The sequence below is a fragment of the Halovenus aranensis genome (genome assembly GCF_900100385.1).
Lineage (GTDB): Archaea > Halobacteriota > Halobacteria > Halobacteriales > Haloarculaceae > Halovenus > Halovenus aranensis.
The window spans coordinates 110727-209679 of the sequence record NZ_FNFC01000005.1; the positions used below are offsets into that span (position 1 = coordinate 110727).

96 protein-coding genes and 3 tRNA genes (1 of these 99 running past the window's edge) are annotated in these 98953 nt (G+C 61.0%); 53 read left to right on the plus strand and 46 right to left on the minus strand.

From position 1 onward, the window contains the following. The 4 genes from BLR34_RS06630 to BLR34_RS06645 all read right to left on the minus strand — a co-directional run. Positions 1 to 889, minus strand: the beginning of a protein-coding gene (locus BLR34_RS06630) for a methyl-accepting chemotaxis protein (protein ID WP_092700969.1). 1508 nt of this gene lie to the left of the window's left edge; 889 of the gene's 2397 nt are visible here — the first part of the coding sequence; the start codon lies at positions 887 to 889; its stop codon lies beyond the left edge, outside the window. Positions 890 to 1192: 303 nt separating this feature from the next. Further along, positions 1193 to 1867 (minus strand): 3,4-dihydroxy-2-butanone-4-phosphate synthase, encoded by a 675-nt coding sequence (gene ribB, locus BLR34_RS06635; RefSeq protein WP_092700972.1) that lies wholly within the window; start codon positions 1865 to 1867, stop codon positions 1193 to 1195. After that, entirely contained in the window at positions 1851 to 2549 is a 699-nt protein-coding gene (locus tag BLR34_RS06640; protein ID WP_092700975.1) for a DUF120 domain-containing protein, read from the minus strand. The genes ribB and BLR34_RS06640 overlap by 17 nt, the downstream gene beginning before the upstream one ends. 129 nt (positions 2550 to 2678) lie before the next feature. Next, positions 2679 to 3401, minus strand: a complete 723-nt coding sequence (locus tag BLR34_RS06645) for a DUF502 domain-containing protein (protein WP_092700978.1) — start codon at positions 3399 to 3401, stop codon at positions 2679 to 2681. Positions 3402 to 3549: 148 nt separating this feature from the next. Between BLR34_RS06645 and BLR34_RS06650 the strand changes: the two genes are divergently transcribed. Then, positions 3550 to 3924 (plus strand): hypothetical protein, encoded by a 375-nt coding sequence (locus BLR34_RS06650; protein WP_092700981.1) that lies wholly within the window; start codon positions 3550 to 3552, stop codon positions 3922 to 3924. A 5-nt stretch (positions 3925 to 3929) separates the two neighbouring features. Here BLR34_RS06650 and BLR34_RS06655 read toward each other — a convergent pair whose 3' ends face one another. Continuing rightward, positions 3930 to 5186 carry an MFS transporter gene (locus BLR34_RS06655; protein WP_092700984.1) on the minus strand — a complete coding sequence of 419 codons (1257 nt, stop codon included), beginning with the start codon at positions 5184 to 5186 and terminating at the stop codon, positions 3930 to 3932. A 125-nt stretch (positions 5187 to 5311) separates the two neighbouring features. Between BLR34_RS06655 and BLR34_RS06660 the strand changes: the two genes are divergently transcribed. From BLR34_RS06660 to BLR34_RS06680, 5 genes are all read left to right on the plus strand, one after another. Next, positions 5312 to 6172: a winged helix-turn-helix domain-containing protein gene (locus BLR34_RS06660; RefSeq protein WP_092700987.1), complete on the plus strand. Its 861-nt coding sequence runs from the start codon at positions 5312 to 5314 to the stop codon at positions 6170 to 6172. Between the two features lie 43 nt (positions 6173 to 6215). Beyond that, a complete protein-coding gene (locus BLR34_RS06665) occupies positions 6216 to 6752 on the plus strand; it encodes a cob(I)yrinic acid a,c-diamide adenosyltransferase (RefSeq protein ID WP_092700990.1) in 537 nt (178 codons plus the stop codon). A gap of 53 nt (positions 6753 to 6805) precedes the next feature. Then, positions 6806 to 6880, plus strand: a tRNA-Val gene (locus tag BLR34_RS06670). Between the two features lie 369 nt (positions 6881 to 7249). Next, positions 7250 to 11086, plus strand: coding sequence for a PAS domain S-box protein (locus BLR34_RS06675; RefSeq protein ID WP_092700994.1), 3837 nt, complete (start codon positions 7250 to 7252; stop codon positions 11084 to 11086). 70 nt (positions 11087 to 11156) lie between these two features. After that, a complete protein-coding gene (locus BLR34_RS06680) occupies positions 11157 to 13520 on the plus strand; it encodes a methyl-accepting chemotaxis protein (protein WP_092700997.1) in 2364 nt (787 codons plus the stop codon). A 594-nt stretch (positions 13521 to 14114) separates the two neighbouring features. On the opposite strand, the gene BLR34_RS06685 is transcribed toward BLR34_RS06680, so the two are convergent. Continuing rightward, positions 14115 to 14378 carry a hypothetical protein gene (locus tag BLR34_RS06685; protein ID WP_143414135.1) on the minus strand — a complete coding sequence of 88 codons (264 nt, stop codon included), beginning with the start codon at positions 14376 to 14378 and terminating at the stop codon, positions 14115 to 14117. Between the two features lie 242 nt (positions 14379 to 14620). Then, positions 14621 to 15448: a bacteriorhodopsin gene (locus BLR34_RS06690; protein WP_394327684.1), complete on the minus strand. Its 828-nt coding sequence runs from the start codon at positions 15446 to 15448 to the stop codon at positions 14621 to 14623. A 349-nt stretch (positions 15449 to 15797) separates the two neighbouring features. On the opposite strand from BLR34_RS06690, the gene BLR34_RS06695 reads away from it, so the two are divergent. Further along, positions 15798 to 16991 carry a CBS domain-containing protein gene (locus BLR34_RS06695; protein ID WP_092701006.1) on the plus strand — a complete coding sequence of 398 codons (1194 nt, stop codon included), beginning with the start codon at positions 15798 to 15800 and terminating at the stop codon, positions 16989 to 16991. A 461-nt stretch (positions 16992 to 17452) separates the two neighbouring features. After that, positions 17453 to 18283, plus strand: coding sequence for a TrmB family transcriptional regulator (locus BLR34_RS06700; protein WP_176765260.1), 831 nt, complete (start codon positions 17453 to 17455; stop codon positions 18281 to 18283). Between the two features lie 114 nt (positions 18284 to 18397). Here BLR34_RS06700 and BLR34_RS06705 read toward each other — a convergent pair whose 3' ends face one another. Next, on the minus strand, positions 18398 to 19795 hold the full coding sequence (locus tag BLR34_RS06705; RefSeq protein ID WP_092701009.1) for a carotenoid oxygenase family protein: 1398 nt from the start codon (positions 19793 to 19795) through the stop codon (positions 18398 to 18400). 422 nt (positions 19796 to 20217) lie between these two features. Between BLR34_RS06705 and BLR34_RS06710 the strand changes: the two genes are divergently transcribed. The 5 genes from BLR34_RS06710 to BLR34_RS06730 all read left to right on the plus strand — a co-directional run bounded on the left by BLR34_RS06710 (position 20218) and on the right by BLR34_RS06730 (position 23785). After that, entirely contained in the window at positions 20218 to 20682 is a 465-nt protein-coding gene (locus tag BLR34_RS06710; protein ID WP_092701012.1) for a nucleoside deaminase, read from the plus strand. 43 nt (positions 20683 to 20725) lie between these two features. After that, complete coding sequence (locus tag BLR34_RS06715; RefSeq protein ID WP_092701015.1) at positions 20726 to 20935, plus strand: YgaP family membrane protein; 210 nt, start codon at positions 20726 to 20728, stop codon at positions 20933 to 20935. 120 nt (positions 20936 to 21055) lie between these two features. After that, positions 21056 to 21790: a hypothetical protein gene (locus BLR34_RS06720; protein ID WP_218120854.1), complete on the plus strand. Its 735-nt coding sequence runs from the start codon at positions 21056 to 21058 to the stop codon at positions 21788 to 21790. A gap of 76 nt (positions 21791 to 21866) precedes the next feature. Continuing rightward, positions 21867 to 23237: a cryptochrome/photolyase family protein gene (locus BLR34_RS06725; RefSeq protein ID WP_092701018.1), complete on the plus strand. Its 1371-nt coding sequence runs from the start codon at positions 21867 to 21869 to the stop codon at positions 23235 to 23237. An 83-nt stretch (positions 23238 to 23320) separates the two neighbouring features. Next, positions 23321 to 23785: a hypothetical protein gene (locus tag BLR34_RS06730; protein ID WP_092701021.1), complete on the plus strand. Its 465-nt coding sequence runs from the start codon at positions 23321 to 23323 to the stop codon at positions 23783 to 23785. A 22-nt stretch (positions 23786 to 23807) separates the two neighbouring features. Here BLR34_RS06730 and BLR34_RS06735 read toward each other — a convergent pair whose 3' ends face one another. Then, a complete protein-coding gene (locus BLR34_RS06735) occupies positions 23808 to 24245 on the minus strand; it encodes an SRPBCC family protein (protein WP_092701024.1) in 438 nt (145 codons plus the stop codon). A gap of 152 nt (positions 24246 to 24397) precedes the next feature. Here BLR34_RS06735 and BLR34_RS06740 point away from each other — a divergent pair, with 152 nt between their 5' ends. Together BLR34_RS06740 and BLR34_RS16910 are read left to right on the plus strand one after the other, a co-directional pair. Next, entirely contained in the window at positions 24398 to 25429 is a 1032-nt protein-coding gene (locus BLR34_RS06740; RefSeq protein ID WP_092701027.1) for a tyrosine-type recombinase/integrase, read from the plus strand. Between the two features lie 41 nt (positions 25430 to 25470). Beyond that, positions 25471 to 25620 (plus strand): hypothetical protein, encoded by a 150-nt coding sequence (locus BLR34_RS16910; protein ID WP_176765261.1) that lies wholly within the window; start codon positions 25471 to 25473, stop codon positions 25618 to 25620. A gap of 5 nt (positions 25621 to 25625) precedes the next feature. Here the strand turns inward: BLR34_RS16910 and BLR34_RS06745 are convergent, their stop codons facing one another. After that, complete coding sequence (locus BLR34_RS06745) at positions 25626 to 26840, minus strand: hypothetical protein (protein WP_092701030.1); 1215 nt, start codon at positions 26838 to 26840, stop codon at positions 25626 to 25628. Between the two features lie 50 nt (positions 26841 to 26890). Beyond that, positions 26891 to 27340, minus strand: a complete 450-nt coding sequence (locus BLR34_RS06750) for a DUF4145 domain-containing protein (protein ID WP_218120855.1) — start codon at positions 27338 to 27340, stop codon at positions 26891 to 26893. Positions 27341 to 27634: 294 nt separating this feature from the next. Here BLR34_RS06750 and BLR34_RS06755 point away from each other — a divergent pair, with 294 nt between their 5' ends. Then, positions 27635 to 28027: a hypothetical protein gene (locus tag BLR34_RS06755; protein WP_092701036.1), complete on the plus strand. Its 393-nt coding sequence runs from the start codon at positions 27635 to 27637 to the stop codon at positions 28025 to 28027. Between the two features lie 893 nt (positions 28028 to 28920). On the opposite strand, the gene BLR34_RS06760 is transcribed toward BLR34_RS06755, so the two are convergent. Both BLR34_RS06760 and BLR34_RS06765 read right to left on the minus strand, forming a co-directional pair. Continuing rightward, entirely contained in the window at positions 28921 to 30933 is a 2013-nt protein-coding gene (locus tag BLR34_RS06760; RefSeq protein WP_092701041.1) for a hypothetical protein, read from the minus strand. A gap of 181 nt (positions 30934 to 31114) precedes the next feature. Further along, entirely contained in the window at positions 31115 to 33340 is a 2226-nt protein-coding gene (locus tag BLR34_RS06765) for a DUF262 domain-containing protein (RefSeq protein ID WP_092701044.1), read from the minus strand. A gap of 269 nt (positions 33341 to 33609) precedes the next feature. Between BLR34_RS06765 and tnpC the strand changes: the two genes are divergently transcribed. After that, positions 33610 to 34710, plus strand: a complete 1101-nt coding sequence (tnpC, locus tag BLR34_RS06770; RefSeq protein WP_092701047.1) for an IS66 family transposase — start codon at positions 33610 to 33612, stop codon at positions 34708 to 34710. A 98-nt stretch (positions 34711 to 34808) separates the two neighbouring features. Here the strand turns inward: tnpC and BLR34_RS06775 are convergent, their stop codons facing one another. From BLR34_RS06775 to BLR34_RS06785, 3 genes are all read right to left on the minus strand, one after another. After that, positions 34809 to 35933, minus strand: a complete 1125-nt coding sequence (locus BLR34_RS06775; protein ID WP_176765262.1) for a phospholipase D family protein — start codon at positions 35931 to 35933, stop codon at positions 34809 to 34811. Between the two features lie 42 nt (positions 35934 to 35975). Further along, the gene (locus tag BLR34_RS06780) at positions 35976 to 36251 is read right to left on the minus strand and encodes a DUF8112 family protein (RefSeq protein WP_092701053.1); all 276 of its coding nucleotides are present in this window, start codon (positions 36249 to 36251) and stop codon (positions 35976 to 35978) included. 130 nt (positions 36252 to 36381) lie between these two features. Then, positions 36382 to 36885, minus strand: a complete 504-nt coding sequence (locus BLR34_RS06785) for a hypothetical protein (RefSeq protein WP_176765263.1) — start codon at positions 36883 to 36885, stop codon at positions 36382 to 36384. A gap of 172 nt (positions 36886 to 37057) precedes the next feature. On the opposite strand from BLR34_RS06785, the gene BLR34_RS06790 reads away from it, so the two are divergent. Next, positions 37058 to 37318 (plus strand): hypothetical protein, encoded by a 261-nt coding sequence (locus BLR34_RS06790; protein ID WP_092701056.1) that lies wholly within the window; start codon positions 37058 to 37060, stop codon positions 37316 to 37318. A gap of 281 nt (positions 37319 to 37599) precedes the next feature. Here BLR34_RS06790 and BLR34_RS06795 read toward each other — a convergent pair whose 3' ends face one another. From BLR34_RS06795 to BLR34_RS06805, 3 genes are all read right to left on the minus strand, one after another. Next, the gene (locus BLR34_RS06795; protein WP_092701059.1) at positions 37600 to 38406 is read right to left on the minus strand and encodes an AlbA family DNA-binding domain-containing protein; all 807 of its coding nucleotides are present in this window, start codon (positions 38404 to 38406) and stop codon (positions 37600 to 37602) included. A 409-nt stretch (positions 38407 to 38815) separates the two neighbouring features. Beyond that, positions 38816 to 38888: transfer RNA gene (locus tag BLR34_RS06800), tRNA-Pro, on the minus strand. 49 nt (positions 38889 to 38937) lie between these two features. Further along, positions 38938 to 40437 carry a carboxypeptidase M32 gene (locus BLR34_RS06805; protein WP_092701062.1) on the minus strand — a complete coding sequence of 500 codons (1500 nt, stop codon included), beginning with the start codon at positions 40435 to 40437 and terminating at the stop codon, positions 38938 to 38940. A 118-nt stretch (positions 40438 to 40555) separates the two neighbouring features. Between BLR34_RS06805 and BLR34_RS06810 the strand changes: the two genes are divergently transcribed. From BLR34_RS06810 to BLR34_RS06820, 3 genes are all read left to right on the plus strand, one after another. After that, positions 40556 to 42481, plus strand: coding sequence for an NAD-binding protein (locus BLR34_RS06810; protein ID WP_394327685.1), 1926 nt, complete (start codon positions 40556 to 40558; stop codon positions 42479 to 42481). A 259-nt stretch (positions 42482 to 42740) separates the two neighbouring features. Further along, entirely contained in the window at positions 42741 to 44207 is a 1467-nt protein-coding gene (locus tag BLR34_RS06815) for a replication factor C large subunit (RefSeq protein ID WP_092701068.1), read from the plus strand. Positions 44208 to 44247: 40 nt separating this feature from the next. Next, positions 44248 to 44601: a nuclear transport factor 2 family protein gene (locus BLR34_RS06820; RefSeq protein WP_092701071.1), complete on the plus strand. Its 354-nt coding sequence runs from the start codon at positions 44248 to 44250 to the stop codon at positions 44599 to 44601. Here BLR34_RS06820 and BLR34_RS06825 read toward each other — a convergent pair. Beyond that, positions 44598 to 45314, minus strand: coding sequence for an SCO family protein (locus BLR34_RS06825; RefSeq protein ID WP_092701074.1), 717 nt, complete (start codon positions 45312 to 45314; stop codon positions 44598 to 44600). The genes BLR34_RS06820 and BLR34_RS06825 overlap by 4 nt on opposite strands. Positions 45315 to 45435: 121 nt before the next feature. Between BLR34_RS06825 and BLR34_RS06830 the strand changes: the two genes are divergently transcribed. The 4 genes from BLR34_RS06830 to BLR34_RS06845 all read left to right on the plus strand — a co-directional run bounded on the left by BLR34_RS06830 (position 45436) and on the right by BLR34_RS06845 (position 49640). Continuing rightward, a complete protein-coding gene (locus BLR34_RS06830; RefSeq protein WP_092701078.1) occupies positions 45436 to 46722 on the plus strand; it encodes a hypothetical protein in 1287 nt (428 codons plus the stop codon). Positions 46723 to 46782: 60 nt separating this feature from the next. After that, complete coding sequence (gene truD / locus BLR34_RS06835) at positions 46783 to 48120, plus strand: tRNA pseudouridine(13) synthase TruD (RefSeq protein WP_092701081.1); 1338 nt, start codon at positions 46783 to 46785, stop codon at positions 48118 to 48120. A gap of 60 nt (positions 48121 to 48180) precedes the next feature. Then, complete coding sequence (locus BLR34_RS06840; RefSeq protein WP_092701265.1) at positions 48181 to 48903, plus strand: DUF2103 domain-containing protein; 723 nt, start codon at positions 48181 to 48183, stop codon at positions 48901 to 48903. A gap of 188 nt (positions 48904 to 49091) precedes the next feature. Beyond that, entirely contained in the window at positions 49092 to 49640 is a 549-nt protein-coding gene (locus BLR34_RS06845; protein ID WP_092701084.1) for a KH domain-containing protein, read from the plus strand. A 55-nt stretch (positions 49641 to 49695) separates the two neighbouring features. Here the strand turns inward: BLR34_RS06845 and BLR34_RS06850 are convergent, their stop codons facing one another. Next, on the minus strand, positions 49696 to 50217 hold the full coding sequence (locus tag BLR34_RS06850; protein WP_092701087.1) for a GNAT family N-acetyltransferase: 522 nt from the start codon (positions 50215 to 50217) through the stop codon (positions 49696 to 49698). 36 nt (positions 50218 to 50253) lie between these two features. Next, on the minus strand, positions 50254 to 51015 hold the full coding sequence (locus tag BLR34_RS06855; RefSeq protein ID WP_092701090.1) for a DUF7001 family protein: 762 nt from the start codon (positions 51013 to 51015) through the stop codon (positions 50254 to 50256). 83 nt (positions 51016 to 51098) lie between these two features. On the opposite strand from BLR34_RS06855, the gene BLR34_RS06860 reads away from it, so the two are divergent. The 3 genes from BLR34_RS06860 (at position 51099) to BLR34_RS06870 (ending at position 54476) form a co-directional block, all read left to right on the plus strand. After that, a complete protein-coding gene (locus tag BLR34_RS06860; protein ID WP_092701093.1) occupies positions 51099 to 51800 on the plus strand; it encodes an SDR family oxidoreductase in 702 nt (233 codons plus the stop codon). Between the two features lie 94 nt (positions 51801 to 51894). Next, the gene (locus BLR34_RS06865) at positions 51895 to 53070 is read left to right on the plus strand and encodes a thiolase domain-containing protein (protein ID WP_092701096.1); all 1176 of its coding nucleotides are present in this window, start codon (positions 51895 to 51897) and stop codon (positions 53068 to 53070) included. Continuing rightward, the gene (locus BLR34_RS06870; RefSeq protein ID WP_092701098.1) at positions 53067 to 54476 is read left to right on the plus strand and encodes an OB-fold domain-containing protein; all 1410 of its coding nucleotides are present in this window, start codon (positions 53067 to 53069) and stop codon (positions 54474 to 54476) included. Before BLR34_RS06865 ends, BLR34_RS06870 begins: the two co-directional genes overlap by 4 nt. A gap of 5 nt (positions 54477 to 54481) precedes the next feature. Here the strand turns inward: BLR34_RS06870 and BLR34_RS06875 are convergent, their stop codons facing one another. From BLR34_RS06875 to BLR34_RS06900, 6 genes are all read right to left on the minus strand, one after another. After that, positions 54482 to 56374 (minus strand): ATP-binding protein, encoded by a 1893-nt coding sequence (locus BLR34_RS06875; protein ID WP_092701100.1) that lies wholly within the window; start codon positions 56372 to 56374, stop codon positions 54482 to 54484. Between the two features lie 38 nt (positions 56375 to 56412). Next, entirely contained in the window at positions 56413 to 57546 is a 1134-nt protein-coding gene (locus BLR34_RS06880; protein ID WP_092701103.1) for a thiolase family protein, read from the minus strand. A 121-nt stretch (positions 57547 to 57667) separates the two neighbouring features. Beyond that, entirely contained in the window at positions 57668 to 58093 is a 426-nt protein-coding gene (locus tag BLR34_RS06885) for a dCTP deaminase/dUTPase family protein (RefSeq protein ID WP_092701106.1), read from the minus strand. Positions 58094 to 58116: 23 nt separating this feature from the next. Then, entirely contained in the window at positions 58117 to 58620 is a 504-nt protein-coding gene (locus BLR34_RS06890; protein WP_143414136.1) for a hypothetical protein, read from the minus strand. A gap of 29 nt (positions 58621 to 58649) precedes the next feature. Continuing rightward, positions 58650 to 61127: an efflux RND transporter permease subunit gene (locus tag BLR34_RS06895; protein ID WP_092701112.1), complete on the minus strand. Its 2478-nt coding sequence runs from the start codon at positions 61125 to 61127 to the stop codon at positions 58650 to 58652. Positions 61128 to 61318: 191 nt separating this feature from the next. After that, entirely contained in the window at positions 61319 to 62224 is a 906-nt protein-coding gene (locus tag BLR34_RS06900) for a DUF7351 domain-containing protein (protein WP_092701115.1), read from the minus strand. A 139-nt stretch (positions 62225 to 62363) separates the two neighbouring features. On the opposite strand from BLR34_RS06900, the gene BLR34_RS06905 reads away from it, so the two are divergent. Then, positions 62364 to 62543: a multidrug transporter gene (locus BLR34_RS06905; RefSeq protein ID WP_092701118.1), complete on the plus strand. Its 180-nt coding sequence runs from the start codon at positions 62364 to 62366 to the stop codon at positions 62541 to 62543. Positions 62544 to 62567: 24 nt separating this feature from the next. On the opposite strand, the gene BLR34_RS06910 is transcribed toward BLR34_RS06905, so the two are convergent. The 6 genes from BLR34_RS06910 to BLR34_RS06935 all read right to left on the minus strand — a co-directional run bounded on the left by BLR34_RS06910 (position 62568) and on the right by BLR34_RS06935 (position 68945). Further along, positions 62568 to 63899, minus strand: coding sequence for an MATE family efflux transporter (locus BLR34_RS06910; RefSeq protein ID WP_092701268.1), 1332 nt, complete (start codon positions 63897 to 63899; stop codon positions 62568 to 62570). A gap of 87 nt (positions 63900 to 63986) precedes the next feature. Beyond that, entirely contained in the window at positions 63987 to 65606 is a 1620-nt protein-coding gene (locus BLR34_RS06915; protein ID WP_092701121.1) for an MATE family efflux transporter, read from the minus strand. Between the two features lie 54 nt (positions 65607 to 65660). Beyond that, a complete protein-coding gene (locus tag BLR34_RS06920) occupies positions 65661 to 66314 on the minus strand; it encodes a TetR/AcrR family transcriptional regulator (protein ID WP_092701124.1) in 654 nt (217 codons plus the stop codon). Positions 66315 to 66365: 51 nt separating this feature from the next. After that, positions 66366 to 67670, minus strand: a complete 1305-nt coding sequence (locus BLR34_RS06925) for an MFS transporter (RefSeq protein ID WP_092701127.1) — start codon at positions 67668 to 67670, stop codon at positions 66366 to 66368. Positions 67671 to 67800: 130 nt separating this feature from the next. Continuing rightward, positions 67801 to 68127: a ribbon-helix-helix protein gene (locus BLR34_RS06930; RefSeq protein ID WP_092701130.1), complete on the minus strand. Its 327-nt coding sequence runs from the start codon at positions 68125 to 68127 to the stop codon at positions 67801 to 67803. Positions 68128 to 68201: 74 nt separating this feature from the next. Continuing rightward, complete coding sequence (locus BLR34_RS06935) at positions 68202 to 68945, minus strand: Lrp/AsnC family transcriptional regulator (RefSeq protein WP_092701133.1); 744 nt, start codon at positions 68943 to 68945, stop codon at positions 68202 to 68204. A 237-nt stretch (positions 68946 to 69182) separates the two neighbouring features. On the opposite strand from BLR34_RS06935, the gene BLR34_RS06940 reads away from it, so the two are divergent. The 5 genes from BLR34_RS06940 to BLR34_RS06955 are packed head-to-tail and all read left to right on the plus strand — an operon-like array spanning position 69183 to position 72731. Further along, complete coding sequence (locus tag BLR34_RS06940) at positions 69183 to 69524, plus strand: hypothetical protein (protein WP_092701137.1); 342 nt, start codon at positions 69183 to 69185, stop codon at positions 69522 to 69524. Between the two features lies 1 nt (position 69525). Then, positions 69526 to 69651: a hypothetical protein gene (locus BLR34_RS17505; protein WP_281240903.1), complete on the plus strand. Its 126-nt coding sequence runs from the start codon at positions 69526 to 69528 to the stop codon at positions 69649 to 69651. Between the two features lie 10 nt (positions 69652 to 69661). After that, complete coding sequence (locus BLR34_RS06945) at positions 69662 to 70348, plus strand: potassium channel family protein (RefSeq protein ID WP_092701140.1); 687 nt, start codon at positions 69662 to 69664, stop codon at positions 70346 to 70348. Between the two features lie 21 nt (positions 70349 to 70369). After that, complete coding sequence (locus BLR34_RS06950) at positions 70370 to 71917, plus strand: TrkH family potassium uptake protein (protein ID WP_092701143.1); 1548 nt, start codon at positions 70370 to 70372, stop codon at positions 71915 to 71917. A gap of 58 nt (positions 71918 to 71975) precedes the next feature. After that, positions 71976 to 72731: an MBL fold metallo-hydrolase gene (locus BLR34_RS06955; protein WP_092701146.1), complete on the plus strand. Its 756-nt coding sequence runs from the start codon at positions 71976 to 71978 to the stop codon at positions 72729 to 72731. Here BLR34_RS06955 and BLR34_RS06960 read toward each other — a convergent pair. Beyond that, positions 72728 to 73384 carry a chemotaxis protein CheC gene (locus BLR34_RS06960; protein WP_092701149.1) on the minus strand — a complete coding sequence of 219 codons (657 nt, stop codon included), beginning with the start codon at positions 73382 to 73384 and terminating at the stop codon, positions 72728 to 72730. The genes BLR34_RS06955 and BLR34_RS06960 overlap by 4 nt on opposite strands. A 97-nt stretch (positions 73385 to 73481) precedes the next feature. Here BLR34_RS06960 and BLR34_RS06965 point away from each other — a divergent pair, with 97 nt between their 5' ends. The 5 genes from BLR34_RS06965 to BLR34_RS06985 all read left to right on the plus strand — a co-directional run bounded on the left by BLR34_RS06965 (position 73482) and on the right by BLR34_RS06985 (position 76468). Continuing rightward, entirely contained in the window at positions 73482 to 73913 is a 432-nt protein-coding gene (locus BLR34_RS06965) for a universal stress protein (RefSeq protein WP_092701152.1), read from the plus strand. Positions 73914 to 73963: 50 nt separating this feature from the next. Next, positions 73964 to 74893, plus strand: coding sequence for a branched-chain amino acid transaminase (locus BLR34_RS06970; protein WP_092701155.1), 930 nt, complete (start codon positions 73964 to 73966; stop codon positions 74891 to 74893). Positions 74894 to 74979: 86 nt separating this feature from the next. Further along, positions 74980 to 75264 carry a hypothetical protein gene (locus BLR34_RS06975; protein WP_092701158.1) on the plus strand — a complete coding sequence of 95 codons (285 nt, stop codon included), beginning with the start codon at positions 74980 to 74982 and terminating at the stop codon, positions 75262 to 75264. A 38-nt stretch (positions 75265 to 75302) separates the two neighbouring features. Further along, positions 75303 to 75545 carry a ferredoxin gene (locus tag BLR34_RS06980; protein WP_092701161.1) on the plus strand — a complete coding sequence of 81 codons (243 nt, stop codon included), beginning with the start codon at positions 75303 to 75305 and terminating at the stop codon, positions 75543 to 75545. 140 nt (positions 75546 to 75685) lie between these two features. Continuing rightward, complete coding sequence (locus tag BLR34_RS06985; RefSeq protein ID WP_092701163.1) at positions 75686 to 76468, plus strand: DUF7089 family protein; 783 nt, start codon at positions 75686 to 75688, stop codon at positions 76466 to 76468. Between the two features lie 3 nt (positions 76469 to 76471). Here BLR34_RS06985 and BLR34_RS06990 read toward each other — a convergent pair whose 3' ends face one another. Further along, positions 76472 to 77059, minus strand: a complete 588-nt coding sequence (locus BLR34_RS06990; protein ID WP_092701166.1) for a class I SAM-dependent methyltransferase — start codon at positions 77057 to 77059, stop codon at positions 76472 to 76474. An 85-nt stretch (positions 77060 to 77144) separates the two neighbouring features. Here BLR34_RS06990 and BLR34_RS06995 point away from each other — a divergent pair, with 85 nt between their 5' ends. From BLR34_RS06995 to BLR34_RS07010, 4 genes are all read left to right on the plus strand, one after another. Further along, a complete protein-coding gene (locus BLR34_RS06995) occupies positions 77145 to 77462 on the plus strand; it encodes a nucleoside triphosphate pyrophosphohydrolase (protein WP_092701169.1) in 318 nt (105 codons plus the stop codon). Positions 77463 to 77687: 225 nt separating this feature from the next. After that, positions 77688 to 78926 carry an aminoacyl--tRNA ligase-related protein gene (locus BLR34_RS07000; RefSeq protein WP_092701172.1) on the plus strand — a complete coding sequence of 413 codons (1239 nt, stop codon included), beginning with the start codon at positions 77688 to 77690 and terminating at the stop codon, positions 78924 to 78926. A 121-nt stretch (positions 78927 to 79047) separates the two neighbouring features. Continuing rightward, positions 79048 to 80328, plus strand: coding sequence for an MgtC/SapB family protein (locus tag BLR34_RS07005; RefSeq protein WP_092701176.1), 1281 nt, complete (start codon positions 79048 to 79050; stop codon positions 80326 to 80328). A 42-nt stretch (positions 80329 to 80370) separates the two neighbouring features. Continuing rightward, the gene (locus tag BLR34_RS07010; protein ID WP_092701179.1) at positions 80371 to 81129 is read left to right on the plus strand and encodes an HpcH/HpaI aldolase family protein; all 759 of its coding nucleotides are present in this window, start codon (positions 80371 to 80373) and stop codon (positions 81127 to 81129) included. Here the strand turns inward: BLR34_RS07010 and BLR34_RS07015 are convergent. Beyond that, entirely contained in the window at positions 81126 to 82253 is a 1128-nt protein-coding gene (locus tag BLR34_RS07015; RefSeq protein WP_092701182.1) for an ORC1-type DNA replication protein, read from the minus strand. The two genes, BLR34_RS07010 and BLR34_RS07015, sit on opposite strands and share 4 nt — an antisense overlap. 99 nt (positions 82254 to 82352) lie before the next feature. Between BLR34_RS07015 and BLR34_RS07020 the strand changes: the two genes are divergently transcribed. Then, complete coding sequence (locus BLR34_RS07020) at positions 82353 to 82547, plus strand: hypothetical protein (protein WP_092701185.1); 195 nt, start codon at positions 82353 to 82355, stop codon at positions 82545 to 82547. A gap of 127 nt (positions 82548 to 82674) precedes the next feature. Here BLR34_RS07020 and BLR34_RS07025 read toward each other — a convergent pair whose 3' ends face one another. Further along, on the minus strand, positions 82675 to 83340 hold the full coding sequence (locus tag BLR34_RS07025; RefSeq protein WP_092701188.1) for a helix-turn-helix domain-containing protein: 666 nt from the start codon (positions 83338 to 83340) through the stop codon (positions 82675 to 82677). A 91-nt stretch (positions 83341 to 83431) separates the two neighbouring features. On the opposite strand from BLR34_RS07025, the gene BLR34_RS07030 reads away from it, so the two are divergent. Further along, positions 83432 to 84529, plus strand: a complete 1098-nt coding sequence (locus BLR34_RS07030; protein WP_092701191.1) for an NADH dehydrogenase subunit — start codon at positions 83432 to 83434, stop codon at positions 84527 to 84529. Positions 84530 to 84537: 8 nt separating this feature from the next. Here the strand turns inward: BLR34_RS07030 and BLR34_RS07035 are convergent, their stop codons facing one another. Beyond that, entirely contained in the window at positions 84538 to 86523 is a 1986-nt protein-coding gene (locus BLR34_RS07035) for a MutS-related protein (RefSeq protein ID WP_092701194.1), read from the minus strand. 89 nt (positions 86524 to 86612) lie between these two features. Between BLR34_RS07035 and BLR34_RS07040 the strand changes: the two genes are divergently transcribed. The 3 genes from BLR34_RS07040 (at position 86613) to BLR34_RS07050 (ending at position 88143) form a co-directional block, all read left to right on the plus strand. Beyond that, the gene (locus BLR34_RS07040; RefSeq protein ID WP_092701197.1) at positions 86613 to 86873 is read left to right on the plus strand and encodes a DUF7577 domain-containing protein; all 261 of its coding nucleotides are present in this window, start codon (positions 86613 to 86615) and stop codon (positions 86871 to 86873) included. A 124-nt stretch (positions 86874 to 86997) separates the two neighbouring features. After that, a complete protein-coding gene (locus tag BLR34_RS07045) occupies positions 86998 to 87684 on the plus strand; it encodes an RAD55 family ATPase (protein ID WP_092701200.1) in 687 nt (228 codons plus the stop codon). 39 nt (positions 87685 to 87723) lie between these two features. Next, a complete protein-coding gene (locus BLR34_RS07050; protein WP_092701203.1) occupies positions 87724 to 88143 on the plus strand; it encodes a DUF8057 family protein in 420 nt (139 codons plus the stop codon). A gap of 58 nt (positions 88144 to 88201) precedes the next feature. On the opposite strand, the gene BLR34_RS07055 is transcribed toward BLR34_RS07050, so the two are convergent. After that, positions 88202 to 89476 carry an RNA-guided endonuclease InsQ/TnpB family protein gene (locus tag BLR34_RS07055; RefSeq protein ID WP_092701206.1) on the minus strand — a complete coding sequence of 425 codons (1275 nt, stop codon included), beginning with the start codon at positions 89474 to 89476 and terminating at the stop codon, positions 88202 to 88204. A 187-nt stretch (positions 89477 to 89663) separates the two neighbouring features. Between BLR34_RS07055 and BLR34_RS07060 the strand changes: the two genes are divergently transcribed. Both BLR34_RS07060 and BLR34_RS07065 read left to right on the plus strand, forming a co-directional pair. Continuing rightward, complete coding sequence (locus BLR34_RS07060) at positions 89664 to 90437, plus strand: PHP domain-containing protein (protein WP_092701209.1); 774 nt, start codon at positions 89664 to 89666, stop codon at positions 90435 to 90437. 382 nt (positions 90438 to 90819) lie between these two features. After that, positions 90820 to 91518, plus strand: a complete 699-nt coding sequence (locus BLR34_RS07065) for a DUF4037 domain-containing protein (RefSeq protein ID WP_092701212.1) — start codon at positions 90820 to 90822, stop codon at positions 91516 to 91518. Positions 91519 to 91817: 299 nt separating this feature from the next. On the opposite strand, the gene BLR34_RS07070 is transcribed toward BLR34_RS07065, so the two are convergent. Further along, complete coding sequence (locus BLR34_RS07070) at positions 91818 to 92201, minus strand: hypothetical protein (RefSeq protein ID WP_092701215.1); 384 nt, start codon at positions 92199 to 92201, stop codon at positions 91818 to 91820. 332 nt (positions 92202 to 92533) lie between these two features. On the opposite strand from BLR34_RS07070, the gene BLR34_RS07075 reads away from it, so the two are divergent. Next, positions 92534 to 93070 carry a hypothetical protein gene (locus BLR34_RS07075; RefSeq protein WP_092701218.1) on the plus strand — a complete coding sequence of 179 codons (537 nt, stop codon included), beginning with the start codon at positions 92534 to 92536 and terminating at the stop codon, positions 93068 to 93070. 124 nt (positions 93071 to 93194) lie between these two features. Then, a complete protein-coding gene (locus tag BLR34_RS07080) occupies positions 93195 to 94343 on the plus strand; it encodes a sensor histidine kinase (protein ID WP_092701221.1) in 1149 nt (382 codons plus the stop codon). Positions 94344 to 94346: 3 nt separating this feature from the next. Here BLR34_RS07080 and BLR34_RS07085 read toward each other — a convergent pair whose 3' ends face one another. The 5 genes from BLR34_RS07085 to BLR34_RS07105 form a co-directional block, all read right to left on the minus strand. Further along, positions 94347 to 95156, minus strand: a complete 810-nt coding sequence (locus BLR34_RS07085) for an ABC transporter permease (RefSeq protein WP_092701223.1) — start codon at positions 95154 to 95156, stop codon at positions 94347 to 94349. Then, positions 95156 to 96205 (minus strand): ABC transporter ATP-binding protein, encoded by a 1050-nt coding sequence (locus tag BLR34_RS07090; protein ID WP_092701226.1) that lies wholly within the window; start codon positions 96203 to 96205, stop codon positions 95156 to 95158. Before BLR34_RS07090 ends, BLR34_RS07085 begins: the two co-directional genes overlap by 1 nt. Positions 96206 to 96344: 139 nt before the next feature. Beyond that, positions 96345 to 96683, minus strand: coding sequence for a 50S ribosomal protein P1 (rpl12p, locus tag BLR34_RS07095; RefSeq protein WP_092701229.1), 339 nt, complete (start codon positions 96681 to 96683; stop codon positions 96345 to 96347). A gap of 2 nt (positions 96684 to 96685) precedes the next feature. Beyond that, the gene (locus BLR34_RS07100; protein ID WP_092701232.1) at positions 96686 to 97726 is read right to left on the minus strand and encodes a 50S ribosomal protein L10; all 1041 of its coding nucleotides are present in this window, start codon (positions 97724 to 97726) and stop codon (positions 96686 to 96688) included. Between the two features lies 1 nt (position 97727). Beyond that, a complete protein-coding gene (locus BLR34_RS07105) occupies positions 97728 to 98366 on the minus strand; it encodes a 50S ribosomal protein L1 (RefSeq protein ID WP_092701235.1) in 639 nt (212 codons plus the stop codon). A gap of 192 nt (positions 98367 to 98558) precedes the next feature. Here BLR34_RS07105 and BLR34_RS07110 point away from each other — a divergent pair. After that, a tRNA-Phe gene (locus BLR34_RS07110) sits at positions 98559 to 98632 on the plus strand. Positions 98633 to 98953: the final 321 nt, after the last annotated feature.

Consider the following 98953-nt stretch of genomic DNA (forward strand, 5'->3'; position numbering starts at 1 on the left):
CAGCCGCGACAAGGGCAATCACGTTGTTCCGAACCTGCCGCTGGGTGCTCAGCGCCGTCGACTTCGGCGCCCGCTTGATTGTGACCCAGTTCGATGCGCCGCCGACCGGTGCGAAGGCAACGAGGTCGTTGTCGGTAGTCAGTGTCCCACCCTCGTTTTCCTCGATTGCGGAGAGAATCGGCGTCGCTCCGTCCCGGTCGTACTGCGTCAACAGCGTGGTCTCGTCCCTGTCGAACAGCACACTTCCGGTCGTACTGCCGATGACAGTAGTTGTGGTGCCGTCGATAGAGCTTCTGAACTGTTCGGCGCGCTCGGCGGTTTCGAGCACCATCACCACTGCGTGGTCACTCTCTGGCACCGGCGAGAGCATCGCTATCGACGTGTTTCCCGACGACGAGGTGTACACCCAAGACTGGATAACCGTCTGTGAGTCATCGAGCGCAAGCTCACTGAACGGCTGTTCCTGAGGCCATACAATATCGGTATCGGTAATCTGGTCTCCCTCTCGCTGAGTCTGTGTGCTTGCGGTGATTTGTCCCGTCTCGTAGTTGAGATAGTGGAGTGCAACTACCTCCGGTGGCTGTTCCTCGAGTTTTTCGTTCAACGTCGCACGAACGCCGCCTGAATCCCCTGCAGCCAGCCCTCTGTGTTCGGACAGTGATTTGGCAGTTTGGCGTTGCGTGTCGATCCACTGACGGATACTGTCACTCTCGAGTTGGGTGTTCCCCAGTAACGTCTGCTCCTGTTGGTCTGTCACCTCTGCGGAAACCTGCGTCTGGGCATAGAGGCCAATACCGGCGACGACCACCAAAATGAGCAATGCAAACAGTGCAAACTTGCGAGTGTAGCTTTTCCGTATCGAGTCGGGAAAGTATTTTTCTAGTGACATTAGTTGCCCCGTTTTGGACCAGCCGAGCCGACACCGCAAACCGGGTCCGGTGGTCCCGTCTGGATGGATAGGTATTCCCGAAATTAAACCTATCTGCCGCAGTATCAGATTTGACAACTGATGTGGCGTTTCCTACAGTTTATTTTATTATTCGACAGTCGTATATCCATATCATGAAACAGTATCACCCGGTGGTATCAGCCGACACGTGCGTGTCTTCATTACGCTCTGTGAAGTAATCATAGTACAGACACATCGAGGACGAGTCAGGGTATCCGCGTCACGCGGAGCGTGAGTATACGGTCACACGAACCGCTCGATAAGCTGTCGGCCCTCGACGAAGGGGATGCCGTGAGCCTCGGCGTAGGTCGCCGCGTCGGCGGGCGCGAGCGCCTCCCCGGTGTCGTCGTCGAGCATCTCACAGACGACGACCGCAGGCGAGCGTTCGGCGGCCTGGGCCAGCGCCAGCCCCAGTTCGGTGTGACCGCGCCTGTCGGCGAGGCGGTTCGGCGCACCCCGGAGGACGTTGACGTGACCAGGTGACCGGAACGTCGACTCGAAGTCGGTTTCCTCGGGTGCGGTCGCGGCGGCCGCAAGTTCCCGGATAGTCAGCGCACGGTCGTTGTCGGTGATGCCAGTGTCGGTGTCGCGGTGGTTCACCGGCAGCGAGAACGACGACCGCTCGTCGTAACTCAGGTCGTGGTCATCCGCAACGGGATGGTCGAGCACGTCCTGGAGGAAGGGGAGTCCGAATCTCTCTGCAACGTCGTGTCCGAGGGCTACACAGATGAGTCCGCCGGCGTCGTTGCGGAGGCGGGACACCGCAGACGGAGTTACGGCCGCAGCCGGGTAAATGAGGTCGGTCTCGCCCTCGCGGTCGGCGGCGTCGTGGACACAGACCGGGTCACCCCGCCGGAACGCGTCGATAGCACTTGTAACCGCACTCTGCTCGCTGCCTGCGTTACTGCTCTGTGACACGGATAGTCACCTCCGTTCCGTCCTCGACTGGGAGTACGTCGCGAAGTTTTTCCGGTGCGATGAGCTCGAGATGGTCGTCGCCGTGATGGGTGCGTTCGGGTGTGATGACGTGTGTCTCGGCGTAGGGGTCGTTCTCGACTGTCAGGGTCGCCGGGAAACAGTAGGCCGGGCCGTAGGTCCGGTCTTCGCTCTCCCAGCCGTCGATAACGACGGGGTCGAGCGTATCCAGCCGGGTCCGGGCACGGATACTCTCCTCCGTGAGGTCGACGTTCAACGTCCCGGGGAACGGCTCGTAGCCCAGTTTCTCGCGGAACTGGCGCATATATCCAGAGAGCGTGATGTAGTGGCGACCTTCGCCCATGCCACTGGTCACTGTCCCCGAGAGCGACAGTTCCTCGTCGGCCTCGAAGATACGACGGTAGGTCTCGTATTCGGTGCGGAGGCGACGCCGTCCATCGTCGCTAATCGTAATCCACTGTCCGTCGCTGACGACATCTCTGACGATAAATCCCTCCTCTTCGAGTCGCTGGAGGCGGCGCGAGGCGGTCTGTGTCGAGGCGTCCAGCCGCTCAGCGAGCGTCGCACACGAGAGTTTCCGTTCGCCATCGAGCGCGCCGACCAGCGCGAGGTGTTTCAGCGTCAGTACCTCGGCACTGTCGAGCGCCCGCCGTGTCTCTGCCATAGCTATTACTCAGGCGTTCTCGTGTATAAGCATAACGAACGCGTTATGCATCTCAAAAGTGTTAACGCAGCGACGGTCGTGTGAATTCGAACGTTAGTACCGTGGTATCATAACGGCGTCGCTCTTCGTTCAGTTCTGGCGTTCGGGACCGTCGCCGGTCTCGGATGATGCCCCGTCAGTCGCGCCGTGGCTGGAGGCGGGCGCGCCATCGCCGAGTTCGTCGACACTGACCTGACCAGGCTGGGTGCCTCCCTCGCCGAACATATCGGAGACAGCCGTCTCGGTCGAGTCGCCGAACCCTGCGCTCAGGAGCCGAGTCATCGCGTCTTCGACGGTGTCGTCGATTTCCTCGTAGTGGTTCGGTTCGACTTCGATGACGAAACCGGTGGTGATATTTGGCGCTGTCGGAAGAAAGAGAATCTCCCGACCGTCCGTAGACGTGTTACCCGTCTTGAATGCCGTCATTCGCATGCCGTCCCAGACCTCTACCTTGACAGGCGCTTGTAGCTCGCTCGTTCCGCTGAGTGCCGTCTCGACGGCCATCTTCGATGCGTTGTAGATGATTCGAAGCCCAGGCAGCGAGTTCATCAGGTCGTCGAGCGCGCGCTCGGCGACGGTACCGACCGCGGTTCGCATCAGATACCCGACAGAGAACACCAGCAAGACGAACAGGATGATAGTGAGCACCACCTGAAGCGGGTCCTGAGGCAGCCCGTAGGTCTCTGCAAGCTGTTCGACAGGGAGTGGAATCCGTGTCAGGTAGCCGTACAGCCACGCGAGAACGACGATAGTCACAACGATAGGGACGAGAATGATGAGTCCACTCGCAAAGTCGCGTTTCCACGAGGCCATTGCATAGGTTACATCACGGCCAAGTAATGAGTTCTTTTGTTTCCATATCGACACGGAGGGGCGACGGGAATACCGCGGTCACACAGTCCGAGCGGTTTGGTCAGCCGGCGGCTCGAATATAAGAGGCACGCCGCCTTATCGACACGTAATGGGAGAGCCGTCGTTTGCAATTCCGGTGCATCCGACCCGAACATACCCCTACAGCGGTGGTCTCAAATACGAGGGTGGGACACTGTTTCGCGTCTGTCCCGACGAGGACCACCCGACTGACGAACTGGCGTCGCTCGTCGAGACCGTCCTAGAGGCGGGGCCGTACCGGTACGGCGATTTCGTCTCGCTGCCGATGCCGCTGTATCTCGTCCGCGACGACGAGACGGGAGACGTGTTCCGCGTCTCGGTTCGGGACGGAGCGATTAGATTTCACGTCCTCCCGGAGACAGGCGCTCCCGGCCTGCAGGCGCTGTACGGCCGGCTCACCGAGCGCACAGAGTCAGACTGGTGTGTCGAGCGAGAGACCGAGTGACGCGCTCAGTCCTCGGCCGGTACCTGGTATGTCGTGTCCGCAGACGACTCGACTGGCGTCGTTATCACGAACAGCAGACCGGCGCTTGCGACGAACGTCACGCCGAGGGCCGCAACCGCGGTAATTGGTGTCGACACGTCAGCAACGACGCCGGCAAGTGGCTTCAGCGGCGCGCGAACGACCGCGTAGCTCATTGAGGCCGCGCTCAGGACGGTGGCTCGCTCGGTTTCGGCGGCTCTGTCGTTGAGATACTGGCCGACCAGCGGCTTCGCAAGTGCCTCGCCGCCTTTCATCACAAAAAACACCGGCAGCGCAGCCGCCGGCACCAGCGCCGGAAACACGAGCACTCCCGCGACAACAGTAGGGACAGACGCGAGCGCAACGTGTTCCCCAACCCAGTCGCCGACTGTGTCGGCGTGATAGCTGGCCGTGGCAGCGACGACTGCGAAGCCGGCATACACGAATCCGAGTGTTGCCTCCTCAGGCATCGCCGTCATCGAGGCGGGGCCGCCGACCGACAGCCCGGCGAATACGTCGACGACGATTGGCTGGATGTAGGAGTCGGCCGCGGCGACGACGCCAAAAAACAGCGCGACAAAGGAGACAAACGACCGGAGCGGTGGCCGGAGGAACTGCGTCCGGAGGATACGAAGAGACTGTCGCGGTCTCGTGGTCGACGCTGTTTTCCCGTCGAACTGCGAGTTTCGGGGCATCGACAACACGACGACGACACCGCAGGCGTTGAGTAGTGCCGATGCGACGAAGGGATAGACTGGATGTGCGACATAGAGGAAGCCACCGGCAATCATCGTCACCGCCGAGCCGAGTTGAGACACCGCTCCGCCACGCCCTTTGACGCGCGTGAATGCCTCCTCGTCGGCAGTCGTCCGAAGAGTCGCATACAGCCACGCGTCGTCGGTCCCGTGGTGAAGCGCCATCGACAGTGACCAGACGATGTACAGCGCCACGAACGCGCGGAACGTGTCCGCGACGACAAAGCCCGCAAGCGAGAGACTCATCGCCGCCATCCCTGTCGCGAGCGTGTTCCGTCGCCCGATGCGGTCGGCGATGTACCCTGTCGGCAACTCGAAGACAACGACGAGCACCGCCGAGACGGCACTCAGCGTCCCAATCTGTGTGTAGCTCAGGTCGTTCCAGAGCAAAAACAGCGTGAACACCGGCCAGATGAACCCGACCGAGTCGCTGAGGCGGTAGAGATAGTACTTGAGGATAGCCGAACTGTGAGTCGACTCCGTGCGCATGGTCGAGGTATCAATCAACAGTGTTGCCGCCACCAAATACGCTCGCTAATGCGCGTTTTAGCAACAGTCTCGACATACCGGCTGACAGACAGAACAGTAATCAGCGCGGCACCCCTTCCCGGCACATGGACAGCGGGGACGCAGGGTTGTCGCCTGCGGCGGCGTTTGCCCTGCTCGGACACGAGCATCGCGTCGACATCCTGCACGCGTTGCTTGGCGCAACCCAGGACGATGTGGCGACACCAGTCTCGTTTGCACGGCTATTCGACCGGACCAGTATCGGCGTTAGCTCGCAGTTTAGCTACCATCTCGACGAGCTGACTGGCCAGTTCGTCAGGGATACCGGCGACGGGTACGAACTTCGATATGCCGGGTGGAAAGTTGTGACAGCGATTCTCGCTGGAACGTACAACGAGCGTGCCGGGTTCGGACCTACATCTATCGACGGGATCTGCCCGCGCTGTGACGCCGATGGTCTCGTGGCGACTTACGAGTCGGAGTGGCTCACTATCTCCTGTCGGGCCTGTGAGACTCGTCAGGTCAACTATCCGATTCCGCCCGGCGTGGTCCAATCCCGGTCGATTCCCGAGGTGCTCGATGCGTTCGACCGCTACGTCAGGTCACATATGACGCGCGCTCTGGGCGGTGTCTGTCCCGCCTGTCTCGGCGTCATGGAAATCGAGACCCCACCGTCCGACAGCGACGGCTTGGTGGCAGGGGTTTGCAGACGCTGTGGGAACCAGCTATACCCACCGGTTGGGCTATTTCTGCGCGACCACGAGGCTGTCTCCTGGTTCCGCCACGAGTACGACAGCGACCGGCTTGGCGTGCCGTTCTGGGAACTCGACTGGTGTGTGACCGACGACACCGCGACTGTGACCGCGACCGACCCCTGGCGCTGTCGACTCAACCTGACAGCAGGGGAGGCGACACTCGTGTTATCACTTGGCGAGGGGCTGACTGTCCGCTCGGCCACCGTCGAGTGAGCGATGGCAGGGGATTAAGTTCGTCTCGGCCGGAGAGGGGAGTATGAAGATATACACCGGCCGCGGTGACGAGGGACAGACCGACCTCCGGACGATGGAGCGCGTCTCGAAGGCGAGCGAACGCATCGAAGCCTACGGGAGTGCCGACGAGGTGAACTCACTCGTGGGACTGGTTCGGCCGACGGGCTACGATGACCTCGACGAGGACCTCGGCGCAATTCAGAACCACCTTCACATCGTCCAGGCGGATTTCGCCAACCCCGACCCCGACGAGGACGACCCCGCCGTCACGGACGAGCACGTCGCGGAACTCGAATCGATGATAGACCGCTACGACGAGGAACTCGACCCACTGGAGAGTTTCATCCTCCCCGGCGGGTCAGACGGCGGCGCACACCTCCATCACGCCCGGTCTGTCTGTCGCCGTGCCGAGCGACGGGCTGTCGCGCTCGTCGGTGCCGACGACGGCGTCAATCAGAGTGCTGTCGTCTATCTTAACCGCCTCTCGGATGCGTTGTTTACGCTTGCTCGCGTCCTCAACCAGCGTGAGGGCGTGACCGAAGAGAGTCCGACATACTAGAGCGTGACCGGAAGATAATTCTTAAGTCCGGTCGTCGAGAAGCTACAGACGACGGGTTGGTGGTCTAGCCCGGTTATGACGGCTCCTTCACACGGAGCAGGCCGGCGGTTCGAATCCGCCCCAACCCATGAGCACTTTCGCGGAACGTAGTGGAGCGAAACGCGCAATGGGTTGGAAGGATTCGTCCCAGGAAAGGCGCGCGCAGCGCAGCGAGCACGTCTTTTCGAGGTTCAATTCCGCCCCAACCCACTCATTTTCCTGCCGTTCGTGGCGGAGATAGAGCAGGCTGGCGTCTTGCCGAGCGAAACGAGGCAAGGGCAGAGAGGCGCGTTAGCGCCTCTACCGCGTTCGAATGCACCCGACTTTTATCGCGGCCAATCGATGAGTGACAGCTGGGGATGTTGCTTCGAGTCCGCGACACGGGTGAACCACCAGAGAAATATGGAATGTGATATGTCGACAGAATATTTAATAACTGTCGAAATCAATATCGTTGAATGTCCACGGACCCCCTCCGGGGCGACGTAGTGGTATCCGTTTTCGAAGCCGGTGCAGAGTCGTTCGAGCCACAGACGACAGCAGCGATTGCCGAGACACTCGACGAGCCCAGAGAACGGGTGGCCGACGTTCTGGCGACACTCGCCGAGCGCGGAGAGGTAGAGAGCAAGTCGGTCGGTGAAACCCAAATATGGTGGTTAGCACAGCCCTCGGAGAGGCGAACGGCAACTGGAGACCTCCAGCCAGAGCAGCGGCGGCGGCTTGACCTCTTCGAGAATATCCAAGACGTTGCCAACGTAGGAGCCTGGGAGTACGACATCGAAGCCGACGAGGGCTGGGGAACCGACGAGGTGTTGCGGATTCACGGAGTAGACTCCGACGCGCACGTGTCACCAGCAGAGAGCATCGAGTTCTACCATCCGGACGACCGGCCGGTCATCAGAGAAGCATTCGAACGCGCAGTCGAAGACCGCGAACCATACGACCTGGAGTTGCGCCTCATCGGCGCCGACGGAATCCACCGCTGGGTCCGGACACGTGGGCAGCCACAGTTCGAAGACGGCGAGGCAGTCCGCGTTCACGGGACCATCCAAGATATCACGGACCGAAAAGACCGAGAGCAGGAGCGCCAGCGGAAGGAAGCATTTCTCAGTAATATACAGGAGATTGCACATATCGGCGGATGGGAGGTCAGTCTGGGCTCTGAAACACTGCAGTGGACCGAGGAACTCTATCATATTCACGGCGTTGGACCCGACTACGAACCGACAATCGAGGAAGCTATCGCGTTCTATCATCCAGACGACCGGGAGACGGTACGGGACTCGTGGGACCGATTGCTCTCGGACGGAGAGCAGTTCGACTTAGAGTTGCGTATCGTCAGAGCCGACGGGGAGGTCCGCTGGGTGCGGACGATGGGTGACACGTGGCTCGACGAGAGCGGTGAGATGGTTGGCGCTCGCGGCGTATTTCAAGATATTACCGACCGGAAGCAACGCGACCAGGAACTCGAAACAGAGCGGCGGTTCATCCAGCAGGCACTCGATGCACTCGATGATATCTTCTACGTGTTAGATACTGACGGGACGCTCAGACGGTGGAACGAGCAGGCCCACGAAGCGCTCGCGTATACGGAATCGGATTTCGCAGACGCAAACGCCGTCGATTTCTTTCCGGAGGACGAACACGAGACCGTTCTCGACGGCATAGAGACGGTACTCTTGGACGGTGACGCCACTATCGAGGCAGACCTGCTCACCGCTGACGGTGAGCGTCGCCCCTACGAATACAAGGGGACGCGCCTGACCGATAGGGACGGGAACACGACTGGAATCGTCGGTATCGGTCGTGATGTGACTGCGCGGCTAGAACGCGAACGCCGGTTTCGGGCGCTCGTCGAAGGGTCAAACGATATCATCTCTGTCGTCGACACCGAGGGAGTCTACCGGTACCAGAGCCCGTCCGTCGAACGTATCCTGGGATACGACCCAGAGGAGAGGGTCGGTCACGCGGTCGTCGAGTACATCCATCCAGACGACCGCGAAACAGTCAGCGACCGGTTCGAGAAGTGGCAGACGGACTCGTCTGTTGATGGGACAATCACGTACCGGATTCGACATGCCGACGGCTCGTGGCGCTGGATGGAGGCCCGCGGTAACCAGCAACTCGACAATCCGGCAGTCGAGGGGTACGTCATCAACAGCCGCGATGTCACCGAACGGAAACGGCGAGACCGGGAACTTCGACTGCGGAGTCGGGTGCTCGAAGAGGCACCAGTCGGCATCTCCATCACGGACCACTCACAGGCCGACAACCCTCTCGTCTATGTAAACCAGCAGTTTGTAGACCTGACCGGCTACTCACGGGAGGAGGCAACCGGTCGCAACTGTCGTTTCCTGCAAGGCGAGGCAACCGAGCCGGGTCCTGTGGCCGAGATACGGCAGGGTATCGACGACGACAGCGCAGTCTCGGTCGAACTCCGGAACTACCGGAACGACGGAACAGAATTCTGGAATCACCTCGACGTTGCGCCGGTCGAAGACGAGTCGGGAGTCGTCGGTAACTACGTCGGCTTCCAGCGAGACGTGACCGCGCGGAAAGAGCGAGAACGCGCGCTCGAAAAACGCGAGCGTATTCTGCGCGAACTCCACACGGCGACACGCGAGTTCTATCCACCGGCGTCGGAGACGGAAATCGCCGAGTTCCTAGTCGAGTTCGTCGAGACTGGCTTCGAGTTCGAGTACGTCAGCGTCAAGCAATTCGACGAGCAAGCGGGTGTCCTGCAGCCGACTGCACGGTCCTCTGCCGTCGACGGAAGGCGTGTGGTGGGTCCTGTCGAACCCGGCACCAACCCAATCTGGGAGGTGTACCGACACGGCACCTCCCGGCTGTTCGACGGCGACACGCTCACGGAGTTCGACAGTCTCGACACTCTCACTAACCAGATGCTGGTCGTCCCAATCGGTGATTTCGGTGTGTTAGTGACGTTTACGACGGGAGACAGCGAGTTCGACGACGTCGACACAGACCTCATCGAAGTCGTTGCGACGAACGCGGAATCGGCCTTCCAACGACTCCGGAGCGACAGCGTCCGGACCGAACTCGTAGACGAACTCTCGACCCAGCAGACCAGAGTCACCGAACTGCGAAGCGTCATCGCCGCGATTCAATCGATTCAGCGGCGTCTTGCCGGGAGCGAGAGCCGTGACGCCCTCGAAGCCGGCGTCTGTGAGGAACTGTGCGAGACGGACCCCGTCGATTTTGTCTGGGTCGGTCGACCGCTGAGTGACGACACGAACCTCAAACCTACCGCATGGGCGGGTGACGGGAGCGCCTATCTGGATTCGGTCGAGACCGGAACGGCGGACGAATTAGTCCCCGCACAGCGTGCAGCGGCCGGCCGGAGCGCCTACTGTCACAACAATATCTCGTCACTCGTCGTCGAGGAGTGCTGGGCGAAAGAAGCACTCTCTGCTGGGTTCCAGTCGGTAGTGAGCGTTCCGCTCGTCTACGACGACGTGCTCTATGGCGTTCTGACAGCTCACTCACAAGAGAACGATGCGTTCAATCAGATGTACGAGCATCTGTTCGCCGACGTCGCGTCTCTCCTCGTGAACTACAGCCGCCTCCTCGAACACCGATTTGACGCCTCACCACAGGAATTCACCGAACTCGAGTTCGAGTTATCCGACCCGACGTACCCGTTGCAGCGACTCGCCGGCAACACAGAGAGCAAGATTCGTTTCGACACTGTCGCGGAGAACATGACAGACGAAATCCGTGTCATCGGGACGGTACTCGACGGAAGCCCCGAACAGGTGTGTGCCGCCGTCTCGTCGGTGACCAGTATTCTCGACGCACAGCTGTTCGGTGACAACGACCAGATTTCCCTGACGATACAGAAGCCGTTTCTCGCTTCGGTCGTCGGAAAGCACAGAGGCAAGCTTATTCATGCAGTGTCAGACGAGTCGGAGACCCGATTTCAGGTCCACTTACCGAAAACCACGTCCAAACGTCCGTTACTCGACTCGTTATCGTCTCGGTACCGGGAGATAGAACCGGTCGCACACCGACAAATCGATACCTCCCGGCTTTCCGGAATGCAACAGGTCGCCTCCATTCTGACCGACCGGCAGTACGAGATTCTCAACGCCGCCTACCACGGAGGCTACTACGAGACGCCACGACAGGTCACGGGCGAGGACCTCGCCGAAAGTTTCGACATCTCGAGTCCCGCCATCTACAACCACCTGCAGTCTGCACACCGGAAATTACTCGAAACCGTCATGCGGACGGCCTCCGATATCAGTGATGAAAGGGAGGGGTTAGACAGTTAACCAAGGCAGTCCTGCCACTCTTTTTTGTTTATCGTTCTATTTGATTGATATTCCGAAGCAGTACTAGTGTATGCGGCTCGCACAGACACTCAACATCGACAGCCTGAATCTCCGGCCGAAGCTGATTGCATCGTTTCTGGTCGTCGCGTTGCTAGTCGCCGGGACGGGTGCGCTGGGTTACCAGAGCCTGAACACGCTGGATAAGGAAGCGCACGCAATCGCTCAAGAAGGAGAGAACGTCGACCACACGATGGAGATGGTCGTCGCAATCGAACAACAACAGGTCGCAGTGCAGGCCGCCCAGCTCGACCACCCAGGAGCGAGCGAAGACTACGCCGCCGCGGAGGACCACTTCGACGAACAGGCACGGGCGATGAGTCTCAGCGGCGACGAGCAGGCACAGTTCGAAACGCTCCGCGAGACTCACGAGGAGTACAACGACCTCGGGAGCGAGTACTTCGAGGCCAGTGAAGCGGGTGACAAGGAACTCACAGCACAGAAGCTAGCCGAGATGAATACCCTGCGAACCGAAATGGAAGAGCAGGCACACACGCTCGAAGAAATGATGCAAGACGAGATGGCGGCCCAGGTAGCGGCCGCCGATAGCGCGACCCAGACGACACAGATGGAGCTGGTGGCGCTCACCGTCGTTGCTTTCGTCGTTGCTATCGGCATCGGCGCTCTGTTGAACCGCCACATCACGCCACCGCTCGAACAGCTTTCTGCATCTGCCAGAGCGCTCAGTGAGGGTGACCTCGACACCGAGATGGACGACCACGAGATGGACGACGAAATCGGCCGCATGGTCGATTCGTTCACCGAGATGCAGCAGAACCTGCGGGGTGTCTTCGGCGACCTGCATACGGTCAGCAGAAACCTCGAAACCGGCACCCTGCAACAGGACATCGACACCGACTACCCCGGTCGATACGGCAAGATAATGCAGCGTCTCGACGACGGAACCGACCAGCTCACGGGCAGTTTCGACGAAATCGAAGGCGCGAGCCAGTCGTTACGAGAGGGTCGTCTCGACCGCACAATCGACACGGGCCGTCCCGGGCAGTACGGCGAGGTGCTTACCGATATGCAGCGAGGAACCGACAGACTGTCCGACAGCTTCGGACAGATATCGACGGCCAGCAACGACCTCAAACGCGGCCGCCTCAACCAAGATATCGAGACGGGGTATCCCGGCGAGTACGGCCGCGTACTCGACGACCTCTCCGAAGGCGTCAGCCAGCTGCGTGCAAGCGTCAGTAGCGTCCAGGCCATCGCCGACGACGTGGCGGCTTCGAGCCAGCAGGTATCCGCCAGTGCCGAGGAGATAGAAAACGCAAGCGAGGACGTTTCGGAGTCGATACAGGAGATATCGACCGGGACCGACACCCAAAGCGAGAACATAGAGACGGTCGCCGACGAGATGAACCAGCTGTCTGCGACCGTCGAGGAGATAGCCTCCTCTGCGGAGGAGGTCTCTGCAACAGCAACGACAGCGGTTGAGCGCGGTGAACAGGGCAGAGCTCACGCTGCTGAGGCGACGGACGAAATTGCGGCCATCGAATCACAGGCCGAAGCGGCATCCACGCAGGTACGGACGCTCGAACGAGAGATGGAGAAAGTGAGCGAGGTAGTAGATATGATTGCCGATATCGCCGAGCAGACAAACATGCTCGCGCTGAACGCCTCGATAGAGGCCGCCAGAGCCGGCGAGGCGGGTGACGGGTTCGGCGTCGTCGCCGAGGAAATCAAACAGCTCGCCGAGGAGACCAGTGATGCGACGATACAAATCGAGAACCGCATCGAGGAGATACAGGCGACGACCGGCGAAACAGTCGGTGACATCGAAGCGATGAGTGAACGCGTCCGGACAGGCACAGACACTGTCGAGGACGCAGTCGAGATGTTCGATGAAATTGCAGAGGCAATCCGGGAGGCCGAACGCGGTATCCAGGAGATAAGCGAGGCAACCGACGACCAGGCAGCGTCCGCCGAGGAAGTCGTTTCGATGGTCGACGAGGTGTCGAGCATAAGCCAGCAGACCGCAGCCGAAGCGACGAACGTGTCTGCGGCGTCCGAGGAACAGACCTCGTCCCTGTCAGCAGCGGCGACCAACATACAGCAGCTCTCACAGCTCGCCGAAGAACTCCACGACAGCGTAGCCGACTTCGAGGTCGAAGGCGACGGAACACGGCCGACGCCCGAACCGGCCGACGTAGACAACACCGCCGACCGAACAGACGTGAACGGGGCAGACAGCACTTCGGTGAACAGAGCAGACGCGAGCGAACGGACGGAACAGCAGACGAGCGAGACCGCCGATACTGGCTCGGACATAACCGTACTTGAGCCGGGCACAGACCTCTCAGTCACCGATACGAACGGCGCTTCCGAGCAGTCTGATGACGACGGCAGTCGGCATATGGAGGCCGAATAACGACGGCCGAACCAGTCGCCGGCACGTCAGACCAGAGACGCACGTTCACACTCGGCTCGATACTGTGTTCTATCGGCGCGATTGACGAGGTCGTCGGCCACAACAGAACAACGAAACGTCCAGAGACACCCCGACAACCACAGGCGTGAGAGAGTTCCGTGAGCAGACAGTGACCGTTGCACTCCCGGAAGTGGCGACACCGCCGTCGCCATGGCAGGTGTGGCGAGAGCAATCGTTTCACCCCAAACAGGGTAGGTACATATCTTAGTAGTTAGTACAGATAAAATACAGTACGGATGAGCGATGTCGAGTATCAAGAAAATGGCGATACAGCACTACTGACTACAGATAACCAGGGAGAGTGGATAGAATCCAATAGTATCGTACTCCTCTCGGAGTGGGCCTAACCTCGACGACTACCCGGTACGTGCGTTGTTCGCCAGAACGGTTACGCCGGGTAAAACCCCAAAGTACCGACGATGTACCACGTCGACGCTCTCTGGTGCTGTTTTTATCAGAGCGGGAGCGGGCCACGAGCAGCAAACGGCTGCGGCCGAGTACATCGGCCCATGTGACACCACACTACGACGTGTCTCAGACAAACGCCACGGTCGGCCCGGGCAGTCTGTTCAGGAGTCCCAACCCGACGAATCCACCGAGCACCAGTCCACCCGAGAGGCCGAGATAGGAGACGATAACCTGCCAGTCTGTCGCCGTTCCGCCACCGACAACGGCGATACCAAAACCAATTCCTGTGAGTGTGGCCACCCCCAGCATGAACAGCCCACCCATTACTGCGACGCCGAGGAAAACGTTGACCGCCTGTTTGAGTCGATACCCGGACAGATTATCGAACACTGGCGTCACCTCGTACTCCCCACGTCAGCCGAGAGTCGGGCAGCGCGAATAACATCCTTACTCGCCCAGATGAGCGGGCATCTGTTGTAACTGGTGGTCGAAGACGTTGGTGTAAGCGCGATACGGTGGTTACACGACGCGAAGACAGACGCGGCTATGGCATCAGTGACCCCGAAAAATGAAATCGGCCACACCGTGAGCCGTCGGAACGACGTGTCCGACAGCGCGACAGTGTGAATCGGTTAGTCGGCTGCTGCGGCTTCGGGTTCAGTTGTCGCGGTGGCTGAACCGTCGAGGACGTTGTGACTGCGCAGCAGGATGATACCGAATCCGACCTTCGCGGTCACATCGAGTACCATGAATCCGGCAGTCTCTGCGTAGAGGTCAAGCAGACCCAGTCCTTCGGAGCCGACGAGCCACCAGACGGGGTAGGCGAACCATAGCACGACAATCATCCACCGCAGAGTGCTGAACGTGCTTTTGGTGTCCCCGGATAGCTGTGATACCTTGTCCGAAAGTCCACGGAACAGGTAAAACACCAGCACGAGGAAGAACGCGGTACTGACTGCCCACCAGAGGACTCGGTGCCCTTCGACGGCGAGGCCGAGCGAGTCGACTGGTGCAATGGTCAGCGTAGCGACCAGACCGGTCAGAATCATCATCACGTCGAGTCCGACCAGCGTACTGATCGTGTTCCTGTCTGCGCCGGCGAGCAACGCCAGGTCATACAGCAACAGCGGCGTCGTCAGAATCCAGTCGGTGTACCGCGGCCAGTAGATTTTCAGCTCCTCTGTGCCTTCGATAAACGGTGCCAGGTCGATGACACCGAATCCCGTCGCCATCGCGAGGTAGTTCGTGAACGCGATGCCGGCGATGAACGTCGTGATGATGTAGAACTTCTGCCGATGTGGGTCGGTTACGTTCCACCCTCGGGCGATGAAGTACACCATCCCGAGGAACATACCGGCTGTGCCGAGCCACAACCACATCACCTCGTCGCCGGGTGTTGCATTTATTCCCCCTAATTGCAGTACTGCTGTCGTTAGTGTGTCTATGACTGATCGCACCATTCCAGTCGATACTAGGTATTAAAACATAATAATTGTTTTGCAGCCAATAACATATCCGATTGGATAGATGACAGGCAACAGGGCTCCCCAATCCAGATTACGAGGGCTAAGAAAGGTGGTTCGTGGGAAAATAGGTAAGCCAATCTACTATGTAATGATTCAATAAATATCCTTTGGATACGGCTAATCTGATAGGTTTCCGCTCGGACGGTAGTACGTCCGTTTCATCGGGGTCTACCACTGTTTTTGCGTTCGTCACTCGGTCTGGCGTTCTGTCTGGCAGGGTGACGATACAGCGCGATAGGGACCGGGACCGGGGTTTAAACGCCACCGGCCCCAATCACCGCGTATGCGAGGGATACAGGTCGGCAGTGCATTCGGCATTCCAGTCAGATTGCACTGGTCGTTCCTACTCATCCTCCCGGTGTTCGCGTTCATCATCGGTCTCGACATCGCGATGCTCGCGGAGGTGCTCAACGACGTCCTCGGCGCTGGCCTCGACCCGGCAGCACTCGAAGGTGAGGTCCTCCCGTGGGCGCTGGGGCTGGCCGCGGCACTGGGGCTGTTTACTGGAGTATTGCTCCACGAGTTCGGTCACTCGCTTGTCGCGATGCGATACGGGTACGATATCGACTCGATCACGCTGTGGCTGCTGGGCGGCCTCGCCAGCTTCACCGAGATGCCCGAGAACTGGCGCCAAGAGTTCTGGATTGCAGTTGCTGGCCCGATTGTCAGCGTCGGGGTCGGTCTCGTCTGTTATGCGGGTTTTCTCCTGACACCGGTGGCGATAGCTCCCGTCCGGTTCGTTCTCGGCTACCTGGCGCTGTTGAACGTCGTACTCGCGGTGTTTAATATGTTGCCGGCGTTTCCCATGGACGGTGGCCGTGTCCTCCGTGCGCTGCTCGCCCGGAACCGACCACACGCCCGCGCGACACAACTCGCTGCGGAAGTCGGGAAGGTCTTCGCGTTCCTGCTGGGTGCTGTCGGACTCCTCTCGTTGAATATCGTCCTCATCTTGCTTGCCTTTTTCATCTACATCGCCGCCTCGGGCGAGGCCCAACAGACCGTGATGAAGGCGACCTTCGAAGGAGTGACAGTCAGAGACGTGATGACCACCCGCGTCGACCTCCACGTCGTCAACCCGGAGACGACTGTCGCGACCCTCATCGAACGGATGTTCAGAGAGCGCCACACCGGCTACCCCGTCGTCGAAAACGGTGCGGTCGTCGGCATGGTTACGCTCGACGACGCCAGAGACGTGCGTCCGGAGGAGCGCGAGGCGTTTCTCGTCGACGACGTGATGTCGACAGACATCGTCACAATCTCACCGGGGGCAGACGCAATGGAGACGCTCCAGACCTTGCGCGAACACGATATCGGGCGACTCCCTGTGGTCACCGAGGACGGCGACCTCGTCGGACTGGTCTCACGGACAGACCTGATGACCGCCTTCGACGTACTCCAGAGTGGCGGCGGTGTCGACTCGATTTTTCGCTCACCACCCGGACGCGACGACGCTGTAACCAACCGCCGTAGCTGGTGACCCCCGCGGCAAGCCTGTCACCGCCGTTGCCTGCCTCGGCGTCAGTGACCGAGCCGACGCTCGTATAGAAACTCCCAGCACTCTCGGCGCGGGAGTCGCTGCTTCATCTGTAACGCTGTGAGTGACAGCGCCAAATTACAGCCCCGGTTCGTGCAGCGTCGGTACTCAAACCAAACGCTTCGAGCTGTGTGATGGCAGCTTCGCGTGGCTTGGAGACATTGTCAGCACACATGATAGGTCAATCAAAGGACTCCGGAGGGAGTCCGGCACACAGCAACAGCGTGGTTGGGACCCGTCTGAGCCGTGTGCCACCTCGGCGTTCGTACTCTCCCCGTATAACCTTATTGTGATTATTCGAGTTAAAATAGCAGCTAGCGAGGGTAATGAAGGGGAAGTTGTTTTCATGTGGCGCGTGAAGAGGGGATAGGCTGCTGGTTACACAGTAGCACAGGTTGGGACCCATGGAAGACATTTCAGACCGAGAGCAAGCGATAGAATTGCTCCAGCAGCTCGGACTACAGGAGTACGAGGCGAAAGCGTTCGTCGCGCTGACACGACTCCCCCACGGGACGGCCAAGGATATCAGCGAGATATCGGAGGTACCGCGCACGCGTGTCTACGACGCAGTCCGGGTGCTCGAATCGAAAGGCCTCGTCGAGATACAACACTCGAACCCACAGCAGTTTCGGGCGGTTTCCATCGACGAGGCAGCAGACACGTTACAGCGCGAGTATCGGACACGGACCGAGACACTCCGCGACACGCTCGACACGATAGAGCCCACCTCAACCGACGTCGAGGCCGACGTTCCCCACGAGGTATGGGCCCTGTCGGGGACAACTGCAATCACGAGCCGAACACAGCAGTTACTCAGCGAGGCCGAGGAAGAAATCGTGTTCGTCCTCGGTGACGAATCCGTCTTCACCGAGTCACTCGTCGAGAGCCTCAACACAGCCAGGAAACGAGAGGTACGAGTCATGATCGGAACGACCGCCGAGTCGGTTCAAAACCGCGTCCAAGACAGTCTCCCGGAAGCCGAAGTCTTCGTCTCTGGACTCGAGTGGCTAAGCGAGTCGGCCCCGCCGGCCGACGATACCGAAATCAGCCGGATGGTGCTGATAGACCGGAGTACAATTCTCGTCAGCACGTTCCACCAGACGCCCGGTGACGAGCGCGAACACGAACAGGCGGTGTTCGGGCGCGGGTTCGACAACGGCCTTGTCACGCTCGCCCGGCGACTGATGGCGACCGGACTGCCGTCAGTCGAGTCGTCCGAGTCTACCGAGCAGTGATGCAGATTCGTCCGGCCACCGGCCGCGGACGCTTCCGTGCAGTCCCGGTGTTGTTCCTCACGTTGGTTGTCTTCGGTTGTGTTGTTTTTTCGCCGAGATTCAGGCCGTCAGGAGTCAATCATCAAAAAAGCGCCCGTGGAAGCCAAACGGGACCGGATGGGGGAGCCGTGCTCGGCCGAGTTCCGACAGCGTCGCCGCGTCGAGACACAACAGAACAGACTGTTCGGCGGCAACATCCAGTGCTGGGGCGAGAACGACGCCGTCGTCCTCGTGGTCGGGGTCGGGGTGCTCGACCATGCGAGGTTCCTCGATGTAGAGGTCGCGCTCCCAGACCTCGCTGGCAGACTCTCGGTCGGTGTCGACTTTCACGAGGCCGTTCGCTCCTTTCCGGTCGGTCGCCTGTCCGTACACGTAGCGGTGCCGGCGGGTTCTGGCCTGTCGCGGGACCGTCGGGAGTTCGATACCACCGTCGTACCGCTGTCGCGCTGTCACCCCGCCGTCGGCAGAGACGCGATAGCGGACGAGTCGCCCCGGCGGTGCACCGGCGAAGCCGGCCTCGTCGAGTTCCGCAAGCGAGAGCGCCTGGACAATCTGGTCGTCGTCGAACGCGACGAGGTCGACAACCACGTCGCCGGCGTCGTCGAATGCGTTGACGATGTGGAAGGTGAAAAACGACGGCACTGTCGTCTCGGTGGTGACCTCGCCCGTTTCACGAGAGACGACGTAGACGGTGGTGTCCTGGCTGTCGTCCCACTGAAGCAGGTCGAAAAACCCCTCGGTGAACGGCGAGAGGGCGGCGAGTACGTCGATTTGAAGCGGCGTTTCGACAAGTACGATCTGTGTCTCGCTGACGCCGATACTGTGGATATAGGCGGGCGTATCCGTTGGAATCGCGGCGATTTCTTCCCGGCGTCTGGTCCCCTCGGGGATACGGAACAGGCGGTACTCGTGAGTCCGGCCAAAGGAGAGCGCGTGCCCGAGGTGACCGCCACGCGGGTCTGCAACCAGATGTGCAGTAATCATGTCGTACTCCAGCAGGTCGCGAAACGCGAACTCGCCGCGCGTTTCGAGAGCGTCGCCAAATCGCGTCCACCGCGGGACTTCGGTCAGTGCGACGTACTCGCCGCCGAGTCTGGCGACGTGGACGTTCGCGTTGTCGGTTGGCTCGGGAGGCCCCAGCCGCCGTAGCCAGCCGAGCAGTTTCTGGAGTCCGCGCTCGCCGGTCGCGAACTGTCCCGTCGGCCGGCCCGCCATCGCGTCGGCGTAGCTCTCGGTGCGAAGGAAGCGGTTGGTGTAGTAGACCCCGCCGTCGTCGAACTCGTAGCTGCGGACCATCCCGAGCCCGTCGAACCAGTGTACGACGCGCTCGCCGCCACCCTCGAATTTGGCCGGCCCGTTGCGGACGAGACGCCCCGATAGCCAGGCGGGTATCTCGCCTTCGACCGGGAGCTGTCGTCGACTTACCTCCTCCTCGAGCGACTGAAACCCGGGCGTAAAGTTAGCATCTGACACGGGTCACCATACGCGTCGGTGTCGCTTGAACCTGCGGGTCGTGGTCTGAGATAAATGGAGGAGTGGAGGGCAAGGCGGGGAACCACGACGAGATGTCCCGGAACGCAGCGGAATCACCGACCGCCAGGCTGGCTGAGACGGGGGGCAAATATAAAAGGAGCCCGGCTGTTTCATGCAGTGAAACACGGGAGAAGCCAATCGTGTCGCTGTCGTAGCAGGCATCAACAACGAGTCGGAGAGCCGAAGGGGTCGAACCGTCCCTGGCCGTATGCCAGTCGACGCCGTGAGGGGGTGGCCACGACGCCATTCCGGTACAACCTCTCCGTGTTCGTGCCACATAACCTGTCAACAGCTGTCTCAGGGCCAGAAACAGCACTGATACGCGGGCGAGGCTTGATGAGACATCGCCGTGTTACTGTGGCATGGACGAGATTCCGCCAGTCGAGTACCGTCACGTATCACACATGCAACATGCAATCGACCTCGCGCGAGAGGCAGCCGACCGTGGCGACCACCCCTTCGGGAGCGTTCTCGTGTGCAACGATACGGTCGTCATGGCGGAGTCGAATCGCATCAAGACAGGAGACGACATTCGCCGCCATCCCGAGCTCCATCTCGCATACCGTGCCTGTCGGGAACTCGACGCCACAGAACGCGCCGAGACGGTGATGTACACGAGTACCGAACCTTGTCCGATGTGTGCCGGGGGAATGCGCTCGGCCGGCTTCGAGCGCGTCATTTACAGCGTTAGTGCCCCCGAGATAGGCGAATTTACCGGCAGCAAGCCACCGGTCCGTGCCGCGACAGTCCTCGACGGCGTTACCGACGTTGTCGGCCCCGTGTGCAACGATGCGGGCCGAGAGGTCCACGAGGCGTTCGAGTGGTAGACGGAGACGAACGTTCAATACTGCTGGGCCCGAAGGGTCGAGTATGGCCAAGCAGAACGTTGGTGGCCGCGACCGAATCGTCCGCGCACTGCTCGCCGTCGTGCTGACCGTCACCGCGATACGTACGCTCAGAAACGGGAAACGGAAGGCCGGACTGCTCGCGCTCCTCGGCGCAGTTGGCTTTGGCTTCAACGCGACGACCTGCTTCTGTGGGCTGAACGAAGCCCTGGGCATCGACACGACCGACGAGTAACGGGACAGCACCATCCCGTCGCTCGGGCCGGAAGGGAGAGATTTCGTCGCTGCCAACGAGACCGCCACGAAGGGGTGGTCCGTGCTGTTGTTTATGTTGTTCTGGCCCCTATTCTGGCTGATGAGACCGATAGTCTCGCGTCGGCGCGATACTGTGGCCGACGACCTCCAGGAGCGTGGGTACAGCCTCGCGGCCGAGGAATGGCCGACCGTCGCTCGGGGCGACACGACGACAATAGCCGGGGTCGACGCTCCACTCGCGCTCGTGTCACTCCGGGACGACAGACCGTTGACAGTCGTCTCGGCAATCGCAAACGCTGCACACGAGGGGTGCGTGCCGGTCCTCGTCGCCCACCCACAGACTGCCAGCGAAGTCGAACCGTTGCTCGAAGACCCGTTCTTGCTGGCCGGCCGGGACGGCGGCCGCGAGTTCGTCCCAATCGAGGACCGCATTCTGCTGTCGGACGGTAGCTACGCCTGTCTCGGCACGACCGGCCCCGTCACGTGGTTCGAGGAAGAGTCACGAGAGACAGACTCCCCACCACTCGCGCTTACTGTCGGCGGCGACCGCGTCGCCACGCTTGACTCCGTCGACGGACTTGCCTGTCCGGGCCCGGCGGCCGCCACGTTCCGGTACAGCTACGCCCGCAACGATGCCGGGCGGTTCTGCGTGTTTGACGACGGAGATGTACTGGAGCGATATACGAGCGTCAGCGCGATGCGTGCCGACGGGTTCCGACCCGTGCCGCTGCCACTCGTCCCGGAGCATCATATTCGCGACCACGGGCGGCTCGCGCGGGCAACTGTGGTTGCGACGGTCGATGACGGAGTAGTTTCCTATCGGTCGCGGCGGTGACCGGCAAGCCATCGGCGGTGGCGTCTCGACCACAGCGGACAGTTAGACTCATACCGCTACAACCGTAGTCAACTGCATGCATCTGTTCTGGCACCAGCGAGACCTCCGTATCCCAGACAACAGGGGACTCGCGCTGGCGGCAAAGAAAGAGCCAACGCTGCCGGTGTACGTGGTCGATACCGACCTGCTGAAACAGATTGGGAAGCGACAGCGCGCGTTCCTGCTAAACGGTGTGCGAGCGCTAAAACAGCGGTATCGGCGGCTGGGGACAGACCTGCTCGTCCGTGTTGGGTCGCCGGCCGAGACCCTCGAATCGCTGTGTTCGGAGTACGATGCCGAGCGGGTGTACTACAACCGTCACTACCGGCCGGCCCGTCGAAACCGGCAGCGGGCCGTCGACGAGGCGCTACCGACGAAATCGGTCACCGACCTCGTGTTGGTCGACCCGGAACGACTCGCGCCGCGGTATCCGAACCACAGCCAGTTCTACGACGACTGGCAAGACCAGCACAAAGTGACGCCGTTCGACGTGCCCGACGAGGAGCGGTTCGTCTCACTCAGCGACGATACCGGCCCGCCGTCGGTCTCGGCGGATATCGACCTCCCGACAGCCGGTTATCGGGCAGCACGGGACCGGTACGACCAGTTCCTGACTGCGGGTATCGAGAGCTACAACGACACACGCGACGATATGCAACGAGCGGTCGAACAGCCGGTCGGCGCGGTGTCACGGCTCTCACCCTACATCGCGGGTGGAATGCTCGGCATCCGCGAGATATGGGCCGACGCGAGCGAGCGCTACGAGGGTGCGCGCGGAAGTGCACAGCGAAATATCGGCAAATTCAGGTACGAACTCTCCTGGCGAGAGCAGAACTACCACCTGCTGTATTACAATCCGACGCTGCTCGTCGAGAACTACAAGTCGTTCCCGAACGACATCGAGTGGCGCGAGGACGACGACCACCTCGACGCCTGGAAGCGCGGCGAAACCGGCTATCCGTTCGTCGACGCGGGCATGCGCCAACTCAACGAGGAGGGATACATCCATAACCGACCGCGCCAGGTCGTCGCCTCCTTTCTCACGAAACACCTGCTCGTCGACTGGCGCACGGGCGCGAAGTATTTCAAGCGACAGCTCATCGACCACGACCCGGCAAACAACTACGGCAACTGGCAGTGGATTGCCTCGACGGGGACCGACAGCGTCGACGTGCGCATCTTCGACCCCGTCTCACAGCTGTCGAAATACGACGACGGCGCGACCTACGTCACCGAGTACGTCTCGGAACTGCGCGACGTTCCGGCAGACAAAATCATCGACTGGCCGACACTCTCGCGCGGGGAGCGCGAGCGCCTGGCTCCGGAGTATCCACACCCTATCGTAGACCGCAACGAGGGGTACGAACGGGCACAGCGAACGTTCGAGCGCGCGCTAGGGAAACGCTAGGTCGTCTGTGGACCACGCTATGGCGAGGCGTCCGGGCGGCGAGAACCACCAGAAAAAATACGCTGGCACCCTCCGAAACGGGTATGACACACTACGAACCGCTTTCAGTCTCGCTGCTCTTTTTTCTCGGCGTCGGTGCCGGTGTGGTTGCCACGCTCGCGATGGACCTCGTCATGCCGCGGCTGCCGGAGGGACGGACACCGCCGACAATCGCCGCGGGCGTGTTGACCGGCAGCCGGCCGGATTCCGCGCCAGCGCGACTGGGGACGGTCGTCCATTATCTCGCCGGCATCCTGACCGGGCCGCTGTTCGTCTGGCTCTTGCTGGTCAGCGAAGGCGTCTTCGGGGAGTTGTCGGTGCTCGCCGTGGTGCTGGCTGGCGCTGTGCTCTACGTGTTGATGGTCGCATTCTTCGCTGTCGTCGTCCTGCCCCAGTCGCTCGTGGCGTCCTCACGTGTGGGTGCGATTCGTCGGGACTGGGCGCTCTGTGCGCTCACGTATCTGCTCGTGTTGGTTCCGCTGGTGGGGACTGCCGGACGGCTGGTGTGAACCGGTCGTTCCCCAGTCGCTCTCACTGACCGGCCTCCAGTCTCGTCTTGGTGTTCTCCAGCGTGGTCTGAAGTTCTCGCTCGTTGTACCGCCGGACAAACGGCGTCGCGAGTGCCGAGATGACGGTCCCTGGCAGGTCGTACGTGGCCCGGTAGCGCAGTTCTGTCCCGTCACCGTCGGGGACTGTCTCGATTTCGATTTCGCCGGTGAGTTCGCCGCGCATCTCGAATACCATTCGTTCGCCGTCATCGTGTATCTCCTCGACGAGTTCGCCGTCGACGCCGATACCGGCCATCTTGTAGGTGTGCTCGACGCGTTTGCCGCCGTTGTCGAGCGGTTCGATGTTCCGGACCTCGCTCAGGCTCGGCGTCACCTCGGGGTGGTTTCGGGGGTCGTCGAGGTATTCGAATACCGTCTCGACTGGTGTGTCGATGTGAATCGAACGGCTGACTGAGACCATATGTGTTGTTTGGTCTACTGCAAGAAGACGGTTCCCCCGGTGCTGTCGCTGTGTGTGATGAGTGGGGAAGAAGTGGGCCGGCGCGAATTCGAATCGCGGTTACGGCCACCCTTCGGCGCTCCCTCTTGCGGTTATGGGCTTCGGAGCAACCTATGTCCAAGCCAAACCGGAACCTGACGCCGACCACGGCAGAGGAAGCGCTCGATTTGTACCTACGGGAACGGAGTACCGACGTGACCGAGAGTACCTTACAGGCCCATGAGTACCGTCTGAACCATTTCATCCGATGGTGCGCCGGCGAAGGAGACGTAGAGAACGTAAACAATCTCACCGGCCGCGACCTTCACCGCTACAAACTGTGGCGGAAGGAAGACGGCGACCTGAACAAGGTCAGTCTCAAATCTCAGATGGATACTCTTCGGGTATTCATTCGCTTCTGTGAGACGGTGGACGCCGTCGAGAGTGACTTACACTCGAAAATAATCTCTCCGACGCTCGGGGATGGAACTGGTCAGCGGGACGTGAAACTCGATTCCGAGGAAGCCGAGGTACTACTCGACTATCTCGAACGGTTCGAGTATGCCTCGTTCTCTCACACCGTCGTTCTCCTGCTATGGCGGACGGGTATGCGTATCGGTTCGATTCGTTCGCTCGACCTATCGGACTTTCACCCGGACGACGAGTATCTATCCGTTCGTCACCGACCGGATACTGATACTCCGCTAAAGAACAAGGGGAACGGTGAGCGGTACGTGGCTCTGACGACGGCTGTCTGTACCGTGGTCGAAGACTACGTCGACGTACACCGCCACGATGTTACCGACGAATATGGGCGCGACCCATTGCTGACGACCAAGCACGGACGCCCCACGAACAACACTCTCCGGCAAACGGTCTATCGGTGGACGCGCCCCTGTCAGTATCAAGGGGACTGTCCGCACGGGAAAGAGAAAGACGAGTGCGAAGCCATTACTGAACGAGGGAGAGCGAGCAAGTGTCCGTCGTCAGTGTCACCCCATGCCATCCGAAGAGGAAGCATAACTCACCACCTGACCGAAGATGTACCAGAGCAAGTCGTGTCCGACCGGATGAACGTCAGCCAAGGAGTACTCGACGCCCACTATGACCGCCGGGACGAAGAGGTGAAGGTCGAACAGCGTCGTGACTATCTCGACGGGGTATGAGCCACCCAAAGGGATTCACCCTTCGCGGCTGAAGTACTGGTATGAGCGACGAACAAGACAAGAACCCCGAGATTCGCATACCAGAAAGCAAAGACTCTGCGGTGAGGATGGTCGAAGAGGGCATGGAAGACGAAGAGTCGGACGAACAGAAACGGAACCTGATTCGCGCTCAGTACAGGCTTATCGAGTGAACAAACTATTCTGTTGACTCTTCGGTAGCGTTACTCGTGGTTTCCTCTTTCGCCGGAAGGATGTTTTCACCATAGAGTTCTCTGCTTACTTCCTCTGGTGACGAATCACGTTTCTCAGCCAATTGGCGGGCCTTCATTGCCCGTTTCACGTCACGAATATCGTGCTTAAACTCAATCACGGGGCGCAAAGCCGACTCGAAAATATACGGTTCCTCGTCTTCTGGTGGCGATTCCTCTTTTGACGGGCCGAACTCAAAGGAACTGAAAACGTCCCATCCAAACATTTCTTGACTCGCTTCTGACGGTGATATACCGTCTCTTTCAGACAGATAGAAGGCAAAAACTGGCCTTGGCAGTTCACGAATGAGTTCGACCGTTCCCACCCCTTCCCCGTTTATGTTTCTCTCAAACACCCAATCAATGTAGAACTCATAGGCCGAGTCACTAATCCCATACATAACACGCAACATCACGAATACCTTCACTACATCTGTTCCACCCGCAACAGTTTGGTTCCAATCTCGGTACACGGCCAATCGTGCCTTGTTCTCGGTCGGGTCGGGGTCACGGGCCAAGGCCAAATCAAGAGCCGAGAGGCGGATTGCCACGACGAATACAAGGGCTATAGACAATCCCGCCGCGACTCCGGATGAACTCAATAGTTCGGAATACGGGATTAATGCGATATTAGACGGCAGAAGAGTGACCACCGCAAGCGAGAGTCCAAGAACGGCTTCACCATTGGAAAGTTGACGACCTGCTTTATCATATGCCTCACGGGCTTCCTGAGCGAGTGTTTCGGGTGAGTCTGTGATTTCAACGTCGCCACTCTCTACGTGTTTGATACCCCGTTCCACGATACCTTCACGACGATTTTCGATGAATCTCCTACCGGGGTAGAGACCTAATGTCGCCTTCACCCATGACATGACAGAGACGATAGCACCAAGACGACGTATCGCAGTGGCAAACTTCGAGACAACCCATCCAACACCGACTATACCGAACTCAAGTAGGTCTATCAACGCCTTCCACAATGAACCTCGAAACCAGACCAGAGCGGCGTAGAAAATGAGGATAGCAATTCCGACACACGCGACGAAAATCGGGATTCCAACTGTGTCAAGAATCCAATTGCCCGTGAGAACAAGGAGTACAGGGAAGACACCAAAGAAAATGGAAGCGAGCAACAAACTGAGTCCGAAAATCAATAGTCCCATTTGATTACCTCATGCTACACTTATTCCGTAATCTCACGTAGTTGAATGGGTCACGTACCATCCCTCTGTTTGATTCCGTCCATCTTGTTCTCCGGAATCTCGTCGTAGGCCTCTTCTATCATCTTCTCACGCGTAATCGTGAGTTCGACAATCACGTTCACCAACTCAAAGAGTCGAAGGGCAGTATCCCGGTCGTCAGGGTTGTATATTTCGCCTGCGTGAACGTAGTCGTTACCCGTTACTCGAACGCTATCCAACGCCTTCTGAATCCGCTCGTCTATGCGCCCTTCGTCAACCAATTCCCCGATACCAGAGTAGAGACTTTGGTCTTCGTCCCCGGTCAGGTCTTGTACCAGTTTCTCCATAGCGAGCCGAAGAAGCGCGGCGGCGGCTTTGGGAGAATCATCGACAATCTGTCGTGCCTCGCTGAAGTCTTCGCGTACCCCATCTGGCATATCTTCGGTCGGTTTTGGAGCCGAGGAAGCCTGTGGATATATCATATCTTCACCTGTCCATATATGGTAGTCTCCACACTTCGAACAAGTCCCGACTTGTCCATCGAGGATTTGGAATCGGCCTTGTCTTGGGTGGTGAAGTTTCAACTCTTGCCAAGAGTGGTGAGCATAGGTGTTGCAATGAGGGCAATGAAATGCGTCTTCACTTGCCTGCGGTGGAACGTAATCATCCATGTTACGAGTAAGTTGACCAGAGGCGACAAAAACGTCCTGCTACCGTAGTGAAAGTAGTATTCCACCACCGAACGAATTACTGGCGCGAATCACATAGTATCGTCTATGACCTTCCGCCTACCTGAAGAGCGCGTTCCCGAAGACGAACCGTGGCGTGACCGTGATTTCCTCTGGCACTGCTATCATGAGCGCGGGCTGTCGCCCCGAACTATCGCTTACGAACTCGGCGTCTCGAAGAGCCGCGTGACCGTCCACATGGAACGTCTCGGCGTCCTTCGGCCTTGGCGACACGAACCGACACTTCGCCGTCTATACGTCGAGGAAGGCCTGTCAGCGGACGAGATAGCGGCTCGCGAGGGATTCGACTGTTCCCCGACGACTGTTCGGAAGTACCTTGCGGAGTACGGGCTGACCGACCAAGACACCGGGGATGTGACCTATGGCCGATTGGACGACCTCGGTGAAACCGAACCAGAATCGGAACAAGCGAAAGCGTAGGCTGTTCCGATTTGTCACTCCCAACTCTTGCCGCAGTCTTGGCAACTCTTCATACCATGCGTTCGAGTCACGTTGAAACTGCCACACCGGGGGCATTTCGGATTCCGTGCCATGTTATCTGAAACATGACGGCATATAATAAAACCACACGCAGACCTGCCGAGCGCTTGGACGACCTCGGCAGTGAGTCGCCTACGCCAACGGTATAAAAACACTAAAGGGCCATACCCCGACGATACCGTCATGAGCGTACCCTGACGCCGACCGTCACTGGCCTGTTCTCGGCCCGTATTCCATCGCTCACGCCCTTGAAGCTCAACGCCGACGAGTGGGCCACGCCGCCGAAGGCAACCGTCACGACCCGCTATGGGGCCAGTACGACGCCACAAACGCGGTCAATCACCCGCGAAAATCACACATCTCTATAGAGTGTCTGCCGCTCTGAAATTTTCGACCCTCTCGAAGCCCCCACCCTACCCCCGACTGTCCCGGCCCGACCGACGACCCCCGTCCCCCACCGGGGCCAGTCCCCCCGACCTCTCGTATCCCCTACCAGCCCACCCGGCCCGTCAGGGGTACCCACTGGCCTCTGCCTCTCTGACAGCGCTCTGCTGGTACCTGTGCCTGCTGTGCGAGTGCGTAGGCAGGTGGGCTACGGGCCGGGCTGGCCCCATTGACTACCGATGGATAGGGGTAGGCCGTCAGTTTCGAGTATCATAATACTACATATTTATTGATTTTGATAGGTTTTCTCCACGAGAGGGGTATGAAGACCGATTTGAAGCGTTTCTGAAAGAGAATCGAACCCCGTCGAGGGGGTCGGGGTTGAAAACATCAAAATTCTTACTTTTGAACTACGCTCTTTGTTATACAAAAGAGGATAGTTCGAAGGTTCAGTCCAAGTCTACGAAATGGTCGCTCGGGGTGTCCGACGATACGGTGTAGATGTGCGTACCGTAGGGTTCCTCTTCACGAAGAGTCGCAAACCCCTGTTCAACCAGTTCGTTCAGAACCTTGGTGGCATACTTTCGAGACGCATTGGTATTGTTCCACACTGCTTTGGTCGTGGTTTCGTCTTGCTCACGGGCGAACGCTATCACCTCGCTCTCTCTGGTCGCGCGTATATCGACACCTTCGCTGTCGTCGTCAAGTAGGAGAGACGGGCGAATCACGCTCGTATGGACGTAGACGGTCGCAGAGTCGGTCGGATTAGTCGGGTTACGTCCGTACCGAGAAATGGCCTGCTTCACCTCGTCGCGCCGAACACTGTCGCAGATTCGCTCTGCTACGCGAGCGTCAGGGCCGACGAATCCACGTCCTTCTGCCCGTTCCTTTCCGGTGTGGTTGCACTCTCGGCACCCGTCCCCCTCGCAGTTCGAACACTCGGTGTTCTTCCGGTCAGGGTTGGCCACAAGTCCGAGTTCAGCGAGCCGGTCAAGCACAGGCCCGTCGCCCATGTCGATACAGCCGACCACCAAGCCAACGTCTTCGTCCCCAAGAACGTTCCTGCTGTTCTGTTCCCCGAAGGTAAGGATAGTCGGGTCGTTCACCCCGGCGTCTTCCATCATTTGCTTCAGCGTGTCTTTCGCCGCCTTCGAGGTAATCGCGGACGAGAACGCGTCCCCATGTCGGTCGCGGAGTTCCTCGACCAGCGCACGAACTTTTTGCGTGTTCTGGATACCGCGAGTGTAGTGATTTGCGTCTGACCCGACCTGAACGACGCGCAGTTGCTTCTCACGCCGTCGCCAAACCATTCGTTCTGGTGCCGATAGTAGATGATTCACGTCGAAGGAGACGCCCGTATTCAGTTTCCAAAGCGGTTTCGTCGGGAAAGCGTCCAACCCGAGAATGGTGTGGGCTTGGCTCATGTCGGGGACAACCCGCACGGTCTGAATCGTGTTCTCGTCGTCAAAGACCACCGTTACCTCTTGGTCGGTGTTCAGGTTTGAACCACCGAAGCCTGACGGTGCCTGTGGTGTGTAAGTCGCAGTCCCAACATATCGACCGTTCGACCGTGGTTCGGCCCGGAATATCGCACGGGTAAGTGCCGGTGCCAATGGGTGAGCGTCGTCGTTCGATACGCACCAATCTCTATCTGTCTGATGTGTGAGGGCATTTTGCAACTGTCCCTGAAACGGCTTATCGGCACCCCCCTTCGAGAGTTCCATCAATAGTCCCAAGGTCTGTATCGGAGCCTCACCCTCGTCAAGATACGCCACAACAGCACAGCGGATACGCTCTCGACTCAAGTCGTCCGGCGAGTCCTTGAGGTTCTGCGTGAAGTCGGGCTGTTCGTCAAAAACGACTACCGTACCGTTCCGGAGTGGTGGGGCAAACGCGAACTGGTGCGTAGCGTGGATAATATCTACGTTGGCTCTGGTGAGCGGAAGCAAATCGGCCCACTGGATACCGGTCAGCGGTGCTTCGTCTAACAAGTCGTCATTGAGTTCAATCTTCGCCCGGTGAACTGCTTCCGGGTATCTCATGCCGTTGCGTTCACACTGCTGGTAAATCCACTGCCGAAGAGGCTTGCCGCGAATCGAAGGCCAGTCGAAGGCGTCAGAAGCAGGCAACGAAATCTCTTCCCACCCCTGTAGCACTTCAGCGTCTAATCCTGCTTTCTTACTCTTTTTCGCGGCCTCGTCACGGGCGTCTCGTGTCTTGTGGAAATGAATGACTGGCTTCTGATTGGTCAGTGAAGGGTATTGGCCCCACGGAGTCGTCGCTACCGTGTGCGTCTTCCCGAGTGCTGTCGGAACGTCGAAAAGAGTGTTCGAGCGTTCTCGAAGTGCGTCAAGCACCTCGTCTCGGAAGCGTGAACGATACTCGTCGGTCTTGTAGTCGAACTGTGGCGGTACGCTCTTGGCGGTGGAGTACGTAGCATTCATCGTCGTAGCCTCTTCCACGACAGGGGAAGGACGACCTTGGCCGGACGACCCTTCCCTCTTCCTCGCAACCTAACGATTAGCGGCGCGTTTCGTGTGGTTAGTTCACCTATTTTCTCGGGACACTAAAACGGTCGCACAGACGTACCTCAAGGCTTCACGCAGGCGTATAGGATTTCGCTGATAGGGGTATTGAGAAAGGTTACACTTCAGAACGTACTTGATATAGGGGAGCCGTTAGTTCAGAATCACATTCTGCACATCGGACTTCTCCGCTATTTGCTTGGATTTTCATTGATAGCGAACCACAATCACAATTTCTTATTGCTGTCCATTCGTTACCGTTGAGCGTTTGGTTCCGAATACTAACACTCGCAATCGACTGTCCATTTCTCTTATGATAATTATCACGAACAGATTGGGAAATTCTATTTTGAAGGTCGCGCCTCTGCTCTGTACTAAACTCGTGGTATCCCTCTATACACACAGAAGCCTCACTCGCCCCTGACCACCACTTGAGAACGAAATCAACGAGTTCGTCAGTACGATTTTCGATTGCTTCTCTACCCCATTCAACATTATCTGGATGAGGAAGTTCCCTCAAGTGTTGTTGGTTTGAATTATCATAGGTCTCTTCCCACTTTTGTCGATAAGGCTTGTTGCTTGCGTGTGGATTATCATCAGGACTGATGAGAGCGAGATTACCCAAGGAGTTCACGCATTCCTCATGCTCTTCAGTGCGCTCTTCTGGTAACTCCCTCGGGTTCTGCGGCCAAATGTGTTCGAGTTGTACCCGCCGACTTCCCAAGCCAACACCCGTGAATTCACGGAAATCAGCAATTGGCGACTCGCCACTGTTCTGCATTCGCAAATACCGCTCATATTCATATAACAGATAGACAATTGAGGTTTCACCGATTCCGCCCCACCTATCATTACCATTGACAACATCTGATTGGCGGAGATAATCTGCAATGAGGTAATCCGGGCAATATCGACCGAGGTCGTCTTCGATTTCTCTCACGATGTACTCGTAAGCGGCTTCTGTGGTCTCAAAGACTTCTTCTGGTGGGGTATGGCCTTTTCCGAAAATATCATTTGCAGTTTCACTCCGGCCAACCCATGAAACAGGGTACGACATTTTGCGTATATGGGCACGCCTCTTATCCGCCCGCGAGTTGGCGATTTGATATAGTCGAAACGCATGAGTTCGACACAATTCTATCGTTCTCAAAAACTCTTCACTATGCCCGAACGTTCTGCCTGCACTCATTAGCAAAGACAGATAGTTGGTTTCTTTCCCGATAGCATTGAAACTTTTTAATGCCGACACTATCTCTCTTTCAACTTTTGTAGGATTATTGGCTTCCCGAAGTATAACATCTGGATTCGTGATTTTACGGAATTCCTCTGCCGCTGTTCTCATATCTTGCATATACGCCTCAATCCAAATCTTCTGTTCTTCGGGTGGGCGGGACTGGGGGATATGAGCAGGAATCCGTTTTACTCGACGGTGTATGTCTGTGATGGTACTCGTCTCAAAACTATATTCACCCGAAAATAGTCGCCAGTGTTCTCGAACAAATCTATCAACCGACTCTTCGCCACCGTTTTGTGAGACTTTTTCGATGACGGCCCCAATCTTCTGATAAATATCTTCAGCAAGCGATTCATCATTTTGCCGGTCTGCACAGAAAATCAGATAACTTTTGATTTTATCAATAGTCGTAAGGTCGCGCCCTCTATCGTTTAGTACCTCGAAAAAGCGACCTGCTTCACTTGTTTGTTCGATTGTGTATGTAGTAACTTGGATATTAGAAAACAGTACCTCCGACAATCCTGATAAGAATTCGAGAAAGTCGTCTTCGTCTTCTTCCTTCTCGTCCAACCAATCATGTATAACTTCTTTCGCATTAAGCAGGTACCCCTGCGAAGGGATACTTGCAGATACACTATCTGTATTTTCGCTGTTAATGATAACCAAGTCGTAGACTTCTTTTGTCTTTTCTTGCGGTCGAATCCGTGCTTCGCCACGGAAATCAATAAATGTCTCTTGATTGTCCTCTATGATTTTCTCTACTGATTCACCGTCAATTTCTTCGTGTTTGTACTCTTTCAATCGTTCGTTTATGCATTGGAGTAAGACTGTAATAGTGGTGAGCCGTTGCTGACCATCAATAACATTGTATTCACTTAATTTCCGTCGAGATACGGTTTTAGTACCAACATTTTGAAGGACAATTGTTCCGAAATAGTGAAAACCTTCGAAATCTGCGTTCCTTGTCCTGTCTCGATGAAGATGTTCAATATCAGAAAGTAAGTCCTGTACTTCGGATGTAGTCCATGAATATCCACGTTGGTACTTTGGGACAGTGAAAAGTCCGTTCTCAAAAAGAAGGCCTAAATCTTGTTGCTCCGCATCTGCCATGCTATCGACCTAATAAGCGACGATTAAAAACTGTACGGGTATTCTAATTATATACAAATAAATAACCCAACAATTTGTCGCCCCCTGTGGCGTTCGGATTTGATTTCTCGAAGCCGTCCCGATAGTAAGCCAGCAGGGTACGTCTTCTATTGAGGGAACGCACCAACAGCCTTCAAGATGGTCGTTGTCGCGGTCGTCGGCAGTCAATGAGGTACTGTTCTCTACTGACACTGCCTCATAGTTATTGAGAGTTGCATTGATATCCACATATGGACTCGAATAGCCGCCATTCAGTAGGCCCAAGAGACGAAAGTCAGATTCGGGTCACGCAGGATAGGTGTGACCGTTGTGGATGTGTGCTGGACAATGTGAGCGTCGTAATTCCTGTAAACGAAGTAGAACAGCCGGAGAATATTCGATACCTTCGACACCACTATGAATGTGAGAATTGCAACAACTCCGTAATTGCCCATCAATCGAATTGTCCAACAGAGGGTGGCTATGGAACGAATCTACTCGCCCAAATGGTTCTCTTCCGCTATGAATATAGGATACCCTATAAGAAACTCGCACATCTGATTCAACAACTCTATTCATGTGATATTCACCGAACAACAGTTCTCAATGCCTGCGAGCGTATGGAACGTACTGCTCGTTCTGAATATGAGGCTCTTCATGAACGGATACAATCAGCAGAAGTTCTCTACGCAGACGAAACGCCACACTTGGTTGATGGGTCAAAGAGTTGGATATGGGCATTCACGACAGGTGATGAAACGCTCTATGTATTCCGTGATAGCCGAGGGAGTGAAGTTTTAGAAGAAGTCCTTGGCGAAGAGTTCACTGGGATTATTGTCTGTGACGGCCACCGCTCATATTCTGCGTACCACTCACAGTTACAACGGTGTTGGACACATCTGCTACGTGGTACCGATAGTCTTTCGGACGATGACACAGAAGCATGGGGGATTTACAATCGACTTTTCGAGATTTTTGACGGGCTAAAAGAGTTCGTGAACACTGACCCGTCTCCTGTTCAGCGAATAATTGTTCAACGAGAATCACGTAAGGAACTGCGACGGATTGCAGAAACAGAGGTGGAATCTGAAGACGCCGAAGACGTACTGACTATGCTCGGGAATGGTATCGGTCACTGGCTTACATTCGTTGTCTATCCACAGGTCAAGCCGACGAATAACACGGTAGAGGCTATATTGCGTGAGCCAATAGCAATGCGAAGAATCATCAGGACACTCAAAAACGAGAAGGGAATGAGGTTACATGAGACGTTCTTATCGCTACTTCGGACATGGAAACAGCAAGACGCAAACCCGTATACTGAACTGAAACGATTGGCACATGATGTATGATATATTTAATTACTTGACTGTATCCGGTCAACAGTCGTCACGCCGACCAACCGACAGCCAGTAGGCCGGTTCACCGACGAATCCGCGCCTGTCGTCAGTTAGTCGTCCGCGAACATCTCACGAAGCATCTGATTTCTGTACTCTTCGTCAACTGCCGCCCGAAACACCAGCGGTTCGTGAGAGTCCTGATATGGCGACCCACTCGCACGCTCTAACTCGTTGTAGACCGTACTAATCCACGCCCGACGGAACGATTGTGACACCATTCGCTTCGGCTCTCCGGTAAACTCGACCCAATGTGGTGTCTCGTCGGTGGCTTCCCCGGAGAGGGCATTGAACGCCATGTGTTCGTCGGCAGTTTCGATTAGTTTGTCCACGTTCTCGGTGTCGGTACCAACGATGAACCCGGTCGTCGGTTCGCCTGAAAAGAACGCACCGAAGACGTACCGGTTGTTGATGGATACGGCGATTCGGTCGTCTTGGGCGATAGATGTGACCAGCCGAGCGTCGTCTTCAGCAAGACCAGTGGCGGCTATCAGGTCGTTCAGCAGGTCGAAGAAGTCGGTCGCCCATTCCCGGCTCGGGGCTTGCTGAACACGGTGTACCAGTGTCTCGTGCGCCTCTTCGTCGGCGTCTACGTCTTCCGTGGTGGGTTCGGTATCGTCTGTGAAGGTCGCGCTCACTCGTGGTGCGTCCGAGGAAAGCGAGGTACCGGACTCGGTATGGGTCGTTGGTGTCGAGGGCGACGATTCCACGAACTCGTCCAATTCCTCGCTATCGACGGGGCCACTTTCAGACCAGAGTCGTGTGAACCACTCGTTCAGTTCTTCTACCTTCGCGTCGTCGGTGAACCGAACCCCCATCTCTGTCCGACCGACCACGCCCTTCTCCGTGAGGTTGGCCGAACCGACGACAGCCGAATCGTCGGATATGACAGCCTTCGCATGAACATCGGGGAAGTGGTGAATCTGTTCTCGGTTCGTCGCTATCAACTCGTGTATCTCGTCCCGCGTACTGCCACCGAACGTTCCAATCCACGCTTCCACGTCGGTCACTATCCGCCAGTCGTCAGCAGAGGCGAGGACGCTTTTCAGGTAACTCGGGCCGATGTACGGACAGACAACCCGAACGCTTTCGGCGTCGGCAGTGTCCCGAATCGCTTTGTCGAATGGCGATTCAGCACGGGCATAGCCACCCTCGGAATGGTAGATAAGGCGAGACATTAGCATAAGAGAGGCCCATCTGGTTGAAAATTCCTACGCTGGTCAGGGCCGACTGCGGTCAACAGTCTTGGCACCGACCAGCCGTCCCGACCAGTACACGGCTTCGACAATCACCTCGTCGGCCCCGTCAGTGGGTAGACCGATAGTCGTACTACTGCACTTGTCACACCACACGCGCCGGACGACCCACCCATCGGCGTCGTAGTAAGTCGCATACGCCCGAACGAGGTCGCCAGTCTTTACCCGCTTATTACAGCGGTCACAGATGTTCCCCACCTGTACGCCGTTCAGAACCGCCGCAGGGGATTGGCGGGTCATCGACCCACCTCAAGCGACGAGTAGACAACGTTGCACTCGTCACAGGCCCATCCGCGCTGGCCGGTCACGCAGTCCAACAGTGCGCCGTATTCGAGTTCCCCACCGCAACGGGGACACGTCGGAGCGTCCGTCATTCGTCGTCACCCGTGGCGTGCGGGTTCGGTTCCTCGAACCCGTCCCTGTAGCAGGGCCAGCAGGCAAGTCCCTCGAAGTCCGGGCTACAATCGCAATCCTCGGGACGGTCGTCGTCGCGGTCGTCGGCACCGAACGAGTCGAGGGTGACACCACCGTCGGTCGCGGCGACCTTGGGCGTCCCGGCGATGTGTTCTCCGAGTTGGGCGTCTATCTCGTCGGCGTCCACCCACGCAGGGATAGCCCGCTGACCAGTGGCGAAGCGAGTGCGGCGGATGTGTTTGCACTCGACTTCCCGGTACTGGTGGTCAGGACACGTACACCGGTCTTCACGGGCGTCTACGCGGTACTCTGACCCGCTCTGCGTCGTCACAGAGTACACGTCGCCCCCGAGCGGAAGGACGGTCATGTACTCCGTCAGGGCGCGTACATCGCGCTGTTCGAGGTCGGTACAGCCAGCCGTGACGGAAGATTCATCTTCCGCTGTCTCGAATTGGCTCATGCCTTCTTGGCTCCGTCGAGAAGGCCTCGTCCGGTGTTGGCGCACCGGGCGTTTTCGAGTGAATCACGCCTCAAGAGACGAGTCCTTCTCTATCTATACCTTGGACGGCACGGATATTAAGTGTACTGCCTTGGACGGTATAGTTAACTGATTACGCGTAATAGAAGCCTGTATGGGCGAAGATTCAAAGCCGGGGCCTACACCGAGAGTGAGTGACGACGAAATCATCGACCTGTTTCGGGATACCGACGACCCCGTGCTTTCGACTGCGGAAGTGGCAGAACAGGTACCGCTCAAGCGACGTGCAACCTACAACCGGCTCCGGTCACTGGCCGACGAGGGTCGATTAGAGAGTAAGCAGATTGGTGGTCGGAACACAGTGTGGTGGCTGGCCGAATCCGAGAAACTCCAACCGCAGTCGTTTGTGGAATAGTGAAACCGAATCACAGAGAGTTATAGGGTTATAAAACACTCTTCAGGCGCTCTGACGGTCGTGACTCTGGTTCAACCTCAAAAAATGGATACCACTCGCTACGCGACGAACGCTCTCACAGCGCACTCACGGCGCTCTCTCGGCTTGCTGGCGGTGCTACTATCCTCGAAAGTAGTGGTAGAGGAATCAATACACCCGTTCATGGCCAGATAGGGGACGAGTATCCGAGCGGCGTTACTCTGCGTCGTTTGTTTTGAGTTCCGCCGGACTCTTTATGTCTGTTACAGGGTGATGTTCTCAACACCAAGTCGTTTCTCAATTCTGGCTTTCTTTTTCTTTATCAGATGAGATATATACTCTTCGTAACCTTGGTTGGGATAGTGTGGATTGGGTTTAGTTTCTTCATGTGGAAACCTATTCAACGCACCGGCAAGAGCCGCTAACGAAGAAATAGTCTTTTTCTTATCAACCTCGTTATAGAGCGTTTTCAGTTGCCGCAACTCTTCATGGAGTTCTGCCGTTTCCTTCTCGACACCCCTTTCTCGCCTTCTCCGAAGGAGTGATTGTACTTCTTCGTAGTTCGCAACACTGCTTTTTGTATTCCTTCTAACATATATATCGCCTTCGTCAATGTTTTCCCCGGCATTAGTTGCTACAAGAGGGGCACGTTCACCTGCACCATCAATGAAGAGGGCTTGAAATGTGCGGCCAGAAATTCCATCGTCGTATACTTCTCCGTAAGTGAACGTTTCAAGCGAATAAACGTCATGTGCGGAGTCAGGAAGATATTTTTCGACCTTGTTTCCAAAGTCAGATTCATCAAGAGGGTCGTTTACACCAGACGATTCAAGCGATTCATCTCCGACTTCTTCTACACCGATTATGATAGCACCCCCACCAGAGTTAGAGAAGGCCAAGATATGGCGGGCCAGTTGCGAACGTTCGTGCCACTCACTCTTGAAGTCGAGATAATCGTATTCTTTGTCGGCACTCAAGATAGCCGGGAGAGTATCTTTTGAAGGAGAAGTGAAGAAGCGTTCTAAATCATCTTTGAATGACTCTTGATATTCGAGGTCTTCACTGGCCATATGTAGGCCAACTCTCACCCATATGCCAAAGAATTGTCGCTACAGACACTCTGAACCAATAGAAGCACTGCGCGTGAGGGCAGGGCAGACCGAGAAGGACTACGGTGAACTCGGGTTTCGGATTCTCCAAATCCTCGAACATCTGCGGTGAGAGTGCAGTTAGCCTCGGAACAGGCTACGACCGCTGAAATCCTAATCCCTCGAATACGCCACATACAGCAGTCAAATCTATACAATTCATCCCGAAAGAGGGGAAGACTGAAAGGGCCAAAGCCCCGACGTATTCACAGAAGTCCATGACGGCACGGGGGCGCACTTGCGGCGCAATTGAACTCAATAGTCGAGTTCCAAACAGGATTGATAAACGGTAGACTGCCGTCTTGTGAATCCTAATCACCTGAAAGGGTAGTGGGCCGGCGCGAATTCGAATCGCGGTTACGGCCACCCGAAGGCCGAAGGATACCAAGCTACCCCACCGGCCCGCATCTGTGAGAAAGCCAGCGTCCAATTTAACGGTTGCGGAATCGCCCCCTACAGGTCATAGAGGTCCTCGAACTTCGCGCGGACGTAGTCGACGAAGGGCTGGGCCGAGAGTTCCTGCCCGGTGGCCACCTCGATGAGTTCGGGCGTGGTGTAGCGCTGGCCGTGCCGGTGGACGTGTTCGGTCATCCACTCGCGAATCGGCTCGAAGTCCTCCTCGCGGACGAGCGCGTCCACGTCGAGGTCGTCGCGGATGGCGTCGTTGAGCTGTGCGGCGACGACACTGCCCAGCGTGTAGCCGTGGAACGCGGCGAAGCCGCCGGTCCAGTGGATGTCCTGGAGACAGCCCTCGCTGTCGGTCTCGGGACGCACGCCGAGGTACTCCTCCATCTTGTCGTTCCAGACCTGTGGAATCTCCGCGGCCTCGATGTCGCCCTCGACGAACGCACGGCCGATTTCACACCGGAGGATGATGTGCATGTGGTATGTCAGCTCGTCGGCCTCGACGCGGATGCGGTTGTCCGGGTAGATGCGGTTTGCCGCCTCGTAGACCTCGTCGACAGTGAGGTCGTCGTGGCCGTCGATATGCCGTTTGAACGTCGGGAGGAACTGCTCCCAGAACGGTTTCGTCCGGCCGATGTGGTTCTCCCAGAACCGGGACTGGGACTCGTGGATACTCATCCGTGAGGCCCCGAGCGGCGTGCCGTACTCGTCCTGTCGAAGCCCAAGCTGGTAGGTTGCGTGGCCGAACTCGTGGATAGTCGCGGTCAGCGCGTCCATCGGGTCGGTCGGCTTGAACCGCGTCGTCACGCGGGCGTCGAACTGGTTGCCAGCCATGAACGGGTGCGGTGCGGTGTCGAGGCGGCCGCGGTCGCGCTCGTAGCCCAGAAAGTCGAGCGCGGCCTCGCTGAGTGCCTCCTGGTCGTCGTCTGGGTACTCGCCCTCCCATGGGTCGGCCAGTTCGCGCCCCTCCGTCCGAATCTCCTCGACCAGCGGCGGAATCTCCGACCGGAGCGTCTCGAAGATGTCGGTCATCGTCTCGATAGGGATGTACTGGTGACTGCCCTCGTAGAGGACCGTGTACGGGCTCTTCTCGGGGTCGATGTGTTCGGCCTTCTGTCGCTGGAGGTCGCGCATCGTCTCCAGGCGCGGCGCGAAGGAGGCGAAATCGTCTTCTGCCTTTGCCTTTTGCCAAATCTGTTGGTTCTCAGAGGCGGTCTGTGTAATCTCCTCGTTCAGTGCCGCGGGGACGTGCGCTGCACGCTCGTACTCGTTGCGGATTTCCCGGACGTTCGCGGCCTGCTCCTCGGTCAGGTCTGCGCCTTCGAGAGTATCGAGCCACTCGCCGACCTCGTCGTCGACGAGCAGCTCGTGCGTCGTCGCCGACAGCGCAGAGAGCTGTTGTGCCCGTCCCGGTGCACCCCCCTCAGGCATCGTCACCCGCTGGTCCCAGTTGAGATACATCGACGCGTATCCGAGATTCGACAGCCGTCGGTTCCGTTCGATAAGCTGTTCGTAGGCAGCGTCGGCGTCAGCTTCGTTCGTCGCCATGAGATGTGATGGAATGCCAAGACAAAAACGTCGGTGGTTCGAGCCGGTGGCAGGCCCAGAGCCTGCCGGTACAGTGATAATAACTCCACACGTATTCGGATACGTGTCGGATACGCTGCTGATAACTGTCGTCGGGATACTGGCCTTCGGAATTGCTGGCCAGTTACTTGCGAACAGATTCCGGGTGCCGAGTGTCGTCTTCTACATTGCTGGCGGATTGTTTCTCGGTGAGGCCGGAATTGGCGTTGTGACCTTAGAGACGTTTGGCGGAGCCGGTGGGGGTGGACTGACGACGATGGTCGGGGTCAGCGTGGCAATCATCGTCTTCGACGGCGCGTTTGCCTTGCGGCTCAAACGGGTCCGCGAGGCCTCCTCCGCGTCGCTCCGTCTGGTCACCGTCGGGGCCGTACTGATGTTTGTCGGGACAGCCGTCGCAGTCCACTGGTTTATCGGCGCGGAGTGGCCGCTTGCTTTCCTCATCGGTGCGTTGTTAGTCGCGACGGGACCGACAGTCGTCACACCGATTGTCAACGTCGTTTATCTCCGCGAGCACGTCTCTGCCGCACTTGAAACGGAAGGAATCGTCAACGACGTGACTGCGGCAGTCGCCGCCGTCGTCATCTTCGAAACAATCCTGCTCCAGGTTCAGGGGATTCCGGTGACAGCACAGGCGTTTGGTTCCCGAATCGGGGTCGGTATCCTGACCGGACTCGGCGTCGCCGTCGTGGTTTACTACCTCCAGAACGAGGCGTTCGTACAGGTCGAAGGGATTCAGGCAGCCAGGTTTCTCACGCTACTCGGGGCGGTCGGCTCCTACAGCGTTGCCGACTTCGTGTTCGCCGAAGCCGGCGTCGTGGCCGCAGCGACTGCCGGGGTCGTGCTCGGCAATCTCGACCTCCCATACAGGGAATCTATCAAGGAGTTTACCGAGGACGTGACGATGTTGCTCCTCGCGTTCGTGTTCGTTTCGCTGGCCGCACTGGTCGACCTCGGCGCGGTTCGGAGTCTCGGCGTCGGCGGAATCGGAGTTCTTGTCGTCGTCATGGTCGTACTACGGCCGGTCGTCGCGTTGGTTTCGACTGTCGGAATCGAGCGGTTCACCTGGCCCGAACGCGGGTTCTTAGCCGCGGTAGGACCGCGTGGAATCATCCCGGCCTCCGTGGCGACGCTGTTTGCCGTCGACCTGGAAGGCGAGGCAGAACAGCTCGAAAAAGAGGCCACAGAGCTGTCGGGCGCCGAGGCGGCCGAGTTGACCGCGGAGGCGGCATCACTCGACAGCCAAGCACAGATTCTACTCGGGACCGTCTTCTTGGTCATCATCGCGACCGACGTCATCGAGGCAGGATTCGCTCGACAGATTGGAGACCTACTCGGAGTAACACCTATGCGTACGATAATCGTCGGCGGTGGACGGGTCGGCCGGTCACTCGCCACACAACTGGAGAACAGAGACGAGTTCGTCGTCATCGTCGACGACGACGAGAAACAGTGCCGGCTGTCGAGAGGGGCGGGATTCAGGGTTTTCGAAGGTGACGCGACCGACCAGCGGACGCTCGAAGACGCCGGCGTCGAAGACGCGAAAGGGGTCGTCGCCGCGACCGACAGCGACGACATCAACCTCCTCGTCTGTCAGACTGTCAAGACGAAATACGACATCGAACGGGTGTTCGCCCGGGTGAACGACCCAGAGAACGTCGATGCGTTCGACTCTCTCGGTGTCAGTGCAGTCGACGGCGCCCAAGCGACCGCCTACGCGCTCGAAAACCAGATCGAGCGGCCGGCGATGGCCCACTGGATGAACGACCTCGGCGACGGACACGACATCATCGAGATAGAGGTCACCTCGGACGAGCTCTCGGGGAAGTCCATCCAGGAAATCAACGACAAGATTCCGGGTGGCTGTCTCATCGCCGAGATTGGTCGCGGGAGCGGTGCGCACGTCCCCGAAACTGACGAGATAATCGAATACGGAGACCACATCACCTTCCTCGGCGACGAGGACGCGGTCGACGAGGCAATCAAGCGGTTCCACCCTCACGACTGACCAGAACCGACTCGGGTGTGCCCGGCTGTGACAGATTGCACGCTCGCTGAACAATAGTATCATTAGTGTCCTGTTCGTCAGTATCTGGTACGATGGTACGCGCTACGTTGTCGGGACCGACATCATCTCTGTCGTCGTATTCAGGGGACTCTCTACGACGCTCGTCACGGTGTTCTGGCCGGTCGTGGCCGCGGCTGGGGTCGCGGCCACCCGTTAGCGGCCAGGGTCTCGAAGACACCGACAGGAGGGTGAGGGCAGTATGACCGACTGGACGGAGACGTACCGCCCGTCGTCGCTCTCTGAGATTCGTGGCAACGACTCGGCCAGAGACGACCTCCGCGAGTGGGCTGACACCTGGGACGACCACCGCGAGGCGGTCGTCATCTATGGACCGCCGGGCGTCGGCAAGACCTCCGCGGCGCACGCGCTCGCGTCGGACAAGGGGTGGCCGACAATCGAGTTGAACGCCTCCGACACGCGGACGAAAGACGTCATCGAGCGAGTGGCCGGCGAAGCGGCAAAGAGCGGGACCCTCGGGCAAGGTGGCGGTGGCCGTCGGCTCGTCATCATGGACGAGGCCGACAACATCCACGGCAACGCCGACCGCGGCGGAAGCCGGGCCGTGACGAGCCTGGTCAAGGAGGCGAGCCAGCCGATGATTCTCATCGCCAACGACTACTACGAGATGTCGAACGGGCTGCGCAACGCCTGCGAGGACATCGAGTTCCGGAGTGTCTCCAAGCGGTCGATACGCCCGGTCTTACGTGACATCTGTCGGAAAGAGGGAATCGAGTTCGAGTCCGACGCGCTCGAAGCAATCGCGGAGATGAACAGCGGCGACCTCCGCGGGGCAATCAACGACCTCCAGGCCCTCGCCGAGGGCCGAGACCGTATCGTCGCCGACGACGTCGTCACCGGCGAACGCGACACCACGACCGGCGTCTTCGACTACCTCGATACGGTCATCAAAGAGGCCGGGCCACAGGACGCGCTGGAGGCGAGCTACGACGTCGACGAGACGCCCGACGACCTCATCAACTGGATAGAGGACAACGTGCCCAAGGACTACCACGGCGAAGAGCTGGCGTCCGCGTACGACTTTCTGGCGAATGCCGACCGCTGGCTCGGCCGGGTGCGGGCGACACAGAACTACTCCTTCTGGCGATACGCCGGCGATAACATGACCGCAGGCGTCGCTGCGGCCCGCCGCGAGCAGAAAGGCGGCTGGACCAGATACAGCCCACCGACGTACTGGTCGAAGCTGGGCCGTTCGCGGGGGACCCGCGACAAGCGAGACTACATCGCCCGGAAGATTGCAGCGGCAAACGGGACGAGCATGAGCACCGCCCGGCGGGAAATCATGCCTCACCTCGCGGTGATGACACACCACTGCAAGAACCGCGAGCTCACGGTCGCGATGACTGCCCGCTACGAGTTAGAGACCGAGCACGTCTCGTTTATCACCGGTAGCGGCGAGGACACCAACAAAGTCCAGTCCATCGTCGAGGATGCCGAACGGCTCCGCGAGGAGCGCGCTGCTGAGGGGACTGGCGGAGCGTTTGCTCCTGGCGAGGTGACAGACGACGCGGCGGGCGAGTCGACAGACGACGAGATGCCAACAGACGGTGACGCGATGGCGGCGGCCGCTGACGAGGGGGCCGACGACGAGGCAAGCGGCGAGCAGTCTGACGACGACACGCAGGCTGGTCTGTCGGATTTCATGTAAGGTGCGGAGAGTTATACTCCTGGAGTCCGACCGTCAGCGTATGCCAACGACACCCGAAGCGACAGTTCGTGAGTATTACGCCCTGGTGGATGCCGAGCAGTACGACGACCTCGTCGACCTGTTTGCGCCGGATATCCGCTACGAGCGCCCCGGGCAAGGTGCAATCGAGGGCCGAGACGCCCTGCTTGAGTTCTACCTCGACGGCCGCCCGCTTGAGGACGGGAGCCACGAGATTCACGACATAGTCGTCGACGGCAAGACAGTCGCAGTCAGAGGGACCTTTTCCGGCGTCCAAAACGGCGAACAGGTCGCCTTCGATTTCGCCGACTTCCACGAGTTCGCCGACGGCCACATCCACCGGCGATACACCTTCACCGACCGAGACGAGGTCTAGTACGCGTCTCTAACCTTCTGGAGGTCCGAGAGCAGTTCGTCCGGGCGCGGGACCTCCTGATAGGCGCGCTCGACGTACCCGTCGCGGTTCGCGAGGAGAACCAGGTTGACGTGGGTAAAATCGTAGTCGCCCTCACTGGGGTTGAGCGTCTCGCCCTGTGTGGTGTTGTGTCCGCCGTGGCCACCCCCGCCGGGCGTCCGCTCGAACCCGACGCCGAACTCGCCGTTGACGACCTCGTCTGCCTGCTCGGGCGTCTCGGGCCGGAGTGCCAGCCAGTTTTCGGCGGTCGGGTCGACGCCGTTACGCTCGAAGAACTTCCGGAGGCGCTGTTCGTCGTCGTACTTGGGGTCGAACGTCGTTGGCATCAGCCCGACTTCGTCGCTGTATCCCTGGTCTGTGGCGTCGACGAAGACGTGCGCGAGCGCGGCAGTCATGCCGGGACACGGACCCGGACAGCGCGTGTAGATGAACGTCATAACCGTCTCGCCCTGACCGACGAACTCCCGTGTCGAGACTTCTTGGTCGTGTAGCGGCGCGGGAAGTGTCACGTCCGGTAGCTCCTCGCCGTGTGCCGGATAGGCGAGGTCTTCGGGGTTTGCCTGCTCGAGATATGGCTCGTCAAAGACCGTATTCGAGTCGTCGCCACCGAGACACCCCGCGACTGCCCCGCCCGCAGAGGCTGCTGCCAGGCGCAGGAAGTTCCGTCGTTGCATAGCAGGCTGTTTGACTCACGCAGATATACATCTCTTGGTGCACCTCTCGAACCGGATGGCAGAAATATCAAATGTAATAGTCGTGCTAGTGCTTATATAACAGAGCGTCCCCGCTAGTGGTATGAGTAACCAGGGCGGCGACTCCGACGCAGACGACACCGCTGGGGGGACGCGACCAACGGCGAGTGAGACGGCCACCAGGAGTCGAGAGAGGAGTACAGGAACTCAAAACGACAGACGCCCAAGCGGGCTCGCAGGACGGATTGCGCTCGTGGTAGTCGGGGTGTTTCTGCTGGCGACTGTCGCTGGCGGAAACGTCGCAATCGCAGCCGACCGGACGGTACTCGACTCCAACCATGTCATCGAGCAGATGGACGAGGAAGGACTGTTCACAGAACAGACGGGTGAGTTCCGCGACGAGGTGGCAGACGAGATTGAGGCCGGAACGGAGGGGCTGAGCCTTCCACCCGGACTCGGTCTCGGCGAGTTCGACCCACAGACGACCGCCGACGAGAGCGTCAGCACCGATTACGTTCGCGAACAGGCCGTCAACAACATCGAGCAACTGTATGCGTTCTTGCACGGCGACCGTGACGACCTCGCGTTTGCTATTGATATCGGCCCTGTCAAGCGTAGCGTGGCCGAGTCGGTCACCGAAAACGCTGTCGTCGACACGGCGACACTGGTCGGGGAGGGCACGGACCGCCTCGACCGCGAGCGAGTCGCTGCGCTTGGCACAGACGAAGACAGCTTTCAGGAGGCACAGCTGGACGCCAGCGACCGCGAGGTCGACGCACTGAAATCTACCATCGAATCCGACACCGAATCGAGGGGTTATACCGCCGAACTCACCGACGTCCTCGTCTCGCTCCAGTTTACCGTCGTCGATGGACTGACCGGTGAGTTGACCTACGAGGAGTACAGTACCCAGCGCGACGCGAACGAGGACGAGCTAAAGGCGGCGCTCGGCACCGAGGCCGTGGCCGATATCGGCGAGACGATTACGCTCGGTGGCGAGGACGAAGACCCCAGTGAGACGTTTGCCGGGGCCGCAGATATCGTACAGTTGATAGCGACGTTGACGCTCGTGTTGCCCGCGCTCGCGCTCGCTCTCGTCGGCGTCATCGGGGGGCTCACCCGTGACCTCGTGCGAACCGCGAGGGTGGCTGGCGGTGCGTTGTTGGGTGCAGGTCTTCTCGGCGTCGTTGCGAGGTTCGTCGCGCCCGGAGTCCTCATGCCAGACGGCGAGGAGACCGACGCTCTGGCAGACGGCCTCGTTGCCACGGTCGAGAGCATGCTCGAAACCCTGGGCACGCAGTCGATACTGCTGGCGGCCGCCGGTGTGGTACTCGTCGGTCTGGCTGTCGCTGACCGGCGCGGCTATCTCGACGGCATCACGGGTAGCTGAGGCGAGCTTCCACGTGGACGACACTGATTTATCCGGCGGCCTCTCATCGGCGGTCGTTACATGCACAAGGCACACCCGCTCGAACGCGAGGTCGGCATCGGCTACTACGTGAGCGATGCCGACGGTACCGGCGGTCGGTTGCGCCGCGAGCCAGCAGACTTCCGTGTCCGCGAGCGGGAAGATTTTGACGCCGAGCCCATCGACGCCGGCACCGATGCCTACCCACATCTGTTGCTCCGGGTGACGCTACGTGACTGGGACACTAACGATTTCGCACGGGCACTGTCGAACAGACTCGGCATCTCTCGCGAGCGCGTGTCCTGGGCAGGAACTAAGGATAAGCGCGCGGTCACGACTCAGCTGTTTACCCTCGACGGTATCGAGCCGGGTGCGGTTCCCGACCTCGACGGCGTCGACTACGAGGTCGTCGGTCGGACCGGTCGGCCGATTCTGTTCGGTGACTTGGCGGGGAACGCCTTCGAAGTGACTGTCCGAGAGACAGACGGGACCGAGCGTGCCGAGGAGACCCTTCAGGAGCTGGCTACGTTCGGTGGTGGCCAGAGTAACGACGAGGCGCCGGTCGTCGGCGTGCCGAACTATTTTGGCCAGCAGCGGTTCGGGAGCAAGCGACCAATCACCCACGAAGTGGGTCTTGCTATCCTCCGGGGAGACTGGAAGGAGGCAGTCATGACCTACGTTGGCAACCCGAGCGAGCGAGAACCGGAGAAGACGAGGGACGCTCGGGCGTTTGTCGACGAGAGTCACGACTGGCAGGCGGCGCTCGACCAGTTCCCCAGACAGCTCACCCACGAGCGAGCGATGCTCCACCGTCTCACGGAGAGCGACGACGGCCCGGACGACTTCCGTGGGGCATTAGAAGCATTGCCGACGAACCTCCAGCAACTGTTCGTCCACGCCGCACAGTCGTACGTGTTCAACCGGATTCTCTCGCTGCGCCTCGAGCGTGGTCTTCCATTCGACCGACCTGTCGCGGGTGACGTGGTCTGTTTCACCGACAACGACGCCCCGGCGGGGCTGACCGTCCCCGACACCGACCGAACACAGCGTGTCGACGAGTCGCGCGTCGATTCCGTGACCCGCCACTGTGAGCGTGACAGAGCGTTCGTGACGGCCCCGCTCGTGGGCACCGAAACCGAGCTGGGTGACGGCGAGCCGGGCGATATTGAACGGACGGTGTTGTCGGAGGTTGGCGTCGAGCCGGCCGATTTCGACCTGCCCGGCGAGTTCCACTCGACGGGGACTCGCCGTGCTGTTCTGGTCCGGACAACACTCGGCCTCGGATTCGAGCCGCTGGAGCTATCGTTTTCACTTCCGCGCGGGTCGTACGCGACTGTTGTCCTCCGCGAGTTCATGAAGTGTGACCCGGGAGAGCTGTGACACGAGGTGACCGGGGTCGGAAACACCGGGCTTATCGCACTCGGCCACCGTATCGCGTGTATGGAGTGTCGGCAGTGTGCGACGCCGCTGGATAGGCCGGGTGATTACTGCCTGGTCTGTCAGACCGAAAACGCCGACACCATCGTACTCGAACTCCAGCGCGAACGGGCGAGAGTGACGGTCCTGTTCGAGGAGACGGTTGTCGGTCATCGGACGGTGACGACGACCCCCGAACCTGACAAGGAGCAAGAGCGCTCGGAACTACGCTACTTCGCCGGCCAAATCGCCGACGACGTGCGGCGCAAACGCCCTGAAGAGGTCTACGCAACAGGTGAGCGTGACGTACTCAGGGAAGTCCGGGCACAGCTTCGCTATCCCTTCTACCGCATCGCGGCTGAGGACCCCGTCGAACACGTCATCGAGCGCAAGGGCGACCCGCCGCTGGATGTCGTCGAGGCGTCGGTCGCCGAGAAACTCGGCGGCTCGCACTCGACGCTCATCGGCGGTCGCGCAGGCCGAGATGTCCTCGAAGTCGTGGCTGGCCACCCCCACGTGAAAAAGATTATCCCAGGGCCAATCGAGGCAGGCGGGTCGGGGTCACGCACCGGCGTCCGCGGAAAGGTGACCCGAGCCGACGACACCGGGAACGTCCGGCTGTTGCTGCGAGACGGTTCCAGCGTGCAGGAAAACCGCGTCGTGACGACCGCAAACAACCGTGAGCTGGGCGAGCGGGTCCGGGACGATCTTAACGACGCACTCGTCGAAGCAGGATTCGCACAGTAGCGAGCAGGTGAGACCGAAGCCGGCCGACACACGGAGAGTCGCCTCACACAACCGCGCCCTCTCCGTGGCTGGCAGTCAGGTCATACGCCGCGTGGCTTCGGCTCCCGATATAAATCCGCGGTCCTCGCGACGGACGTTTCTCATGGCGAAGGACTTTAACAGGCCAGTCACGTACTGTAGCTCATATTATGCAGCACGTGAAGATACCCGACGACCGTATCGGGGTTCTCATCGGCGAAGGCGGCGAGACGATGCGCGAAATCGAGGACCGCGCAGAGGTTCGCCTCGATATCGATTCCGAGTCGGGGAAAGTAGGTATCGAGAAGGTCGGCGACCCGGTGCTGGGGCTGAAAGGCCCCGACATCGTCAAAGCGATTGGTCGCGGGTTCTCCCCGGACGACGCGCTCCGCCTGCTCGACGACGACATGATGATGTTCGATATCGTCGATATCGACGCCGCCGCGCGAAACAAAAACGACCTGCGCCGTCAAAAGGGACGCCTCATCGGCGAGAACGGCCGGACGCGAGAGCTCATGGAAGAGCTGACCGGTGCCTCTGTCGCAATCTACGGCTCGACGTTCGGTATTATCGGTGGGCCAAAACAGGTCGCCGCAGTTCGTGAAGCCGCCGAGATGATTCTCGAAGGCGCACCCCACGGCACAGTCTACTCGTTCCTCGAAGAGAAACGCAACGAACTGAAACACAAGGGTCTGGAGTACCACCCCTACCAGGGGTAACTCCTCGCCTGGCGTACCGTCGTCCCGGACGCGCTGAAATCCTCAGCAGGTGCGCCTACACGTCCTCGACAGGGACGGTCATGTGGTGTCGATACGGCTCGAAGCCGACCTTCTCGTAGAAGCCAAGCGCGCGTTCGTTGTCGGCATCGACGTCGAGCGATAGCTCCGGAGTACCCCTTTCGCGGGCGTACTCGAGGACACAATCGAGCAGGTCGCCTGCGAGACCGTCACCGCGGCGAGACTCCTGTACGTAGAAGTCGCCGATTTTGAGACGGTCCGGTCGATCGAACACGGGCGGACAGGAATCGAGGTTGGCTGTCACGAAGCCGACGAGCTCACGCGACAAATCAGCAAGCGGTTCCTCTGTCGGGTCGCCCTCGACGGCGACCCACGCCCGGTATGTATCAGAGTCGAGAAGGTCGAGACGGAACTCGACTTCCTCTTCGAGCGGGACGTCGTCGACGAGTTCGTGATCGTCGACGGCTGCTTCGAGGTCGCGGTGATAGGGCAGCCAAAGCTCCTCTGCGAACCGTCGCGCAGCGGCCTCATTTGCGGGGAGTCGTCGGGTGTGGACCATATACCAGAGGGCTGTCGAGCCGTGGTAAGTGCTTTCTCATTTATATTTCTCGGCGTGTCGGTCACAGAATGCGGGTTCTCGAAGCTGTGCCTCGACGACGCCGGGCTGTCGGTGCGGGTTCGAGAGGCGACAGCCCTCGCACTCACAGAAACCCTCACCAGTCTCGACGTGGTGGACCGCCTGCAGGACATAACCCTTCAGGGCTTCGGTCGTCCTGGGGTCGTCTTCGACCAGGAAGTCGCCCTCGATTTCGGATTCGAGCACCTCTCGCGGCGGCGCACCCCCGGAGAGGAGGGCGTGTTTCCCCTTCGCCTCGTAGTACGCCTCTGGCTTGGCGGGGGCTTCGTACAGCCCGGGAACGGAGACAAGCGTCAACTGCCCGACGACGTTGACACGCTTGTGCCACCGGCCGTCGTGGTCACCCCAGGTTCCGATGACCCGGTCCAGCAGGGCGACGTGCAGGTGGTCGAGACTGCGTTCGGCGTCGGGGACCCGCTCGCGGAGTCCTCGCTGGAGCGCCAGGCCGTCGTAGACCACGCCGCCCGCTCGGTCGGGCCGGTCGAGTGCTCGCTCCTCGTAACGGACGACACCGGTCATCGTGTTTCCAGTCTCGCGCTCGTGTGGCGAGAGCACCCGCGTCTGTGCTATTTCGGTCGCGAGGTCGTCGTCGGTACGCAGCGAGAGAAAGCGGTCCCGAACCTCGACATCGACACCTGTGCGCTCGCCGAGCCAGTCCGCAATCGCGTCGGCGTCGGCGTTCGTCGTCGGTGCGCGGTAGAGCGTCACCTGTTCGACCATACGCCAAACGCGAGGGCGCGGTCATCGAAACAGTTGCGGTTGCCGGCGCTCGCCTTTTTATTCTGGCAGCCGAAAGGAGAGTAATGTCCGAGAAGACCGCAATCGTGACTGCCGCGGGGAGTGGCATCGGCGAGGCCTGTGCGCGCCGACTGGCCGAGGCGGGCTATGCGCCGGTCCTACTGTCGAAATCGGGGCGTGCCGTCGAGGTCGCAGAGGAACTTGGCGGCGACGGCTTCGAGGGCGACCTCACCGAGCCCGACGACTTGGCGGCACTCGTCGACGCGACGCGAGAGCGGTACGGCCGCATCGACGCCGTGGTGAACAACACAGGCCACCCCGCGACGGGTGACCTGCTGGAGCTCTCAGACGAGGAGTGGCACGACGGACTGGACCTCGTTCTCCTGAATGCCGTCCGGATGGCGCGACTGGTCACGCCGGTCATGCAGTCACAGGGCGGCGGCGCAATCGTGAATATCTCGACGTTTTCGGCGTTCGAGCCGTCGGCCGAGTTTCCCGTCTCCTCGGTGCTCCGGGCAGGTCTCGGGAGTTTCACCAAACTCTATGCAGACCGCTACGCCGCCGACGACATCCGGATGAACGCCGTGTTGCCGGGGTTCGTCGACAGTTACGCGGTCGACGAGGAGACACGCGAGACAATTCCCATGGGTCGGCCCGGCCGAACGGAAGAAATCGCAGACACCGTCGCGTACCTCTGCTCACCGGAAGCCAGCTACGTGACCGGACAGAACATCCGTGTCGACGGCGGGCTCACGTCGTCGGTGTAGGGGCTGCTCGCCCGGCGGATGCATATGGTCGTATCGACCGGACGGAGTTTTTCGCTCCCGAAGCTATATTACCGGCTGGCGCGGACGGCGAACCATGCGCGACGCCTACCTCATCGGCGCGGGCCAGACGGCGTTCGGGGCGTTTCCCGAGCGCAGTTACCGGGACCTGTTCGCCGAGGCCTACCAGCACGCCTGCGAGCGCGTCGACGGTGGAATCGAACCGGGAGATATCGACGAGGCAGTCGTCGGCTCGCTCGGCGTCGGCGGCCGCCAGCTCGGGCTCTCCGGCCCGGCGGTAACCGAACACGTCGGCCTCCACAACGTCCCCTGTACGCGGGTCGAAAACGCCTGTGCCGCCGGCGGGTTCGCACTCCGCCAGGCCGTCCAGGCCATTCGCAGCGGCATGGCCGACGTCGTGCTGGCGAGTGGCTTCGAGGTGATGTCCGATATGTCTGGCGACGTGACGAAATACTGGCTGGGCGTCAGCGGCGAGACCGAGTGGGAACGGCTGACCGGGACGACGTTCTCGGGCGTCTACGCACAGATGGCGAGTGCCTACCTCGACCGCCACGACGCGACCGCCGAAGACCTCTCGCGGGTGGCCGTCAAAAACCACGCCAACGGGGCGAAGAATCCGAAAGCCCACCTCGGCTTCGAGTGTTCACTCGAGGACGCCGTCGGCGCGCCCGAGGTTGCTGCGCCGCTGAACCTCTATCACTGCTGTCCGACCTCCGACGGGGCGGCAGTCGCACTGTTGGCAAGCGAGGACGTCGTCGAGGAGTACACCGACGAGCGAATCCGAGTTGCGGGCGTCGGCGCGGCAAGCGACCACGTCGGGCTGGCCGAGCGAGACAGCTACGTCGGCCTCTCGGCGACCGAAACCGCCGCCGAGACGGCATACGACCGGGCAGGCGTCGACCCCTCGGCCCTCGATTTCGCCGAGATACACGACTGTTTTGCCATCGCGGAGTTACTTGCCTACGAGGACCTGGGCTTTTGTGACCGCGGCGAGGCGGCCCGACTGCTCCGTGACGGCGTCACCGACCCCGACGGCGACCTGCCGGTGAACACCTCGGGCGGGCTGAAATCGAAGGGCCACCCAATCGGCGCGACGGGGACCGGACAGGTGGTCGAGGCCTTCGACCAGTTCACCGGGCAAGCGGGCGACCGACAGCTCGCCGAGCCCCGCTACGGCCTCACCCACAACGTCGGTGGGAGCGGCGGCGCGACGGTCGTTCACGTCTTCGAGAACGAGGAGGTGGCAGAATGAGCCGTATCGAGAGCGTCGGCACGTACGTCCCGCGGTATCGCCTGTCGGCCGAGACTGTCCGGGAAGCCTGGGGCCAGTTCCACGGTGCCGGCATCACCGAGACGGCGGTTCCGGGTGCCGACGAAGACACGCTGACGATGGGTTACGAGGCCGCCTCGCGGGCGCTCGCGGCTGGGAGCGTCGACCCGAGAGGGGTGGACCGCCTGCTCGTCGCAACGACGACGCCCCCGACAGAAGAGGAGGCGATGGGGCCTCGCCTCGTTAGCATGCTCGGGCTGGGAGCGGCGACGCAGACCCGCCAGCTCACCGGGAGCACGCGGGCCGGCGTCGAGGCGCTGGTGGCCGGCACACAGACAGACCAGACGACACTCGTCGTCGCGACTGACGCCCCTCGGGGCTCCCCAGACGGCGAACACGAACACGCAGGTGGTGCCGGCGCGTTCGCGGCGGTACTCGCGCCGTCGGCCCCGGGCGAGATACCGGCACACGCAGACCACGTCGACCCGCATCCGGGAACGCGCTTTCGTCCCGCCGGCTCAGCAGAGACGACGGGGCTTGGTGTCACCGACTACGACCGCTCGGCGTTCGTCGAGACAGTCGGCCAGGCAGTCGACACACTCGATATCGACCCGAGCACGGCCGACGCGGTCGCCCTGCAGTCACCGAACGGCAAACTCCCCTACCGCGCGACAGGGCGACTCGGCGTCGAGGCCGACACAATCCAGCGGGGGACAGTCGTCCACGAGGTCGGAGACGCCGGCACAGCAGGACCGCTACTCGGGCTGGCGACCGCGTTCGCTGACGGTGCCGAGCGCGTGCTCGTCGTCGGCTACAGCGACGGCGCGACAGCCGCGGTCGTCGAAGACGGTGGCGTGACACACACACCGACGGGAGACACCGAGACTGTCGACCTCTCGTATGGCGAATACCTGCGCATGCGCGGCGAGATTACGAGCGGCGAGCCAGACGGCGGCGGTGCCTACGTCAGCGTTCCGAGCTGGAAGCGAACACTCGCCCAGCGACACCGTCTGGTCGCCGGTCGCTGCCCTGACTGTGATGCGCTCTCGTTCCCGCCCGAGGGTGCCTGTCAGGGCTGTCACACGCTCGTCGAGTACGACTCCGTCGAGCTTCCCGGCACCGGTACCGTCGAGGCGGTAACGGCAATCGGTCAGGGCGGCGCACCCACAGAGTTCGTCGAGCAACAGGCCCGGAGTGGCACGTACGTCAGCGCCGTCGTCGCACTCGACGGTCCCGACGGCGAACAGACGGTGTCGATTCCCGCGCAGGTCGTCGGCGTCGACCCCGATGCGGTCGACATCGGCGACAGACTCACCGCGACGGTGCGACGTCTCTACACGCAGGAAGAGGTCACGCGATACGGCTTCAAAATGCTCCCGGCAAAGTGAACGGGTCAGCCCTGCCAGGGGTCGGCTAACTCGACGCCGGTAACCTCGAACCGTGCGCCGCCCTCGGTTCCGTCAGTGATGGTTATCTCCCAGTCGTGAGCTTCGACTATCGTCTCGACGATGTGGAGACCGAACCCGGTCCCGTCCTCGGCCGTCGAGTAGCCGACCTCGAACACCTGGTCGCGCTCTGCGGGCGGGATTCCCGGGCCGTCATCGTCGATGTAGAACCCGTCTGGGAGGTCACCGACGGTGACAGTCACGTCACGGCTTGCGTGCTCGTGGGCGTTCCGGAGGAGGTTCTCGAACAGCCGCTGGAGGCGGTGGTCGTCGGCGTATATCTCCCGGTCGGTCTGGACGGTCAGCGTCGAGTCCGGTCCCGCGACCCGCTCCCAGCAGCGGTCGACGAGCTCCGGCAGCGAGACCGTCGTCAGGTCAATCGAGGTATCGCCCTCTCTGGCGAGGGTCAGCAGGTCGGTGATGATGGCTTCCATCCTGTCGAGGGCGCGCCCGACGGCCTCGACGTGCTCGTCGCTGTGCTCCTGTTCGACGAGTTCGAGCTGCGTGTTCGCCGCGTTTAGCGGGTTTCGCAGGTCGTGTGAGACGAGATTGGCGAACTCGCCGAGACGCTGGTTCTGTCGTTCGAGCTCCGTGCGGTACTGCTGGCGTTCGATTTCGTAGCCGACCCAGCGGGAGGCGAGCTCGACGAACGTTCGTTCGCTCTCGGTAAAGTCACGGGACCGAGGGGAGTCCGACGCGAAACAGAGGGTCCCGTAGAGTTCGTCGTTGACGATTATTTTTCCGCCGAGATAACAGCCGAGCTGGAAGGTGTCGTACGCCGGGTCGTCACCCCACCCGTCGGCGAGGGCGTCGAAGACGGCGAGCAGGCCGTCAGACTCGATTGTCCGCCTGCAGTACGACTCCTCGAGCGGACACTGCTCGCCGGGCTGGAGAAGCTCGTGGTCCCCGCGAGAGGCTTCGATGAGCTGTGTCTCGTCGGTAATCTGGGTGAGAAAGCCGTACGGGAGGTCGAGACGGCGACAGCCGAGTTCGAGTATCCGGTCGAGTCGGTACTCGAAGGAGTAGCCGCTGTCGGACCCAAGCACGTACAGGTCGTGCAGAACCTCGACGGTGTCTTCCAGTTCGTCGATGGCGCGGCGTTTCTCGGTGACATCTTGGAAGAAGACAGACAGCCCCGTCTCCGAGGGGTAGACATTCACCTCGAACCAGGTGTCGAGTGGTTCGTAATAGGCCTCGAAGGTAGCCGTCTCACCGGTCTCGAAGGCCTGTTCGTATTTTTCGTAAAATCGCGTCCCGACTATCTCGGGAATCTCGTCCCAGATGCGTCGTCCCTGCAGGTCGGTGAACGAGAGGTCCGCTCCGATGGCCTCACGGATTATCTCGTGGGCCTGCTCGTTGAGATACGTAAACCGCCGATTACCGTCGAGGGCAAAGAAGGCGTCAGTCATCCGGTCGAGGATGTCAATACGCCCGCCCTGGCCGCGAAACGTCTGTTCTCGGAGGTCGCTAACTTCGAGAAGTATGACGGTGCCATCTGCTACAGACAGGGTCGCCGTACTGAGCGTGACTGGAACCGGTTCGCCGTCACTGGTGCTCATCGCCCACTCGAAGGTCTGGTCGCCCGCCGTTGCCGTCTGCTGAACCTGCTCACAGAGAGTCGCCTCCGTAGCAGGCGCAACAGCCGAGTCAAGCTCAGCCAGCGAGCACTCTTGTAATTGGTCATGGGAGTATCCGAGCAGGTCACAGGCCGTGTCGTTACAGCCGAGTATCGCATCCGCGTCGTGGTCGTAGAGCAGTAGGCTGGTATCGACCGAATCGTAGACCTGGCGAAGCAGCTCGTCGTCGATGTGACCCACATCATCACTGCCACTACCGGCCATAGCAGTATCTTCCCGACGGTCGTTCAAAAAACTATGTTTCACGCAGGGCGCTCGAACACCGCGGCGACACCCTGCCCGAAGCCGACACACATCGTCGCCAGTCCGAACTGGCCCTCGCGTCGGCGGAGTTCGTGTAGTAGCGTCGTCGTGATGCGCGCTCCCGAACAGCCCAGCGGATGGCCGAGCGCAATTGCGCCGCCGTTGACGTTCAGCCGGTCGGACGGTATCCCGAGTTCGCGCCGACAGTAGATACTCTGTGAGGCAAACGCCTCGTTCAACTCCACGAGGTCGAGGTCCTCGACAGCGAGGTCAGTACCGGCAAGTGCCTCTCTGGTCGCTGGCACCGGCCCAGTCCCCATAACCCGTGGGTCGACACCCGCGACACCGCGGGAGTGGACCCGGGCGAGAATATCGAGGTCGTGTTCGCGGGCGTACGCCGCACTGGTGACGAGCATCCCCGCTGCACCGTCGGTCAGCGGCGAGGCGTTGCCCGGTGTGACTGTCGCGGCGTCGTCGTCGGCAAAGACCGTCGGCAGGTCTGCGAGCGCGTCCATCGATGTCGACTCCCGTGGCCCTTCGTCAGTTTCGACGGTCCCGTCGTCAGTCTCGACAGGGACGATTTCGTCGTCGAACCGGCCTGAATCACGGGCCTCGACTGCGCGCTCGTGTGAGCGCAGAGCAAATCGGTCCTGTTCCTCCCGACTGATGTCGTGTTCGCGAGCCACGCGCTCGGCCGTCGCGCCCATCGGCAACTCGTCGGCGTCGTACCGCTTCTCGATACCCGGGTGGAGCCAGTCCGAAAACGGCACACGGCTCATGTGCTCGACGCCGGCGACCGGGACCACGTCGCCGTCGCCCGCTTCGACCGCTCGGGCCGCATCGACCAGCGCCGTCAGCGAGGAGCCACACAGCCGGGTCAGCGTCGCTCCGGGTACCGACTCGGGAAAGCCACCGGCGAGCAGCGACTGTCTGGCGAGGTTGCGTCCCTGTTCGTTCTCCTGATTCGCACAGCCGAGCCGGAAGTCGTCCCACTCGGCTGCCGGGACGCCGGTGCGTTCTTCCAGCGCCGAGAGGACCGTGACGACGAGGTCCTCGGGGTAAGTCTCTGCCAGCCCGCCGTCTTTGCGTGCCTGTGGCGTCCGGACCGCGTCGACGATGACAGCGTCAGTCATTACTCGTGATTCGTGACCATATCGGGAGTAAATTTCGGCTCGATACCCCGACCGTCGCTGTGACCGGGCACCGGCCAGCGGTCCGCGACCGTACCCAACCTGGTTGGCGTCGAACCGCCGGCTACCGCTCGATGTCGACGACGGTAGAGACGCGAGCGTTCTCCTTGAGTGTCAGGCCGGCACCCCCCACAGAGAGGGGAACGCGGTCGAGGGTCGTGAGCCGGAGCGTCGGATGGAACGCCCCACGCGCCAAGAGTTCGTCTCTGGTCTGGAGGGTCACCGTCGCCGCCTCGGCGGCAATCGACTCGTTGTATTCGAGCAGGTACTGCCCGGCATCGAGTGTCCACCACTCGTAGTCGTCGTCGGCGTTTCGTTTCCCGCTCTCGTGGGGGGACAACTCGGCGGCTTCGAGTTCGCCGCCGCCGAAATCGACGCGCCCGGGGCCAGTAATCTCGTAGACCTCGGAGACGGTCAAATCGACGCCGCGCCCCTCGGTCTGGGTCGGTTCGTGGACGATACCGTCGAGAACGTCGGTAGAGGCCACCATAGACCGAAGTGAGCCGGGAAACACTAAATACTGCCCCGGAGAGTCTCGCGCCGCCGTCGGTATCGTTCGAGGGCGAGCGTGACCGACTCAGAGGCACAGAGCGCGTCGACCAGCGCGGCGACTGCTCCGAGTCCCACCGCCGTCGCTCGAACCGATCCTCCAGCGACAGGGGAGACGACGGCGACCCGGGGGCGGTCCCGGCCGTCGAGACGGTCGCCGGTCGCATCGACCACCAAGTCGTAGTATGCCGTCTCGCCGTCGTCCTTCTGGACACGGACGCCAAGTCGGTTGCTGTCGAGTCCATCGAGGGGTTCGGCACGGCCGACCGTCGCGGGGAGTCTCGGTTCCAAGCAGCCGCCCCCCTCGGTCGGTGCAACCGCCGTCTCGACGCCACTGGCATCGAGCAGCGTCGCGAGAAGACAGCCAGCAACGGTATGCCCGAGTACCAACACCCGTCGCTTCCCGGGTGGCTCAGGGGCAGAAGGTGGCGACTCGGCTGCGTTTTTGTTGTAATTTTCTGTATACATATGCCGATGTGTCGTGGTTCGAGGACAGCTCAGTCGGTCGCGGCGGGCTCTGTGGACTGTGCTGGCTGTGGTTCGGTCCCGCTGTGGTGCCACCAGAGAGCGAGCGCGCTGGGGAGGACGAAGACACTGACGAGGAACGCGGCAAACAACGCGAGAACGACGAGCAGACCGAAGCTCTCGATTTGCGGGTGTGGGTGTATAAGCAGTGCCAAGAAGGCGCCGCCGGAGCTAAGCGCGCTGCCGAACAGCGCACCCCCGGTACCGGTCACCGCGGTTTCGAGCGCGTCGAAGCCCGACTGCCCGTGGTCGAGTTCCTGCAGGAACCGGTCGGTGATATGGATGTTGTAGTCGATGCCGAGGCCGACGACGAGGCTCATCAACAGCGCCGTCAGCAGCGTCAGGGGGACATCGAGGACGGCCATCCCGCCGACGACGAGCCCGGTGACGAGCGTAATCGGAAGCGCGGTCACGGCACCGACAGCGGCACTGTCGTGGATAGACCGGAAGACGACGACGAGCCCGGCCGAAACCGCAGCGAGTGCGAGTACCAGTACGCGGAGGATGCCGTCAGTGACCTCGTCGAGGCCGGCGTCCATGACGATAGCGTTACTCACGGCGGTCGCCGTCAGCGCCGAGTGCTGGGCGTCGATGTCGGCAGCCATCGCCTGTATGTCCTCTGTCCGGTCGTCACCGAAGCCAGCGCTCTCGGCAGGTCCGACAGCGCGCAGCGAACGGTACTCCCCGTCTGCCCGCTCGACGACCTGGCCCGCCCGTTCGGGTGCAACGGCATAGAGGTGGTCGTACACCGTCTCAAGCCCGGTGTCGGGGACTCCGTCACCGTTCGTATCGGCGTCGGCGACGGTCTCGGCGAAGTCGGCGTCTTCGGCCGCGACCGACCGTATCACTGTCATCGGCGACAGTCGTTCCGTCGACGGGTTCTGGGGCGTGAATGCCCCCGAGCCAGTCGCCTCGCTCACCGTATCGAGTGCGTCGTCGGCGGTCACGTCGCCCTCGACGAGTAGCTGGAACCGCGCGCTCTGGTCGGCAGCGACCGCGCTGAACGACGACTGGACGTACTGCTGGTTCCGGTTGAATTCGGGGTCCTCCCAGGCGAGAGGGCCGGGGAGTTGCTGTTTCCACTCGGCGGCGGGCTCGGTCTGTTGCTGGAAGTTCTCCTCGTCGAGCGTCGTCCAGGCGACACCGCCGGCGGCACCGGCTATCACCGCGACGACGAGCACCACCGGTGCTGCGCGTTTCGCGAGGACGACGGCACTCCGGAGCGCCGGGCCGACGAGCGCTCCGTGTCCGAGTGGGTCGGCGTGCCTGTCGATGCCGACCCGTTCGAGCGTGCCGTCGATACTGATTTTCAACGCTGGCACGAGCGTCGTGAACACGACGAGGGCCGAAGCCACGCCGAGCGTGATGCCGACACCGAGGTTCCGAATCGTCCCCACCGGGTTGACGACGTTCGAGAGGAAGCCGATTGCGGCGGTGACCGTTACCAGGCCGAGAGCGACGGCAACCGAACGGACGCCGCGGTTCATCGATTCCCTGATGCCGTCGTCTGGGCCGCGTTGCTCTCTGTATCGGTTGAAGACGTGGAAGCTGAAGTCGATACTCAGCCCCGTAATCAACACCGGCCCGATTATCATCGTCATCCCGGCACCGATACCGAGCCACCCGAGAATTCCGAACATCCACAGCACCGACACGAGGACGCCGACGAGACCGACGATGACGTCGACAATATTCCGGTACGTGACTGCAAGTACGCCGAGGACGAGCACCAGCGCAATCGGGACGACGAGTTGCATCGTGTTCTCGTTGAGCTGTGCGCTCGCCTCGCTCGCGGCGTGTTCACCGAGCGTGAAATACCCCGGCCGGCCTCCGGCTTCGGCAAAGAGTGCGTGCTGTGCGTCGCTCGGCGGGCCCTCCTCGGACGCGAACTGGAACAGCAGCCGCGTGCTCTCTGCGCTCGCCGTTCCCGGTTCGTAGCTGTCGGGTAACAAACCGAGCAGGTCGCTGTCATCGGCAGATAGTGTTGCTTCGATGGCGTTCTCGACCGCCTCGGCGCTCGCGGCATCGAGCGTCGCCCGCTGCTCGTCGAGTGAGCCCCCCTCGCCAGCGAGGGTCGTCGCGACGGCGCTGGCGATACTGTGTGGCTCACCCACGAGCGTTCCGGCGACCGAGTCGTTGTCGAGAACTGCCTGTTGGTACTCGATGGACTCAAGCAGGCTCCCTTTCGAGAGAGCGTTCCCCGATTGGTCGCGGACGTAGACGGCCGAAACCGCCGTCTGATTGTCGTTGCGGTAGTTCTCTTCGATATAGTCGGCTGCAGTCGATGCCGCTGTCTCCGGGAACAGGTCGTCCTGCTCCGCCTGGCTCTCGGTGTCCAACTGCCCCATCCCGACCACCATCCCGGCGGTCAACAAGACCATCACGAGGATGACGACCCTGTTGTGGGTCGTCACCAGATCGACGAGCCTGTCGAATACGCGTCGTATCATCGTGCCAGAACAGAGAGGAGTGATCCATATAAGTACTATCGAATATTTTATATATTAACAGAACCGTCACAAAATCTCACTTGAGTAGATTGGCGGGCTATATCGGTATTTCAGCTGGTCTTTCCGAGTATCGTCGATCTGGCATAGAGAGGGTAAACGCGGTTTTTGTAGTAATATCTATACGTTAACGGCTAATCGACGGTTCTGCCTCGGACGCGTTCGGTTCGGGTGACGCGCGCATCAGCATCGAGATAAAAGCGGAGTTCGTCCGAGTCGTGGGACAGAACGACTCTGTACTCGGCAGGGTCGTCGGACAGTTGTTCCGCGGTCCACTGGGCCGCAAACTCGTGTAGCTCCCACATTCCCCTAGTACTCAGGTCGATGCCGTGTTCCCAGTGGAACGCGATGGATGCGGGGTGGTAGGCGACGCCGTAGGCCATCGGTCCGTTGTACTCCCGCAGGCAGTGGTTACACTCGTCTCTGACGAGAAATGAGTGGATGTCTTCGACAGGGAGCCCCTCGGTGTCGATGACAGTCGTCGAGAGGTCACCAGTGCAGGCGACACAGAGTCCGTTTCGTATCTGTCTGTAATCGAGAGCCATCTTGCTGGCAACTCTGTCGACGAGTTCGTCGCCGTCGTGGGCCCGAACCAGGGTCGGCGCTATGGGATGTCCCGAGAGGGCGCGCTCGCAGTTCCGACAGGTGACGATGAAAAACTGGAACCTGAGACTCGCTTCGAGTTCCGTACTGTCGCAGTACATACAGTGCCCGTCTATCGTCACGGGATCGAACGCCGGCAGGTGCTCGTAGTTGTCCGCGAGTATCATCCGAACGAACTTCTCGCCAGCGTGCGTGAACGAGTAGCCGGCGTCTGTCTTCCTGAGGAACGGCCCGACAAGTTCGCCGAGGTGATAGGAGAGCTTCGAGGTGTTGTCGACATCGACCCGTTCGTAGATGTCCGAGAACGCGAGCTCGGTCCGCCCCGAACTCCGTGTCTCCGTCTCGGCTTCGGCGACGGCAATCGCCTCCAGAATGTCCACGCGTATCTCGTCGGACAGCAGGCCGAACACCGCGGCCGGGGGCGGTGCGTCACTCATCTATCGTCATCATCGGGTGCGACGGTATTGAAACTACGGCCCGATCTCCGGGCAGTGTCGCCTGCGTGGCCGTCGGCCGCTAGTCCTGTCTGAGAAACAAAACACGCAGTTGATATATCGGGAGAGCACTACCGGGAGTATGTACCGCACCAACTCGTCCGTGGAAACGGTCGTCGGCTTGCCCGTGGCCGCTGTCGCGGTCGTCGGGACGCAAGTGCTCGGCTGGGAGTGGGGCTCCGGACAACTCGTCCCGACGGTGGCCGGCGTCACAGCGGCCGGGGCCGCCGTCCTCATCGTCGCCGGCCGACTGCGCGAATAACAGCGCGTTCGACAGTCATACCAGTCAATCGTCGGTCGTCAGACTGCCCCGGTCTTCCATCATATCCGTCGCCCGGGCCGCCCAGTCACCGTACTGGAAGCCGACGACGACGATACACAGCGCCGAGACGTAGTAGAGGACGATACCGGCGTAGATGCCGACGACACCCCAGCCGAAGACGACACTCGACAGATACGAAAAACCGAGGAAAAAGACCACGAGACCGACGGTGCGAGCGATGAATGGGGTCGTGGTGTCGCTGCCGCCCTGAAGAGAGCCAGAGAGCGTAATATACAGCACCGTCGCCGGTGCCGCGAGCCCGTAGGCGACGGTGAAACCGACGGCGGTTGGGAGCGTATCGGGGTCGTCGGTGAACAGACCCGCAAGCGGTTCGGCGAAGACAGCCAACAGGAGTCCGATTGTGCCGACAGAGACCAGTCCGAGCGCCGCGGTCGCCCAACCGTTGTACCGCGCTTCACCCGGTTTCCCTTCGCCGAGGGCCTGTCCGACGACGATACTGGCTCCGGTGTTGAGACCCCTGCCCAGAGGACTGGTCACCTGCTGGTAGACGCGGCGGCCAATCTGATAGCCGGCGTTGACCTCGGCACCGAAAGAGAGCAACAGGGCGTTAAACGGAAACTCGACGGCGGTGGCGACCATCCCCTCAGCGACTTTCGGGGCCGAGACAACGAACAGCTGTTTGGCGATGACCAGCCGTCGGGGGTATGTGAACGCAGCCGGCGTCCAGTCGGTTGCGATTGCCAGCACGAACGCCGACGCGGTGAAGACGTTGCCAAAGGCCGTGGCGATGCCGACGCCGACGATTTCGAGCCGTGGGGCACCGAACAGCCCGAGACCGAGCACCAGCGACAGGACGATGTTGAGGCCGTTCGAGGTGAGGTTGACGTACATGGGCGTTCGGGTGTCGCCAGTCCCCTGAAGCGCACGTGCACCGATGAGCGCGACGTGTCTTGCGGGTGCAGTCAGAAAGACGACCGCGAGATAGGTACCACCGAGATCCGCAACGTCTGCCATCTGGTCCTGTTCGGCCCAGATACCGAGGATAGCAATCGCCTCCTCGCCGAGGGTGACACCGAAGACGGCGAAAGGAATCCCGGCGAGAAAGCCGATGAGAAGCGCCTGCGTGACGGCTTCGTCGCGGTTTGCCGTCGCGTCGCTGCCGGTGTCCTGGCTCGACAGCGCAATCGCGCCCGCACCCATCCCCAGCCCGATGCGCAGCGGAAACCGAGCATAGAGGTCTGCGAGTCCGATTGCGGCGACCGCAAGCGGCGAGAACAGCGCCGTGACGAAAATATCGGTCGTCCGCATCAGCGTCCGCGAGACCTGTTCGACCATCACAGGCCAGGAGAGCGACGTGACCTGCCGCCAGAGCGCGAACAGCCGCTGTCGGTCGACCCTCACCGGGACTCACCACCGTCACATCTAGTCATCCTTCTGTGGTGCGGTAGACGTATCGGCCCTGTCGGCGTCGCCGCCGGCGGCTTCCGGACGGTAGGCCTGACTTATCCGCATCCACTTGTTGGTCCGGAACCGCCAGTAGTTGATTGCTGCCGGGATGGCCGTCTCCGAGACGAACGCGAGATACAGTCCCCAGAGTCCGAGGGTCGGAAGTACGACCTCCGGCGTTGTCACGCCGACGACCGGCACAGTAATCGCTGGAATGTCGCCGCCAGCGCCGAGATACGCAAGTGGAATCGAGCCGAGATACTGGCCGATGAACTGGCTGACGAAGGGAATACGAGTATCGCCACTGGCATCGAGCGGGCCTGCCGAGGCCCCCGAGACGCCCTGGAAGATGATGGCAAAACAGGCCGCATAGACCAGGTCACGCGCAATCGGTATCTCCGGGCTCGTCGGACTGTCGGCAAATAACTGGACGAGCTGTTCGGCGGAGACGGCGACGATGAGCGCGGAGACGAAGTAGGTCGCGACGGCAAAGCGGATGATATCTCGGCCGTAGGCTTCGGCCTCACGTTCGTTGTTCTGGCCGAGCGCCTGTCCAACGAGGCTGGAGGAAGCGAGCCCGAAGCCCCAGCCGGGTGTGTTCATCACCCCCCAGATGCGCCGGGCGATGACCCAGCCGGCGACCGTGTTCTCGCCAAAGATGTCGAGGATACCGAGCATCGGGAACTGGAAGGTGGTCCAGACCAAGTTTCGGAGCGCCACCGGCGTCCCGATTTCGACGAGGTCGCGAATCATACCGGTGTCGGTGTAGCTGCCAAAAGGAGCAAGCGTGACCGGGAACTCTCCGACACCGGGGAACCGTCCCCAGACGAGTCCGAGCGTGAACGCGGTGGTGGCCGCCACGTTCGAGACGACCGTCCCCATCGCCGCGCCGGCGACTCCCCAGCCGAAGCCGAAGATGAAAACGGCGTTGAGGACGATGTTCGCGACTGCGCCGCCGGCCCGAATCTGCATCGCTGTGAAGGCGTCGTCACAGCCGACGAGGACACGGCTCGCGACGAGGTTCAGCGCCGCGAAGGGGATGCCGAACCCGACTACCTGCAAGTAGGTCGCACCTTCGGCCAGCGCCTCGTCGTTGCTCGTGAGCACCGAGATGAGCTGTTCGGGATACAACCAGAACAACACCGAGAGCGGCACCGTCGAGACGACCGCGAGGAAGACACTGGAGCGGACTGCCCGGCCGAGTTCGTCGTGGGCATCGGCCCCGAAGCGCTGAGACACCAGCGCGATAGTTCCGCCGGCGATACCCCCACCGAGCGAGAAGGCGAGCCCCCAGAACGGGCTGGCGAAACCGACGCCAGCGACCGCCGAGGTGCCGACGGCTACGCCGACCATCGCCACGTCGACCGCGTTTTTCGACATCCGGGCGATACCCGTCAGCACGCGGGGCCAGGCGAGTTCGGTCGTCTTCTCTGCGCGGTCTCGGTCGATGAGTCCCAGGCGGACGAGCCCGAGGCCAATCCAGAGGATGCCGAGTCGAACCGGGTTTGGGACGGTATCGACGAGCCAGCGGCTCGCGCGGCGGAGGGGAGCCACCACGAACGCGAACAGCCACGAGAGTGGGGGTGGGAGCGTCATGCAGTCGGTCGTCTACCAGGAGACAGCCGCCAGTCGGCAAGGGGGCTGACCGTGTCAGTCGTGAATCGATTCGAGTGCGTCGTCCAGCGACGGTCGGTCGACGCCGTCTTCGAGCAGCGGGTCGACGAGGCGTTCGAGCGCCTGTTCGGCGACGGTTCTGGTGTAGCCGACCTCGTCGTCGCCGCCCTCGTTGAGCGTGACCTGGCGCGTGCGAGCGCCGTCGAGCATCGCGACAAACAGCGCCGCCGTCGCCTCGGTGTCGACTGGTTTGAGAACGCCGTCGTCGATACCGTCTTCGAGCGTCTCTTCGAGCGTGTCCCGGAGCAGTTCGTCGCTCCGGCGCAGCGACGTGCGGATGCGGTCGTTGAACGGTCCCTGCGACCGCATCTCCAGCAAGGCGAGGTGGAAAGAGGCGCGCTCGGTGTCGTCGGGTGCGAACACGAAGCGAGCGACGAACTCGACCAGTCGGTCAACCGGCGGCTGGTCGGCTCGACACTCCATTTTTTCCTCGTAATCCGCCAACATCTGGTCGAGAAACGCGACGAGCAGGTCCTCTTTCGTGTCGTAGTGATAGTGCAACAGTGAGGTACTCTTGTCGCACTCGTCAGCGATATCCTGCATCGTCAGTTCGGCGTACCCGTTGTCCCGGAGGGCCTGGTACACCGCGTCCATGATGTCGTCGGCTCCGAGCGGTTCCTCCTCGCTCATTGACTGAGTGGTCAGTCAAGCAGCCTAAAACCTCTTACGGCTCGTGACGAGTTACCCGACCAGCGGGATGGTCCGCTGTGGCGTGATGACCTCCTCGACTTGTGTCAGTGCGAGGACGACGCCGGCGGCGGCGAGGAACGCGGCGACGGCAAACGGCACCACGAACCCCCAGGCGACCAGAAAGCCGGAGATGAGCGGGCCGAAGGCGACGCCAAAGCCAAAGGCCATCGTCAACACCGACAGCGTCGACCCCGAGCGGTCGTCGGGCGCGATGTCGCCGGCAAGTGCGAGCGCCGGCGCGAACACCATCGCACCGGCGGCCCCCTGGAAGAAGCGCGCCCCGAACATCAGCCACGAGTCTGGCGCGAGTCCGCCAAACAGTGCGATCTCGGGGATGAGCCCCTGTGCGAGCGTCGTCGGCACCAGTAACACCGTGCCAGCGAGGATGAACACGCGCCGCCCGTAGAAGTCAGTCGCCCGCCCGATAGGAGCCTGGAGCAGAATCTGTGCGAGGACGAACGCGGAAAACTGGAGGCCGAACATGGTCGGCCCCTGGTCGAGTTTCGCATTGACAATATCGCCGAGCGTGGCGAAGATAGCGATGCCGACAGCCATGAAAAACGAGATAACGCCGAGTGCGAAGACCGGGTCGAGCAGTTGCTCGCCAGACTGGTCGAAGACGGCGATACCGCCCGAATCGTCGTCGCCGTCGGTGGTCTCGATGTCCGGGTCACGGATGAGTATCGTCACCAGAAGGAAGGCGACCGTAGCGGTACAGGCGGCGAAATAGAACGCGGCGTCATAGCCCGAGAACGTGACCGATATCCCACCCAGCGACAGCGAGTATGGGCCGGCATCGACGACGCCGCCGGCAGCGATGGGGCCGACACCGAAGCCGACCAGCCGGAACGTGTTGTAGGTGCCCATGTTGCCGCCGCGGTTGCCCTCTGCGGCGAGGTCGTTGACCAGCGCGACCGTCGTCGGGATGATGAACGCGCCGGCGATGCCCTGGAGGACGCGCAACCCCAGGAGATGCCAGTACGACGACGCCAGCGAGTACGCGAAACTCGCCGCCGCGATGAGGACGAGCCCGAAGAGGACGAATATCTTGCGCCGTCCGGTTCGGTCCGAGAGCCGACCGGTAAAGGGCTGGAGCGGGCTGTTGACAAAGCCAAACAGCGAGAGGACGATGCCGGTGATTGCGACCTCGGTCAGTCCGAAGGCGTTGCCGGAGACAAAGTCGCTGGCGATAAACAGCGGCAAGACGACGATGAGAAAGGAGTTGCCGACCGACTCGGACATCCGTGCGAGCGCCAGCGCGATGACCTGTGGGTTGACGCCGAGCCGGTTCTTCATATTCCTCCGGACTCGGCGGCTACGCTCGTCTCTCGCGACATATCTTCAGACCGTGCCATGTCGGTCTGGTTGGTTCCTGTGGTCAATATTGTTGTGGTTGCGAGCAGACACGGGGCAGCCGTGGCCCGACTCAGAACTGGTAGCGTCGGTCGTCGTTTTGCTGTGCCTGGGGGAACTGGCCGCCGGTCATCTCCTCGAAGGTCATCCCGTTGAGGTACTCGTCGTAGGTCACGTCGAACTCCTGGCGGAGATTGAAATCGAGTTGGCCGGTCTCGACGGTCGTCTGAAAGAGCAGATGCACCGCCCGGCGGACCAGTTCGTCCGCGTCCTCTGGGTCGAGCGCCGCCGTGAGCATGGCGAGTTCGTTGCGCGTCTCGCGGTCCAGTGTCACGTCGAGTTCCTCGCCGAGGTCGCTGTAGGACTGTTCGACATCTGCCGTCAAGTCGTCGAGACTCATAGAGAAGGGTATCCCTGCCGAACGCAAACAGCTTTCGACCACGGCGCGACCGGGCGGCCGGACGCGTGAGTTACCTACTCCGTTCCGAAGACATCCAGCGCCTCCCGTTCGAGGGGCGTCTTCGAGAACAGCGAGACTACGTCGCCGGCCCGAATCTCGGCCTCGCCTTTCGGCGTGAGGATGTCCCCATCGCGTTCGATGCCGACGACGAGCATCTCGTCGGCAAGCAACCCCTCGCTGACGGCCGATTCGATTGTCATGCCGGCAATCTCCGCGCCGTCCGAGACGGTGAACTCGACGACCTCGGCAGCGCCAGCGAGGTCCATGAAGTCGGTCAGCGACGGTCCCGTCGGGGCGTCTTCGGGACCAAACGCGTGGTACGGGTGGTGGTACTCGCCCTCGATGACGCTCTCGTCTTCGATGTCGAGGCCAAGATCCGAGAGGTCACCGGCGATTCGGCTGATGTCGTTCGTGTCCGACCCGACGGCGGTGACCGCCAGGTTCGCGTGTCCCGTCATCAGCTCGCGGACCCGCACGACCCCGGAGATGTCGAGGGCGGCCTTCGCGAAGCGGTCGCGGTCCGGAATCGGCGCGGTACACCTGAACTGGTAGGTGACGTGGCCGTCGATGCGCTCGTAATCGATGTCGGCGGGATAGGCCCGGACGACGCCCTCCTCTTCGAGCTGGCGTATCCGGTTGCGAATCGTCGCCGCCGTCACCTGCATCTCCTCGGCAATCGCGGGTGCCGACGTGTTCCGGGCGTCCTGCGCGAGATAGTAGAGGATGCGCTTGTCGATTTCGTCGGCGCGATATTCCATACCTAGGCTACGACGAGGGCTCATAATTAATCCCTGTCTTCGAGCTGCTCGGCCGGCATCGCCGAGCGGAGGACACCTGTTATCATCGTTTCTGTTTCGCTATTTCTGTATTGAGTGGGTATAAATTTTCGCTTCAAAATCTGAAAGCACAGATTTATACCGTATCGAAAAAGACGACTGGGTAACGGCTGGTCGGCCGTCGCCGTCAGTGCCGACAACCAATCGGTGATACAACAGATGAACCACAGCCAGCCCGACGACGTGCCAGACGCGGTCAAAGACGCTCTCGAAGCGAGTAGCGACCGACAGCTGCGCGCGACCATCGAGTACGCACAGCGGTTGCTCGGCGAGCGGTCCCGGCTGACAGACGCAATCGAGCCACGGGAGGGCGAGGACATCGTCCGCATCCACGACCACGAGGCGTACACGAGCGTCATTGTCGAACGCCCAGAGGAGACGGGACAGGCCCAGGGACCGTTCGCCTACCGCGTCCAGTGGGAGCCAGGGATGGACGACGAGGATGGTCACTACCGGTGGCACTATCTCGGCCGCGTCGCCGTCGATTCGGAGGCGGACTGAGATGCCGACGCGACCGCTTTCGGTACGTAGTCGACAGGCGTTCCCGGACGCCGGCGTGATAGCGACGGTCGGGCTGTCCGGCACCGGTCGCTCCCGGCCACAGGCCGACCGAGCAGTTCCGAGGTGAGTTCACAATCATGTATATCATCATCGTCGGCGCGGGCGATATCGGCACGCCGCTCATCGACATCGCCACGCGCTCTGGAAACGAGGTCGTCGTCGTCGAACGAGACGCACAGAAAGCAGACGAGATCGCCGGCGAGTACGACTGTCTCGTCCTCAACGCAGACGCCACGGCGAAAGAGACGCTCGTCGACGCCGGGGCCGAACGGGCGGACGCGATTGTCTCGACGACGGAACAGGACGCCACGAACGTCATGGTCTGTCTGCTCGCCGAGGAGTTCGACATTCCGGCGATTATGTCGGTCGTCCACAACCCCGAGCACATGACACTGTTCCGTCAAATTGGAGTCAACACCATCGAGAACCCCCAGCAACTCATCGCCGAGCACCTGTATCGGGCGGTCTCCCGGCCGGCTATCGTCGACTACATGCGCATCAGCGAGGAGGCCGAGGTGTTCGAGATTACGGTCACCGAGGACGCCCCCATCGCGGGGAAGACACTCAGCGAGGTCGGCGAGCAGGAGGTGCTCTCGGACGAGGTGTTGATAATCGCGCTCGAACGCGACGGCGAGGACGGCCCGCTGACGCCGCGTGGCGAGACGCGAATCGAGGTGGGCGACCTGCTGACCGTCTACTCCGCGTTCGGAGCCTCTCCCGAGCTTACCGACCTGTTCGGTCACTACGAAGACCGGACGGCGTGAGACAGGGATTCCATCTCGACTATGTGGGTGAACACTCGAACCGTCGGCCACGATATCGGTCGCATCGTCCGCGCAGTGTCGCTGATGATGGCCGTCTCCGTCGTCGTCGCGGTCGTCAACGCCGAGTTCTACGCGGTCCCGGCGTTCGCGCTGTCGGGGCTGATTATGCTCGGGCTCGGCACCGCGCTCTCGCACCGGTACCGCGACGCCGACCCGCCGGGCAAGCTTGAAGCGATGGTCACCGCCGCGCTCGCGTGGGCGGCCACCGGATTGCTCGGCTCGCTTCCGTTCCTCTTCATCGCGTGGACAATCGAACTCGGCCTGTTCCCCGCGTGGGCGAACACGCCGCCGATGGACGCGACGACGGCCGTGTTTCTCCAGCCGATAGACGCCGTCTTCGAGAGCGTGAGCGGGTTCACCGGGACGGGGCTGACGATGGCCGCCGTCGAAGAGCAACTGCCCCGCTCGCTGCACTGGTGGCGGTCGTTCATCGAGTGGGTCGGCGGCGTCGGCGTCATCGTCTTGACAGTCGCGATTCTCGCCCGGCCCGGCAGTGGCTCGCTCACTCTCTACGAGAGCGAGGCCCGCTCGGAGAAGATTCATCCGAGCATCGTCACCACGGTCCAGGAAATCTGGAAAATCTATCTCGGGCTGACGCTTGGCTCGATTGGACTGCTTTTCGTTGCCGGGATGCCGCTGTGGGACGCTATCAACCACGGGATGACCGGCATCGCGACCGGCGGATTCTCCGTCCACGCCGACTCCATCGGCCACTACGGCGAGCCGCTCATCGAGTACGCCGTCGTCCCCGTGATGGTCGCGGGCAGTATCGCCTTCCCGATTCACTACCTCATCTTCAAGGGCGAACTGGAGAACTTCTACAGGGACATCCAGACGCGGTGGGTCTTCCTCTGGTTCGGTATCGGGTCACTGGCGTTGACCGGCCTCTTCCTCGCGAACGGCCAGTACGAGACCGTAGAGGAGTCGTTCCGCGTCGGCCTCTTCCAGTTCGTCTCGGCCACCTCGAACACCGGGTTCGGGACGACGACTATCGGCGGCGCGACCGAACGGGTCTGGCACGCCGGTCCGACGCTCGTGGCGTGTCTGGGAATGCTGACCGGCGCGGCAGCCGGCTCGACCGTCAGCGGCCTGAAGCTCATTCGCGTTCTCACACTCGTCAAAGGGACCGTTTGGCAGATACTCGACGTGTTCCGGCCGTCGAGTGCCGTCCGGTACTTCCAGCTCGGCGAGCGCCGGATGAGCGAAGACCAGTTCCAGCGCGAGTACACCGAGGCGACGGTCGTCCTCATCCTGTGGGTGCTGTTTCTGATGGTCGGCGTCGCCGTGTTGCTACGGGTGCTAGCTCCGGGTCATCCCCTGGAATACGTCATCTTCGACGTGATGAGTGCCCAGAGCAACGTCGGCCTCGACTCGGGCATCACCGGCCCGGCGATGCCCGAGACCGGCAAGGTCATTCTGATTCTCAACATGTGGGTCGGCCGTCTCGAAGTCATCCCGATTGCGGTCCTGCTCGCGACAGTGTTGCGGCAGTTCGACCTCTACCGGTAAGCTGCCGGTCGCTCGCCGGAAGACGGACTTTTTACATAGACGGCCGAACGGTCACGCGATGACGGTCAGCCACGGCGACCTCACAGTCGACTGGTACGGGAACGCGACGGTGCGCCTCGACGCCGACGGGCGAGTCGTCTACCTCGACCCCGGCCGCTACGGCGTCCTCACAGGCGAATGGACGGCCGATAGCGAGGACGCGGCCGACGCCCACCCTTCCGGACAGGCACACCGGCCGGCAGACGCCGACCTCGTCTGTCTCAGCCACGTACACCACTACGACCCCGACGGCATCGAACGCGTCGCGACCGACGACACGACAGTTGCTGCCTTCGAAGGAATGAACATTCGGAGCAGTTCGCGAGACCTGCCGCGGCTGTCGGAGTTACCCTACGACGTGGTCGAACTGGGAACGGAAGACGAGGCCGTGCTCGCGGACCTGCCGGTGTGGACGGTGCCGGCGTACAACGAGCCGGACGGGCCGCGGACGCGACCGGACGGAACGCCGTTTCATCCGAAAGGGCGTGGCTGTGGATTCCTGCTCTCTGTCGGCGGCACGCGCGTGTTCTGGCCGGGTGACACGGACGTACTGGAGGGCCACGAGCAACTCGATGTCGACGTGTTCCTGCCGCCCATCGGCGGAGGGCTTACGATGGACCGCGCCGAGGCCGCCGACCTCGCGGCGGCGCTAGAGCCAGACCTCGTCGTCCCGATTCACTACAACACCTTCGAGACAATCGAAGCCGATTCCCGGGCCTTCGCGACTGACGTCGCGACGCGGGGAGTTCCGGTCGCTCTCGACGAACAGCCCTAGAAGGCGCGGTCGCCGTCGTGGGCGGCGGCGACGTTCTCGATTTCGCGAATCTCCTCGATATCGAGTTTATCGATGAGATTGACGAACGCGCCGGGGTCGGGGACGAGGAAGATGCGGAGCTGGAACTCGGTGTCCTCGTCGCGGAGGTCGACCACCGAGTCGAGGACGATAGACAGCGAGTCGCTGTGGATGTGTGAGAGTGTCTGGTCGGCGATAACCTCGGCGTCCGAGCGTTCGAGCTCCGGCGTGTGCATGTTGATCGTCGTCCCGAGCGTGTTGGCGATGCCGTCGATGAACCCGGAGGTGAGGATGTTACACATCTCCTGGAGCGCGCTCTCGTGCATCTGGTTGAGGTTGCCGTCCTCGACGGGCTGGCCGGTCATGTGACCGGCTATCTCGTGGGCCGTCCGGTCGCCGAAAGTCATCAGAAAGACGCCGTAGGGCGGCTCCGTGAGGCGGATGTTCGCGTGGTAGTGGTCACCCTCACCGATTTCCTGGGGGATGTCGCTTGGCTCGACAAACGAGAGGCTCTTGATCTGGATGTCGGCCTGGATGTTGGCCATCGTCGACAGCGAGTCGGTGACGTTTTTCGCCCCGTGCTGGATGAGCTTCCCGATAATAGTCAGCTTCCGTATATCGATGAGGATTGGCATTGCCATTCAATATCGGAGCAGACAGCAAAGTGTTTTCGGCTCCTGTGGGCCGGGACTGTGGGTAATGCTTTTGACCCGCCGGTCTGGTAGGTGAGATATGTACGACCACGTGCTGGTGCCGACCGATGGCTCTGACCGGATACTGGACGCGCTGGAACACGCGAGTAGCCTCGTTCAACAGTACGACGCAACGCTTCACGTCATCTACGTGGTTCAGGCGAGTGGCGTCGTCGAGAGACTCGGCGAAGAGGAGTTCGAGGCGATGATAGAACGGGTCGAGCGCGCCGGCAAGGAAGCCGTCGAGACAGCCGTCGAACACGCCAGCGACCACGGACTCACGGGCGTGGAGACGGAAATCAGACAGGGAGTACCCGCCGAGGAAATTGTCGGCTACACCGAGGAAAACGGCGTCGACATGGTCGTGATGGCGACGGCAGGACGGACCGGTGACGAACGCGATGTCGTCGGCAGCGTCACCGAGCGCGTCGTCCGCTCGTCGCCCGTTCCTGTCGTTACAGTGAGTGCTTGACCCCCGCTGGAGGACGAACACTCTTTACGGTTGGGAGAGTTTGAGAGAATATGAGCTTCGACGAGATGGACGTCGGAACCATCTGGATGGACGGGGAGTTCGTCGACTGGGACGATGCGAACGTTCACGTCCTTACGCACGCACTTCACTACGGCACCGGCATCTTCGAAGGGGTTCGGTGTTACGAAACCGACGACGGGCCGGCGATTTTTCGCTGGGAGGACCACCTCGACCGGTTCTACGAATCGGCCAAGCCCTTCGAGATGGAGATTCCCCACGACCCCGAGGAACTGACCGACGCCACCCTGGAGTTGCTTCGCCGCGAGGAGATGGCGTCGTGTTATATCCGGCCGGTGGCCTTCTTCGGCTACGAGATGCTCGGCGTAAACCCGAGCGATATCCCGGTCGAGACCGCGATTGCGGCCTGGCCGTGGGGGACCTATCTCGGCGAGGACGCGCTCGAAGAGGGCGTCGACGTCGGCGTCTCTTCCTGGCGGAAACACGCATCGAGCCAGATTCCGACCGGCGCGAAGATGACTGGTGCCTACGTCAACAGCGTGCTCGCCTCCATCGAGGCCAAGGCCCACCATTACGTCGAGGCAATCGTCCTCAACAAGGAGGGCAACGTCGCCGAAGGTCCCGGCGAGAACATCTTCCTCGTCCGCGACGGCGAGCTGTACACCCCCGGACTCGCAGAGAGCATCCTCGGCGGCATCACCCGTCAGTCGCTCATCGAAATCGCCCGCGACGAGGGGTACACCGTCCACGAGGACGCCACCATCTCGCGTGGCGAGCTCTACACGGCAGACGAGCTGTTTTTCACCGGGACTGCCGCCGAGGTGACGCCAATCAAATCGGTCGACAACCGCGAAGTCGGCGCGGGCGAGCGGGGGCCGGTGACTGCCGACCTCCAGTCGCGCTTTTTCGAAATCGTCGAGCAACAGCCCCCGGAATACGCCGACTGGTTCACGCCGGTGTAGGCGACCGAAGAGGTTTATTAGTCGGCCATCGAATCACGGGTAGACAACCGATAGCAGCCATGTATCTCTCACATCCAGTCAGGCGTATGCGCGAAGACCCAGTCGACGGCGAGGAACTGACGGTCATCGTTCGGGTCGCCGCACAGGGCCCCGACGGCGGTGTCGGCGAAGTGACCGACGAGGCGATCGAGCGAGTAATAGACAATATCGAAGCCGCGGGTGCGACCGTCGAGGACAGCCTCCGGTTTGGCTCACTCCGCGTGCGACTCAGCCAGGACCAGATCGACGACATCTGCGAGATTTCGGATATCGCCTCGATAGAGACCGACAACACCATCGGGCTCAGCGGCGACGCGGGCGAGGACCTCTAGAGACCAAGCTCTTTACCGCCGGCAATCAAACACGGGGTATGCGAGTCGAGTTCGACCGGGATACGTGTATCGGGATGTTCCAGTGCGTCGAAGAGTGGGACGCGTTCGAGGCCGACCGAGACGACGGGAAAGCAGACCTCGCGGGCAGCGAGGAACACGATGACGACGTGTTCGTCCGCGACGTTCCCGAGGACGCCGAACTGGACGCCAAGTTCGCGGCCCGAGCCTGTCCCGTCGACGCAATTGTCGTCTACGAAGACGACGAACAGCTCATTCCCTGACAGGCGAATCTGGAGGGTTTTTATCTGTGGTGGTCCAATCTGCAGCTATGAACAAGCCAACAAAGATAGTGGTCGGAACAGTCCTGCTCTCAGTGCTCGTCGGTCTGGCGCTGGCGGTCAACGTCGGGCTGACGACCTGAATGTTCACAGAACGCACGCTCTCAGAGACGCTGGAGTTGGTCAAAGAGCGCCACGCACCTGACGCGCTCGTCCTCGACAGCGCTGAGAACTTCGAGTCGTTGCCACCGGCACAGGCCGAGGACCTCCTGCTCGTGACCGACAGCGTCACTCCAGTGACCCACCCCGACGACCGGGTTCCGCCGAACTCGCCGGAGGTGCTCACTCGCTATGCCAGCAGTGACCTGGTTGTCGGGATGCCCGGTGACGGAAGCGTCGTCTGGACCCACCAGACCGACCCGCCCGTCGTCGTCTGCAAGCCGCGGCTGGAGGAATCGCCCGACGCGTTCGCCGACTTCCTCGTGGCCGAAGCGCTCGTCGAGGTCGGACTCGGAGAGCCCGAGCACTTTCTCGGCCTGTTCGGGAGCGACTACCCACGGTTCGCCGCGGCGTGTGACGACCTGCTCTCACCGGCCGAAACCTATCAGGTCGCGGCGGCCTGTTACGACGCCTATCTGGGCCTCCAGACCCGCGAGACGTTCGCCGAGTGGGAAGGACCCCTGTTCGAGGCGTGGGCCGACGCCGGCGAGCGCCTGGAGCCGAGAGTCGACGGACTCCCCGGAGAGATGGCACGCGGCGGCACCAGCTTCGCCGAAGCCGCGGAGCTGGCCTGTAGCGCCGTCAAACACGCCGGAGAACTCCCGCCGCCGTTCGAGGCACTCAATACGTCGGTCTATCTCGACCACGGTCCCGAGTACGCCGTCGAATGGGTCGAGCGGACCGTCGATGCACTCCTCGAGGAATAGCAATCACGCCGTCGCGATAGCCCAAACCCATTTTCCGTCGGTCTGTAGCGTCGTCGGCTCGAATCCTGCGTTATCGAGCAGCGACCGAAACGTCTCGGCGTCGTAGTACTCGAAGAATCTGTCGGTGGTATCGCCATCGAGAGTCTCGTCGCGTTTGGCCGAGACGAAGACGTGCCCCGAGGGACGAATCACCCGCCGCCAGTCCCGGAGCGTCGCGGTAGCTGCCGACCGCGGGACGTGATGAAACGACGCCGACGCCCAGATACCGTCGAAGGAATTTGTCTCGAAGGGGAGCGAGCGCATATCGCCGCGAACGAACGTCGCCGCGGGAACCCTGTCGGCACCCTCTCGGAGAAACGACGCCGTGATGTCGAATCCGGTCACGTCGTGTCCGGCCGCGCTGAATACCTCGGTATCCGGTCCCGGCCCACAGCCGATATCGAGCACCCGTGGGGTGGCGTCGGCGGCGGCTTCGACCGCGTCGAAAAACGGGTCGCCGTAGAGTTCGGCGACGGACTCCGCGGTGTATTTCTCGACGTACGAATCCGTTGCGGACTCGTAGACGCCCAGTGTCCGTGTAATCTCGTCCATATATCCAGGGCGACTGCGACCGGAATAACCGTTCTGTCTCGGGACACCGAAGCGTTGAGGATTGTGCTACACGTTCGAGCCACAAATGGGACGCAAGTACGACAAACTGGTCCGAGACGACATTCCGGAAATCATCGAGGAAAACGACGAGACACCACAGATACACGTCGCCGACGGCGAGGAATACGCGCGCCGCCTGCGGGCGAAACTCGACGAAGAGGTGGCCGAGTACCACGAAGACCCCAGCCTCGGCGAACTGGCGGACATCCTCGAGGTCGTCCACGCGCTCGGCGAACACCACGGCGTCTCGGCCGCGGAGCTACGACGACGCCGCGAGGCAAAGGCCGACGAACGCGGGCGGTTCGCCGACGGCATCGTCCTCGAACGCGTCAGCTCCGAGTGAGAAACGAAACCACACCCCAGCAAAGGCTTTTATTCCCGCCCGCCTCTCGCCAAGTGCGATGTTCAAGATGACGCACTCTGGCAACCGCGAGTCCGGTGTGGCTCGCGGCTGGGTTCCGCGATAGGAGTACTGTTTTCCACCTGAGCGCCGAGCGATTGTCGATAGAGGAAGCCACCGCCTGCTGTCACCAGCAGACGAGACGCGCTGTCTGGAGAGGTGACCCCGATGCGGCGTAGCGACGCGTTTCTGTGTACCAGCCGGGAAGAGACCGACCACGAGAGCGAGACGGTCCGACTCGTCCATCGCGCGGGGCTTGCCCGCCAGCTCGGCAGCGGACTGTACGCGCTCGCCCCCGTCGGCCAGCGCGTCAGGGCGAAGGTAATCGACCACATCGAGGCCGAGATGGACGCCATTGGCGGCCAGCAGGTATCACTCCCTTCGCTGAACGGCGACGACATCTGGAGACAGAGCGGTCGGTGGGAGAGCTTCGAGGGCGAGATGTTCACCGTCGAGAACCGGGAGGGCAGACAGCTCTGTCTCGCACCCTCTCACGAGGAGGGCATCGTCTCGCTCGTCGACGGTGCCGTCCGGTCATACGACGACCTCCCCCTGTTGCTCTATCAGGTCACCAGGAAGTACCGCGACGACCACCCCCGTAACGGTCTAGTTCGCACGAAGGAATTTACGATGAAAGACGCCTACAGCCTCCACGCGAGCAGGGAGTCGCTCGAAGAGCACTACGAGCGCATCAGAGCGGCCTACGTCCGCATCTTCGAGAATCTCGGCCTGGAGTTCGCTATCACCGCCGCCGAAAACGAGGTGATGGGAGGCTCCGCGTCGGCGGAGTTTCAGGCCCTCGTCGAGACTGGAAGCGAAACCCTCCACCACTGCACGGGCACAGGCTGTCGCTTTGGCGTCACCGACGACACGTCCGGTGGGCTGTCTGCGGGCGATAGCTGTCCCGAGTGCGGAGGCGAACTGACAGCCAGTGCGGCTATCGAACTCGGCCACGTGTTCAAACTCGGGACACGCTACTCCGAGGCGATGGGTCTGACCGTCGACGGGCCTGACGGCACCGAACAGGCGGTGGTGATGGGAAGCTACGGTATCGGCATCGAGCGACTCATCCAGGCGGTGGTCGCACAGCACGCAGACAGCGACGGCTGTCGCTGGCCCGACGGAATCGCACCCTTCAGCGTTGCTATCGTCCCCCTCGCCTACGAGGGAGAGGTGCGTGCGGCGGCCGACCGTCTTCACGAGGCCTGTGGCAGCGACGAGGCGCTCCTGTTCGACGACGGCAGCCAGCACATCGGCGAGCGATTCGCCGAGAGCGACCTGCTCGGCATACCCTGGAAGGTCGTCCTCGGGAATCACTTCAGGGAGACCGGTGAGGTCGAACTGGAGACGCGCGACGGCGAGACTCGATACGTCGCACTCGAAGAAGTCACTGGTATCGTCTCCTGACCGACCTGTCGCCCGGGAACACGGCGGCCGCTGCCCGCAGCGGCGGTGACTACCGGGTCGCGACTGCCCGTAATATATATATGTATATATACAGTAACATAGACATTGGTACTGGTATGTGATGGTAGTGACTGAGAGCATCCAGGCGGTCGGCGGGTTCAGCCCCGAGTACCTCCTGTCCGAGTATCCGGACGTGATGAAAGTCGTGTTCGCGACGGCGTTAGGGGTGTTACTGGGCGTCGAGCGGGAGTGGTCCGAGCGGCCAGCGGGACTACGAACGTTTACCATCATCACGCTCACCGGAACGGTCCTGACGATTGTCGACGAGCCGTATCTGGTAGTCTTGGGTGCCGTGCTGGTCGTCGTGCAGGGTGCCGTCTTCGCCGTTCAGGGGCTCGTTTCCGGCGACGAGAACTACCTGCTTACCACGTCGATGTCGATGGTACTCGCCTACGGCGTCGGCGTCCTCATCGGCAACGAACTCTATCAGGTCGGGGTGGTGGTGTCGATTGTGGCGACGATGCTGCTGGTGCTCCGGCGGGAACTCCACGGATTCGCCAGAGGCCTCTCGAAAGACGAAATCCAGAGCGCACTGGAGTTCGGTATCCTCGCGTTCGTCGTGTTCCCGCTGTTGCCCGACCAGTCCTTTGGCCCGAGCGGAACCATCAATCCGCGGACGATATGGCTGCTGGTCGTCGCGGTGAGCGGAATCGGGTTCGTAAACTACCTCGTCGTCCAGCGGTACGGCACGAAGGGTATCGCTATCACTAGCTTCTTTGGCGGACTGGTCAACTCGACGGCAGTTCTCGGTGAAATTGTCTCGCGCGCTCGCAACCAGACCGGCTTCACCAGCATCGCCGTCGGCTCGATTCTCCTGGCAAACGCCGCGATGGCGTTCCGTGATATGTTTATCGTCGTCACGTTCGTTCCGGAACTGGCAATTAACGTCGGCGCACCGCTGGTCGCTATCGCCGTTGCGGGAATCGGCATGTCCTACGTCGTCAGCGACTGGGAGCTCGATTTCGAGATGGAATTCGAGTCGCCGTTCAATCTCACGACGGCGCTCAAGTTTGGTGGTCTGTTTCTGCTCGTGCTCACGGTGTCGGCGACGGCCCGCTCACTACTTGGCACCTCGGGCTTCCTGCTGTCGAGTTTCCTCGGCGGGATGGTGTCGAGTGGCGCTGTCACCACGTCGGTCGTGTTACTCGTCGACTCCGGGCAGGTCGGCCCCGGTGTCGCCTCCTCTGGCATCATCGCCGCCGTCTCGGGAAGTATCCTCGTGAAGCTCGCACTCGCCATCTCGATGGACCGGTCGGTCGCGACACCAGTCACGGTGGCGACGGCCGCACTCATCGCTGTGGGGGTCGCCGCGACCGGGCTCACTGTCGCGTTCCTGGCCTGAGCTACCGCCATCTCTTTGTGGTGACTGGCCGACACAGCGCGTATGAGCGTACTCCGTTCGCCGACCGACCAGACGTTGCTCGGCAGCTGGCAGGCCGTTGGCCACCCCGCAGTGGCCGAACTCGTCGCCGGTCTCGGCTACGACTTCATCGGTATCGACATGGAACACTCGCCGGCCACGACCGAGACGCTGGCGAATCTGCTCCGGGCCGTCGAGGCCGCCGCCGGCGAGACGAAGACGCTGGTCCGGGTGGCCAACGACGACCCGACGATGCTTCAGCAAACCCTCGACCTGGCACCCGACGCCGTGTTGGTGCCGATGGTTCACACGGCCGACCAGGCCGAGGCCATCGTCGACGCCGTCCGTCACCCGCCGGCGGGGTGTCGCGGGGTCGGAACCGGTCGCGCCTCGACGTACGGCCGCTCGCTGGGCGCGCAAGTCGAGGCCGACGACACCGCCTTCGGCACTCACGTCCAGCTCGAATCCGAGCGCGCCGTCGAGAACGCCGCCGACATCGCGGCGGTCGACGGCATCGACGGCGTCTTCGTCGGCCCGATCGACCTCTCGGCGGCGCTCGACTGTTTCGGCGAGTTCGAATCCGAGCGGTTTACCGAAGCCGTCGAGCGCGCAGTCTCGGCCGCGCGCGAGGAGGGCGTTGCAGTCGGCACCTTCGCGGCCAGCGAGAACGACAGAGAGCGACGGCTCGGCTGGGATATCGATTACATCGTCGCGGGGATGGACCTGGCACACATCGGCGACGGCGCGGTGGCCGCGCTCGAACACGCCGAGCAACTGCGCTAGAGGCGGTCGAGAACGGCCTCGGCGTCGTAGTTGAGCGAGAGTTCCCGCGACCGGCCGCGGCCGTCGACATCCGTGTAGGTGGCGTCGATAACGCCCAGCTGGTCGAGCTTGTTGATAATCTCGGAGTAGCGGGTGTACCCCAGGTCGGTCTGGTCGTGAAACGCCTCGTAGATGTCGCCGGCCTGCTCGCCGTCGTGTTCGGCGATGACCGCCAGCAGGTCGGCCTCCGAATCCGAGAGTTCGCCGAGCCGCCGCGAGAGGTGGACGTACTTGGATTTCTCGTAGGACTCCTCGACGTCCTGTACCTCGACGGTCCGGCTGGCACGCATCTCGGCGGTGAGACCAGCCCGCCGGAGCAGGTCGATACCAACCCGGAGGTCACCGCCCTGTTCGGCGGTGAGTTCGGCGACGCGGTCGAGGACCCGCGTGCCGACCGCCCCGTCGTGGAAGCCGCGGTCGGCCCGCTCCTGGAGGATTTCGGCGAGTTCGGGCTCGTCGTAGGGCGGGAAGTAGATGTCTTCGGGTCTGAAGACGCTCTGGACCCGGCTGTCGAGTTCGGCCATCATGTCCAAATCGAGGTCCGAAGAGATGACGATGACGCCGATGCGTGCGCCGCCCTGTTCCTCGTGGGCGCGCAACAGCGAGTACAGCGTATCCGAGGCCTCGGACTCGTAAAACAGGTAGTTCACGTCGTCGAGGGCGACGACGAGCACCTCGTCGTCTTCGACGAGCTGGTCGGTCACCTGTGAGAACAGCTTCTTGAACGAGATACCCGAGGAGGGCGGTTCGTAGTTGAAGACACCCTCGAACAGCTGGGAGAAGACCGCATACCGCGTCGAGTTGACCTGGCAGTTGACCCGAATCGGTGTGATATCGGTCCGGGCCCGTAACTCGTCGAAGAGGATGTTGACGGCGGTCGTCTTCCCGGTTCCGGGTGGCCCCTGGGCCATCACGTTCAGGGGCCGCGAGCCACGCACGGCTGGCTTGAGTGCGTATTTCAGGTTCTGCATCTGGCTCTCGCGGTGGAGGAACGTCTCCGGTACGTAATCGATTTCCAAGACGCGCTCGTCGCGAAAGACGGACTCGTCCCACGAGAGCATGTCCTCCTCGGGCTCATCCGTCATTACTTTCACCGAGCTTTTCGGGCCACTTAACAGTACCGAGGGTCCGAGTTCGCTCGGCGAACCCGGAGATTCTTGACAGTCGGCGACCCTCTTTCCGACATGGACCCTGCCCTCCGCGTGCGGCTGGATCTCATCATCGGACTCCTCGCGTGTATCGCCGTTGGCGTGGTCTCCTTGCTGCTCTTGGTCGGTGGGTTCGACGTACTGCTGTATCTGGTGACCGTCGGCCTGTTAGTCGGTCTGCTGGTGCAGGCACTCGGCGTCGGTCCCTTCGGTACGCAGACTTCCCGTTGAGCGACGCCGGTCCGCTCATCGTGATTGTTGCGGTGATTTTCGTGACCACGTGACAGGAATCGTCGTGTCACATCCTGTGAGTTCCGTCTGCTGTTGCCACGGCGGTAACGACTCGCAATAATCACTATCAGAACGGACCGCCGGCGACGAGGTCGGCCATGACTGTCTGCTCGGCCCGGCGGAGCAACTCGCCTGCAGTCCCGGTCGAACACGCAAGCCGGGCGGCCACCTCCTCGATACCGGCCGCCCGCGGCACCTCGTAGTAGCCACAGTCGACCGCGGCGGTCACGGCTTCGAGCTGGCGCTCTGTCAGTCCGACGCGGCTATCGATGCTGCTCGACGGGAACTCGCCGATTGTACGAACCTCGGTCTCTGTCGTCTCGCCGACGGTGTCGGCCGCCGACTGTATCGCCTCGGCCGGGCCGATGACAGCCAGCCAGATTGTCCCGTCTGCGCGGTATTCGAGCGGGCGGGCGAGCAACAGACCCGGCTGGGAGAAGGCGTCGATGAGCGCCCGCCCCGGGTCGGTCACCTCGTCGCGCACGTAGATGTAAAACGAATCGTCAGAACAGGGCGCGATTTCGAAGTCGATGACCGACGGCACCGCCTGTATCGCTTCCGTGTAAGAGCCGACGGGACCGTCGACGTGAAACAAAAGCGCGTGCTCACTCGGCGCGTACTGGCGGTGATAGAGCTGTCTGGCAACGGTGTACTCGTCGTGTGCGACGACGAACTCGTGCATGGGGTGGCGGTCTTCGGTCGGCCGGCTGATGCTGAGTTCGAGATACCGCACGCTCTCTGCCGTTTCCGGCGCTGTCGATATAAACCCACCTCACCCTTGCGGGGGAACCCGTAGGCGTGTCTGGACAGTACTCGAAGGTGCTATGACCGGAACAATCGTTCGAACCGAGCGGCCCGCAGCCGCCGATATCGTCGCCGCGGCGCGCGACGCGGGCGTCGCCGGCGCAGGCGGTGCCGGCTTTCCGACCTACTCGAAGTGGGAACGAATCGACGAGGTGGACGCTCTCCTGATGAACCACCAAGAGAGTGAGCCGAACTACTTCATCGACAAGTGGCTCGGCCGGGAGCACCCGTCGACGTTTGCCTCGCTGTTCGAGGTCCTGCTCGAGGAGTTGCTCGATGTCGTCGTGGTCAGCGCCAAGTGGAAGGACAGAGACCACCTGCGAACGCTGGAGCGTCTGACCGACGGCGTCGTCTACTCGCCCGACCAGCTCCCGGTCGACCGAAGCGAGGAGTCGGGCGTCGTCTTCGCTTACACCGACAATACCTACCAGTACGGCATGGAGAGTGTCCTCCTGAACGTCGTCGCGGATACCGTCATCGGTGACGGACTCCCGATGGACCACGGCTGGCTCGTCCAGAACACCGAGACGCTGTACAACGTCTACCGGGCCTGGACCGAGGGGGCGCCGGTGACACGGACGTACGTCCACGTCGGCGGGAACGTGCCACAGCACCGATTTCTCGACGTGCCAGTCGGCACACCGGCACAGACGCTACTCAACGCGGCCGGCCTTTCAGACGGCGAGCTAGCACCGGACAGTGTGCTCGTCACGGGCGGCCCGGGCTGGTGTTTCCCGGTCGATGCCGCGCCCGAAGCCGTCGGCGTTCGCAAGCACACGAACTGCCTGATGGTGCTGGACAGGGAGACGGTCGACCAGCACACCCTCGGCGGCGACCGCATCGACGTGCTGGAGGCGACTGACTGGACAGAACGGGCGTTCGAGACCGAGCCGAGCCAGCGAATCGACCCGGAGACGGTGCACGTCCCGCTGGTCACGAACCCCGACATCGGCGTCGTCGAACCGAGCGAGCCGACGGTCGCCGTCGGCCAGACCGTCGAAGCCGGTGACCGTATTGCGGCCCCGAGCGCGACCGGGGTGAGCATCCCCCAACACGCTTCGGTCGACGGGCGAGTCACCGCTGTCGGGGAGACGAGTATCACGATTCGAACGGAATGACCGGCGGTTCAGAACTTCTCTAGCAGGGATTGATAAAAGGCGGCGTCCTCGTCGGCCTCCTCGTCGGCGAGTTTCTCGACGATGAGTTCGGGCGTCGAGCGGGCAAGCTGACCTTTAACCGGCGAGCGGTCGACGAGCAACTCGCCGTCTTCGATTCCCTCGGCCGCGATGCCGTCGACGGCGATGTCGGTCGCGGCCGTCTCGCGGATTTCGCTGGCGAGATGAGAGACGAACACCGCCGTCGCGTCCCGGTCGGCGAGGGCTTCGAGGATGCCGGCCATGATGTTCGCGCTCGCGCCGGGTTCGGTGATGCTTTCGAGTTCGTCGACGAGAACGAGCACCGGCCGGTCCTCGCTGACGCTCGTGGTCAACTCGCCGAACTCCCGGAGCGTCGACTCGAAGGCCCCGGCGTCGAGCGTGCCCTGTGTCTTGGCGTAGTACTGGAGTTCGGCGACCCGGCCGACGCGGGCCCGCTCTGCGGGCACGGGCAGGCCCATGTGTGTGAGCACGACCACGAGCGCGACCAAATCGAGTATCGAGGTCTTGCCGCCGCTGTTGACCCCCGACAGCAGCGTGACACCGGTCACCTCGTAATCGACCGGCTCGACCGCCTCGAAGGGCACGTCGAGCAGGGGCGACCGAGCGCCCTCGATTGCAAAGCCCTCGCCGCCGAGTGCTGGCATCGTGCAGTCGAAATCAGCGGCAAAGCGGGCGATAGCGAGGTCAACATCCAGTTCGAGGGCGCGCTCGACGAGCTGTTCACAGTCCTCGCGCATCCCGGCGAGGTCGGCGGCGAGTTCGTGTTTCTGCTCGGTCGCGCGGCGGTCGCGGGCGGCGGTCAGCTCCGTCCGCAGGCGGTTGATGACGCTCTCGTCGTGTTCGACGGGATAAGTCGGTTCGTCGCCGAACGCGCGGCGAGCGATGCTTTTCGTGTCGCGCAGGCCGAGCGTCTCGACGAGCGTCTCGCGGGCGGCCGCGACGGCAGCGTCGTACTCGTCGGCGAGTTCGCGCTGGAGGAGCGAGTCGACGCCGGCCCCCCGTTCGACCAGCGAGAGCAGGTCCGTCCCCTCGATAGTCACGTCACGCTCTTCGATTGCCTCTCGGAGGTGGTCGTTGGCGACCCGTTCGGCCTCACTGACGGCAGCATCGATGTCGTTGACCGCGTCGGTCAGTCGGTCGAGTTCCTCGTCGCCGCGCACCTCGCCGTCGGTGTCGAGCCGAGAGAGTGCCGATTCGAGTGCGCCGAGGTCACACGGCGCGTCGAGTCCCGCCTGTCGGTGGACCCGCGCGGCGGCCTGGAGGGTGTCTCGGTTCTGGGCGAAGAAGGCGAGCGTGCGCTCGGGGACGACTGACGACGGGTCGTCCAGCGCGTCCGGTTCGATGCGGACGTCGCCTTCGAGGTCGGTGCCTGCAAACGATTCGTCGAGGACGACGACGGTCGCGTATCCGCGAGCGAGTTCCGAGAGCGTCCGGGCGTCTTCAACCAGCTCGACGCTCACTTCCGGGATGGCCTCGCGGGCTTTGGCGTAGGTTTCGGCGTCTCGGGTGGCGAGACACCGGTCGCGGATGCGGAGGTCGGTCGGCTCCGACAGCGGCTCGACGCCGGCAAGTGCGTCACGGACCGCCGGTGACGGGTCGCGTTCCATCGCCGTCCGGGTTCGCTCTCGTACGTCCTCGATACGGGTGCGAGCGGCGCTCGGATACAAGGTTTCGAGTCGCTGGCTCGCGTAATCGGTGACCGTTCGCTCTTGTAAAAGCGAGAGTGCCTCCTGGTAGATATTCCGGGCGGGGGGTGTGGCGGTGATGTTGCCGGCATCGTCGTAGTTCCGCCGGATTGCGCCGCGAGCGATACGCGCCGCACGACCCGGACTGATACCAGAAGCGCGCGCGAGCGCAGCCACGTCGCCCCGTTCGAGCGCGCCTTCGGGGTCGTCGAGGTCCTGCAACGCGTCTGCGGTTTTCTCCCCGACGCCGGGTATCGACGTGAGTTCCATCTACTTCCCCCATTCGAGCCGGAGCTTAAAAATGTGGGTCAGGGGCACTCGGCAGAACACCCAAATAGTTCGACACCGTATCACACGGCATGGAAACCTGGGTGTGGCTGCTCGCGTACCTGCTCGGGTTCGCCCTGCTCCAGTTGTACCTGTACCGGTACTTTATCAGGTCGACGTCGACGGAGTCTCACGACCGGACGACGCCGCTGTCGGAGGGACGCGGTCGCTCTATTAGCGCGGCCGACGCCGGCCCCGACGAAGACCTCGTCGCCTGTGAGAGCTGTGGCGCGTACAACGAGAACCACCCGATGTACTCCTTCTGTCGAGAGTGTGGCGCGCGACTCTCCTGAGGCGGCCCTGACGACCCGTCGTCGCTGGCAGCCGCGGGTCGGCGGGAGGATTACCTGACACAGAGTTATCAACAGAGAAAACAAAGAGCAAACATCTATACTTCGAGCCGTCGTTGACAGAGGTATGCGCGTTTCCAGTGGTGTCCCCGGATTCGACGAGCTCGTCGAAGGGGGATTGCTGAGCGACCGGCTGTACGTTATCAGTGGTCCGCCGGGTAGCGGCAAGACGACGTTCTGTTCACATTTCATCACACAGGGTGCAAAGCAGGGCGAGGAGTGCCTGTACGTCACCATGCACGAGACCAAAGAGGAGTTGATGCAGGATATGTCCAGCTTCGAGTTCGGCTTCGACCGGGCGATGCAGTCGGACTCGATTCAGTTTCTCAACCTCGTCACCGAGTCCGGCAAGCGAACGATTACGCAGTTCGGGACCGAGGGCGGGCTGACGAACCGACTGGTGGCGTTTATTAACTCGAACGACGTCGACCGGGTTGTCATCGACTCGACGATGTTGCTCCAGCACTTTTTCGCTGACGCGACCGAGGAGATTACCGGCTTCCTCTCGGCGTTGAAACAGACCAACGCGACCGTCCTGTTGATTTCGGAGATGACCGACCCGAGTTCGTACTCCGACGAGCACTACCTCGCCCATGGCGTCATCTTCTTCCACAACTTCCTCGACTCCGGCGGTATGACGCGGGGGCTTCAGGTCATCAAGATGCGGGGCACAGCCATCGACAGCGACATCCGCCAGCTCTCGTTCTCAGCGCAGGGGCTGCGGGTCCACCCGGACGAACAGGTCCAGGGATAACATGACCGACACACAGGCGGACAGCCAGCGAGAGAGCCCATGAGTAGATACGAACGCGCCTACGGCACCGACTGGAAGAACCTCGACGAGGACGAGGGGATGGAACGGGCGTACGCGCTCGGCGTCGCGGCGTCGCTCGGGGAGCCACTGCCCGACGAGCTTGCGGCCATCCGCGAGGAGATGGACAGCGCCTACCAGCGCAGTGTCATCGACCTCGCGTTCGACGAGGGAAAGACAGAGGCACTCGAAATCGACGAGACAGCGGCTGACAACGCGGCAGGTGTCTGGAACGAACTCGTCGACGGCGAAGTCGTCACTATCGACCCGGACGACGTTCCGACGGGCGGCTCGCAGGGATTACCCGAGGCCGTCGAGAAGTTCGGTGCGCTCGACCGGCCTGACCTCGATTCGACCGAGGCAGTCGACCTCCCTGATTTTCTCAAGCAGGACGACGAATAGATCGTGTCTGTCAACTGCCTCGGGGGCAAGCCCCGAGGCTTGCCAGTGGACTCCCGTTCTAACCGAGTAATTCGGCAGGTGTGTACTCACCATTCACGTTCAACGTCCCTGACTTGAGGGCCAGTTGACTGGTGGCCCATCCACCGCGAGACTTCTGCCCGCGATGGATATACCCGCAGTATCGGTTTGCAATGTTCTTTGCCGCGTTGTAATCCGCGTTTCCCTCGTATTCACAGTCCTGACACGCGAACTGCTTATCATTACGGTTGTCCCCGTGCGTAAACCCACAGTGCGAGCACCGCTGGCTTGTATAGGCCGGATTTACGAAATCCACGAACAACGCCGTGGATTCAATCTTGCACTCCACGAGTTCCACGAACTTCGCGTAGGCCCACTGCTGGAACTTCGACCCGTTAGCGATGTTTTCGCGGATGTGGTCAAGCTTCTCGAAAATGATGCCGTCCACATCAGCGTTGTGGGCTTCCGCGATGAGGTCGTTCGCGCGGTTGTGTAACCAGTCCAGTGACCATTCGCTGAACGCGCTCCCGATGGATTTGATGGTGAGGTGTGCTGACCGTGTTCCTGTCTGTTGCAGACGGCAACGGCGTTGTTCGTACTGGTTACGTTTGTGGTTCAAGTAGTCAGCACTGCCGATGAACGCACCTGTTGAAGTGACGGCGAACGCGCCGGTCACGTTCAAGTCCACTCCAAGAACCACTCCGTTCTTGTTGTGGTCGTTGGGTGACTCGGCTTCTTGACGTTCAGTACCGTCAACCTCATGGCCTGGATTTTTCAGCGTGACGTGGAGGAAAAACGTGTCCTCCTGCTCGTCGTACTGGAGTGTGGCGCTTGATGCATCCCAGTCGTCGCTCTGGTAGTACCGACCGAACGGTGTGTCCTCGCGCTCGTCTTCCGGTGGAAGGACGTACTCAGTTTTGACTCTGCCGTTCGGCGTGGAGAGGGTCGCATGGTCGGCGTTGAACGTTGCACTCCGCTTGTCGTAGACGACGCTCCACGAGTCGAACTCTGGCTGACTCGTCTTTTCACCCTGTTTCAGTTTCTCGACGCCACCTGTGACAGCTTGGATAGCACGTCGAATACCTCTCTGGACGAGGTTAGCGGTAAGGTCGGTTTCCTCGCGCAAGTCGTCGTACAGGGCGTCTTCTGCCTTGCTCTTGCTGGTAATGCAGAGGTCGTCGTAGCGCCACGCCCACTCGCTTGTGCGGTTTGCACAGTGTAGAAATTGGTCTTTGGTTTGATGTAGGTCGCCACGACGCTGTTCGGGTACATCGAGTTTGATGGGCACAGTACGCCGTGGCGCGTCATCGTCCATCGTAATTCACACTCAAACTTATTTTCTAATAAATATTTATTTTATATGGCGGGGGAGTCGGCCCTACTGCTGAACGTTGCTGGCGTCATTGAGTGTCGGCTTCCTCCACGGGGTCAAGCCCCGTGGCATCCGCCTCGGATTTTCTGTGAACCACAGCACCCAAGCCCGTGACGGCCCAGCAACGGGTATGGTCGTTGCCGACCTTCATACGCATACGACGAACTCTGACGGGGAACTCACGCTCGAAACGCTCCCGGACGCGGCTCACCGTGCCGACGTCGAGGCCGTTGCAGTCACCGACCACGACCGAATCCATCCGGGATTGGATGGGCCAGTCAGTGAGCGCGACGGCGTGACGGTCATCCACGGCATCGAACTCCGCGTCGATGCCGGTGAGTTTCGCGTCGACCTGCTCGGCTACGGCGTCACGCCGACCGACGAACTGCAGTCACTGGTCGAGCACCTCCAGACAGACCGTATCGAGCGCGGCCGGGCCATCGTCGAACAGGTCGAAGACTACACCGGTGTCGAGCTATCGGTCGCCATCGAAGAGGGCGTCGGTCGTCCACACATTGCCCGCGCAATCGACGAGAGCGACGCCGACTACGACTACAAGAGCGCATTCGAGGAACTCATCGGTGACGGTCGGCCCTGTTTCGTCTCGCGAGCGATTCCGAGCTTCGAGCGCGGGCGAGAGGTGCTGATGGACGCCTGTGGTGTCGTCGGCCTGGCACACCCGTTTCGCTATGATGACCCGGCGCAGGCACTCGAACTCGTCGAACGTCTCGATGCCGTCGAACGGTACTACCCCTACGGCCGTGAGGTCGACGAGTCGCTGCTGGCCGATGTCGTCGCACGCCAAGACGTACTCGTGACTGGTGGGAGCGATGCACACGACGAGGAACTGGGGCGTGCCGGCGTCGACAGCGACGAGTTCGAGCGACTCACGGCCCGCCTCTGAGTGGCTGTCGTGTCCGGACGAGACGACGCCCGGTAGTGTTCCGGGCGTACATCTTGAGTATACTATTGAAGTTATTTGTGAATAGTGTGTATAGCGTCAACTGCAGTCTATTATTGAGACCGGATTTCTCGCGGGGAGCTCCCTCATTGCCGTATTTTCAGGGAAACAGTCGATGATAGCGGGCCTGGAATGATGTCTGCCGGGAGTACCATTTGCCTGTCAGGCGTGGCTGTGTGTGCTGCATTGAACGCGCGAGTCCTGCACCGGAGGAACCGCAGTGAGCAGGAGTCGTAATCAGTCAATAAAGAGTACAGAGAGTCTGTCCGAGAGCAAGACGAGCATTGGGGAAAGTTATCTTAGGAGGGGTGATGACAGATAGGGTATGAGTCACCGAAATCGGTATCGGAAAATCGCCACGAGCGTTGCAGACGAGTTGGCAGAGAACGCCTCTGTGGACGCGATTTTGCTCGTCGGCTCTACTACGACTGGATACGCTGACGAGTACTCAGATATCGACATAGAGGTCCTCGGGGGAATCGACGCGGGCCAGCGGTCAGTTGAGGGTGTTCACGTTGAATGGACCCCTGTGACCCGTAGCGAACTGACAGAGCCACTCGAGGAGTGGACGAATGATACCCTGCTCTACACCTACGCGCAGGCCGAACTGCTCTACGATACAGTCGGCCTTGGAGAGTTACTCGCCCGGTATGACAACTACCCGCCAGAAATTCGTCGCAAGAAATTGTACGCTGGCTGGTTCTACGGGTCAGGAAATGTCTTTGATGCACAGAAGGCAGAGTCTCGGGGAGATACTGTCGTCCAACGGTGTGCTGCGACGAGGGCCGTCGAACAGTTCGCCGCACTTGCGTACGTGTTAGACGGGAATTTTCCACCGTATCGGAAATGGCGATTTCGTGACTTGCCCCTGGAACTGCCAGCGATTGATCGTGCCCACACCGGCGATACTGAAGCGCTTGACACGCTGGCGACAGCGGTAGAGGAACGCCTCCGTCCACATCTATCGGACGAGCGTATCGAAAAGCCCTACCTGTATCAACCGGAGTTCGATCGGATCGGTTGAAGACGAATCGATATACTGCACGCGCACTGAGCGACTGATTCAGTGGATTTGATGAGAAACGAGGGGACCCGTCATGCTGAGTTAATGCTCTGAATCTTGCACGGGGTTTCTGATGGAATTCAGATAGATAGCAACCCAGAGCGATACAGCCAGCCCCTAGACTGAGCGCTACAGAAACAATCAGGTGAGTGTGATATTTGACCTGGTATGCAAGATAGAAGGCGCATATCGCGCGTGCAGTTATGATGTGGTCGCGCGGTCAAATCACCTCACCTGCTGTGGGACTCGGGAGGGGTGGGTCATCCGCTAGTCTGTGCCCAATCAACCGCCTCGCCCAAGTCCCCAAAGCTCTCAATGTTAACATCAGGCGCCTCGACGTTGGATTTGACAGCCAACGCCGAGATGCCTTCTCCAACATATGCAGCCTTCTTAATATCGACTGCTTGTGCTAACTCTGACCAGACTTCGTTGATATGGCCCTGTTCCTCGGTTCCCAGAGCTGGGGCACCATCGAACCGGACGACAGTAGCTGTTATCTCGTCGCTGCCCGACTTTTCGAGGTACAACTGTTCGCCTTCTTCCATCTCTTGTTGATATAGCGTCTCAAAGTCTTTAATATGCCAAACCGCGACGTTATCTTTGATCTCATACTCAAGCGAAGACAACCTAGATTCTGATGCCATGTACTATTCTTTGAGTCTCATTGATAAAAACTAGGCGGTGGATTTCTACCAAAGAGAGAGAGAAAGAGATGAACTAACTCCTGTGCTGACTACACGCTCTACATTCAGCACGCCATTCGTATCATCTGCTGGTGATGTCCAACAGAGCCCTCGCAATATGTCGTTTCCACTCTCACCGAACCGACTAGTAGATTGTCGTCCGGTAGTGTTATCGCCGACTGTCCGGTATCGTCGAGAGTGGTATCGTACCACTCTATGCCATTAGATGGTATTTGAGTACATCTCCCGGAAGGTTTATACGCTCGGGGGAGGTATTAGTTAATAGAACAACAATGGCAGACTACACGACACCGATTACAGCGACGTTCGAACTACAGCGCCAGGCGCTCGTCCAGAGCCAGCGCGCAATCGAGACCGGCTTCGAGTTCCAGAAGGAGATGGCGACCGCCGCCGTCGAGAGCCTCGACGTGCAGGAGGCGAGCCAGCGCCAGGTCGTCGAGTTCCTGCAGGACAACGTCCACCGGACCCTCGACGCGATGGAGGAGCTTCCCGGCACGGCCGGGATGACCGAGGAAGTCCGCACGACGGTCGACGACCAGTACGCACAGCTGCTCGACGCCCACGCCGAGGCCTTCGACACCATCGAAGACGAGTTCGACGACGGGACCGAGTCCTACAACGAGATGATGGCAGAGTACCTCGATACCCTCGACGAGCAACTCGAGACGCTGCTCGATGCCCACGAGGAAGTCGAGAGCCACTCGGTCGAGGCGACCGAACAGGTCGAGGAACTCCAAGACCAGGTCGAAGACGTGCAGGCCCAGATTCAGGACGTTTCCGAGCAGGCAGCCGACGCCATCGAGGCGTAAGCTGTCACTCGGCGCGGCTCTCACAGCCCGACCATCGCCGTATCGCCGGGCTTTTTCGTCCGCTCTCCCGAGCTATGTACAACACAGCCGACAGTCGGCCGTCACTGGCTGGACGACAGTATTCATGCCCAAAAGACACTCCGAGCGCGACCGTCAACGCCCGCAACGAGAGAGTGTCATCGCGGAGGTCCAGCGAGCGACACAGGAGCTGTTGGTCGCAGAGACCAGCCAAGAGGTCGCACAGCTCACCGCCGAGACGGCCGAACAGCTGTTTGGCTACGAGAGCATCGTCGTCAGGCTCGCCACCGAGACCGGCGTACTCGAACCTGTCGTCGTCACAGAACACGCCGCCTTCGAGATGGGCGACCGTCCCGAATACGACTGCGACGGCGAGACACCGGTCGCGCGCGCCTTCCGGCGTGGCGACCCACTGCTCGTCGACGACATCGAAGCCCTCGGCGACGAGTACGACCGCGGGACGGCACAGGCCGCGATGTATCTCCCGGTCGGCGACCACGGCGTCGTCAGCGTTACCTCGCCCTGGGAAGACGCCTTCGACCAGGAGGACATGGACCTGGCATCGATTCTGGCATCGAGTGCCGGTGCGGTGCTCGATCGACTCGAACAGGAACGGGCCCTCCAGCGACAGAACGAGCGCCTCGAAACGTTTGCCGACGTTATCGCTCACGACATTCCAAATCACCTCAACGCCGCCGAGTCCTGGCTCGACATCGTCCAGGAGAGCGGCGATGTCGACGCCCTCGACCGCGTCTCGACGGCACACAGCCGCATCGAGACGGTCATTCGCGACATGCAGACCCTCGTCGACCAGGGGACACAGGTCCGGGACCCCGATTGGGTCAATCTCTCACGGGTCGTCACCGACTGCTGGCAACAGTGTTGTGTCGACGAGCGAAGCCGCGAACTCGTCGTCGACGCCGACATCGAGGTCCGGGCCGACCAGAGCCGGCTCGAACAGCTCGTCGAAAATCTATTCTGGAACGCCAACGAGTACGGCGGTGACGATGTCACGGTGCGTGTCGGGCGCCTCGACGGCGGCTTCTGTATCGAAGACGACGGTCCCGGGATTCCCGAGTCCGAGCGCGAGAACGCCTTCTCGCCGGGCTATACCACGTCCGAAGGCGACCACGCGGGTTTCGGGCTGGCTATCGTCCGAGAAATCGCTCGGTCACACGGCTGGGAGGTCTCGGTTACCGAGAGCGACGCCGGCGGTGCTCGCTTCGAATTTGCCGGCGTGGCAATCGAGGACTGACGGTCAGTACTGGCCGAGTACGCCGTTTTGACGGGCACGACGCTGTGCCCGATAGAGACAGTAGTAGCCAGCAAACAGGTAGGCCACACTCGTGGCGACCAAGATGGCGAGTTCGCTCGGCGCAAACTCCCACAGTCGGACGCCGTCGTCCATCGCCCGACGGAGGAGATAGCTCCCGTGAGACACGGGGAGGAGCTTGAGGAGCGGGTTGGCTCCGACCGGCGCAGCGATGAGTGCGACGAACGCCCACTGGACGAGCTGGAAGACGTTCTCGATGCGCTTGTACAGCAAGGCGAGCCCGGCAAAGAGGAAGCCGACGCCGCTGATAGAGGCGACCGTCAACACGCCCAGGGGCAGGACCGTCAGCGGGTCAACGCTGAGCCATTCGCCCGACACAGCCATCATCACCACGAGGAGGGCAAACGCCCACAGGAAGCTCATCAGAACGTTCACCACTGTCTTGGTCACCATCACCGTCCCGAAGCCATGCGGTGACAGGAACAGGCGTTCGAGCGTTCCCCACTGTGCTTCGCGGGTCACGTCCCAGGCAAGCTGTGAGAAGGCAACGATAGCTAACGTCCAGATGAACAGCCCGACGATGATGCCGCCGAGTGAGTCGGTAATCGTGGGACCAGCGACAGCCTGTCCACCGAAGAAGATGATGCCAAAGAGGGCGGCGAGCGTGAGGAATCGGGTCGCCGTGTTCAGTGGGTACCGGACGAGGAGGACGAGCTGTTTCCGGAACACGACCCAGACGAAGGCGAGTCGAGACGGTGACCAGTCTGTCTCGGCGTTCGCGTCGGCAGTCGCCATCACTGCTCACCCCCGGGGCGCTGGTCGTCGATGACCCTGAGAAAGACTTCTTCGAGGTCTGGCTCGACAGATTCGACGTCGGCGAGTTCCAGTCCCGCGTCGCTGAACTGTTCCATCAGCGCGTACACAGTCTCACTGTCGGCGTCGACACACTCGATGACGGTCTGGTCGCCGTCCGGTTGGCAGGTCACATCGAACGCTGTCGTGAGACGGGATTGCAGGTCTGCAGCGGGTCGTCCCTCGACGACGAACCGATACGACTGCGTTTCGAACAGGTCGACCAGAGCCGCGGTGTCGTCGTCAGCGATGACCGACCCGTCGTTGAGAATGATGACGCGGTCGCTGACGGCCTCGATGATATCGAGGTTGTGACTGGTCAAGACGATAGTCACGTCGTCTTGCTCAGCGAGTCGCCGCAACTCCGCGTGAAGCTCCTGTGAAGCCTCGACGTCGAGACCGAGCGTCGGCTCATCGAGAAAGATAACGTCGACATCACGGGCGAGCGTACTCGCGAGTGAGACCTTCTGTTTCATCCCTTTCGAGAGCTCGTTGACGGGCGTATCGGCCCAGTCGAGGAGGCCGAGTCGCTCCAGAAGCTCGTCGTGGCGCTCTCTAACGTCCGATGCGCGCTCACCGCCGAGACCGGCGAAATACTCCAGATTCTCTCTGACGGTGAGCCGCCAGTAGACGTTGCGGTCGCCTTCGAGCATCGCCCCGACGTGGCTGTGTGCGCGTGCTGAGTCGCCGTCGACGTCGACGCCACAGATAGAGACGGTGCCCGCGTCGGGAACCACCAGTCCGAGCATGGACTTAATCGTACTCGTCTTACCGGCACCGTTCGGCCCGAGCAAGCCGACAATCGTCCCCCGCGGTATCTCAAAGGAGATGTCGTCGACTGCCCTGACGGCGTCCTCTCCGGTGCCGTACTGCTTTTGTAACCCATCGACACTGATGACCGTCTCTCCGGTTGGTTCTGACGCCTGTGACGCCGTATCCGGTTGAGTGTCGTCTTGCTGTGCCTGTTTGGACTGTGCTGTCTGCTGGTGCATACTACTCACCACGACCGCTCCCGATATAGTATTAATCAGAATGACACTTCTGTATAACGGATTACCGAAGATTCGTTCTGTCAGTAACGTGACATCAGCTACTGGCAGCGGTTGCACCGAAAGAAGGGGTTGGCTGCAGTTAGCCGAAGAGTTCGCCGAGGCCTTCGCCGGCGGCCTCGTCGTCATCGTCGTCTTCGTCGTCGTCAGCGTCGGCTTCCTCCTCTTCTTCCTCGTCGGCTTCGTCGTCGGCCTCGTCGGCCTCGGCACCGCCAGTGGCGGCGCCGCCCGTGGTGGCGGGAACGGCGGCAGCCTCTTCGACTGCCTCGTCGATGTCGACGTCTTCGAGCGCGGCGACAAGGGCTTTGACGCGGGACTGCTCCACGTCAACGCCGGCCGCCTCGAGGACGTTCGTCAGGTTTTCTTCGTTGAGCTCTTCGCCGGATTCGTTCAGGATGAGTGCTGCGTATACGTACTCCATGGTTATCCAAACATCGCGCCGAGGGCGTCGCCGCCGTCGCCTTCGTCATCGTCGTCGTCATCGTCGTCGACTTCTTCGTCTGCGTCGGCGTCGGTGTCCTCGATCTCGTCGGGTTGGTCGTCGGTCTGTTCGTCGTCAGGTTCGGGTGCGTCGACGTCCTGAAGCTCTTCCGGAAGTGCCTCGGGGTCGTCGATGTTGGCCGCGAGCGCACGGACCTGTCCGTCGGCCTTGCTGATGAGGTCGGGCATGACATCCGGGTCCTCGATGGCCGCCTGAAGCGCGAGGCTCTTTGCCTCGCCGGTGGCCTTCGACAGCTGGGCCGGCATCGTCTGTGCCGTCGGGAAGCTCGCGTTGATTGCGAGGTTCCGTCCAAAGGCCGCAGCCGTCTCGACGTCGCTGCGGTACTCCTCGACGTCGAGTTCGAGGTCTTCGGGTTCGAACAGGACGCCCTCGGCGTAGACTCCGCGGAGGTCGAGACCGACCTCTTTCGGTTCGATTCCGAGCTCCGAGAGGACGTTCGAGAGGTCTCCTGACACCTCTTCGCCCGCGTCGAGCACCTTGGAGTCCTCCATCACTTTGATCGAACCCTCGTCGATACGCGCGTTCGCGCCGACACTCTGGAGTTCGCCCACAAACGGACCCGGGTCGACGCCCGTGTCACCTTCGGGGACGATAATGTCGTTCGGCGCGACCTCGCCCGCGTTGATGGGCGCGGAGGTCTTCGAGGCCTCGAGCTGCTGGTAGAGGCCGAACGGGTTCTCGTTGGTCCCGATGAGACCGACCTGACCGCTCACGTAGCCCGTAAGCTCGGCAAGTCCGTCGTCGGCCTCTTCGAGGGAGCGTTCGAGCAGGGTGTTGCGCGAGACGCGCAACTCGGCGGTGCCGTGTAGGTCACGCCGCATGTCCTGCAGCTGCCGGCTCGGGATGCCCGTGATGGAGACGACACCGACGCTCTCGTAGCGAGAGAGAAAGTCGGTGATGTCGTCGACCTCTTCGCGCTTCCACTCGGGAATCGTTTCGGTCTTGCGTTCCTGTGTGCTCATCTCAGACCACCTCCACAGCCGGCCCCATCGTCGTCTTCACGTAGATAGACCCGATGTTGAGCGGGCCTTTCTCGAGGTCGGCTTCGAGACGACGGACGATGACGTCGATGTTGTCGGCGATTTCCTCGGCGGACATGTCTTCCGCTCCGACGCGCGTGTGGAAGGTCCGCCGGTCTCCGCTCCGAATCATCACGGAGTTTTTGAGTCGCTCGACCATCTCGACGACATCGTCGTCGGGACTGATGGGGTCTGGCATCTTTCCTCGCGGACCGAGTACGGTCCCCAGGTAGCGACCGATGTCTTGCATCAGTGCTTCCTCTGCGAGGAAGAAGTCGGTGTCGCCTGCGAGGTCTTTGGCCTCGTTTTCGTTGTCGCCCAAGTCGGCCAGTTCCTCCGGGCTGAGGACGTCGTCGGCGACTTCCTCGGCACGGACTGCGGTCTCGCCGTCTGCGAAGACGACGATACTGGTCTCCTGGCCGGTACCTTCCGGCAGGACGACACTCTCATCAACTCGGTTCGATGGGTCGTTGAGGTCAATGTCGCGCAGATTGACTGCGAGGTCCACCGTCTCGCGGAAGTTGCGATCGGGTGCGTCCTCGATTGCGCGAGAGACTGCCTCCTCTATCTCCTGATCTGCCATTGTTCACCTCCGTAGTACGCCGTGTGGCTTCTACGGGTCAGTGAAACAGGACTACGCCTGTCTCGGCTGGAAAGAGGCCAATGCGACACTTAAAACCGTCGAACTGGCCGGATTGGACCGATTGCGTGACCGTCACACGGCGGCAGACAATCGTAATTCTTTTTTCGGGTCTGCCCGCATGCAGTGTTGCAAGCCGCCTTAGCTCAGACTGGGAGAGCACTCGACTGAAGATCGAGCTGTCCCCCGTTCAAATCGGGGAGGCGGCATACCACCTTTTTCCGCCTCGGGTTCGCCGAGGCGAACCACTCGGCGCAAAAACGTGGGCGAAAAAGGCCGGACGCTCCCGCCGGTCGCGTCCGGTGAAACCGCGACTTGCTTTGCTCGTCGCGGTATGCTAGCACTCGACTGAAAATAGAGCTGTTTATCTTTCTGCGAGCACAGCGAGGGCGACCGTCTCGGTGCTCGTCACCCGGTAGCCAAGAATATTTGTTGACGTATTCCATACATAACTGCCGATGCCTCGTCTCACCCGACGAATGCTTCTCGGTGGTGCCGCATCGCTGGCGGCGGCGGGAACAGTTCTCGGC

Coding starts and splice junctions, on each gene's coding strand:
- BLR34_RS07085 (WP_092701223.1), bottom strand. CDS start 95,156: ATGGCGACTGCCGACGCGAACGCCGAGACAGACTGGTCACCGTCTCGA.
- BLR34_RS06920 (WP_092701124.1), bottom strand. CDS start 66,314: ATGAGCGAGGAGGAACCGCTCGGAGCCGACGACATCATGGACGCGGTG.
- BLR34_RS06970 (WP_092701155.1), top strand. CDS start 73,964: ATGAGCTTCGACGAGATGGACGTCGGAACCATCTGGATGGACGGGGAG.
- BLR34_RS06940 (WP_092701137.1), top strand. CDS start 69,183: ATGAACCACAGCCAGCCCGACGACGTGCCAGACGCGGTCAAAGACGCT.
- BLR34_RS16910 (WP_176765261.1), top strand. CDS start 25,471: ATGAGCGACGAACAAGACAAGAACCCCGAGATTCGCATACCAGAAAGC.
- BLR34_RS06930 (WP_092701130.1), bottom strand. CDS start 68,127: ATGAGTCTCGACGACTTGACGGCAGATGTCGAACAGTCCTACAGCGAC.
- BLR34_RS06730 (WP_092701021.1), top strand. CDS start 23,321: ATGACACACTACGAACCGCTTTCAGTCTCGCTGCTCTTTTTTCTCGGC.
- BLR34_RS06785 (WP_176765263.1), bottom strand. CDS start 36,885: ATGAGCCAATTCGAGACAGCGGAAGATGAATCTTCCGTCACGGCTGGC.
- truD (WP_092701081.1), top strand. CDS start 46,783: ATGCACAAGGCACACCCGCTCGAACGCGAGGTCGGCATCGGCTACTAC.
- BLR34_RS07000 (WP_092701172.1), top strand. CDS start 77,688: ATGCGGCGTAGCGACGCGTTTCTGTGTACCAGCCGGGAAGAGACCGAC.
- BLR34_RS06915 (WP_092701121.1), bottom strand. CDS start 65,606: ATGACGCTCCCACCCCCACTCTCGTGGCTGTTCGCGTTCGTGGTGGCT.
- BLR34_RS06720 (WP_218120854.1), top strand. CDS start 21,056: ATGAGACCGATAGTCTCGCGTCGGCGCGATACTGTGGCCGACGACCTC.
- BLR34_RS07070 (WP_092701215.1), bottom strand. CDS start 92,201: ATGGCATCAGAATCTAGGTTGTCTTCGCTTGAGTATGAGATCAAAGAT.
- BLR34_RS06710 (WP_092701012.1), top strand. CDS start 20,218: ATGGACGAGATTCCGCCAGTCGAGTACCGTCACGTATCACACATGCAA.
- BLR34_RS06925 (WP_092701127.1), bottom strand. CDS start 67,670: ATGAAGAACCGGCTCGGCGTCAACCCACAGGTCATCGCGCTGGCGCTC.
- BLR34_RS07015 (WP_092701182.1), bottom strand. CDS start 82,253: ATGACGGATGAGCCCGAGGAGGACATGCTCTCGTGGGACGAGTCCGTC.
- BLR34_RS06885 (WP_092701106.1), bottom strand. CDS start 58,093: ATGGTGGCCTCTACCGACGTTCTCGACGGTATCGTCCACGAACCGACC.
- BLR34_RS07035 (WP_092701194.1), bottom strand. CDS start 86,523: ATGGAACTCACGTCGATACCCGGCGTCGGGGAGAAAACCGCAGACGCG.
- BLR34_RS06815 (WP_092701068.1), top strand. CDS start 42,741: ATGACCGACTGGACGGAGACGTACCGCCCGTCGTCGCTCTCTGAGATT.
- BLR34_RS07045 (WP_092701200.1), top strand. CDS start 86,998: ATGCGCGTTTCCAGTGGTGTCCCCGGATTCGACGAGCTCGTCGAAGGG.
- tnpC (WP_092701047.1), top strand. CDS start 33,610: ATGGACTCGAATAGCCGCCATTCAGTAGGCCCAAGAGACGAAAGTCAG.
- BLR34_RS06895 (WP_092701112.1), bottom strand. CDS start 61,127: ATGATACGACGCGTATTCGACAGGCTCGTCGATCTGGTGACGACCCAC.
- BLR34_RS06910 (WP_092701268.1), bottom strand. CDS start 63,899: ATGGTCGAACAGGTCTCGCGGACGCTGATGCGGACGACCGATATTTTC.
- BLR34_RS06830 (WP_092701078.1), top strand. CDS start 45,436: ATGAGTAACCAGGGCGGCGACTCCGACGCAGACGACACCGCTGGGGGG.
- BLR34_RS07060 (WP_092701209.1), top strand. CDS start 89,664: ATGGTCGTTGCCGACCTTCATACGCATACGACGAACTCTGACGGGGAA.
- BLR34_RS06955 (WP_092701146.1), top strand. CDS start 71,976: ATGACGGTCAGCCACGGCGACCTCACAGTCGACTGGTACGGGAACGCG.
- BLR34_RS06780 (WP_092701053.1), bottom strand. CDS start 36,251: ATGACCCGCCAATCCCCTGCGGCGGTTCTGAACGGCGTACAGGTGGGG.
- BLR34_RS06890 (WP_143414136.1), bottom strand. CDS start 58,620: ATGTATACAGAAAATTACAACAAAAACGCAGCCGAGTCGCCACCTTCT.
- BLR34_RS06840 (WP_092701265.1), top strand. CDS start 48,181: ATGGAGTGTCGGCAGTGTGCGACGCCGCTGGATAGGCCGGGTGATTAC.
- BLR34_RS07075 (WP_092701218.1), top strand. CDS start 92,534: ATGGCAGACTACACGACACCGATTACAGCGACGTTCGAACTACAGCGC.
- BLR34_RS07040 (WP_092701197.1), top strand. CDS start 86,613: ATGGAAACCTGGGTGTGGCTGCTCGCGTACCTGCTCGGGTTCGCCCTG.
- BLR34_RS07020 (WP_092701185.1), top strand. CDS start 82,353: ATGGACCCTGCCCTCCGCGTGCGGCTGGATCTCATCATCGGACTCCTC.
- BLR34_RS06980 (WP_092701161.1), top strand. CDS start 75,303: ATGCGAGTCGAGTTCGACCGGGATACGTGTATCGGGATGTTCCAGTGC.
- BLR34_RS06985 (WP_092701163.1), top strand. CDS start 75,686: ATGTTCACAGAACGCACGCTCTCAGAGACGCTGGAGTTGGTCAAAGAG.
- BLR34_RS07080 (WP_092701221.1), top strand. CDS start 93,195: ATGCCCAAAAGACACTCCGAGCGCGACCGTCAACGCCCGCAACGAGAG.
- BLR34_RS07090 (WP_092701226.1), bottom strand. CDS start 96,205: ATGCACCAGCAGACAGCACAGTCCAAACAGGCACAGCAAGACGACACT.
- BLR34_RS06740 (WP_092701027.1), top strand. CDS start 24,398: ATGTCCAAGCCAAACCGGAACCTGACGCCGACCACGGCAGAGGAAGCG.
- BLR34_RS06865 (WP_092701096.1), top strand. CDS start 51,895: ATGCGCGACGCCTACCTCATCGGCGCGGGCCAGACGGCGTTCGGGGCG.
- BLR34_RS06950 (WP_092701143.1), top strand. CDS start 70,370: ATGTGGGTGAACACTCGAACCGTCGGCCACGATATCGGTCGCATCGTC.
- BLR34_RS06825 (WP_092701074.1), bottom strand. CDS start 45,314: ATGCAACGACGGAACTTCCTGCGCCTGGCAGCAGCCTCTGCGGGCGGG.
- BLR34_RS06880 (WP_092701103.1), bottom strand. CDS start 57,546: ATGACTGACGCTGTCATCGTCGACGCGGTCCGGACGCCACAGGCACGC.
- BLR34_RS07105 (WP_092701235.1), bottom strand. CDS start 98,366: ATGGCAGATCAGGAGATAGAGGAGGCAGTCTCTCGCGCAATCGAGGAC.
- BLR34_RS06775 (WP_176765262.1), bottom strand. CDS start 35,933: ATGTCTCGCCTTATCTACCATTCCGAGGGTGGCTATGCCCGTGCTGAA.
- BLR34_RS07065 (WP_092701212.1), top strand. CDS start 90,820: ATGAGTCACCGAAATCGGTATCGGAAAATCGCCACGAGCGTTGCAGAC.
- BLR34_RS06660 (WP_092700987.1), top strand. CDS start 5,312: ATGGACAGCGGGGACGCAGGGTTGTCGCCTGCGGCGGCGTTTGCCCTG.
- BLR34_RS06640 (WP_092700975.1), bottom strand. CDS start 2,549: ATGGCAGAGACACGGCGGGCGCTCGACAGTGCCGAGGTACTGACGCTG.
- BLR34_RS07005 (WP_092701176.1), top strand. CDS start 79,048: ATGGTAGTGACTGAGAGCATCCAGGCGGTCGGCGGGTTCAGCCCCGAG.
- BLR34_RS06715 (WP_092701015.1), top strand. CDS start 20,726: ATGGCCAAGCAGAACGTTGGTGGCCGCGACCGAATCGTCCGCGCACTG.
- BLR34_RS06700 (WP_176765260.1), top strand. CDS start 17,453: ATGGAAGACATTTCAGACCGAGAGCAAGCGATAGAATTGCTCCAGCAG.
- BLR34_RS06995 (WP_092701169.1), top strand. CDS start 77,145: ATGGGACGCAAGTACGACAAACTGGTCCGAGACGACATTCCGGAAATC.
- BLR34_RS06805 (WP_092701062.1), bottom strand. CDS start 40,437: ATGGCGACGAACGAAGCTGACGCCGACGCTGCCTACGAACAGCTTATC.
- BLR34_RS06935 (WP_092701133.1), bottom strand. CDS start 68,945: ATGGAATATCGCGCCGACGAAATCGACAAGCGCATCCTCTACTATCTC.
- BLR34_RS06680 (WP_092700997.1), top strand. CDS start 11,157: ATGCGGCTCGCACAGACACTCAACATCGACAGCCTGAATCTCCGGCCG.
- BLR34_RS06655 (WP_092700984.1), bottom strand. CDS start 5,186: ATGCGCACGGAGTCGACTCACAGTTCGGCTATCCTCAAGTACTATCTC.
- BLR34_RS06745 (WP_092701030.1), bottom strand. CDS start 26,840: ATGGGACTATTGATTTTCGGACTCAGTTTGTTGCTCGCTTCCATTTTC.
- BLR34_RS06855 (WP_092701090.1), bottom strand. CDS start 51,015: ATGGTCGAACAGGTGACGCTCTACCGCGCACCGACGACGAACGCCGAC.
- BLR34_RS06665 (WP_092700990.1), top strand. CDS start 6,216: ATGAAGATATACACCGGCCGCGGTGACGAGGGACAGACCGACCTCCGG.
- BLR34_RS06735 (WP_092701024.1), bottom strand. CDS start 24,245: ATGGTCTCAGTCAGCCGTTCGATTCACATCGACACACCAGTCGAGACG.
- BLR34_RS06945 (WP_092701140.1), top strand. CDS start 69,662: ATGTATATCATCATCGTCGGCGCGGGCGATATCGGCACGCCGCTCATC.
- BLR34_RS06765 (WP_092701044.1), bottom strand. CDS start 33,340: ATGGCAGATGCGGAGCAACAAGATTTAGGCCTTCTTTTTGAGAACGGA.
- BLR34_RS07010 (WP_092701179.1), top strand. CDS start 80,371: ATGAGCGTACTCCGTTCGCCGACCGACCAGACGTTGCTCGGCAGCTGG.
- BLR34_RS06690 (WP_394327684.1), bottom strand. CDS start 15,448: ATGGTGCGATCAGTCATAGACACACTAACGACAGCAGTACTGCAATTA.
- BLR34_RS06870 (WP_092701098.1), top strand. CDS start 53,067: ATGAGCCGTATCGAGAGCGTCGGCACGTACGTCCCGCGGTATCGCCTG.
- BLR34_RS07030 (WP_092701191.1), top strand. CDS start 83,432: ATGACCGGAACAATCGTTCGAACCGAGCGGCCCGCAGCCGCCGATATC.
- BLR34_RS06975 (WP_092701158.1), top strand. CDS start 74,980: ATGCGCGAAGACCCAGTCGACGGCGAGGAACTGACGGTCATCGTTCGG.
- BLR34_RS06820 (WP_092701071.1), top strand. CDS start 44,248: ATGCCAACGACACCCGAAGCGACAGTTCGTGAGTATTACGCCCTGGTG.
- BLR34_RS06790 (WP_092701056.1), top strand. CDS start 37,058: ATGGGCGAAGATTCAAAGCCGGGGCCTACACCGAGAGTGAGTGACGAC.
- BLR34_RS06725 (WP_092701018.1), top strand. CDS start 21,867: ATGCATCTGTTCTGGCACCAGCGAGACCTCCGTATCCCAGACAACAGG.
- BLR34_RS06965 (WP_092701152.1), top strand. CDS start 73,482: ATGTACGACCACGTGCTGGTGCCGACCGATGGCTCTGACCGGATACTG.
- BLR34_RS06960 (WP_092701149.1), bottom strand. CDS start 73,384: ATGCCAATCCTCATCGATATACGGAAGCTGACTATTATCGGGAAGCTC.
- BLR34_RS06750 (WP_218120855.1), bottom strand. CDS start 27,340: ATGATATATCCACAGGCTTCCTCGGCTCCAAAACCGACCGAAGATATG.
- BLR34_RS06695 (WP_092701006.1), top strand. CDS start 15,798: ATGCGAGGGATACAGGTCGGCAGTGCATTCGGCATTCCAGTCAGATTG.
- BLR34_RS07055 (WP_092701206.1), bottom strand. CDS start 89,476: ATGGACGATGACGCGCCACGGCGTACTGTGCCCATCAAACTCGATGTA.
- BLR34_RS06990 (WP_092701166.1), bottom strand. CDS start 77,059: ATGGACGAGATTACACGGACACTGGGCGTCTACGAGTCCGCAACGGAT.
- BLR34_RS06860 (WP_092701093.1), top strand. CDS start 51,099: ATGTCCGAGAAGACCGCAATCGTGACTGCCGCGGGGAGTGGCATCGGC.
- BLR34_RS06795 (WP_092701059.1), bottom strand. CDS start 38,406: ATGGCCAGTGAAGACCTCGAATATCAAGAGTCATTCAAAGATGATTTA.
- BLR34_RS07100 (WP_092701232.1), bottom strand. CDS start 97,726: ATGAGCACACAGGAACGCAAGACCGAAACGATTCCCGAGTGGAAGCGC.
- BLR34_RS06650 (WP_092700981.1), top strand. CDS start 3,550: ATGGGAGAGCCGTCGTTTGCAATTCCGGTGCATCCGACCCGAACATAC.
- BLR34_RS06905 (WP_092701118.1), top strand. CDS start 62,364: ATGTACCGCACCAACTCGTCCGTGGAAACGGTCGTCGGCTTGCCCGTG.
- BLR34_RS06900 (WP_092701115.1), bottom strand. CDS start 62,224: ATGAGTGACGCACCGCCCCCGGCCGCGGTGTTCGGCCTGCTGTCCGAC.
- BLR34_RS17505 (WP_281240903.1), top strand. CDS start 69,526: ATGCCGACGCGACCGCTTTCGGTACGTAGTCGACAGGCGTTCCCGGAC.
- BLR34_RS06645 (WP_092700978.1), bottom strand. CDS start 3,401: ATGGCCTCGTGGAAACGCGACTTTGCGAGTGGACTCATCATTCTCGTC.
- BLR34_RS06850 (WP_092701087.1), bottom strand. CDS start 50,217: ATGGTCCACACCCGACGACTCCCCGCAAATGAGGCCGCTGCGCGACGG.
- BLR34_RS06755 (WP_092701036.1), top strand. CDS start 27,635: ATGACCTTCCGCCTACCTGAAGAGCGCGTTCCCGAAGACGAACCGTGG.
- BLR34_RS07050 (WP_092701203.1), top strand. CDS start 87,724: ATGAGTAGATACGAACGCGCCTACGGCACCGACTGGAAGAACCTCGAC.
- BLR34_RS06845 (WP_092701084.1), top strand. CDS start 49,092: ATGCAGCACGTGAAGATACCCGACGACCGTATCGGGGTTCTCATCGGC.
- BLR34_RS06875 (WP_092701100.1), bottom strand. CDS start 56,374: ATGGCCGGTAGTGGCAGTGATGATGTGGGTCACATCGACGACGAGCTG.
- rpl12p (WP_092701229.1), bottom strand. CDS start 96,683: ATGGAGTACGTATACGCAGCACTCATCCTGAACGAATCCGGCGAAGAG.
- BLR34_RS06675 (WP_092700994.1), top strand. CDS start 7,250: ATGTCCACGGACCCCCTCCGGGGCGACGTAGTGGTATCCGTTTTCGAA.